The sequence below is a fragment of the Vibrio sp. V12_P9A6T4 genome, from assembly GCF_963874835.1.
GTDB lineage: Bacteria > Pseudomonadota > Gammaproteobacteria > Enterobacterales > Vibrionaceae > Vibrio > Vibrio anguillarum.
Genome location: NZ_CAWNJO010000071.1, coordinates 57,182 through 143,690, shown reverse-complemented (window position 1 = coordinate 143,690; position 86,509 = coordinate 57,182). Strand labels below are relative to the sequence as shown.

Here is an 86,509-nt window from a genome sequence, read left to right as displayed (position 1 = left end):
CGACCAACAAAGCGCCGTACACACTACCGGATAACAAAACCAAAACCGTGCTGCGCAGTGAAACGCACCAAGGAGAAGGGTTTAACGAGCTGAGTTTTGAAGACCAAGCAGCGCAAGAGAAAATCTACCTGCACGCGCAAAAAGACTTAGACGCTTTGGTGCTCAATGACGCCACGGCGCACATCAAGCACGACCAGCACCTCACGGTGGATAACGACCAGTTTACGCACGTTAAACATAACCACCACCTCACGGTAGAGGGCGAAAGCCGCGATAACATAACCAAAGATAGCAGTGTAGAGATTAGCGGGTCATTGCAGCATAAAGTGGCTAAACTGACCGCGATACAAACAGGGCGCGAAATCAGCCTTAAAGCGGGAGCTAAAATCGTTGTAGAAGCTGGGGCTGAAGTGACCTTAAAAGCGGGTGGTAGCTTTGTCAAAGTGGATGCCGGTGGCGTGCACATCGTTGGTCCTGCAATTAACCTTAATGCTGGCGGAAGTGCCGGCAGCGGTAGTGCTTATGGTGGGCAATCCGCCATGTTGGCAACCCCACTACTTGATATGAAAGCTCCGGTCGAATTACAAGCGAGTGCTATTAGTGCGACCATGCAAAGCGGCCAAGCGAATGTGATCACTCATTTTGAGGCTGCCGCAGTACAATCCGCTGCGCAGAAATCATCTGCATCATCAGAAAAGCAGTCAGAATCTAAGGCGGCAGAAAAGAGCGCTCAGGAAGAGAGCCCAAAAGAGGATGCACAAAACGAAGATAAAGCATCACTGCTACAATCGGATGTGTTGAAACCTTCAGAAGATCTGGAGAAGTTAGCGAAGAAACAAGCCAGCGCTTTCAGAAAAGGCAACAATGGCGAAGAAGTGAGCTTGATTCAGCAAGCGTTAATCAAAATGAAATTTGATTTGCAAGTCGATGGTGATTTCGGTAATAAAACCAAAACGGCCATTGAGCAGTTCCAAAAAAGTTATCAACCCAGTCATCAAACGCATCCGTCATACAGCATTGGCCCCGTTGATGGTATTGTTGGCCAAGGCACATTACTTGCACTGGATGAGGCTTTGATGGATGGTTGGGAGTCAAAATCGCAGTGTAAATTGATGATCAATTTTGACTTCATTAAAGAACTTGAAGGAGTAAAAAAGAAAGGATATGTTCCTGATGTCGAAAATAGTAATAGTGGTGTCACTATTGCTTCAGGATTTGATTTGGGAGCACGCTCAAAATCAGATTTAATTGCTTTAGGTCTCCCTGCTTCTTTGGTAGATAAGCTTACACCTTATCTTGGTTATAAAAAGAGTGAAGCTGAAGCTATTTTGATTAAGAATCCTCTTATGGTTAACGATTTTGAATTAGAAATTCTAGTATCAAAAGTAAAAAAATCAGAGACAAAACGTATTGTTGATTTATACAATCGAATATCCAAGACGACAAAGTTTGAATGTTTACCGTGGCAGGCTCAAACTGTCATTGCTTCATTGTCATACCAATATGGTTATTTACCATCAGAGACAGAAAATTTCTGGAAGCAAGCCATCGAACAAAATTGGGTAGAAATGTATGATAACTTAATGAAATTTGGTGATAAATATCCCACGCGCAGAAAAAAAGAAGCAAAATTAATAGGAGAAATAAAATGAAAAAATCACTGGTGTTTCTTTTTTGTATAATAACATCCTATGCTCATGCATTTTCAAGCAATGAAATATATAAATCCTTAGATATAACATCGTTTAATAGCTCGCTTATGCAGAAAATATCTGAGAATCAGCGCTATTTTCCACAGTTGGATTTACCTAAACCGAAGATATCAAATGAATCAATTCTGATTGAAAGTGATTATTGGAAGTATGAGATTAAGTTTCTTAAAGAAACCAGTAGTGGAATACATATTTGTTTTATAGATAAAGCAAAGTGGGGCAGTTATGATACTCAAACTCCGATGATTATACGTAAGTATGCTAATGAATACGTAGCAATAAAAATGGTTAGTGATGTATGTGAAGATTTCGCGAAATAGATTTTTGTAGAACATCATGTTTTTATTTGCAATCTCCCAGAGCCAACCTAGCTCTGGGAACTCCCTTCTTACAGCACACAATATTTAGCGTAAGAACCAGCCTCATTCGCTGTCCAATCACCTTTTGGCTTGTCTTTCATATCTTCACACCACGCGTCGCTGCCAATTTGTGATTGGAAGACACAGTGCTTTGCATAATCCACTGCCTGCCCGGCGTTCCATTCGCCTTTTGGTTTCTCTTTCATATCTTGACACCATGCTTCGCTGCCCACTTCTGAGCAGGCGGCGAGTGAGAATGCAGTAAACAATACCAAGGCTATTTTTTTCATGTTTGAGTTCCAAATGGATGCGATTTTTGTTCGGAGTGACTATACCTAAAATCACGGTCTCAGTGTTAATCCTATGCTAAAAATGGGCATCTAATGACAAATCACTCAGTGATGGTCCTCACTCTTTTTTACTCCTCAGTTCACTAATCAACGATCAAAATCACATTACCTATTTTCGCATCGTGCAAATTATTTTTGCTACGCTAGGATTCATCGAAACGTTTCGATGAGATTTTCTTGAACGATTCAAGAGTGATAGAAAGGTGTCAAAAAGCGAAACATAAAGCCTAACGTGAAGGTATAACAATGAAAAAAAGTACCCTATTAAACTCAGAACTCTCTTACTTGGTGGCTACTTTAGGGCATACCGACGAAATCACAATTTGTGATGCAGGTTTGCCCATTCCTGATGAAGTGCAGCGTATTGATTTAGCATTAACTCACGGTATTCCCGGTTTTATTGACACGGTCCGCGTGATTCTTTCTGAATCTCAAATTGAAGGTGTGATCATTGCTGAAGAGTTTGCACAAGTAAGCCCTGAGCATCACAAAGCACTGCTTGCTGAGCTGAAAGCGGAAGAGGAGTTATGCGAGAAAGCGATTGCTGTCACTTACCTCTCTCATCAAGATTTTAAAGAGCGCACTATGCGCAGCCGCGCCGTGGTAAGAACAGGCGAATGTACGCCGTATGCGAATGTTATTTTTCAAGCAGGCGTCGTGTTTTAAGCCGCGATTGAGGATCCACTATGACTCAAGCAATTTTAGCGCTCAGTGAGATTGAAAAAGCGTTCCCCGGCGTGAAAGCGCTCGATAAAGCTAGCCTCAATGTTTACCCCGGCCGCGTGATGGCGTTGATGGGCGAAAACGGCGCGGGTAAATCAACCTTAATGAAAGTGTTGACGGGTATCTATTCATTGGATGCGGGTTCTATCACTTACCAAGGAAAACCAGCCGCCTTTAAAGGCCCACGAGATTCACAACAAGCAGGCATCAGCATTATTCACCAAGAGTTGAATTTGATTCCGGAATTAACTATTGCTGAAAACATTTTTCTAGGCAGAGAGATAACCGGTGCGATGGGGCGAATTTTATGGAATGAAATGTACCAAGCAGCCGACAAACTACTGGCTCGCTTAAATGTTAAACACAGCTCCAAGACCTTGTTGGGTGACTTAAGCCTTGGTGAGCAACAGATGGTTGAGATTGCAAAAGCGCTCTCATTTGAGTCGAAAGTGATCATCATGGATGAACCGACGGATGCGCTGACGGATACCGAAACTGAATCGTTATTTAATGTGATTAACGAGCTGCGTGAACAAGGTTGCGGCATTGTTTATATCTCACATCGGTTGAAAGAAATTTTTGAAATTTGTGACGATATTACCGTGTTACGTGATGGCAAATTCATTGGCCAGTGCAAAGTGTCTGACACCAATGAAGATGGCCTGATTGAGATGATGGTCGGCCGGAAATTAGAAGAACAGTATCCGCGTATTGAGGTAAAGCACGGCGACACTTGTCTTGAAGTGATAGGCCTTACGGGCTCAGGTGTGCATGACATTAATTTTACGCTCAAACGAGGTGAAATCCTCGGTGTCTCGGGTTTGATGGGCGCAGGGCGCACTGAATTAATGAAAGTGATTTACGGCGCGCTGCCCAGTGAGCGAGGCGTGATTAACCTTGAGAACAAAACCATCAACCCAGTCAGCCCACAAGATGGCCTTGCAAACGGTATCGCGTATATTTCAGAAGATCGCAAAGGGGACGGTTTGGTTCTTGGCCTGTCGGTGAAAGAGAACATGTCACTGTGTGCGTTGAATAAATTTAGCAAAGGTGTACAGATTCAACACAGTGATGAAGTCATCGCAGTGGAAGATTTTATTCGCCTATTCAACATCAAAACGCCATCTCGTGATCAAATCATTGGTAATTTGTCCGGTGGCAATCAGCAAAAAGTAGCGATTGCGAAAGGGTTGATGACACGTCCCAAAGTTTTGATTTTGGATGAACCCACACGCGGGGTTGACGTGGGAGCCAAAAAAGAGATTTACCAATTGATTAACCAATTTAAAGCCGAAGGGATGAGTATTATTTTGGTTTCGTCAGAGATGCCAGAAGTGCTAGGGATGAGTGACCGAATTTTGGTGATGCATGAAGGTCGAATCAGCGGCGAATTCAGTGCCAAACAAGCCAACCAAGAGATTCTACTCGCCTGTGCGGTAGGCAAAAAGATCAATGAGGAAGCAGCATGAGCAGTAACAGCATGAGTAATTCAACCCAAACTAACCGCAGAAAATGGATCAGTAAAGAGTGGCTCATTGAGCAAAAATCACTGATTGCTTTGCTTTTTTTAGTGGTCGTTGTCTCTTTTTTAAACCCCAATTTCTTCACGGTTGACAACATACTGAACATTTTGCGCCAAACCTCAGTCAACGCCATTATCGCTGTGGGGATGACCTTGGTTATTCTAACGGCAGGTATCGATTTGAGTGTTGGCTCGGTACTGGCGTTGTGCGGCGCTTTTGCTGCAACCATGATTGGTCTTGAGATTCCTGTCATTATCGCAGTCCCTACAGCGTTACTTGCTGGCGCGGCACTGGGTGCGATTAGCGGCATCATTATCGCCAAAGGTAAAGTGCAGGCGTTTATTGCCACCTTAGTCACCATGACCTTATTGCGTGGTGTGACCATGGTTTATACCGATGGGCGTCCAATTTCGACAGGTTTTACCGATACTGCAGATGCTTTTGCTTGGTTTGGTACAGGTTACGCGTTGGGTATTCCCGTTCCGGTGTGGATGATGGTGGTAGTCTTTGCTGCGGTTTGGTACTTACTCAACCATACACGTTTTGGCCGCTATGTTTACGCGCTAGGTGGCAATGAGTCTGCGACTCGATTGTCAGGTATTAATGTGGATCGCGTGAAAATTGGTGTGTACGCCATCTGCGGTCTATTGGCTGCGCTGGCTGGCATCATCGTCACGTCTCGCCTCTCTTCTGCGCAACCGACTGCTGGTATGGGTTATGAACTGGATGCCATCGCTGCCGTCGTACTTGGTGGTACCAGCTTGATGGGTGGTAAAGGACGCATTATGGGCACGTTAATTGGGGCGCTGATCATCGGCTTTCTTAATAACGCGCTGAACCTGCTTGATGTCTCTTCTTACTACCAAATGATTGCGAAAGCCGTGGTTATTTTGCTCGCGGTACTCGTGGATAACAAAAATAAGTAACACGATAGAAAACCTCCGTTTTAAAGCGAGCCATATTAGCTTTAAAACGGCCCCTACAAAAAGGACTATAAAGATGAAAAAACTTGCAACTTTAATCTCTGCTGCTCTACTTTCCACCACTGTCTCTGTGGCTGCGCATGCGCAAGACACCATGGCGATTGTACTATCCACTCTGAACAACCCATTTTTTGTCACCATGAAAGATGGCGCAGAAGCGAAAGCGAAAGAGCTAGGCTACAACCTGATCGTCTTGGATTCACAAAATGATCCAAGCAAAGAGCTATCAAACGTAGAAGACTTAACCGTTCGTGGCGTTAAAGCGATTTTGATCAACCCAACCGATTCTGATGCCGTCTCTAACGCCATTCGTATGGCCAACCGCGCTAAAGTGCCAGTGTTGACACTGGATCGCGGTGCAAGCCGTGGTGATGTTGTGAGCCACATCGCTTCTGATAACGTAGTCGGTGGTGAAATGGCCGGTCACTTTATCGTCGAAAAAATCGGTGCAAAAGCCAAAGTCATTCAACTGGAAGGGATTGCCGGCACATCGGCCGCTCGTGAGCGTGGAGAAGGTTTCATGAACGCGGTGAAAGGCAGTGAAATGGAACTGCTTGCTAGCCAGCCTGCTGATTTTGACCGCACTAAAGGTTTGAATGTAATGGAAAACCTGCTAGCGGCAAACCCAGATGTTCAAGCCGTATTTGCCCAAAATGATGAAATGGCATTGGGTGCACTTCGCGCCGTTCAAGCATCAGGCAAAGAGGTGATGATCATCGGTTTTGATGGTACCGACGATGGTATCGCGGCGGTAGAACGCGGGCAACTTGCTGCGACTGTTGCTCAACAACCAGACATGATCGGTGCACTTGGCATTGAAACGGCCGATAAAATGCTAAAAGGCGAACAAGTGGATGAGTACATTCCGGTTCCTCTAAAAATCATCAGCAAATAATCTTTGCTGTAGGTAGCTCTTTACTGGCTCGTAGAGAGCTACCTCTTCTATAACCCCTCAGTCATCAATAACCAGTAATCAGGCTCGATAGGTTTGTTTTTTCAGGTGAAGCCACAAAAGCCAAACCTCTCCAGCTCTATTTCAAACATGTTCACTCATGAACAAAGGACAAATTATGAATCAGTTAGTGGTATTAGGTAGTGTTAACGCTGACCATGTTTTGCAAGTGCCTTCATTTCCTCGCCCGGGCGAGACGCTGCATGGTCGTCATTATCAAGTTATTCCCGGTGGTAAAGGGGCCAACCAAGCTGTAGCGGCCGCGCGATTAAAAGCGGACATCGGTTTTATTGCCTGCGTGGGTGACGATGCATTCGGTATCAATATTCGTGAGAATTTTAAGCTCGATGGTATCAACATTGCGGGAGTTAAAATGCAGCCCAATTGTCCGACGGGCATTGCGATGATCCAAGTCTCGGACAGCGGAGAAAACAGCATCTGTATTTCGGCAGAGGCGAATGACAAGCTGACGGCTGATGCCATTGAAGCGGATTTAGCCGCCATTGGTGCGGCCAAATATTTATTGATGCAACTGGAAACGCCAATCGATGGCATTATTAAAGCTGCGCAAATCGCCAAACAAAATCGTACCAATGTGATTTTAAACCCAGCGCCTGCCCGAGATCTGCCTGATACTCTGCTAGAATGTGTCGATGTGATCACACCAAACGAAACGGAAGCGCAGCGCTTAACGGGGATTACGGTTGATGATGATCACACGGCGCAATTAGCGGCCAATGAACTGCATAAAAAAGGGATTGAAATCGTCTTGATCACCTTAGGTGCAAAAGGCGTTTGGCTAAGCCAAAATGGGCGTGGTCAACTGATTGCTGGTTTTAAAGTCGATGTGACAGACACCACCGCGGCAGGTGATACGTTTAACGGTGCTTTGGTCACGGGTTTGTTGGAAGATATGCCTTTAGAATCAGCCATTAAATTTGCACATGCTGCGGCAGCCATTTCTGTTACCCGTTTTGGCGCGCAAACCTCAATACCCACCCGAGTAGAAGTGGACGCGTTTCTCGCTCAGCATCAATAGAATAGGAAAAACAGACATGGCGACAATGAAAGATATTGCAAGATTAGCCGGTGTATCCACGTCTACCGTCAGCCATGTCATTAATAAATCTCGCTATGTGAGCGATGAAATTGCTGAGCGTGTCAATAAAGCCGCGCAAGATCTGAACTATGCCCCGTCAGCATTGGCTCGCAGTCTCAAAATGAACCGAACGCGCACCATTGGTATGTTAGTGACCACTTCGACGAACCCCTTTTTTGGCGAAGTGGTCAAAGGGGTAGAACGCAGTTGCTACCACAAAGGTTATAACCTTATTTTGTGTAATACCGAAGGGGATAGCCAGCGAATGCAAGCCTCTATCAACACGCTACTGCAAAAGCGCGTTGATGGCTTACTTTTGATGTGCTCCACCTTAGAAGGTGAGCGGATTGACGTTTTTGAACGCTACCCAGATATCCCTGTCGTGGTGATGGATTGGGGCCCAATGCTCTTTCCTAGCGATAAAATACAAGATAACTCTTTACGTGGTGGTTATATTGCGGCGAACTATTTGATTGAGTGCGGTCATAAAGAAATCGGTTGCATTACCGGGCCATTGATTCGACATCAAGCTCAAATGCGTTATGAAGGCTATAAGCGCGCTGTCTTGGAAGCAGGTTTGGACATTTATCCCAATTGGATTGTGGAATCCGATTTTGAATGTGAAGGTGGCTACGAAGCGTTCAATAAAATGTTAGCCAAAGGACCATTACCGAGTGCGATTTTTGTCTCTAATGACATGATGGCAATGGGTGTGATTAATGCAGCTAATGAAAAAGGGATCCGCATTCCTGAAGATCTTTCGCTGATGGGGTATGACGATATTCACATCGCCCGTTTCATGTCGCCAGCTCTAACCACTATTCATCAACCCAAATATCGTTTAGGTAAAGCGGCAGTTGACACCTTACTTGCCCGTTTAGAAAACGAAGCGCTCGAACCGCAAATTGTCCAATTAGAGCCGACTTTAGTGGTGCGTAAAAGCATCAAAATGATGAACAAGTAGATGGAAAAATCCCTCTCTTTAGTCAAGAGAGGGATGAGGCACTAATTACTGAGTCATATTTTTCCAGAAATCAGCCCATTGTTGTGGTCGATTATAGAAATGGCTAACAGATACGGTTCGCCATTGCCCCTCTGCTTCATACACAATCGAGGGAAAACCAGAAAGCTGATATTGCGCCATTAAGCTTTGCGTCTGCTCTAACTGCTCTGGTAACTGAGCTTTGGCTTGCTCCATCGCTTGTTCCCATTGATTTGGCTCTAGGTCAAGCGATTGGGCTAACAGTGCCAATGTGTCAGTATCGGCCACAGGCAAACCTTGCTGGTAATGCGCTTGTTGAATGCTTTTGAGCATAACACTTGGCGATACACCGAGTAATTGTGCTGCAATAATGGCTTGAGCAGTAACGTATGAGTCCAATATCACGGTTTCGCCACTTTTGATTTTGGCGATGTAACCTTCCCCAAATACGGCTCCTGTTTGCTGAGCAATGCGCTGATCAGCTTGCAGTACATGTTGGCGAAAACCATCTGAAAGAGGCGATCGCTCGATCATTCCACCCGGATGAAGGTGCAGTTTGACTCCGCTCATTTCATTCAACTGCTGAATCAGAGAGGTTGCTCCGTAACACCAGCCACACATTGGGTCGAAAATATAGTGGACGTTTACCATTTCATCTCACCCATATGAACTTTGGCACCAATTTCTAAAGCCATTGGTAGGCCAGCATTAGGGTAAAGGTTTTGCATGGTTTGAATTAACTGAGCGCTGTCTTTGCTGTTTGCTTTGGCTTTAGCAAAATCCATAAGATATTGTTGTGCAAATTCAATTGAAGAAGCATCAAGCGCTGTTCCAGAAGTCATATGCCCCGGGATCACTACGTTTGGTTTGAGTGCTTTCATTTGATCAAGTTGTTGCGCCCAAGCTTGGCGGCTCGCATCACTTTGTGCATCAGCCATCCATAAATGAACATTTCCGTATACCGCGACGTTACCTAAAATCGCTTTATTGGCTGGTATCCATAAATAAGGACGATGCGCTAATGCTCCATCCGCATCGCGAATTTCAATAGTTTGCCCATCAATGGTTAAGGTTTTGCCATTATAAGCCGTTGGTAGTATCGGTTTTACAGGGGCATTTGCCCCCATTTTTGGAGCCCAAAATGCCAGTTTACCTTCGAGTTTTTCTGCAATCGTTGCACGTACGCCAGGCGTCGTCAGCACTTTCGCTTGTGGAAACATGTCATGCAGTACTTCAGCGCCAAAGTAGTAATCAGGGTCAGCTTGGCTAATAAAAATCGTGGTTAAGTTTTTGCCAGAGTCGAGTACTTTTGCTGCAATACGGAGTGCGTCGGCTTTAGTAAAGCCAGTGTCAACCACCATCGCTTCTGTTTCGCCATAAACCAAAGTGGAGTTGACATGGAAGCTATTGCCATCTGCATTGTAGACGTCAAGTGTCAAAGGTTGTTGTGCTGCAAACGCGGTGCTGCTGATGAGTGTGGTTGCTGTAAGTAGAGTCAGTGTTTTCATGATTATTTATCCAAAGAGTATGTTATCGGTTCGGGAGCTATCATACGAATTAGACTTGTTCGGATATATAGCTAATAATTGACATCATTGTTTCTTAATTAGAACTAATCATGGACAAACTCACAGCAGCTCAGGTCTTTTTAGATATAGCGATTACCCAAAGTTTTACGGCGACAGCGGAACGGCTGGATATTTCTCGTCCTATGGTGACTCGGCATGTTGAAACCATGGAAACTTGGTTACAAGCTCGGTTATTGAACCGAACCACACGAAAAGTATCGCTCACATCAGCAGGAGTTCAATGCCTAGACGCGATAAAATTATGGGTCGAGCAAGCGCAGCAATTAGAACATCAGTTGATGGATCAACAGTCGTTATCTGGAAAAATCCGGATTGCGACCAGCATGTCGTTTGGCTTTTCTCAACTGATCCCGGCCGTTAAACCTTTTTTGAATACGCATCCAAATATCGAAATTGATATTGATGTACAGGATAAAACCGCAGATTTGATTGCAGAGCGAATTGATTTAGCGATCCGTATTGCAGCCGATCCCGATCCTTCTTTAATCGGGCGCCCTATCGCCCAATGTGATTCTGTATTGGTTGCCTCTCCTGAGTATCTAATGCGCTGTGAGCCAATACTCACACCAAGCGATCTCTCACAGCATCGTTGTCTTGGATACAAAAACTTTGAGCGACATATTTGGCATTTAAAACAAGATGATAAGCATCAATCGGTGGAGGTGCCATGCCAGCTAACTGCGAATGAAGCCACCACTTTGTTACATGCGGCTATCCACGGGATGGGCGTTGCTTTACAGCCGACTTATCTAGCCAAGGGTGCGTTAGAAAGGGGGGACTTACAGCAGGTGTTAGCGCATTGGCAACCGAAGAAAATGGACATTTACGCTTTATATCCTTCTCGGCGTCATTTATCACCCGCTGTCAGAGCTTTGATTGATCACTTAAAGGAGTATTTCGTGAATCATGATTGGCAAACGATATGCCTATAGGTGAGGTAGAGAGGAGTGATAAGCAGAGCGTGTTGCCACACTCTGCTTATGGATTATGCTACTGCGCCTTGTTTCTGCGCTTGTTGCACTAATGCCTGACGTTGAGCTTCCATAGCAGATTGAACTTCATTTTCCCTATGAGTGTCTTCTTCCACAGCCTGTGGGACAAGTACATAGAACTTATTGATGGTCATCTTTGGATCTCATGTAGTTTTGGAAACAAAAAAATAGAGGATGTTAACCTAGTTAACATCCTCCATGACGGTCAAATTATAGGCGTAGATGAAGGGGCTTAGCTAGTCCTTTTTTCATCGTAAGCCGAATTTTTTATACGTCGTAAGTGGTAGACGCCGTATTTCCGCCTGTACCAGTCCAGTTTGTGTGGAAGAATTCACCACGTGGACGGTCAGTACGCTCATAAGTGTGAGCACCAAAGTAATCACGTTGGGCTTGCAGTAAATTAGCCGGTAAGCGAGCGGTGGTGTAGCCATCTAAGAAAGTGAGCGCGGAGGTCATACATGGCATTGGAATGCCGACTTCCATTGATTTGGCCGCTACTTTACGCCAAGCCGCTAGGCAGTTATCCAAAATGCCCTTGAAGTAGGCATCTGAACCTAAGAAGGCGATTTCTGGGTTAGCTTCGAACGCATCACGAATGTTGCTCAGGAATGCGGAGCGGATGATACAACCACCACGCCACATCAATGCCACGTTACCGTAGTTAAGATTCCAACCATTCTCGTTAGACGCTTGGCGCATTAGCATAAAGCCTTGTGCGTAAGAGATGATCTTAGACGCAAGTAGCGCTTGACGAAGTGCATCAACCCACTCTTGTTTATCACCTTCGATCTGCATATTGCTCTTACCAAACAGCGCTTCGGCAGCAACGCGCTGATCTTTCAATGCTGAAAGGCAACGAGAGAAAACTGACTCAGTGATCAGCGTCAGCGGAATACCCATATCGAGTGCGTTAATGCCCGTCCATTTACCTGTGCCTTTTTGGCCAGCAGTATCGAGGATTTTCTCAACCAGAGCTTCACCATCTTCGTCTTTGTAGCCTAAGATATCAGCGGTGATTTCCACTAGGTAGCTATCGAGCTCGGTCTTATTCCAATCAGCAAACACTTTTTGCATTTCATCATGGTTTAAACCCAAGCCGTCTTTCATAAACTGATAAGCTTCGGTAATTAGCTGCATGTCGCCATATTCGATACCGTTGTGTACCATTTTAACGAAGTGGCCCGCGCCGTCGTTACCCACCCAATCACAGCAAGGTTCACCAGCTTCGGTTTTTGCTGAGATACCTTGGAAAATTGGCTTCACGGCTTCCCAAGCTTCAGGTGCGCCACCTGGCATGATAGATGGGCCAAAACGTGCCCCTTCTTCGCCGCCAGAAACGCCTGTACCGATAAAGTGAATACCTTTTTCACGCAGTGCTGCAACACGGCGGTTGGTGTCTGGGAAGTTCGTGTTACCACCGTCGATAATGATGTCACCTTTATCGAGTAGCGGAACCAGTTGGTCGATGAAATCATCCACGACTTGGCCCGCACGCACCATCAGCATCACTTTGCGAGGTGTCGCCAGTTTGTCGACTAACTCTTGCAGTGAATAAGCACCAACAATATTGGTGTCTTTCGCTGGACCTGCTAGGAACTCATCGACTTTTGCCGCGGTACGGTTGTGAGCTACCACTTTAAAACCGTGGTCGTTCATATTTAGGATAAGGTTTTGGCCCATCACTGCTAGGCCGATTACACCGATATCACCTTTCATTTATTTCTCTCCTTCACGCAATCTTTGTTGCGGCATCTGAATCTAAAAACCACTCTGTTTCGCCAGTTGTTGATTTAACTTTGGCAGCCGGATAAGGAAGATCCTCGGCTTTCGTGGTGTGAATTTCGTGTACGATCTCGGCTTTACCTGCGCCAAGAACGAGGTAACTAATGCGTTTTGCAGCTTCCAACACTTTCGCTGTTTTAGAGACACGAAGTTGGCCTGATTCCGGATGCGTTGCCACTAAAGATAAATTCTCATCCTCGTAGTCGGTCACATTAGGGAACAGGGATGCCGTATGGCCATCTGCGCCAACACCGAGCAAAATCCAATCAAAAACAGGAGTACCGTTGACGGATGGAATGACTTTTGCCATTTCATCGGCAAAGCGCTTAGCTTCGGTTTGTGGATCATCTTCGCCGCGAATACGGTGAATATTTTGAGGTGGAATGTTCACTTGGCTAAACAGCAGTGTATTGGCTTCACCAAAGTTGCTTTCGGCATCGTCAGGAGCAACACAGCGTTCATCACCCCACCAGAAATGCAGGTTTTGCCATGTAATCGCCTGTGCATAAGGTTCACTGGCCAATAATTTGAACAGCATTTTGGGTGTGCTGCCACCGGAAAGGGAGATATGAACCGGCTGACCTTGCTCGCTATAGCGTTGCATTTCATTGGCGAGCGTTTCAACCACCTGTTCTGGGGTTTGAAAAATTTTATGATTGATCATAATTCGCAGTAATCCGTATCGGTCAAGTTTTTACACGGGAAGCGCCACGCGCGGCCATCATTGTGTAGCAGCAAATCGGACTCTTTTGGTCCCCACGTGCCACAGGCATAGCCAAACAGCGATTGAGGGTCTTGTTTAAAATCCAAAATAGGTTGCACGAACTTCCAACACGCTTCTACGGCATCGGTACGCGCAAATAAAGTTGCATCACCGTTGAGCGCATCCAAAAGAAGTCGTTCATAAGCGGTCAACATCTTGGTTTCTTCCAGTGATGTGTAATGGAAGTTCATAGAGACTTCTTTGGCTTTAAAGCCCGCACCCGGCTCCTTCAAACCAAAGCTCATTTGAATGCCTTCATCGGGCTGAATGCGGATGATGAGCTTGTTTTCAGGGGCATTTTGTCCAAAAACAGGGTGTGGCGTACGCTTAAAGTGAATGACCACTTCGGTGACGCGCGTTGGTAAACGTTTACCTGAACGCACATAAAATGGCACACCATTCCAGCGCCAGTTATTGATAAACATTTTCAAACCGACATAGGTTTCAGTGCGCGAATCTGCTGCCACACCATGTTCATCACGGTAACTGGGTAAAAACTGGCCACGAACTTCCGATTCCGTATATTGCCCCAGTACGAGGTTGTGGCGTAGGTCATCATCAGAAAGCGGTTGCAGGCTTTGCAGCACTTTATTGACTTCGTTACGAATTGAATCGGCATTAATGGCGGCTGGTGGTTCCATGCTAACCATAGCTAACACTTGCAGTAAATGGTTTTGGAACATATCACGCACCGCACCAGAACCGTCGTAATAGCCACCGCGTTCTTCGACGCCCAAAAATTCTGCGCCTGTAATTTCGACATAGTCAATGAAATTGCGGTTCCACAAAGGTTCGAACATCCCGTTAGCAAAACGGAAAACCAACAGGTTTTGTACCGTCTCTTTGCCTAAATAATGGTCGATACGGTAGATCTGGTGTTCTTGGAAATGGCGATGAATTTCGATATCAAGGCTTTGAGCCGATGCGAGGTCATAACCAAACGGTTTTTCGATGATCAAACGCTTCCAACCTTGCGCTTCGCTATTTAATCCATGCGCTGCGAGATTGGCCGGGATGACGCCATAAAGGCTCGGCGGCGTCGCGAGATAGAACAGAGTGTTGCGTTGCGTGAATTGGTATTGATCAGCCAAAGAGTCAAGGCGCGTGGCGAGCTGCGCGTATTCTGCAACATCTGAAGTATTGATCGCTTGATAATGTAAGTGCTCGCAAAAGGCGTCGAGAATATCTGGGACGGTCTTTTCCATTTCCTGAAGAGAGCGCTTTAATTTTTCACGGTATGACTCATCGCTGTATTGGGTTCGGCTGACACCCAGAATAGCAAAGGATTTCGGCAGTTGATCACTGGCGAACAAGTGATACAGAGCAGGTATAAGCTTGCGATAGGTTAAGTCGCCTGAAGCACCAAAAATCACAATACTGCTGTTTTCAGGTATTACCATCATCTTTCCCTTAAAAACGAGGTATTTAGCATGCGCCAACGGTAGCAGCGTCATGCAAAAATAGAAAATAGGCTCTAACTATAATGTCGATAGTTAAAACCAATGCGCTCCTCCAAAAGTGCAGAACGCAGCCTAGGGATCGCCCCTAGACTCGGGTGCGTATTGTCTACGACAATTTGACATACATCAACTATTGATAACGCAATCGATTAAATTCTCATGCCATCTCGACACATTTTCAGGGTGAGAGGTTACGTTCTGCCTAAGTCTCATCCCCTGACCACAGCACGTTACTTATAGCGGCTGTGAATGATGCTAGGTGGTCAGTCTTATCCGGAATGGTAACTCTATGGTGATTATTCAGTTGAACAATGACAGTTTGACGACGGAACTTGAGCCTGTACTTGGTTATAACGTTTGAGTTGGTTGAAATAGTGGTGCGCTTTTTGTACGTGTTCGAACTCCAACATCCAAGTCGCACTGCGCTGCGCTGAACAAAAAGCACCCATATGTTTGAGCAAGTCATCGCTTTGTTTGGTGAGTACGTTGGCAAGGCGGTTAACCAAGGCATTGGGCTCAATCGCAGTAAACTGCAGCAGAGCATAAGATTGATTTAAGACATCAAAGGCTTGTTTATGCTGGCCCAAGTGGTTGAAAATTTCAGATTGAGAAACAGCAGCATCACATAGCCCAGAGATCAAGCACACCAACTGGCAAGGTTTTGTATGTTCGCAGTTTAGCGCTGATTGAATATGGCTTGGCATATGATGCAGTACATCTTCAAACAAACAGTGTGCTTGTGGCCAATGCCCCTGCGCTAATAGTTGTTCAGCCTTGAGATAGCTTGTCCAGCACTGTTGTAAGTCCATACTCAATTCTCCAGAATGACGGCGTCCACTTATTTAAATGCAATTTATTATCAAATGCAAATAATTGTTATTTGCGATTTTAAGTGTGGTGATTGTTTATTATTTGTTCGGTTAAACGCGAATAAGGTGTAACTCGCTAAAATATAAATGAATTGCTTCTACACTTAGGTCAAACTACAACAAGAATCCAAAAGCTAAGGAGCGGAGTGATGGCGATTCAACGATTGAATGCAGAGCAGCTCTACCACGTTGCACAGTTAGAAAAACTCCCTTGTAAATCAACTAAGGAGTTAGACCCAGTTGATGAGATTGTGGGGCAAGAACGGGCGCAAAAAGCGGTCGAATTTGCAATGTCGATCAAAGAGAAGGGTTACAACATCTACGCTATTGGCCGTAATGGGTTGGGCAAACGTACGATGATTTTGCGCTATTTAAACCGCCATCAGCATGATGTCGATGCGTTGTTTGATTGGTGTTATGTGGCCAATTTCAGCGATATTCGAACCCCAAAAGTGCTGAAGTTACCTTCGGGTATTGGGGTTAAACTAAAGCAAGACATTGAAAAGTTAATGAATAAGTTGGTCAATGCGATCCCGTTAGCTTTTGATAACGAGATTTACTTTGCTCGTGCCGATAAACTGAAAAATCAGATGGCACAAAAACAGCAAAGTGAATTGGATAGCATCAGTAAAGAAGCCAAAGATAAAGGCATTAGCTTAACCATCACCACTCAAGGCGACTATCAATTTGTTGCGATGAACGGTGAAGAGATGCACACCGAAGAGTCCTTTGACGCCTTGTCTAAAAAAGAGCAAGAGCACTTTAGTCATACCATTGATGAGCTAGAAATCAGCCTACGCAATATGGTACGTCAACTGACAGAATGGGAAGACTCCTACAGTGAGAAGATCAAAAAGCTCAATGATGAAGTAACGCTTGGTGTCATTACCCACTTTATTAAGCAGCTTAAGCAAGATTATTCTGGCTACCCAGACATCAAAACGTATCTCACGGAGTTACAAAAAGACATCGTCGATAATGCGGACATTTTCTTAGATGAAGACAGTGAGCAAGGCGAAGTCGCGACAGCTTCTTTAGATAAGCGTCTGCCGCGTCGCTACAAAGTCAATGTACTGGTCAGCCAGCCTTCTGACAAGCTACCGATCGTGGTAGAAGAGAACCCGAACTACCACTCTCTATTTGGTTATATCGAAACGGCGACTTTTAAAGGCACAGTATTTACCGATTTTTCGTTGATTCGAGCGGGTAGTTTACATAAAGCCAATGGTGGTGTGCTGTTGATGGATGCGGTGAAAGTGCTTGAGCAGCCCTATGTTTGGGACGGTTTAAAGCGCGCGCTGCGTTCACGCCAAATGAGTTTTACCTCTTTGGAAAAAGAGGTCACGCTAACAGGGACGGTTTCACTTGATCCAGAGCCTATCCCGCTAAATGTGAAAATCATCCTATTTGGTGATTACCACACCTATCAGCTGCTGACTCATTACGATCCTGAATTTAGCGAATTGTTCCGAGTAACGGCCGATTTTGAAGATGAGATGAAACGTACGCCCGATACCGAGCTACATTACGCGCGTTTTATTTCGAGCATAGTGCACGACAACAATATGCTGCATTGCGACCGTAAAGCGATTGCACGCATCATTGAACACAGTTCACGTACAACGGGCGATCAAGGCAAACTGTCACTTCATTCGGCGCATATTGCCAATTTGTTACGCGAATCTAACTATGTGGCGAAGCAGGCGAATTCAAACATGATCCGCCAGAACCATGTCGAAGAGGCGCTCAGCAACCAAGAGATGCGAGTGAGCCGCCTGCAAGACAGTGTGATGGAGTCGTATGTTAACGGTACAACGCTAATCCAAACGCAAGGCATGGCGGTCGGGCAGGTGAATGCGCTGTCGGTATTGAGCACCAGCGATCATATGTTTGGTGCGCCAAACCGTATTACCGCCACCACTTCCTATGGCGATGGTGACATTATCGATATCGAGCGCAGTGTCGATCTGGGTGGCAGCATCCACTCTAAAGGTGTGATGATTTTATCCGCGTATCTCTCTTCGGTATTTGGCCGTACGGCGCGCGTACCACTTACCACAACCATCACATTTGAGCAATCATACGGTGGTGTGGATGGTGATAGTGCCAGCATGGCCGAATTCTGTGCGATTGTGTCTGCGTTTTCTAAACGGCCTAATCGCCAAGATATTGCGATCACAGGTTCGATGAACCAATTTGGTGAGTCGCAGCCGATTGGCGGTGTGAATGAGAAAATTGAAGGTTTCTTTGATGTGTGTGCAATCAAAGGGCGCACCAGCCAGCAAGGTGTCATCATTCCTCGTTCAAACATGCACAATCTGATGTTACGCGCTGACGTTGTTAAAGCGGTCGAGAAAGGGGAGTTCAATATCTGGGCTATTGAACATGTCACTGAAGCGGTTGAGCTCTTTACTGGCAAACCCGCAGGCGAAGCAACAGAAGATGGCAGCTACCCGGTTGATACCATCTTCGGTTTAGCACAAGCCAAACTGAATGCGCTTAGAAAATAACCTTATTGGGTGATTTTTGAAATATTGTTAATGGTTTAATGGCCACTCATCGAGTGGTCATTTTTATATCAATTTGTAAAAAAAGATGAAAAGAATTACTTTGCCAACTCTAGTTGTTTGTTTTTATTGAGTTTGTTCTTTATTTATAATTTTATAAATATTCATTAGTCGCTTTCATCTAGCATAAATTACAGTGCATTACCTTTTGGTTTTATGGCCACCGCTACATTTTAGAGAGATTTATGCACTTTTCACTGAAAGATTTGCCTATCCGAGTTCAGGTACTGCTTCCTGTTTTAATTACCACATTTGCCTTAGTAGTCGCTCTGTGGATTACAAAAAATAATTTAGAGCATGATCAGTTTGAGGCTACGGCTGTAAGAAGTACCGTTCAAGAAAATGAGGAGACATTGTCCGTATTTGTAGTCGATGATATTAACTTGATGCGCATTAATGCACTGTATTCGATTATTGACCCACGCTATCGTAAGGAGCTTCCACTCGAGTTAAAACAAACGAAAAATGACATTGCCACACAACTGAAAAATTTGCAAAAAGAGTCAATATATCAAGGTGATGTTTCTCATATTCTTAGCCGTGTGGATGAATACGTAACTCTTTCAAACCAAATGTTGGCATTATTGGAACGGTATGATCAAGGCGCTGTATCTGAAACTGAATACATGTCATACATTTCCGAATTTAGAGAAACAGGCCATGATATGCTCAGTGCTGTTTCTGACCTGAGTAAAAAAGTTAAGCAGCAAGCAGATCAAGCATTGGATAAAATTGCAGCACATGAACAGAGCGCAATGAACACTGCGATGTTTACTGTACTGTCTGTGCTTGCGTTATCTCTTGTGGTGGCTTGGATCCTTTCGAATATGATTGTGGCTCCGATTCAGAAGCTGCAAGCTGTGATGCGTGAATTAGCGCAGGGGAACTTAACCATTCGCGCTGATGCGGATGGCGAGAATGAAATCTCAAAGCTTGGTAAAGATGTCAATACGACTACCTCTCAGTTACATGCTACGGTAGATCATTTAAACCGTATTAGTGAAGAAGTGGCGTCAGCTTCAACCGAGCTGGCTGCGGTGATGACGCAAGCAGAGTCAAATGCACAACAAGAGTTGAGTGAAATTGAACAAGTTGCTTCGGCGGTGAATGAACTTGCGAGTACAGCAAACAACGTGAGTGATAACGCAACGGTCGCTGATTCAACTGCTCGCGAAGCGGATGAACTTGCTAAATCAGGCTTAGCTATTTTTAAAGAGAGCGCCCAAGCGAGCTTACAAATGTCAGAAGCGCTGAATCATGCTGCGAGCGTAGTTTTACGTTTAAAAGAGCAATCAGAGCAGATCAACGATGTCGTTGAAGTGATCCGAGGTGTCTCTGAACAAACCAACTTATTGGCACTGAATGCGGCTATTGAAGCGGCACGTGCAGGTGAGACTGGTCGTGGTTTTGCGGTCGTGGCTGATGAAGTTCGCATGCTTGCTGCACGTACTGAGAGTTCAACTAAAGAGATTCGAGTTATCATTGAAGAGCTGCAAAGCCAATCGATTCTTGCAAACGATAGTATGCAAACCAGCATTGAGATGCTTGCGCGTAACGGTGAGTTAACGCAACGAGCAAATGATGCACTTGTTGGGATCACGGAATCGGTTTCAGACATCAATGATTCAAATACCCAAGTGGCGACTGCGGCAGAAGAGCAGTCGCAAGTCACGCAAGATATTAACCGTAACGTGGTTAATATGTCTGAGCTTGTAAATCAAAACGTAACGGGTATCAGCCAGAGCGCCAGTGCCAGTGCCGAACTGTCACAATTGGCCGAGAAGCAAAAAGCGCAGCTCGCCTTCTTCAAACTATAAATCGACTACTATTTCCTAGTCTCAACCGCATAACTCGAAAGGTTATGCGGTTTTTTTATGAATCAAAGAATATCTAACCATCCGAAATAACTAGGTTTTTTTGGGTTAGCTGCTTGTTTTTATGATTCGATCTCCCTCGTATAAAAAACACTATCTTTATTAACATTATCTTCATATATTGACGCAATAAGAACTAAAAATGTGATGTTCATCGTGTGAACGCATGGTCAAGTGGCTGAAAGTAAGGAGTGTTTTTATGGCGAAAGAGGAAAGCTTATTTCGTTTAGAAAGGGTAAAAAGGTTTAATTTTTCAGTGTGGACGGTATTAACCGGAACATTGATTGCTCGTACCAGTTTTTTCATGGCATGGCCATTTTTGATCGTGTTTCTTTACCAAGATTATGGTGCATCGCCGATTGAAGTGGGTGGAATGCTGGCGACCTCTGCTGTTGTAGGAGCAATTACTGGGCTGTATTCAGGGTATCTTTCCGACAAATTTGGTCGCAAGTGGGTGATGGTTCTTGGCAGTGTGATGGCTGCATTTGCCTACAGTGGCATTGGTGTGGCTGATCAAATCTGGCAGTTTTACGTGCTTATCGTCCTTACTGGTTTAATGCGACCAATGATTGAAGCGCCGAGCAAAGCAGTGATTGGTGATAACTTGCCGAATTTGAAAGATCGCGAGCTGGCGCTTAACATCCGCTATTTCCTACTCAATCTAGGTGGTGCCATTGGGCCACTGCTTGGGATTACGTTTGGGCTTTCTCACCCACAAACTCTCTTTTTCTTTACCGGCGGCACGTATTTATTGTTTGGCTTTTGGCTGCTGCTCGGTATTGAACGTAAAGGGCGCTACACCAAACCCGATCGCTCTGGTTTGCCTAATTTTTCTTCGACGCTAAGAGTGATCAGTAAAGATAATATTTTTGTGAAGTTGATGGTGGCGAACTTCATCATGATGTTCATCTATGGGCAGGTAGAATCGTCTATTCCACAAGTGATTGTACGCACCAGTGCCGCCGATGCAGCGCAAATTGTCGCAGGGTTAGTGCTGGTAAATACCATGACCATTATCATCTTCCAGTTCCCAATGTTGAAATGGTTGGAAAACGTCCCGCTGTTTGTACGAACTCGGATCGGCATGTTATTGATGGGGCTTGCGCAACTCGGCTTTCTGTTTACCCCTGCAGATTTACCAATTGGTTGGGCGCTCGCTTGCTTTGTTTTGAGTATGGGCGAAGTCATTGCTTTTCCAACCTTAAACGTACAAATAGACCGCATGGCTCCCGCCCATTTGCGTGGTTCTTACTTTGGTGCCGCCGCGCTTTATTCGTTAGGTTTTGCGATTGCGCCACTGGTTGGGGGGGCGGTGATTGGATACCTCAATTCAAATTGGCTGTTTGGTCTTTGCTTTGTGCTGTGCCTAGTGATGATTTGGCTTTACTGGGTCGCAGAGCATCAGCCCGATACGGTCGAGCGTGAACCCATTACGCAAGCTTAATTTGCTCTTTTTGTAAGGCTCTCATCGAGAGCCTTAACAGTGCTATTTTTTTATCGCTACGCCAACTTCCAGCTTATCTAGCCATTCCAAAAATCGTTGAACATCATTGCCCCGAAAAATAGCGCCATGTTGCGGACACATCATCTCAATATCTAGCTGACTGACTCGCTCAATCCAATCACTTTTGGCGCGGTTAGAGGGCATCCAACGTTGATGAAAATAAGTCATTTTTGGAATATGGCTTTGAAAATCTTCTACAAAAAAAGAGGCGTTAGGGCTGTCGAGCGCGGCACCAATATCGCCAGACATCAATATTTTTGCATCAGGGTCGTAAACCGAAAAGTTACCAGAAGAGTGCATGTAATGTGCTGGGATAAAGTGCAGGTCGTGACCTGATAAGGACACTTTTCCACCTTCATCTTTGATGGGGGAGAATTGAATTGACTCCATACCAAAATGGCGGATAAACCCTTCCCACAACCAAGGTGAATGTAATGTTGCACTGGGCAGCGCTTTATCCCATAAACCGAGGGAAGAGATGATGTCTGGATCTTGGTGAGAGGCAAAAAGATGCTTGATATGTTCAATCGGCACTTCTTTCACGACGCAACCGAGCATCGCCGAAAACAGTTCAATGCCACCGGGATCTAGCAATATCGCTTGATCACGATTGACTATCATATATTGGTTGGTATCAATGATTTTTTCTGGTTTGTTTGGATCGCGAGCAAACATCACCCAGCGATGATGGCCGCGTTCAAATAGTATTTTTGATTGCATAGTTCACCTGAGAAAAGAGAGAGAATGTTTTGAGCGATAGCATGACGTGAGCTTGAATTTCTTTTGCCAGCTCAGCGACGTTATTCGCAATGCTTTGCAGTTGGGCTTGATATCGCTCATCTGCTTGAGAGGCTTCCACGCTCAGCATGATCGAGATGATTTGTGCAATGCGCAGGTTGTCGTACAAGGTTTGCAATAACTCGTGCAGGTTTTGAGCTTCAGAGTAGAAACTGTGACTGAGTTTGCTATATTCCTCTTGGTTTTGATGATGTACGACATCCAAACTGTGTAAATGCCGAGCGTTATGCGCTTGTATATACACATTTTCAAAACGTTCAAGCGCAGCGCGTGCACGAGTCCTTGCGGTTGCGAGTTGGCTGATACGCTGCGCCTTCAAGTTGATGGTGTGCGACGCCTCTAGCGTGACGCGGACTAAATCGTCAATCGAATCAGTAATTGGCCGAAAACCTGCGGCACTTTCGCCCGCACGCAGAGCCAGAGCTCTGGCATTGCTGGCGACAAGCAGTAATTTTTTTGCAATGAGTACGCTTTGGTTTAGCTCTGCTGCCACTTCCGCCGCAATCACGAAAACCGGTTTGTTGTCCATAGTTATCGAAAATATTCATCAACTTAACGTGTGTTAACTATAGACCAGATTCATATTTTTGAGACTAGATTGCTCGTTTTGGCTCTGTGTTACCTAAACTCAATGGTTTTTCTGCTGCTCAACTTGCCGAAGTGCACGTTGGTACATCGCCCACGCGGCAAGGCCTGCGAGGATGTTACCGACCAACGCCCCGATAAACAGGCCATGCAGTGCCGCTATTTGAGCGCCAACCCATAAACAGGGCAAGAAGAACACAAACAGGCGCAGCGCGGAAATGGTTAAGGCTGTGTATGATTTTGCCAACGCATTAGAAACCGAGACCATTAACATGCAGATACCAAGCGGCCCTAAACTGATTGGCACGATCATTAAGTGCCAGTGCAAAATGGATTCGACACTTTGTTCGCTGGTCATCAGCGCTGCAAGGTGGCCGGATAATAGATAGGTCACTACGGCGATGATGAGCTGAAACCCAAGAATAAATTGGCACGCAATACGAACCAATTTTCGAATGTCTTGCAATTGGCCTGCGCCAAGCAAACGGCCCACCATCGGTGGCATCGACATAGTTAATGCCAATATTGCGACCATCGCAAAAAACTCAAAACGAGATCCTAACGCCCATGCCGCGACAGCTGCGGTGCCGAAACTGGCCAATAGCTTGGTTGCCAGCATCGAAGAAAGCGGTGGAAGAAGCTGGCTTATCATGGCCGGCCCCATGATATGGCTGATAGAGCGAATACTTTTCCCTACATCCAAATCTGACCAATCAAACAGCATCCAGTGTCTTTTCGACACCTTGGGCGCAACCACGAATACACCAATCCCAAAGGCTAGAATGGTCGCCAGCGCTGCGCCTTCAATACCCAAATCAAAAGTGAAGATAAAAATAGGGTCTAAAATCAGGTTTAAAATGCTGGTGACCATCATCATAGTCCCCGGCAACATAGTATTACCATTGGCTCGACACAGGCTGTATAAAAAGTACAGCACCGCGCCCACCCAAGCACTGATTAACCAATAAATCCAGTAGCTGTCGACGATCTGATGCACCGATTCAGGAGCGCTGAGTAGCGCTAAGATGGGATGACGCAGTAAATAGATAATCACTGAAAACAGAGCAACCCCAATGCTGCCAATAGCGACGACTAACCCTCCAAGCTGCTTCGCGTAGCGAATTTGGTTCGCACCCAATGCGCGAGCAATCACCGCTGTGGTCGCAATGCCAAGCCCAACCTGAAGGCCAATAATGATCATCTGAATGGGTAATGTAAACCCTTGCGCGGCAAGGGGTAACACGCCAAGTTGACCGATAAACGCACTATCGACCAGTTGGAAGCTCATGAGGGACAGCACACCAAACATCATCGGCCAAGTCATTTGCAAGAGTTGGCGCGTGAGTGAAGGTGGAGATAACGGGGTGGTGTTTGACATTGCTCGGCTCAACTATATGGGTAGAGGTTTTAATATGTGGCCTGTGCGGTGAAAAACAAGCTCAGAATGGTTTGTACGTTATGTGCGTTGAGTATGTTAACAGCTATACATGAAGAGAGCGACGCCCATCCCCATCGAGTTGTTCCGTGCAATGACATGAAAATCATCATATTGATGAAATATTTCATAAAAACCTAGCCATTTGGTGAATTCTTGAGCGTTAATCTCGTGATGAACTCGTCCTATTTCTATGAAATGAAACCGATTTCATTTCTGTTTTGTGAATCAATTTTCGTTTAATGTATTGATGGTGTTAATAAAAAATAACAATAACGGTCTTCCTCAGTTTCATCGCCAAAAGCAGTCGAGCGCGCTGTGAAGCGACACCTAATTTTCACTTGTTTCATTTTTTAAACTGACCACAGAACAAAAACAAACCAAGTGATTAATAGGACTTAACATGAAAAATTATAAGCTTCTACCTCTATCCCTAGCTGTGGCTGCCGTACTCTCTTCTGCTCCTTCTTTTGCCAACGATCCAATGCCAAATCCTGAGGTGTTGGATCAAGATCAACAACCACTGGTGCTGACACCAGATATAAACGTTCCCGCGGGTATCGTATTTTCTGGTTATGCTCGTTATGGCGCAGCCTACCAAAATGGCGATGTCAAACTGGTTGAAACCAATGGCCGTTTAAACGGTAACTCAACAGGCCGTTTAGGAAACGAAGGTAACGGTGGTGAGTTCCAATTTGGTAAAGGATTCGTCAGTGACAGCGGTGCTATTTGGGATGTGGTGGTGATGTTCAACCATTGGGGTGATGAGGTGGGTGTGCCTAAAGCTTACGCTGGCGGAACCAACATTTTTGAAAGCCAACCTGAACTTTATGTATGGGCTGGTCGAGACTTTCACCAACGTATTTCAACGAATTTGAACGATTATTTTTGGATGACGCATGATGGGCAAGGTGGTGGTTTCTACAACCTTAATCTAGGAGGCATTAAATTCGACGCCAGTGTCGTCAGTGCAACGGGGGCTTCTCCTAGCGATCATCCAGATGGTAATTACGCATTGACCACCAAAATCCACGGCATTCAATTTTCTGATACAACCAATCTCAGCATTTATGCTAACTACGGCTTTGATGACAATTCGGATCCAACGGCCAAAAAACTCAACGCGTATCAAGTGGCGGGTGAATTGAAGTTTGGGGATGACCGTTTGGTGGTGCGTTATGCTGATAACGCCAAAGACAGTGTTTTTTGGAAAACGGAGAATCAATCAGCGTTGTTGGTGAGCTTTGATGGGAGTAAGGCGCTGGGAGACAATGCGGCGATTGAATACCTAGCGGCTTATCAAGCCTACGAAGATGGCGCATACAAACAGTATGACCGTACTAACTACAACGTGTTGGTTCGCCCGATGTATTTTTGGGATGAGACCAACTCAACGTGGTTAGAAGCTGGCTATGATGTTGTAGATTTTGACAACATCGACGCCACCAACTCTTCTTGGAAAGTGACACTATCGCAGAACATTTCGTTTGGTAAAGGTGCAGGAGCTCGACCAATGCTCCGTTTCTATGCCACTTTGGGTGATGCCGATAACGAAACTGTGATCGACAAAGACGGCCTATTTAAAGCCGCAAGTAACCCAGATACGGTAACGATTGGCGCGATGTGGGAAGCGTGGTGGTAACCCCATATTTGATCATTAACTGTCCATTCTTTTTTCACGGCTCGCTCGATGCCTGCCGTGGTTTTTAACCTCCAGCGATACACTTACGCTTTCGGGCCACATTAGTGGCCCTTTTTTATTTACGGTAATCGGCCATCATCTTTTTCTCTCTTCCGATTGCCATGAAACAGTTTCATGGCTGCTTGGGAAACTGCTGCGGCTTTCAATGTTTAGATAATTGTCATTTGTGTGCCTAGTTCGATGTGATTTCTCTCACGCTAAAGCGAGGGGATATCTTGAATACTAGCTCATGAAAGCGGTTTCTTGTTGGTTTTGTCAGTAATGTTGTGAGGCGAGAGTGGCGACAATTAAAGATGTATCTGATCATGCAGGTGTATCGCAAGCGACGGTGTCGCGGGTGATTAATGGAACTAGCCGTGTTAGCCACGATAAAAAACTCAGAGTCGAAAAGGCGATTAAAGATCTTGGTTACCGCCCCAATTCTATTGCTCAAGCACTGGCCTCAAGCCGTACGGGGAGCATCGGCATCATAGTACCGGAATTAGGGGGCCCTTTTTATTCAAGCATTTTGCATAACATTGAAGAGCAACTGCGTAAGTTTGGCTACCACGTCGTCGTGACGGCAGGCTCGAACACAGAGCAAGGACAAAAAGAGTCGGTGCAATTTCTGCTAGGTCGCCGAGTCGATGCATTAATTCTTCATACCCAACATCTAACCGATGACTACTTGATTGAATTGGATCAACAAGGGGTTCATTTGGTGCTAGTGAACCGTTTTATTCCTGAAATGGCCAGCAGCTGTATTGACATTGATAACGAGATAGGTGGCTTTTTGGCGACACAGTATTTACTCAGTCAGGGTCATCAACGTATTGCCTGCATTACTGGGCCATTGGATAAATCTGATGCGCGAGGTCGTCTGCAAGGCTACCGAAAAGCGTTGGAAGAGGCTGGGCTTGACTATGAAGAAGCACTCGTGTCTGAAGCTGGTTTTACCGAAGAATCCGGCGTCAAAGCGATGCGCAAATTACTGATGCGTCACTGTGAATTTAGCGCCGTATTTGCTTCAAACGATCATATGGCATTTGGTGCATTTGAAGAGTTGCGCCGTGTCGGGTTGCAAATACCACAACACATATCCTTGGTTGGATTTGACGATATTTTATTCGCGCGTTACCTCACCCCAGCGTTAACGACCGTGAATTTCCCTCTTGAACAGATGAGCTTAGAAGCGGTTCAGCTCGTTATTCAAAAGCTGCACAAAAACAAACGCGACGTGAACTTCAAATTATCCCCTTCGTTGGTGATACGAGACTCCGTCAAAAATTTACTCAACACCCTATAAACCTAACAATAAAGATATTAAGGATGAATCATGAAATTTAAGACCTTAGTGCTATCAAGCGCCGTGGCTTTAGGATTTTCTTCGCTTACATATGCTGCCGACCACACCATCCGTTTAGACGGTTTCCCCGACTTTGATAGCAGTTTGAAAGTCTTATTGCCGGACTTTGAACAAAAGAGTGGTATCAAGGTTGACTATTTAATGAATAACCACGGCGACCACCACACCAAGCTGACGACGAACCTCGCCACAGGATCCGGAGCGGGGGATGTGATTGTGGTTGATGTAGAGAAAATTGGTCCCTTTGTTGCCTCCGGTGGCTTAGTCAATTTGTCGGAAAAATATGGCGCGGACAAATTCCAAGACCGTTTCGCACCTTATGCTTGGGCACAAGGTAAGGGTGGTGATGGCCATATGTACGGCATTCCTGTCGACCTTGGCCCAGGCGTGATGTACTACCGAACCGATGTGTTTGAAAAGGCGGGGATTGACATCAATCAAGCGATAAAAGATTGGGACTCCTACATCAAAGCCGGTGAAATATTGAAGAAACAAAACGTACAGCTGATTGCATCCGCCGCTGATGTAGCACAAGCGATCATTTTTACCACGGTTCCTGACGGCGAAGGATTGTATTTTGATAGTAAGGGAAATTCAGTCGTCACTTCCGAACGTTTTGTACATGCATTTGAAGTGGCAAAAACGATTCGTGAAAAAGGGATAGATGGCCGAATTTTGGCATGGTCTAACGAATGGTATGAAGGTTTCCGTAACGGTACTTTTGCCACTCAGCTTTCTGGTGCGTGGTTACTCGGACATCTGAAAAACTGGATTGCGCCAGATACAGCAGGCAAATGGGCCGTATCAAACCTTCCTGATGGTATTTACGGCAGTTGGGGCGGTTCATTTCTCTCAATCCCTACTCAATCAAAACATCAAGATGACGCGTGGAAGCTGATTGAGTACATGACAACCAACCGTGATGTGCAGCTTAAAGCATTCGAAACGATTGCCGCGTTCCCCTCTAATGTCACGACTTACGATGACCCAATGTTCAATGAAGAAATTGAATTTCTAGGTGGCCAAAAAGCGCGGTTGTTGTTTGCGAATGTGGCAAAAAACATCAAACCAGTCGCGCCTGCGAAAGGTGACCATGTGGCTCGTTCTATCATCTTAGAAAATGCACTGATGGAAGTGTTGGATGAAGGCAAAGACATCAAAGCCGCACTGAAAGATGCAGAACGTTTGATTCAGCGTCGTACCCGTAATATGCAATAGCACGGTCATCATTAAAAAGAACCGCCAGCGGTGCTGGTGGTTCACTAAGCGTAAGTTATAGAAGGCATGATGTTATGCCTAAGAGGTCGTTATTATGAATCACGTTACGAGCAACGCTGTGCAAGCGCCATCGGGTCGACGTTTTTTTTCTCACCTGAGTTTGAAAGCGCTTACACCGTACGGGTTTCTATTGCCGTTTTTGATTATTTTTTCTGTTTTTGGAGTTTTTCCTCTCCTGTTTTCTGTCTATCTCTCTTTTCATGCGTGGAACCCCGTCGAAGGGGTTGCCGCCATGAATTATGTGGGATTTGATAACTACCAAGTTGCACTGACCGACCCTTGGTTGTGGCGTTCATTAAGCAATACATTGTGGTTGGCGATAACCTCGGGCGTCGCTCAACATTTAGTCGCTATTCCAGTGGCCTATATTTTGGTTTCATTGGGCGATCGGCTGCGTCATTGGCTGACATCCGCTTATTTTTTGCCATTCATTACCTCAACGGTGGCGGCGTCGCTCATCTTCTTCAATATGTATTCACCCAATTCGGGCATCATCAACCAAAGCTTAATGGCTTTAGCTGATAGCAGTGTCTTTGGCTGGGCATTTTCTTGGCTTAATGAGTATCAACCTATCCGTTGGTTAGATGATGCCAACATGATCAAACCCTCGATTGCCATCATGGTTTTTTGGAAATACACCGGTTTTAACATCGTGTTGTACACCACAGGTTTAATGACCATTCCCAAAGAAATTTTAGAAGCCGCGCGGATGGATGGCGCTAACGCTTTTCGCCGTTTTTGGAATATCTCACTGCCGATGATTCGCCCTTTCGTTTTCTTTGCCGTCACCATGACCATCATTGGCAACTTACAACTGTTTGAAGAACCGTTTGTATTAACGCGCGGCACCGGAGGCGTAGGCCAAGCAGGCTTAACCATCTCAATGTATCTCTACAAAGTGGGTTGGGAGTGGCTAGAGATGGGCACGGCATCCGCTATTTCTTGGCTGCTGTTTGCGCTGATTGCAACTTGTACTGCGATTCAGTTTTTCTTCTTTGGTAAAAAAGGGTTGGGGGAGTAATAACATGTCAATCCACGCTTTAAAACTCAGTGATCGCAGCATTGAACTCATCACTAAAGTAATGATGGCGCTACTGGCGGTTGTATTGATTGTCTCGGCGTTGATCACTGTTTTCCCATTTTTGTGGTCGGCGCTGCTATCAACGCGCGATCGTACGGAAATCTTCGGTTCAGGCATCAGCTTTGCCATTGGGGATAGCTTAGCCATTAACTATGCAAAGCTGTTGCAGATTATGCCGTTTTGGCAGGCGATGTTTAACTCTATCTACATTGCCTTTTTAGGCACCACTATCTCACTGTTGTTTTGCAGTATGGGCGGTTACGCGTTTGCTGTGTTTCAGTTCAAAGGTAAGAACGCGCTATTTGGCATGTTGGTGGCTTCCATGATGATCCCACCCGTCTTGAGCTTGATCCCCTATTTTATGATCGTGAAATTTCTGGGTTTGATGGATAACCACATGGCAGTTTGGCTGCCGTTTACCACTACTCCGTTCGGGATTTTTCTAATGCGCCAACACGTGATGGCCTCTATTCCTAAAGAGTTATTAGAAGCGGCCAAACTCGATGGCGCGGGAGAGTTTCGTACTTACTGGAGCGTTGTTTTGCCGTTGATGAAACCTGCATTGGCAACACTGGCGATTGTACAGTTTGTCTTTTTCTGGAACAGCTTTATGAACCCGTTAGTGGTGCTCACATCGCCAGAAAACTACGTCATTACTCAGGCGTTACGTAGCGTGCAAGGCATTCCAAATACGCCTTGGGGTGCGGTGATGCTTGGCACCACCATTTCTATATTGCCGTTGGTGACTATCTATCTCTTTGCGTCCAAACAGATGATAAGCGGCTTAACATCCGGTGCAGTAAAAGGCTAATTGGCCTTTAATCCCTCATTTTAGTTACTCATGCTGGCGTGGTTTTGTTGAAAGAAGGCGCAGTGTGAAGGAGAAAAATTATGGCAAAAGTTGAATTTAAGAACATTAAGAAGTCGTTTGGTCATGTGGATGTTGTTAGGCATTTTGATTTCACGGTGAATGATGGTGAGTTTGTGGTATTTCTTGGCCCATCGGGTTGCGGAAAATCAACCACATTACGCATGTTGGCGGGGCTGGAGTCGATTACGGCCGGTGATATTTACGTTGGTGACAAGTGGATGAATAACGTAGATGCCAAAGATAGAGACTTAGCGATGGTGTTCCAAAGTTATGCGCTTTACCCACATATGAGCGTGTATGAAAACATCGCGTTTGCATTGAAGTTAAAAGGCATGCCAAAAACTGAAATCGATAAGGAAGTGCGTAAAGCGGCAAAAATGTTAGAGCTTGACCCGCTCCTTGATCGTAAGCCTAAAGAGTTATCCGGCGGTCAACGCCAACGCGTGGCGATGGGGCGTGCCATGGTGCGTACGCCAAAAGTGTTCTTGTTTGATGAGCCACTGTCTAACTTAGATGCCAAACTTCGTGGTGTGATGCGCGAAGAGATCAAGCAGTTACATCGTCAGCTTAAAACCACCACTATTTATGTTACGCATGATCAAATTGAGGCCATGACGCTCGCTGATCGCATTGTGATCCTCAAAGATGGCTATGTTGCGCAAGTCGGTACGCCAACAGAGGTGTTTCAACGCCCGGCGAACAAATTTGTGGCGCAGTTTATTGGTAACCCTTCGATGAACATGCTTGATGCACAACTTATCCAGCAAGATGGCGAATGGCTTATCCAACTGGGTGACATCTTTATCCCGCTTCCCGAGCGATTTAAAGCGCATGCGTCTAAAAACCTCGCACTGCATGTCGGTATTCGTCCCACCGATATTCACTTACGCGCAGAACAAGTTAACCATGAACGCGTGTTGCCAATTGCCGTCACGCTCAAAGATAAAGAGTTGCTCGGTGCGAGTATTTTGTTGAAAACCCATGTTGCAGGCCAGCCTTTGATGGTGGAAACCCAAGCGGCAGAGGTAGAGGTGACGAAGGTTACACTCTATCTTGACCTAGATGCGATTCATATTTTTGATGCGCTGAGTGAAAACTCATTGGCCAGTTTTTAATGGTGAACAAGACGATGACAATAATAAAGCAAGCCCCTTATTTCGACGTTTGGCCCAAAATAGAATCAGCAATCAAAGCTGACCCTGAAATTGAACAGCAAGTAGCAAGAATCATAGGATTGATGACCTTAGAAGAAAAAATTGGCCAGATTATCCAACCAGAGATCCGCGATATTACGCCGCAAGAAATCATCGATTATAAGATTGGTACGGTACTCAATGGTGGTGGCTCTTGGCCAAACAGCAATAAACATGCACCAGCCAGTGAATGGGTAGCGAAAGCAGATGAATACTGGTTTGCCGCAGAAAAAGCTTATCAAGGTCGCCCATTTCATATTCCGTTTATGTGGGGGACTGACGCAGTACACGGCCACAATAACGTCTTTGGTGCAACCGTATTTCCGCACAACATTGGGTTGGGGTGCGCGCGCAATCCTGCCTTAATTCGCAAAATTGGCCGTATTACCGCGCTGGAAATCGCCGCGACGGGTATTGATTGGACCTTTGCACCAACCGTGGCTACCCCTCGTGATTTGCGTTGGGGGCGCTGCTATGAAGGTTACGCTGAAGACCCTGAAGTGACTTATGTTTATGCCAGCGAAATGGTCGCAGGTTTGCAAGGTGACGCCATTGACTTACAAGGTGAGCATCATGTGATCTCAAACGTCAAACATTGGGTGGGCGATGGCGGCACAGTGAATGGTGTTGATCGCGGCAGCAATACTTACAGTGAAGATCTGCTGCGTAACGTGCATGCCATGGGCTATTTCAGTGGCCTTAATGCCGGTGCGCAAGTGGTGATGTCTTCATTTAACTCGTGGGATAACCAAGCGAACTACGATCACGCGCCGCACATTTCAGGTGATTACAACCTCAAAATTCATGGCAGTAAGTACCTACTCACTGATGTTTTGAAAGATCAAATGGGCTTTGATGGATTAGTTGTAACCGATTGGCATGGCCATTCTGAAGTCAGTAAATGTACCGATGGTAATGCGACTTACGCTATCAATGCGGGTAACGATATTTTAATGATCCCTATCCGTGAGCATTGGCAATCAGCCTATCGTCAGGCGGTGAGCGATGCCAAAAGTGGAGTACTGAGCCAGAGCCGAATTGATGATGCTGTGACGCGTATTTTACGGGTGAAAATGCGCGCGGGTTTATGGAAAAAACCGCATCCTTCAGCGCGAGCTTTGGCTGGTCAGCAATCTCTGATTGGTTGCTCTGAACATCGTGCTATCGCTCGCCAAGCCGTGCAGCAATCGATGGTACTGTTGAAAAATAACAAGGGTATTTTACCACTCAAACGTGAGTGCAAGGTTGTGTTAACGGGCAGCGGCGCCAATGATTTGCAAAAGCAAGCGGGCGGGTGGAACCTCACTTGGCAAGGGGATGAAAATAACTTAGCCGATTTCCCCGGAGCCACCACAGTGAAAATGGCGTTAGAAGCAGAATTGGGCATAGATAATGTTTGCTACGATCCAGAATTAACAGGTGATTGGCAAGCGGGTGATATTGCGGTTGTGGTGTTTGGTGAAGATCCTTATTCTGAAATGATGGGTGACATTAAAGCGTGGCAATCTTTGGAGTTTTCAACCTTGAAACGTCGCTACCGATCAGATAGCGAAAAAATCAAAGCATTTCATAAGCGCGGCGTAAAAGTGGTATCGATTTTCTTTAGCGGTCGTCCACTGTTTGTCAATGAAGAAATATCCTTGTCTGATGCTTTTGTTGCGGCATTTTTACCCGGCAGCGAAGGACGTGGCATTACTGATGTTTTAGTGGCTAAAGAGAATGGTGAAGTTAATATCGACTTCTCTGGTACCTTGTCATTCAGTTGGCCCAATAAAAAGCGCAGCACCTGTGTGAACCGTATTCCTCCTCATATTCCCAATTATGTCGTGCCTGAATGTGAGCAGTCTCCTGTTGGGGAACATGCACCTTTATTTGAATACGGTTATGGGCTTAATTACGCTGAAAAAAAACAAACTCGAGATTTGGATAACCTTGATCTAGATATCGACTCAGAAGAAGCAAAATGGCAAGCAACACGTGCAGAGCATCTGTATGGAATTATGGCGACGATAGGCGATTATCAACTTAAAGTGTCGGATGCTGAACATTGGATGGGCGTGGATGTCTCACGCAACAACGTGATGAAACTCGGTGCTGTCCGAACTAAGCCGTATAACTACCAGCAGCAGCAAGACGCCGTTGAGGTAGAAATTCTGGGGGGGGGAGCAATGGTTTATGCGCAAACGGGGCTAGGGCAAGCGGAAGATTTCAGCCATTACGATAATGCGCATGGTGTGGTCAGTTTTGAGATTAAAGTGCTCAGAGCGGCAACAGAACCTGTTTATTTGGCACTGCAACGCGCTGTTGTTCCTGGATGTTTGGGGGATATTGATAACGTGGTTAAAGTGGACGTCAGCCACTACTTTTCAACCATCAATGATAGCTTTACGCGCGTGAACATTGCTTGTTCACATTTCTCAGAGCAGGGATTAAGTTTTACTCATCTCGACACGCCCTTCTCATTATTTACTAATGGTGAGTGTCAATTTGTGATCGCCAATATATGTTGGGATACACAGTAAAAAGAAACGATAGACTCCTTCTCTGTGTGGAGAAGGAGTGCTTCTAAAGGGCCAAACATCGCCATGAGAAAATCAAAGAAAGCACCCACTGTTTATGATGTCGCTAAGCTTGCCGAGGTTTCGGCAAGCACTGTCTCTCGTTTTTTGAATCGCACAACTTACGTATCGGATGAAAAAAGCCAAAATATTGAACGTGCAATTAAAACCCTTGCCTACAAACCTAGTTACCCAACCAGTCATCTAGGCAATAAGCGTTCGATGACTATTGGTGTATTAGTGCAGCACGCAGAGAGCCCTCACACCAGTCGAATTCTGAATGACATGGAGAAGGTATTAATGACCCAAGGGTATTCACTGGTGATTGCCACAGGTCAGTGGCAGAAAAACTTGGAAGCACATGCACTGGAGTATCTTGCCAGAAGCAATGTCGATGGAATGATCATAGTGACAGGCAGTTTAAAAAGCGATCAAATCCTCAAATATGCTCAATCGATTCCCATCATTGCTGTCGGCCACCAAATTGTTAGTAATAATGTACGTTGCATTAATGTGGACAATGTACTCGGCGGTTATATTGCCACCTTGCACCTATTGCAATTAGGGCACGTGAACATTGCTCATATAAAAGGGCTCGCTAATCAGCCTGATTCAACCGCCCGTTTCACTGGCTACCAAAAAGCGCTTCGTGAAGCGGGAATTAAGCCTATGCCTAAACTCATTAAACAAGGTGACTTTAGCTCTGAATGTGGGTATGAAAAGACGGTTGAACTGTTGCAGTCGAAAGTCCATTTCTCGGCTATTTTTGCTGCTAATGATCAAACGGCTTATGGTGCCATTAAGGCGTTAACTGACCACGGAGTGCGAGTGCCAGATGATGTTTCAGTGATTGGTTTTGATGACTTACCTGTCTCTCAGTATTTCACTCCGGCCCTAACGACATTGCGCCAACCAATTGAAGAGATCGGTGCGGTGTGTGCGCATTCCATTCTCAACTTGCTCAGTGGTGAGAGGCACGATGCTAGGTTACCCCCTATCGATTTAATTGTGCGAGAGTCCACAAAGTCTATCTACCGTTAATAAAAAGCCCTCGTGAGAGGGCTAGTCAGACATGAAATTATAACCGTCGGAATTGGCGAACTAATGTGCCTTGAGAGCTAAGGTTTACCACTAAATCCTCACATTCATCTCGTGTATCACTGGCCAAAATATTGGTCGCAACACAGACATCACTGATCGATTGAACGCTTGAATTCATATCTTCAGTCACGCGTGCCATCTCTTCTATGGCGGTGGCAATTTGTTCATTTCTATCCGTAATATCAATCACTTGTGTAAGTAGCATATTGAGTTTATCGCCAGAGACATTAGCACTATTAACACATAATTTAGATAATTGTGCGCCTTCATGCATCGCATCGACAGCTTGGTGGGTGCTGGTTTGAATCAGTGCAATGACATTTTGGATCTCTTTAGTGGACTCATGGCTGCGTTGTGCCAAGGTGCGAACTTCGTCGGCGACGACCGCAAATCCACGGCCTTGCTCGCCAGCCCGAGCAGCTTCAATAGCGGCGTTAAGTGCCAGCAGGTTGGTTTGCTCAGCGACAGATTGGATCACAATTAACACTTGGCCAATGGTTTTTCCGTGGTCTGCCAACTGTGTGACAACCGATGAGGCGCTGTCTAGTTGGGTTGCGAGCTGTTGCATTGCATTCAATGTATCTTTTACCGAATCCATACCTTCTTCGGCGGCCAATTTTGCTTTCTCTGTTGCGTCTGATGCACTTTGCGCATTTTGTGCAATTTCATTCGCGGTAGAGTGCATTTCATTGATCGCGGCGGCAACTTGTTCTGTTTCTCGTGTTTGACCTTCTAAATTGGTCGCAGTTGTTTTGCAGTTTTTTGAAGATGAATTAGCAGCTTCACCAATTTGTTGGTTTGAATCTTGAATGCGTCCCACCACAGCATTGAGTTCGGATTGGCGCATTTTTAACGCAAGTTTGATTTCAGAAATGTCATCAATATGGCCGTTATACACCAATTCCATTAGTGGGTTATCAAATATCTTGCGTGCTTCGGCACTGAGCGATTCTAAACGGCGAGTTAAATAATAACCTGCAACCATGGACAGTAATAACATCAATACTAAGCCTATTCCCGGAAGAAGAGTGTCAGCCACAAAACTGATGCCTGCAATCGGGACTAAGGCGATGGCCAAACGTTGCCACAGGCGAGTCCGAGGCAGCTTTAACTGCCTGGGTATTTTGCCTGCTTTAAGCTGCGCGTAGATTTTTTCTGCGCTGGTGATGTGTTCTCGACTTGGACACAAACGTACCGACTGAAACTCAACCGTTTTGCCATTTTCGACTATCGGAGAAGCAAACGCATCAACCCAATAATGATCGCCATTTTTACATCTATTTTTGACGATACCCATCCAAGATTGGCCGCGTTTTAAATGCTCCCACATATCTTTAAACGCTTCTGCTGGCATGTCTGGGTGACGAACTAGGTTGTGAGGCTGGTTGATAAGCTCTTCTAATGAGTAGCCCGCCACTTCACAAAACTCTTTACTGGCATAAGTGATATGGCTGCTTGGTTTAGTGAGCGATAATAAGTTATAGCTAGGTGGAAACTTGACTTCTTTTTGTGTGACAGGTTGGTTGGTACGCATGATTACCTCGAATTAAATAAGTTAAAAACAAATTAAGCCAAGTTTCTCTAGCGTTAAATGAGGGTGTTATTTATTATTTTTGTTTCCACTGTTATAGATTCGAATCGCTAAGAACGCAATAGAATTAACCAATATAGAATACCTAATTGGTATCATTACTTTTGATATGGATATATGGCAGATTTATAACGTAAATATAACTTACGGCTTGACCTTACGAGTAAGCTTGCCACAATGTGCGCATGCAATAACTGTAGGGAAAACAGTATGATATTTTATTCTTTTGGGCGGCTAAAACCCATCGCGTTACTCTTAACTTCTTTACTTTCATCAACTTCTTTCGCTGCTATCAGTGATGCGCCTGTGGTTGGCGGGCTGTTCAATTCGGCGCAAATATTAAAAAATCAAATGGCATCGTCTTTAAGCTATTCAACGCGCTTTGCCCGTGATTCGACCTTATTTACCATCGCCGGGGTAACACTCGATAGCTATATCCTTATGTTGCCTTTAGATGCAAAAACAAAAGCTCGCGTTATTGCACAAATTTCTAACCCAACTTACGCCATCCCGCTGGGCTATTTTTTATATCAATATTATGATCGTTATACGGGGTTAGAAAATGATGATGTATTTAAACAGTATTTAAGTACTGTTTATGACGCAAAGGTTTTAAAGGGATTCGAGCATAGCCTCTACCATTATGGGGAAGAGGTGGTGAGTGAACAAAAAGAAAATATTAAAGATCAAGGGCATCATGAAGGGATTAAAGTGGATGCCCAATTTATTGCGGCCATGGTGACTGTGTATGATGCCTTGGTTGAAATTGGTGAGTGGCAACAGCTTGAGAGATTGCCGGATCACTATCAATATCTGACGTCAAGTGAACCCGATCGATTACTGATTAATAAAATCCAACCGATAGTGATCCAAATTATTAGTCAGGCTGCTAATGGGATGGATGAAGGAGAGATGAAGCAAGCCCTTTTTGGGGTATTAGAAGATGCAAAGCCAGAAAATACAGCACGTGTGAACAACAAAGCAGAGGCAATCACGGTTACTTTGATTGATTTTGTGCGTATGAACGTATTAAAAGGCTACCGCCAATTTGTCTATCAGCAAGAGCGTGAACAAGCACTAAATTCCTGGTTACAAAAAGCATTTGATGATGATCCTCAAGCATTGATTGCGTTTCTCCGCTCTCAGCAACAACGTCGTATGGCAGTGCAGATCACCGTGGATGGTTTGCAACAAGGGCTGATCGAAGGTTTGGTTGATCCAAGTAAGCCATTTATCCGCAAAGCTCACCAAGATCACAACAATCGATTGAGCACTAAGCCTTCTTCAATGGAGGTGGTTCAACCCGAACATCAGCAGCAAGTACGTTTCATGCAAATATTGGCTGAGCAGCCTTACCACGATCCACATTACTTGCCGTTTTTTAAACGCTTGTATCGTGATCATCGCGCTTCTATTACTCAAGTGGGTATTTCATCAACACCAACGATCAGTGTGCGTAATTTACCGATCATAAAAACAGGAGCGAAGGTGTCCGGCCAAGGCGGTACAGGCATACCCAATTTCCACTTTGTTGATCGCCCAACCGACCGAGCTTATTACTTTTTTGGTAATGATGCACTGCAGCTTGATCGCTTACTGGTTAAAAACCAAGTACAAACGATGTTTGATCGCCTCGCTTACCTCAACACCCTCAACTGCAATGCGCAATATGATTGGAATGCTCACACCACTTATGATGGTTTAGTGAATTTGGGGGCGGGTGAGGCACTACGTGATTTTGGTGAAAAGCGGTGTGTGCGTGAGCTGAAAGAGCGCGCGATTGTCGAACGTGAACTTCAACAGTTGCGAGCGACATTAGTTGAAGAGGTCTCGCGCTATCAGCAGATAAGCAAGTGGGATTTTTATACTCGCTGGACTCGCCATCAAGTGCTTGCTCACCAGTTGAAACAACTTGCACAAAAAGAACTGAAAGGAATGCCCGACTATACGCTGATTTATAATCCATGGCCGGATCATTTTGCTCATTTTAGCGGCCCATTCAGCGATGAAGTCATCATGCCAACTGGGGAGCTAAACCGCCTCGATTACTGGCTAGCGCAAATAGAAGCAACCTATCAAGACGCGGGAGTATATAACCGCACGTTATGGGGCATGGCTGGCGATCATGGTTTAGCTCCTGTTTATTTCTCCCTCAACCCAGAAAAACAGATCTTTGAGCCGCTAGCGTCACAACTGGGAATAAAACTCAACGTGAAAAAAATCTCATCGGATGAGGGAGAAGGGCCAAAAATGACGAATGCGATTAACGCGCCGTCAAACAAAGGGATTGATGTGGTCGTCGCTTCCACTGCGGGTGGAAATTTTATGATGGATTTCTTTAATGCAGAAGCTGGATGGGAAGTTCAACCGGTTTATCAAGAGCTGATCCGTTGGCAACCGATCCATTCTAAGCCAGGGCAGCAGGTTGATGTGATCGATGAAACCGTAGCGCGACTTGCTGAAAGCCTAGATTATTTAGTTGTGAGAGAAAAACCATGTGATTTAACGGACTGTTCTGTACGGTTGGTTGGCGAGCGGCAAGGTAAACGAGTGGATGAATGGATTGAAAAAAAGGGTGATAAACTGCGCTATTTTGCTAAATCGGAACAGCCATTACTGCTTGGCGTTCAGCAGCTAAATGCTTATTTGTCGCCTCCTTCATCTGACGAGCTAGAACATTATGCAAAACTCGTCGAACGTTGCGTTTATCACGCTAAAGCGAATCAACCTGAGACGTGGTGCTCAAGTGCGCAGTGGCGAGAGTTAACACGTTTTACGCCCCGTCCAGATTCGGTTAATCAGCTCGCTGCTATTTATGAAGACGACCGTGCGGGCACCATTAACCTATTTCCTAAAGAGGGCGTTGGCTTTAATACTAAAGTTCCGGGACGTCATGCGGGTGAAAGCTATCTAGAAAAAGATGCTTTTATCGGTTTTTGGGGGAGCCCGATTGGCAATCAAGCCACGCCGCTCGGTTCAGTCGAAAATGGCTCACTTGCGCCCACTCTTTATCACTATTTAACGGGAGACGAAGTTAAAGTTGGTGAAGATGGTTGGGGTTACCCATCGGTTCTTAAACAGCTGGATATTCGCTAGCGAGACTTAACCGTTATGACTGCCAATGAAATAAGTGAGCGTTATGCTCTATTGAGTGAAGAACGTTCGCTTGTTTCATTGGCTTCGATTGCAGCCTTAAGTGGCAGGTTGATCAGCACGTTTAAACTTCAAACGATTTTTCACATCTCGGCTGCTCAGAATACGTTGGCTGTGATCAATATCGAGCTTGGATTTTGCTAAGCGATCATACAGCAGCACATTGACGCTCGCGGCCAAATTCATGCAACCAATTGTTGGGATGTATACAACCTCACTGGCTTGGTTAACTATCTCTTGTGGAATAGAACCATCTTCAGGGCCAAACACATACAGCGCTTTTTCCGGGTGAATAAACTCGGGCAGTGGTGTCGCCCCTTCTGCCAGTTCAACACAGACGATTTTCATCTCACTTGGCAAGTCCTGCGTGATCTCTACCATCGCGGTGAGCGGGATTTTACTTTGAATGTTTTTTGTGTCGGTTTGAAATTTCACTGCGCGATCATAACGCTCACCACTGTAGCGAACCGCGCATGCTTGGTAGCAACCTGCCGCGCGCATCACACCACCTACGTTGGTTGGGCTTTTAGGGTTACACAAACCAATGATCACTGACATTTCACGTTCCACAAAAAATCCTCTCACAATTTGGGGCGGGCAGTATAACGCTAAAATTTGCCTTGAAAGAAAAAATATCGATAAATCGTTCAATAGTTTTTATATTTTTCGTGACCTTTCTTGGAGTACTCAAACTGTCGTATTTCTTACATCAATATTTCATATGGGGATGGCTTAATTTATTTTTTCACAGTTAAAGGATGAAAACGTGAAGATTATTAATAAAGTCATGCTATTTGGGTTGTCTCTTGCTGCTCATGTGGTATTGGCGGACACCGATATTTATTTAACCAATAACTCTGCGCTGCCAATGTCTATTGCCGTGAAACAGACCGGATCTGATCAGTTGCAACAAGGCAGTGAATGGCAGCAACACAGTGAAACGCTAGGCCCGTGGGAAACTAAAATGGTGCTCAGCTTTAACCGCTGGCAAGGGGTGAAATCTGGCAAAACGTACCAATTTGAAACCATGGTGACTTTGCTGCAAGGGCAGGTTTTCTCTTTACAGCAGAAGATGGAAGGCCATTGGTATAACTCAAGCATTGAGCATGGGGTACAAGCACGAGATGTTCCTCTTCAGTGGCAAAATGATCGTGCGGTTCATCGTTATTACTCAACGCAGTTGATTGAACGTCCAACCGAGCTTGCGTTTAAATCCGTCAGCACCACTCGTTACGACGATATTTATTACACCATTACGCCAACGAATACAGAAGAAACACCCGACGCTGAGACCTTAAAAGTGATGACCTATAACGTTTGGGCGTTACCTGTGATTGCTTCAAATATTGCCGAGCGTTTTGCTATCATCCCTCAACACATCAAAGGATATGATGCCGTAATGCTGCAAGAAGTGTTTGCTGCGGGGCGTGATGCCTTTCTTCGAGAGCTGGCAAAAGAGTATCCGTACCAAACGAAGATGCTCGATAAGTCTGGGGTGAATATCCATGACGGTGGAGTGATCATCGTCAGCCGCTACCCAATTGTTAACCAAGGACAATATGTCTTCCCTGATTGCTCGGGAACTGACTGTTTTGCTGATAAAGGGGTGAATTATGCTGAAATCATCAAAAATGGTCAGGCTTATCATCTGTTTGCAACGCATACTGCCTCGTTTGATACCGATACCGCTCGCGATTATCGTCAACGTCAGTTCAGACAGATGCGCAGTTTTGCACAATCGTTCTCTATTCCCAGCACAGAAACGGTGATTTATGGCGGTGATTTTAACGTGAATAAACGTAAATTTGCCGATGACTATCAAAACATGCTCGCGAATCTTGCGTCAACCGAACCTAGCTACGCAGGCTATACCGAATCAACGTTTGATCCGCGTATCAATGATTTTGCAGGAGAACCCTTATCCGGTGGTGAAAACGTGGAGTACCTCGATTATGTGGTGGTAAGCCAAGAGTTTGCACAACCAAGCGAACAACAAAACCGCAATACTGTGCTGGTGCCAAGAACCACGGACGAGCGTTTATGGCAGCATTACAATTTATCGGATCACTTTCCGGTTAAAGCTGAGATCCGCTAGATGCGTTGGGTTAGGTTATTGATCTGCGTTGCCTTAGTCGGCAGCGCAAGTTATTGGTGGGTGAAGAGGGATGAGTTTCCCACTATCCAAACACCACCCAATAGAATTGAGGTTGCATTGCCGGGCACGGTGCGTTTGCCAGAGCAAAGTGGCGTTGCTTTGGTGGCTAATCGCGATCATCAACCCCATGAAGAGTGGACACTCGTTGGTGAAACGCTGCAAACAGAAATAGGCAAAGCGCTGAGAGAGAGAATAGAGCAGTTTTGGCAGCAGTGTCGTCAGCAAAATGTGTGCGCTGCGCGGCTACAACAACTACAAGCGCAGTTGCCCCATGAACGCTATGAGCTAGTTGCTCTCTATTGGCAAAAACAGGCGCAACGTGACGCGTTGCTTGGAATGGAACTCATCAGTCAGGATACGGAATTAGGTGACAAAATGGCTTATGTAAAATCGATTGATCAACAAGTATGGGGGCGACAAGCGGATATCTTGTTTGCTGATCAGTACGCTTATGATGATTTTGTACAGCAACCCAATGACTACGAAGGTATTGCTTCGGTAGAAGATGCGTTGCAGAGCATTGAACAGCGGCTTACACAGCATCAATATCAATGGGATACATTCTCATTGAACACAGGTAATGCACGCTATGAACAAGCGATTCGGTTGATCCCCCAACATTTATCGTTAGAACAGCGCTTAGAAGTACAGCAAGGTTTGGCCGAACTTTACTTAAATGAACATGAGCGCAGTGAGGTGACCCATCGCCAAATCGAGCAACAAGCGCAGGCTGCTCAAGTCATTGACTACCAGCAAGCATTAGCGCAGTTAGAAAAGACGCTCTCAAACCAGAGAAAGACAGCCTATGCCACCCTTTCGACAGAAGAGTGGGTGCGTTACGCGGCAAAGCAGCGTTATGAGTTTAGAAAAGCATTTTTTGCTCGTTAGGATGAATAAGATAACCACAGCGCTCTTTATTCACTCGCCATGAACCGTTAAACTTACCAGCAAATAACTGACTTGGATTGATCATGGCAACCTTATCTCTACAAGAGCAAATGCTAAAAGCGGGTTTAGTTAACGCCAAAAAACTCAGCAAAGCGAAAAAGAGCTCTAAAAAATCGCGCGTGCAAGCACGTGAAGTGAAAGCGGCAGTAGAAGCGAATAAAGTCGAGCAGCAAGAGCGCGACAAGGCACTGAATAAACAGCAAAAAGAGCAGTTGTTGAGCAAAGAAATTCGCGCTCAGGTAAAACAACTGATTGAGATGAATAAGCTGGATCTAAAACACGGTGAAATCAAATACAACTTTGTTGATGGTAAGTTGGTGAAGTCACTTTATGTCGATTCACTGGTTCGTGATCAACTGAGTAAAGGAATTCTGGCTATCGCGCGTTATGAAGAGGGCTATGCTGTCATCCCGGGTGTGGTAGCGGATAAAATCTTCATGCGTGATGAAGAGAGCATTATCGAAAATAAAACCGCTGATGAATCTCTACCTGCTGAAGATGATCCGTACGCGGATTTCGTAGTCCCTGATGATTTGATGTGGTAATTCCTTCCGGCTCTCCTTCTCAACGGAGGAGGGCTCTCGTTCTCCCTTCCTACCTCTACTTTCCACTCTACAATAACGTTATCCGCGATAGTGGGTAGTGGTTCTTTTTCCGTTGAAGCTGTGGCTTGAGTCGAACTCAATACAATTGCCGCTATTAAGCCAAGTAGACGTATTAATAATAGAAGAGTGGCTGCAACACAAAGTATCATTGGCTGATTCTTAAAGAAGATAAATGATACTTTTTGTCGGATGTTGCATGGGTGATGCTGCTAGACTTGTTCATGAACTTATTCATAGGAGAAAACAATGAACTCGACGATTTTTAGCTCGGCCATCGTCACCACGACGTTAACCACCAGCTTATTATTTACAGGGATGGCAAACGCTCTGCAACTCAGTAGCCGTGATATCCAAGAAGGCCACCCGATGGCAAAAACCTTTGAATTTTCAGGCTGGGGTTGTGCTGGGGAGAATCTTTCGCCGCACTTAATTTGGACCGAAGCACCACAAGGAACCAAAAGTTTTGCTATTACGGTTTTTGATCCAGATGCTCCGACAGGAAGTGGCTTTTGGCATTGGATTGCGCTGGATATTCCAGCGACAGTGAGTGAGCTAGCACGTGGGGTTGAAGTCAAAAAGCTCGGTGCAATAGAAACACGTATCGATTATGGCAGCGTTGGTTTTGGTGGTGCTTGTCCGCCAGAAGGGCACGGAATGCACCGTTACCAGTTTACGGTATGGGCTCTCCCGACGGAAAAACTCAATTTGGCGGCCGATGTATCACCTGCGGTGGTTGGTTTTACCCTCAATAGTTTGGCGTTAGAAAAAGCGACGCTGACCGCAACCTATACACGCTAATTCATGGGGGAGTGATGAATCACCAATACCAAGTCACCACCTTTCGAGCCGCTCAGCAACAAAGGCTGAGAAATGTGAGGATTCACTCTCCAAGCTTGATTCAGATCCAATCTGGCAGTAAAAAACTGTTTCATAAGGAAGAGGCCATTAATCTATCGAGCACTTCGTTATTGTTGTGTGAGGCCTCAGCTTCGCTCAGTTTCGAAAATTTACCAGAACACGGTTACTTCTCTTCAAGGCTGTTCAGTTTCACCTACCGCCCTACCGAGGCGATGCTTGCGTTAAGCGCAAGTCATGATCGCCCAGTTATGTGGCCTGTGATTTCAACCAGCCCCTCACTGAAAAGTTCGCTCAATGCGCTCGCCTCGTTCGATCTTTCGTTAATCAGCCAAGAAACCCAAGCCTACCTACTGATGGTGTTATACCAACAATTGGCTGAGCAAGGTGCGCTGCATTGGCTCTTTGAGAGTAATTCTCTACCCTTTGAGCAGAAGCTGAGAAACTACCTCGCCCAGGCACCAGAAGAAGAACATCCACTTGAGCGGGTAGCAACGCACTTTGCCATGAGCCGCGCGACCTTAATTCGACGCTTAAAGCAACATGGCACCCGTTACCGTGAGGTTTTGGCTGAAGTGCGTGTGAATCACGCGCTGAACTTAATGCAAAGTGGCCAACGAAATATAGCGATATTGGCGCAGTGTTGCGGCTACCAATCGGAACAGCGATTTAATCAACGTTTTCGCAGTCAGTTTGGTTTAAGCCCCAAAGCGTATTTACAAACTCTTGGTATACGAGGTAAAGGTACGCCAGATAAAGAGACAAAAAAACAGCCCATTTTATCCAATGAGCTATTTTAAGATTGAGGGTAGATCAAAGCGGTTTAGACACTTCATCAACCAAATACAAAATGGATTGATATGGAATACCGCTGTGGTGTGATAGGCCAATTTCACAGGTACGGCTATTACTGAATCCGCGTTCGCAGTGAGCAGGGACTTGCTCTTTGAGCGGATGAACGGCCGCAGCATTCAGTTCTGGCGTGGTAAAGCCTTTATCGCCCGCCCAGCCGCAGCATTGAATATGCTCTGGCACAATCACTGTGCTGACGCAGGTTTGGGTCAATTTGAGCATGTCGGCTTCCAACCCCATTTTGCGCGCACTACAGGTGATATGCAGCATCACAGTTTCTTCTTTGGCTTTGATCGCTAAAGAATCCAGCAGATACTTATTGACAAAACCGACGGGTTCTAAGATCTCCAGTGGTTTAGTAAATTGTTCAATACTGCGTTTTGCACACGGGCTAGTGTCCATCAATACCGGATATCGCCCTTGTTGGCTAGCTTGCCATAACGCGGCTTCTAACTGCTGCGCTTTTGACTGTGCAAGCTCATTCATTCCCTTGCTGTCATAGGGCATACCACAACATTGGCTGTTGAGCTCGTTAGGTAGGATCACCTCATATCCTGCTTTGTTAAGCAGCGATAAGGTCACTTCGGTTAATGGCCGCTGATCGCCCGCGCTGTTTTGTTGGCCCATATTTCGGCTTGCACAAGAGGGTAGATAGACCACTTTTTTCTCACTGCGCGGCAGGTTTTCTACTGCAATGGCTAAGTTCTGATGATTGGCTTGTGGCAGTTGTGGATACCAAATAGGCGTTTTGCCTTTGCTGAGTTTACGCAAGCCGTTGGTTGCGCCGCCGACTAACTTCTCGCCCAGCCATTTGCTAGCCAATTGGTTGGCACTGAGGCCGATTTTAGCCACGGCTGTGGTGGCGGCAAAGTGATCCGCCGTCCATGTAGCAATGGGGATGAATTTTTGGTATTTCGCGGTGCGCAGCTTTTTCACTAAATCGCCAGTGTTGATGCCAACAGGGCAGCGCTCAGCGCATAAGCCAGTTGCGGCGCAGGTGTCTAATCCTTGGTATTCAAAGACTTTTTCAAGCTTAGAAGCTTCTACCGTTTCACCTTGCGCGCGTCGACGTTGTAGCTCGCGGTACAAGACGATTCGTTGACGGGGCGAGAGCGATAGTGTGCGAGATGGACAAACAGGTTCGCAAAACCCGCATTCGATGCAGCGATCGACCAAGGCATCAGCTGCTGGCATTGGCTTTAGGTTAGCTAAGTGGGAACGCGGATCATCGTTGATTATAACGCCGGGGTTGAGCAAGCCTTGTGGGTCAAACAGGGTTTTGATTTGTTGCATTAAGGCGTAACCGTCTTTGCCCCATTCCAATTCCACATACGGTGCCATGTTACGGCCCGTGCCGTGCTCGGCTTTGAGTGAACCCTGATATTTCACGGCCACCAGCTCGGCCACGTCATCCATAAATGCGCCGTAGCGGTCGATCTCGCTTTGGCTATCAAAGCCTTGTGTAAAGACAAAATGCAAGTTGCCTTCCAGAGCGTGGCCGAAGATGATGGCTTCGTGATAATGGTAGTGATCAAACAGAGCCTGCAAGTCGCGCACACCATTGGCAAGGCTTTCTACCGGAAACGCCACATCTTCAATGATGACGGTTGTCCCCACTTCGCGCACCGCGCCGACGGCAGGGAACATCCCTTTGCGAATGCCCCATAAGGTTGCCACCGTCTTGGCATCGGAGGTGAATGGTACGGATTCGATGATCTGGTAATCGCTTAGTGCTGCCATCACGGCGCTGCATTGCGAATGAAGGGCCGCGTGATCGCTGGCGTGAGACTCAATTAGCAGCGCAGCGGCTTCTAGATCCAATTGCGCAATAAATGCGGGCATGCCGGCTTTGTCAGCGACAGAGCGCATCGCGCGTCCATCCATCATTTCGACTGCCGCAACTGGGGTTTTGGACAGGGTCGTAACCGCTTGGCTAGCCTGCTCAATATCAGCAAAGACAAGCAGCGCCGAGGCTTTGTGCGCGTGCTCAATGACGGTGTTGTAGGTGATGTCGGCAATAAAACCGAGTGTGCCTTCCGACCCAATCATCAAATGTTCAATAATTTCAATCGGATCAGAGTAATCAACGAGAGCATTTAGGGCGTAGCCAGTGGTGTTTTTTAGGCGATATTTGTGGTGAATAAGCTTTGATAGTGTGTGATTTTGCGCCGTTTGTGCATGAAGTTGAGCAATACCTTCAATCAATTCGGGTTTAGCGATTTTGAATGCAGCGATGCTTTCTGGGTTTGCGGTGTCGAGCACGGAACCGTCTGCGAAGACGATCTTCATACTATCGACAGTGCGGTAAGAATTTTGCGCGGTGCCGCAGCACATACCACTGGCGTTATTGGCGGCGATTCCACCAATTTTGCAGGTGTTAATTGAGGCTGGATCTGGGCCGATTTTGCGTTGAAAAGGGGCAAGGTATTTGTTGGCATCGGCTCCGATGACCCCCGGTTGTAGGGTGATTTTTTTGCCCTCATCGTGAATGCGATGGCCTCGCCAGTCATCGGTTAAGGCGATCAAAACCGAATCAGAAACTGCCTGACCAGATAAACTGGTGCCAGCGGCGCGAAACGTGCAATGAACGCCAAGCTCGCGGCAGCTTTTAATGGCAAAAATGACCTCATCAAGGCTTTGTAAGCGCAGCACAATTTTCGGCACCAAGCGATAGAAACTGGCATCAGTGCCATAAGCAAGGCGTTTTGCCTGCTGCGTGATGATGCGCTCAGGGTCGATGCGTGTAGCGAGTTGCGTTTCCAGTTGACGATAGGTGGCGTCTGAAAGAGTGCTGGCCATCATTGTTTCCCATTTTAAATTGAGGTTGTGGATAGGTTAACGTGCGGCTACCGTTGGTTTGTCATCATGAGATTAAAGTTTGACTAACGAGTCTCGTGACAAATCGGCAATGGTTTTCGCTCCGGTTAAGGTCATGGCAACGCGCATCTCTTTTTCATACAAGTCGAGCAAGTTCTCAACGCCGCTTTGACCTTGCGCCGCCAATGCATAAACAAACGAGCGACCCAGCAGCGTACAGTCCGCGCCCAGTGCCAGCATGCGTACCACATCAAGCCCAGTGCGAATCCCCGAATCGACCAGAATTTTCAGGTCGCCCTTCACCGCATCAGCAATCGCAGGTAAGGCTTTGGCGGTTGACAATACCCCATCAAGCTGGCGACCACCGTGGTTGGATACGATAATGCCATCAGCGCCAAATCGCACCGCATCTTTGGCATCTTCTGTATCTAGAATACCTTTAATGATCATCGGGCCGTCCCAAAAGTCGCGGATCCACTCTAAATCTTTCCATGAAATGGAAGGATCAAAATTCTCACCAAGCCAACCAATGTAGTCTTCCAATTTAGTCGGCGTGCCACGGTAGGCAGAAATATTGCCTAAATCGTGTGGCTTGCCGAGCAAGCCAACATCCCACGCCCAGCTTGGGTGTTTCATCGCTTGAAACACTCGGCGCATCGCCGCATTAGGGCCGCTCATGCCAGAATGCATATCGCGGTAACGCGCGCCGGGAACGGGCATATCCACGGTAAACACGAGGTTTTTTACCCCCGCGGCTTTGGCGCGCTCCAACACGTTTTTCATAAAACCGCGATCTTTAAGCACGTAGAGTTGAAACCAAATCGGCCGAGCCAGCGCCGCTGATACTTCTTCGATCGGGCAAACCGATACGGTGGACAGTGTAAAAGGAATGCCTTTATTTTCAGCCGCGCGCGCCGCTTGCACTTCGCCGCGCCGTGCGTACATACCAGTTAAACCAACAGGGGCAAGGGCAATCGGCATTGCAAGCTGTTCGCCAAACAGTTGTGTTTCTAAACTGAGCTCTGACATGTCATTAAGCACGCGTTGGCGCAGTGCGATGTCAGCTAAATCCGCGGTATTGCGTGTGAGCGTGTGCTCACCGTATGAGCCACCATCAATATAATGAAACAGAAAAGGAGGCAATTTCGCTTTCGCGGCAGCGCGATAGTCGGTGGAGGCTGAAATAATCATAGATTGAATCCTAATTTGTACAGAGCCGCCGCCTAGCGAGCTCTGCATTTATTACACAAGATTAATGGTTATAAAAACCAAGTTGATACCAAATCACATCACCAAACTTAGGGTTGCTGGGTCATTAGTACGTCGGTCATATTAAAGCCGTAAATCACCACTAAACCGATAAGGCCAGTCATCACAAGGTAGTAGAAAGTCGGAATAATGGTTTTGCGCAGCGTGGCTCCTTCACGGCCCAATAAACCGACCGTTGCTGATGCCGCGACGACGTTGTGAATCGCAATCATATTGCCCGCCGCTGCGCCAACAGCTTGTAGCGCAATGATCATCACACTGGAAATAGAAAGTGTTTGCGCCACTTCAAACTGGAATTGACTGAACATCATGTTCGACACCGTATTTGAGCCTGCGATGAACGCCCCAAGTGCGCCAACGGTGGCACTTAATGCAGGGAAGGCATCACCGACTAAACCCGCCGCAAAATTGGCGGTAGTGACAGGCATGCTCGCAAGCTCTGCGCCATTGACGCCAGAGTTAATAAAAATACGCACCATAGGGATAGTGAATACCAACACAAAGCCCGCGCCGATCAGCGTTTTGCTTGATTCACCGAATGCTTTGATGAGCGGTGTCGCACTGCGTGACTGCAATATTACTGCCAGTAACGCGACAAAAACCAAGATGCCACCGGGAAGATAAAGCGGTTGAATGGCCGTGCTGATGCCTGTTTCAGCCAGAATGTTGTTAAAGGATAGGCTCACTCCAGCCAGCAGTGACTTAAATTCGCTGCTCACACGGCTTGCCACAAGGATAACCGCGAGCAGAACATAGGGAGTCCAAGCCAATGCAAGGCCCATCGGTTTAGCCTTGATCTCTTCAATATCAATTTTTAATGAGCCTAACCACTCTGCGGGCCACGATTTCTCTTTTGGAAAATCCCATTGTGATTTGGGTACTAAAAAGCCTTTTTTCGCGGCCGTGACAACCAGTGCCAAGCTGATCAAGCCACCGATTAATGAGGGAAATTCTGGGCCAAGAAAGACGCCCGTTAGCGCGTAAGGCACAGTAAAAGCCAAGCCAGAGAAAATCGCAAAAGGCAAAATATCTAACCCTTCGGTCCAGCTTTTGTTTTTACCGAAAAAGCGCGTCAACATCATCGCCATTAATACTGGCATCAATGTACCGACTATCGCATGGGTGATGGCGACACTGGCGGTGATTTGCTGTAAATACACATCCCAACTTGAACCGTTGCTGATCAGCGTTTCGGTGATGTTGTGCGTATCTAACCCCTTGTTCACCCCAACAATAATGGGCGTACCCACTGCGCCGAAAGAGACAGGAGTGGATTGGATCATCATCCCCATCAATACGGCAGCCAAAGCGGGAAAGCCAATCGCAACCAGCAACGGAGCCGCGATAGCCGCCGGTGTACCAAAACCAGAAGCGCCTTCAATAAAAGAGCCAAAACACCACGCAATGATAATGGCTTGCACACGGCGATCAGCCGAAACATCCGTAAAACCGTTACGAATGGTGGTGATAGCACCAGTGTGTTTTAAGGTGTTGAGTAGGAAGATTGCGCCAAACACAATCCAGAGCACGGAAATCGTGATACCGAACCCTTGCAAAACAGAAGCGAGCACGCGGTTTGCCGATATATCCCAAAAGGTGAGGGCGATGGCCACAGTTAATGCAAAGGCCACGGGCATCGCCTTTTTCGCAGGCCAGTTGAGCCCGACTAAAAGAATCGCTGCCACCACAATGGGGGAGAAGGCCACTAGTGCCAGTAAGGTTTCGTTCATTGGATACTTCCTCGTAAAGTGTGCTCTTCGTACTAGCTCTAAATAGTAGGATAGTTGAGGAGCAGACATCCTGTAGGGGCTACAGACCTTTCGGCCACGTCGGGTAGCTAAATTATTATATTTGTGATGTTTTTGTTAATTCGGGGTGAATTTACTCCTTTATTTTTTATGGATATAGGGAAATAATGAAAATAATTAATTCCAAAATTGACATAATAAGATGCGAGCAGACGACCTAATATTGTTTTCACAAGTGATGGAACTGGGAAGTTTTAGTAAAGTAGCAGAACAGAATAGCCTTACAAATTCAGTAGTTAGTAAAAGAATGGCGCGTTTAGAAGAAGAGTTAGGCGTGCAGCTATTATATCGAACTACGCGTAAATTAACCCTGACTGAAGCGGGCAAGGCACTGTTACAGGGTGCGAAAAATGTGAAGCTTGCCACTCAAGAAGCCGTCGATGCGGTGGCTGGGTTTGGTGAAAATGTCAGCGGCCACATCAAAATGTCGGTACCCACTATATCAGGCGATCTAATATTGGCCGACGCGGTTGCGGAATTTTGCAATTTACACCCCGGCTTAACGGTGGACATGTCGCTTGATAACCGTTTTGTTGATTTAGTAGAAGGAGGTTTTGACCTAGTGATCCGCACTGGTTACTTGGAAGATTCAAGCCTAATTGCGCGGCATATTTTAGACTCACAGTGGGTTGTGTGCGCTTCTCCCTCTTATATTGCGAAAAATGGAAAACCGTTAAAACCGGAAGATTTAGTCAACCACAACTGCTTTCAATATGCCTACCAAACCACAGGCGCGAGCGAGTGGGAATTTAAAGGTCGCAAAGGAAACTACATTGTCACAGTCTCGGGCTGCTTTTCTACGGATAATGCCACGGCACTGAGAAAAGCAGCTTTAGGCGGCCACGGCATTGCTTATGTACCGCGCTGTTTGGTTTATCATGATTTTCGTAACGGCCAGCTAGTGGATATTTTCCCGGAACAAGTGGGCAAAAAATTGGGTATATATGCCGTGTATCCCTTTACTCGCCAACCCCCGAATAAAGTCCGCTTGCTGATAGAGCACATCCGCGCCCGCTATTTGACTATTTCACACTATTTTTGAGTGTGACTTATGTAAAGCATGCCTTCGGTCTGTATACCGTTCTGTTCCTCCCTTTTTAGGGGGAGGTTCACCCCGCCCTAACCCTCCACTTGAAGGGGAGGGAATTAGTTTCGTGATCGTTGGGAGTGTGCCATTTATTATGATTGGTATGGTTTACTGAAACACTTTTGTCCCTTTATCAGCCAGAGTAAATACTCATTCACAACTTGTTAATAAGCTTTTTCCTACATATAAAACTCGCTGTAGTGCAATCATTGAATTATCATCTAACACAGTTATATCACTATTTTTTATAAGGTTAGATAAATGGCTAGTTTAGACGTGGCAAAGCGCATCGCCCATCATGGAGGTATCAATACTGAGGTACGACATAGAGCGAAAAAGCGTAACATGTCTTTAGAGAACAGTATTACCAATTACGATTTACTTCAGTTAAGTCCGTTGTTTAAAGAGGAGATTGGATATTCAAAAGGTTATGAGGGTGGGAAACTAATTGTGTCACTGGCCGATTTTGACTTTACTGACACACATGCACATTTCCTTATAAATGTAGTACATAAAAACAACGCGACGACTGTAATTAGAGACACTAGTGATAGAAGTCGTAACGAAGTTAAGCCAAAAAACAAAAATCAAGGTTACGAAACTTCATGTCATTTAGTAATTGATTTCAATCGTACACGAGCAGGATATTTACCATTTTACTACGATGTTGTTCCAAAGCTGACTATCGGTAAAATTGAGTCGTTCTTCAATGCTCTACTACTTCAAGTCTCGAACAGTAACCTTGATATGTATACTGTCGATAAGAATGGGCGTGTTGCCACAGATTCAACAACAGGTGCTGACAAGAATAAGTTTAAAACTCGTTTTAATATGACATTAACCAGTGACGAAGAGCTGTTGAACAAAGTAAAAGACAGTACACTTTCTAAGATTCACCTTATTAGCTATCAAACTCAATTGTTTAATAATGTAGATAGAGGAGAGGTCATTATCCCTAAAAAGTACATTATGGAAATTGAGTCTTCCCCTGCGTCTTCAGACAATTTGGCTTGGATTAGGAAAATTGCCAAGACTGATTTGGGGCGAAATTTCGATCAAATCAAATTTAATTACCCTACAGAAACGGGTCCACGCACAGCAGTTATGGACCTTAATGACGTAGCTATCAGTGGGTTTGAAAGCGCGCTCACTAAAAAATCACTTTTGGAAGGCTTCCGCTCTAGTCTAAAAGACTCTTATGATGACTTACAAAGTGATATTATTGATAAGTTGGTATCACTAGGAGGTTAAAATAATGTTCTTAGAACAACTGACTAGACCTTTTGTTTACCTAAGAATTAAAGGTATGGAAGGGAAAAATCGATATGATTGGCACATACCAATCGTGTTTACGTTATTGACTTTGGCTTTAGCATATTTATCGAGTACTGAACTAAAGATAGTTAATACAGTCTTACTCGACCCAATTACATCTTTTACCGCAAACCTGCCCGGCTTTTATATTGCAGCGTTGGCAGCAATTGCAGCATTTCAAAACCCGATGCTGTCTTCGGATATGGTAAGTGCAGGCCCTAAGACTCCTTATATACTCACACCTTACCTTGATGAAAATTATCAGAAAAAAGTTAAGGAACAGTCATTAAAACGTAGAACATACCTTACACATATGTTTGCATTTTTAACCGCAGAGAGTTTTGTTTTAGTTATTTTGAACAAACTTTCCGTGTTTTTTGAATCGAATCTTTCCTTGGCCATTTATGCGACGATTTTTCTAGTCATATTCTGGCAACTGGTCGTAACCACTTTCTGTGGACTTTATTACTTAGGTGAGAGACTTCACGATTAGCTTGGATGAAACTAAGCATGGCTCCTCATGGAGCCCTTGATCTGTACCATCAATACTGGACATCAAGTTAAGTGACTTTCCATACTTTAGTTGTTTGTTAATTGCTAATTTAGGGATCGCGCTGGCTTCTTTTGTCCAATTATATGCCTTAGAGTGGAAGCTGATACCGTTCTGTTCCTCCCCCTTTAAGGGGGAGGTTAGGAGGGGGTGCTGCCAGCAACCAAGAAACACTCCACCCTAACCCTCCCCAATTAGTTTCGTGTTTGTAGGAGTTGTACTAATTGTGGAAAAGGAGGCATTTTAGGGCTGAAAGGTTTATGGGGCTTGTTTTGAATTATGCGGTTTTAAAATGTCAGCCAGCACGGAAAATAGTTTGGGTACTGGCTGAGTTTTCGTGGTTAAACGATTTTAGGTTGGCCGTCGGAAGCGGTAGCGCCACCATCGACGGGTAAATTGACACCATTAATAAACGATGCATCGTCGCTGGCTAAAAAGGCCACTGCGGCGGCAATTTCGCTCGGTTCTGCGGCGCGTCCTAGTGCTATGCGCTCGTTAAATTTATCTCTAATCTCTTGCGACCAACCATTGGTCATATTGGTTTTAACTAAGCTTGGGCACACGGCGTTAATTCGCACGCCAGCGGCACCGTGGTCTAACGCCATGGCGCGAGTGAGGTTGACTACCGCGCCTTTGCTGGCGCAGTAAAATGCGGCACCCCAGTCACCACCTAAGCCAGAGACTGAAGCGGTGTTGACTATGGTCCCCTGCGTTTTTAGCAGTTCAGGTAAGGCAAATTTAGAGCAATACACGACGCCATCAATATTCACCGCTGATATTTTCTTCCAATCTTCAACGCTGCTTTCTAAGACGGAGCCGGGGATGTGGATGCCCGCATTGTTGACTAAAATGTCGAGCTTACCGAAGCGTGATACGGCGTTATCGATCATAGCTTTTACTTTTTTAGGATCGGAGACGTCAATCACTTGCGCCGCGACGCGTGTTGAGTCAAAAGCTTCGATGGCGGTGGCGAGCTGCTCTTCATTCCAGTCGGCCAGTACTACATTGGCCCCTTCATCATATAAACGCTGTGCTATCGCAAAGCCGATGCCGTTGGCGGCACCCGTGACTAAAGCGACTTTATGGGTTAAACCATTCATATTGTTTCTCCTTCTACATGCTCAAAAATAGGGTCTCGATTGTCTTGTGTTCTGGGTAGCATCAACTTGTAGTTGTCACTGTAATCAACGGGGATCGCAATGACAGCAGGTCCTTGAGTTTCCATGGCTTGATGCAGCATAGGCATCAGCTGATGACGTTCGGTCACGGCAAAGCCTTGCGCGCCAAATGATTCGGCATAAGCTTTAAAGTCTATCGGGCCAAATCTGACACCAGAAGGGCGTTGATATTTTGTCATCTCTTGTATCTCGACCATGTTGTAGGCGTTATCGACCCAGATGATATGTACAATGTTGCATTTTAGGCGGACGGCCGTTTCTAATTCCATGCTTGATTGCATGAAGCCGCCATCACCAGAAACAGAGACCACTTTGGTACTGGGTTTGAGCAGATTAGCGCCAATAGCCCAAGGTAGGGCAACGCCCATGGTTTGCTGACCATTTGAGATCAGCATTTGACGGGCGCGAAAACAGCTTAAATAGCGCGCAATCCAGATATGGAAGCTGCCCATATCCAGACACAAGGTGGTGTCTGGGGTAATAATGGATTGCATCGCTTTGATTAAGGTTAATGGATGAAACCCATGCTGAGATTGACGAGTAGGGTAGGATTTTATTATCTGCCGCTGTTGTGCCACTTCCTCTAAAATCGATAAGGCTTTGGGAGAGAGGCGTGCGAAATTGGTGACACAATCGATCATATCATCCAGTGATTGAACGATATTGCCGACAATTTCCACACAAGGTTGGTAGTTGAGCTGATACTCTGCTGGTTCAATGTCTAAGTGGATGATTGGGGACTGTTTTGCGTTCCAAAGCTCTGGGTCGTACTCGATGGGGTTAAAACCAATAGTGATAATCAGGTCAGCATCTTGCAGCAATACATCTCCGGGCTGATTGTTAAATAAACCTACGCGGCCAGCGAAATGGTGATAATAGTTAATATCAACTGCCCCAGCGGCTTGATATGTTCCGACTACAGGCAGTTGAGTGGTGCGCAAAAAACGGCTGATGGCTTGAGCATTTTCAGCGCGACTGGCGTGTAAGCCGAGTAAAACGACGCAGCGCTGTGACCGCTCGATTCGGGTAATGGCTTCTTCGATCGCTTCTGGGCTGGCTTGGCTTGAATGAACATTACGTGATGGAACAATAATATCGGTGAGAGTGTGGTCGGATAACACATCTTGGGGAATGCTAACGAAACACGCCCCCGGCCGGCCTGATTCTGCTGTGCGAAAGGCATTGGCCATCACTTCGCTGGCGGCATCAACATGTTGAATTTCTGCACTGGATTTTGTGATAGAGCGGAAAATACTGACGGTATCCATACTCTGGTGCGTTTGCTTTTGTTGATCTGCTCGTTTGACCGCGCCGCCGATAGCGACCAGTGGGTCACCTTCTGAATTGGCTGTGGCAACCCCTGAAACCAAGTTGCCACAGCCCGGGCCTGAGGTCACCATGGTGACTCCGGCTTTGCCGGTTAAACGGCCGATGACACCGGCCATAAAGGCCGCATTGGCTTCGTGACGCACTGGGATCATTTGAATATTGGTGTCTTCAATGGCGTCAAATAACCGATCAATTTTGGCCCCCGGAATGCCAAAAATATAGCGGACACCCAAAGATTCCAGCTGTTGAGCGATTAATTGAGCGCCATTTCTAGTGGTAGGTTTTGTATTCATTTTTATACCCTTATTGTTGACTGACGTTGACACTTCTTGGCGAAGTGGTGGTGCTATCTGGCGGCTTTTTTCAATTCAATTCTTTTTCTCCTGTTCAGCGCTATTTTTCCGCTTTTTCAATCGCGGTTCGGATGTCATTGGGTGCTAGGTTGGCTTTAAGGAAATCTAGCGAAGTCGGGGTATCAATCACCAAGCGCGATACTTTGCCAATTTGCAAAAAGCCTGACGAAATAGAGTAGTCCTGTATGTGGCCGCCGCCTTTTCTATCTTCGGTAATGAAATGTTCGTGATACCCCGGAACGTTAATACCTGTGGTGTACTGCGGGCTTCTAAAACCGGCGATAACGCCTTGTTTGAAGGTGAAATTAAATGTGGGCTGCTCTTTTACAACATCCAACATTGGGCGAAATGGGCGAGTTTGACGCGGCACGGTACGCGTTCTGACAAACTGATATAAACCGTCAATGCGTACTGCGCAGAAAATATTGTCACTGGGTACTAGCTCATCAATCAGATGATGAACGTCAGCACGAGACATTTTAGAGGTGATAGGAACTTCGACATCAGGAGTGAAAAAAGTCATGACGGCGAAGGGGGTTTGCTGCGCTAAGTGTGCGGGGTTAGCCGAACCATCGGCTTTTAATTGGAAAACCTCTTTATCAAACGCGATCAGTTCACCGTCTAATTGATTGAATGTGCCCAAGCCAAAATCGCCATGTTGCAGCAGTTGTTCAACCGTTGTTGCGCCTTCATAAACGCCGGCAATCAACGCACTCATCAACGAAGTTTGGTAAATCTCTCCATCCCCCGTTACATGATGATATTCAGCAAACTCTTTTGCTACATCGAGAGAACAAGCACAAAGCGGAGTGTAGAATCCACGCATGAGAATAACCATTTATGCAATAAAGTGTATATTTAGATTGACTTCTCCACGTGGCTAAATCCAATATAAATAAGATTTATTTCTATATGGAAAAGATATGGAGTTTCGCTATCTCAAGTATTTTGTGGCGGTGGCACAAACTCGCCATTTTACACGAGCGGCTGAAGTGTTAGGTATTGCTCAACCACCGTTGAGCCAGCAGATAAAGAAATTGGAGCATGAGCTCGATACGCTGTTATTCAAGCGTTTACCACGTGGGGTAGAGCTGACCGAGGCTGGGCAAATGTTTTATGTTGATGCGGTCACCATCTTAAATGATGTGGATCGAGCGAAGGCGAAAGTAAAACAGCTGGCGCGTGGAGAAAAAAATGAAGTGCGGATGGGCTTTGCGACTTCGGTTGCGATGAATACCCAAATATTATCCCGAGTGCGGGAGATAAGGGACAGTTTTTCAAACGTGAATCTCACCGCGGTTGAGCAAGCGATGCCAGAGTTGGTTGAGCAGTTGAAAGCTAAGCAGTTGGATATAGCATTGGTGCGTTTACCTTGTTATGCCAGTGAGTCTTTAAAGCGGGTGGTTTTATTTGAAGAGCCTTTTGTCGCGGTGATCCCTTTAGGGCATCCCTTGGCTGAAAAAGATCGCCTTACTTTAGCTCAGTTAAAAAATGAGCACGTTTTGTTGTTTCCTCGTGAAACGGGGCCAGCATTGCATGATGGTATGAAAGCGCTGTTTGACGATGTGGGCATCCGTGTCGATCAACGTTTTTCGGCTCCACAGTTGAGGTCTATGGTTGCAATGGCTCAAGCGGGATTTGGCGTAGCTGTTGTACCCCAATCACTGGCTGAACATATCGATGATTCTGCCGTGATCACTCCCATCGAGGAGATGCCTTTTAACAGCCAAATTGCGGTGCTTTGGGAAGCCAGTAACTTAAATAAGCATGTGCTTAAGGTGGTGAAGGCATTAAGTCACCAAAAATAACATCCCCAGCATGATGATACTGGGGATGAAGCGTGCCAAAGTGGTAAGGTTAATCACGCTTACTTAGCGAGTTGAATGCAAAAACTCCACTGCTTTATCGGGATAGTCCGTAAATAAACCATCCACTTTTACAGTGTTGTAGAACACATCGAGCATCCCATCAAAGCTGTCGGCATAAGGTGCAATGCGATCGGGTTCTGCTCGGAAGGTATAAGGATGAACGACTAATCCGGCGGTTTTAGCGGCTTTCATCAATGGCTTGATGATGATGTTTTCTTTGGTTGAAGCATCGTCAACCAACATAGGTTTCCACGGGCCAATTCCATCGGCGTAGGTGGCGACTTGCTTCATGCCGTTTGCTTCGAACATCCAATCATAGCTGTATGGCTGTGCTTGGTCGCCATCATAGATCATGGTCTCATTCCAATCGGTGTAGGCCATCAATTGAACCAGTTTGAGGTCCATGTTCATTGCTGGAAGCAGTTCATCATTAATGCGTTTTAGCTCGATAGGATCAAAACATTGCAAGTAAACGTTTGACTCTTGACTGTCGTAACCATATTCCTTCAGCATTTTCAGTACCGCTTTACTGATGTCTTTACCTTCATGGCGGTGGAACCAAGGCGCTTTGATTTCTGGATAAATACCAATATCGTAACCGAGCGTTTTGTTCAGCCCTTGGATCAGCTCGATCTCTTCCGCTAAGGTTGGGACGGTGAAGTCTGATTTCCAAAGAGGGAAACGGTTGGGGAAACCAGCGGTTTTATTGCCTTTGTCATCGATATTAAAACCTTCAGTTACGCGAAGGCTTTTGATCTCTGCCAGCGTAAAATCGATGGCGTAATAGCGGCCATCACCACGTGCACGGTCAGGGAAACGCTCGGCAACATCAGTGACGCGGTCAAGGTAGTGATCGTGCAGAACCACCAATTGGTCATCCTTGGTCATCACGACATCTTGTTCAATAAAATCAGGCTTCATGCCGTAAGCAAGCGCTTTGGCTTCAAGGGTATGTTCAGGCAGATAACCGGAAGCGCCGCGATGCGCTATCACCAATGGTTCTGCTTGAACCCACGCCGAGCTGGCTAAAGTAGCCATGGAAAGTGCGAGTAGTGTCAGTTTCATATTGTTATCCTTAAAAATTCCCCCTGACGTTGCAGGGGGAGAGTTTTGATTCAAAGTGAACAGTGCGTAACGCAAATTCAACACATTTAGGTGTCAGATTTATGATGGCGTTGACGCTTTTTCTTCCGCAAGTCTGTCTTTTTCTTTATGGTGAGCACGCTCGCCAATGTAGGCATACAGCAGACAAAGGATAGAAATACCGCACGAAGCGACTAGGATCATAAAGCCGCCATCCCAACCAAAGTGGTCAACGGTGTAACCCAATACCGCATTTGCCGCTACTGCGCCGCCGAGATAACCAAACAAACCTGTTAAACCGGCTGCGGTACCTGCTGCTTTTTTCGGAGCCAGTTCCAGTGCGTATAAACCAATCAACATTACTGGGCCATAAATTAAGAAACCAATCGCAACAAGAGCCGCCATGTCGATACCTGGGTTACCAGCAGGGTTAAACCAGTAAATGAGTACCGCAAAAGTAACGAGAACCATGAATAAGATGCCCGCAGGTGCACGACGGCCTTTGAATACTTTGTCGGATATCCAACCACACAATAGCGTTCCCGGAATACCTGCCCACTCATACAAGAAGTACGCCCAAGAAGATTTATCAACGGTGAACTCTTTGGCTTCTTTCAAATAAACAGGAGCCCAGTCCAATACGCCATAACGAATGAGATACACAAAAGCGTTGGCAATAGCGATAGACCACAACAATTTGTTAGAGAAAACGTACTTAAAGAAGATTTCCTTCGCGGTCATCTCATTCTCATGAGATTTATCGTAGTCGTCTGGGTAGTCATCTTTATACTCTTCAATCGGTGGTAAACCACAAGATTGCGGCGTATCGCGCAGTGTCATCCAAATGAAAATGGCAACTAAGGTCGCAAAAAAGGCAGGAACGTAAAATGCGGCGCGCCAATCATCGTTAAATGCCCAAAGACCAAACAAGAAAAGGGGACCAATTAAGCCACCGCCGACGTTGTGGGCTACGTTCCATACAGAAACAATTTCCCCACGTTCTTTACGTGACCACCAGTGAACCATGGTACGGCCACACGCAGGCCAGCCCATACCTTGGAACCAACCGTTTAAGAACAGCAAAATAAACATCGCAGTAATGCTGCCTGTTGCCCACGGCATAAAACCGAAACAGAACATCACTAACGCAGACATTAAAAGGCCTGCACTTAAGAAGTAGCGTGGGTTAGAGCGGTCAGAAACACTCCCCATTAAGAATTTAGATAAGCCATAAGCAATCGATACGGCGGCAAGAGCTACCCCGAGATCACCGCGGCTAAAACCTTGGTCAATCAAATAAGGCATCGCCAAACTAAAGTTCTTACGAACAAGGTAGTAGCCTGCGTAGCCGAAGAAAATACTGATGAATAACTGCCAGCGCAAGCGGCTATAAGTGCTATCGAGCCGCTCAGTTGCGAGCCTCTCGATATGCGCTTGGGGTTTAAAGATACCAAACATAGTTGACCTCATTAATGTAGTGCGATGGTTCTAAAGCTCGAACGATAAAAAATGTTTCATTCGAAAGAGAACGGCATTGTCGTGTGCAACTGAATGTATTTCTGTGACAAATGTTACAAGGGAATTAATTTGTGCATAAAAACAAATGATTAGTTTTCATTTTTTCATGGTTAGTGCCATTAAATTGAGATGTAATCGTTTTCACTTTTGTTCGCAAGATGGTTGTTTTTGGTTGTTTTGTCGTCAATTAAATCGCAGATAAGGAAAGTTGGCAAAAATTGTTAAACCATGAAGTCACTCGAAACTCACTGTGAGTTCAATGATTCATATCCTTTTTGATTGGAAAGAGAGTGGCAAAATAAGCAAATAGTCCAGTATTCCTACCCAGATTTGACACTGTCTATTGATAATTCTTGCTAGCTTTGATTGGCAATTCATGTGTTACAGAGTGTCGTTCTGTGGCATTGATGCTAATAATACAAAAAGGAAGAATGATGAATAATTTTAATAAAGTCAGTGTGTTGGGTTTGCTTTCATTGAGCGGATTGCTTTCTGCTCATGTACAAGCTCATGGTTGGGTTGAATTTCCGAGCGCGCGGCAAAATACCTGTTACCTAGATGGTGGTTTCTGGAGTAATACGATCCCTAATGCAGCATGCCAAGCGGCTTTTGATCAGTCTGGAGCTTATCCTTTTGTACAACGCAATGAAGTGGCGGCCAATGTGGCAAATTATCGTGACATGGCTCATGTTCAAGCTGTTGTTCGCGACGGCTTGTTGTGCTCCGCAGGTAGCAACGCGAAAGCAGGGTTAGATGTTGCTTCACCTCATTGGCAAAAAACGGCCGTGAATTTAGACGCTAATCAACAAATCGAATTAGTCTTTAATGCTACCGCGCCACATAACCCCTCTTATTGGGAGTTTTATCTCTCTAAACCGACTTATACCGGTGAGGCCCCATTAACTTGGGATGATCTGGATCTTATTGATACCAAAGGTAATATCACCGTGGGGACGGATAAAAAATATCGCATAAAGATTACCCTGCCTGCCGATAGAAGTGGTGATGCAGTGCTTTATACCCGCTGGCAACGTATTGATGCCGCGGGCGAAGGTTTTTATAACTGCAGTGATATTAGTTTTAGCGGTGGTGGATCGAATCCAACGGATCCGACAGACCCATCAGAACCTGCGCAGAATCTCAGCGATCTTGGTGGTTATCTTTCACAAGGTTTTGGTCCTGTTGAATCTGGCGATACGGTTCGTTTGCGTACCTTCGATGCCAATGGCAATGAAACGACCGATATCAGCTTAGCGATTTCAGCCAATAATACAGCAACGTGGCCAGCGGAAATGGCAGGTCAGTTTAACCAAGTGAAAAAAGGGGAGTGGTTTATTGGTATTTGGCACCAAGAAATGAATCACTATATGTACGATAGCCAGAATGTGTATGCTAACCGTGTGTTTGCTCCAAACGCGACTTACAGTTATCAGCTTTCTTTGCTAAAAGAGGAAACGCCACAGCCACCTGTTCCCGATAACGCTTGGAATGCGACTAAAATTTATACGTCCGGTGATGTCGTTATGCACAAGCAGCAAACTTGGACCGCACAGTGGTGGACAAAAAATGAAGAGCCCGGAACTACGGGTGAATGGGGTGTATGGCGATAGTATTAAATAGCTATAGTATCGAGTAGTAAAAAGAGGCCATGGCCTCTTTTTACTCTCTAACTCTGGTTTAATCATGGCTTATGAGATGAGGTTATTCACACAATTTGCCTTGTTTTGCTGGTTGGGTTAACGAGTAATCACCTTCTAAACTGCGATAGATTATCGCATTCCAAATGCTGCCATCATCCATTTCAAACTCAATGGCATAATTCACCCCGTTAACCACTTGTGAACGGACATCGATAATGTCTTTTAATTGTGCATTGCTCTCCATTTGTGCTAAAGCGCTCTTCAACGCTTCTTTAGCTTCGTCGGTAATTTCTGTCGCTTGCCAACCTCCCGGCATCAACTCGCTTGCACAGATGGGTGACGGTACGGCATCTGTTTCCGTCACCATGGCGGTGGGCTCTAGAGCCTTAGTACTTTCTGTTTGCGTTTGTTGATCACACCCCGCTAACGCGAGTAAACCAAATAGAGGTAAAAGAAATCGTTTCATTGAGTTGTCCTTTGTTTTTAGAAAAGCAGAAAGGGTTAATCTGAGGAGTTCATATTAACAATTGTGGTGTGAGGAGTCCGTCAAGCTCTGTTAGGTGCGTGATAAATTATGATGATATTTTCTGACAATAAAACGCTATTACTATTTCTTACCAATATTGTCAGTTTTTAACCATAAATAACAAAGCCATTTCAACGTTAGGCTAGGTGTGATGCACATAAAAAACGCATTACATGACTGTGTGTTTTTATGCCTAGAAAAGTGATCAAGGTTGCAGAGTTGTAAGCTGATCGGCGATAAATTTTACAAATTGATTTCCATCAAAAAAGTGTGGTTTTTATGTGCTACTGTGCGCGCAAATAAAAACTATTACCCCGCCCTACAAAAAGGAAATCACAATGAAAAAAACACTTTGCGGCCTTGCCGTGCTTTCTGCTCTTGTTTCTACGAATGTTTTTGCCCACAAAGAAGGTGACTTTATTGTGCGTGCCGGTCTTGCCGCTGTGGTGCCCAATGATAGCAGCGATGGTATTTTAGGCTCAAATGAAGAGCTTGCTGTGGACTCAAACGTTCAGCTTGGCTTAACAATAGGCTATATGATCACCAACAATATTAGCTTTGAAGTGTTAGCGGCTACACCTTTTAGCCATACTATTTCAACCAATCTTTTGAACTTAGGTGACATTGCTGAAACAAAACATCTACCGCCGACTTTTATGTTGCAATACTACTTTGGTGAAGCGTCATCGAAATTCCGTCCTTATGTTGGAGCGGGCATTAACTACACCATGTTCTTCGATGAAGGTTTTAATGGAAAAAATACCGATTTAACGGATCTCAAACTCAAAGATTCTTGGGGTTTAGCGGCCAATGCTGGTTTTGATTATATGCTCAACGAACAGTGGTTTTTGAATGCGTCAGTTTGGTATGCCGATATTGAAACTGAAGCGACTTATAAGTTTGGCGGCATTGAGCAAAAAACCGATGTGACCATTGATCCTTGGGTATTTATGATAGGCGCTGGTTATAAGTTTTAGTGGTAGCAAGGTGATTAATAGAAGGCAGCGAGCGCTGCCTTTTTCAATTTCAAGCAAAAATTATATTGATAGTTATGTGCACTATTAAATGTACACATAATTATCATTTATGTTTATCTCGTTAATATATAAGTTAATTATTGTAATAAATCTTCGAGTTATTTTGGCTATTGTCTTTTTTGTGACCATTTTATTTGACGCTCGTTTTGCACTATTTTTCCGTGCTACTGGCGAAGTTGGTTTTCTTGATCCATTTTCAATGAGCGAATCATTCGCAGTCACGTCGCTGGTGGTTGATTGGATGTAAGTCGTCAGCGGATGCTAATAATAACTCTCTAGGATTGAGAAATGAAAAAAGTACAACGTCAAATGAAGTGGCTATTCCTCGCAGCCTCTATCAGCGCAGCACTACCAGTATCAGCCGCGAAAATGGTGCAGGTTGATGATCCAAGTCTACTAGAACAAACTTTATCCATGCAGGCTCGCAGTATTGTGCCAACACAAAATGGCTTTCAGGTGGTAAAAAGCGTCACTCTACCTAATGGTAAAGTCAAAGTTCGTTACCAGCAGATGTATCATGGTTTACCGGTCTTTAATACGTCAGTCGTAGCAACGCAAACTGAGAAAGGTATCGGCCAAGTTTACGGCATGATGGCGCAGCAAATTGATTCTGATGTGGTAAGCACTTCACCACAAGTTGAACAAAAGCAGGCGGTTAGTATTGCACTTACGCATTACCAACAACAAAACCCATCACTAACGAGTGCGGATCTTGTTACAGAAAACGAGCGTGCTCAATTGATGGTGCGTTTGGACGAAAACCAAATAGCTCAAATGGTTTATTTAGTCGACTTCTTTGTTGCAACCAATGAGCCTGCACGGCCATTTTTCTTTATTGATGCGAACTCTGGTGACGTATTACAAACTTGGGAAGGGTTAAACCATGCAGAGGCGACGGGTACTGGACCTGGTGGAAATCAGAAGACAGGTTTTTATCAGTACGGAACAGATTTCCCAGGGTTAGTGATAAATAAAGTAGGCAACACCTGTAGCATGGTGAATAGCGCTGTAAAAACCGTGGATATGAAGCATGCGACATCGGGTGGTTCAACGTTCAGCTATTCATGTACCGACGCGAGTAATTACAACGATTACAAAGCGATTAATGGCGCTTATTCACCGCTTAATGATGCACACTACTTTGGTAAAGTGGTGTTCGATATGTACAAAGACTGGATGAACACCACTCCATTAACCTTCCAGCTAACTATGCGTGTGCATTATGATAGCAACTATGAAAACGCCTTCTGGAACGGATCGTCCATGACCTTTGGTGATGGCCAAAATACATTTTATCCATTAGTGGATATCAACGTCAGCGCGCATGAAGTGAGCCACGGCTTTACCGAGCAGAACTCAGGGCTTGTTTACCAAAATATGTCTGGTGGTATCAATGAAGCGTTCTCTGATATTGCTGGGGAAGCAGCTGAATTTTATATGAAAGGCAGCGTTGACTGGGTGGTCGGGAGCGACATTTTCAAATCTTCCGGTGGCTTACGTTATTTTGATCAACCGTCAAAAGATGGCCGTTCTATCGATCACGCTTCTCAATACTACAATGGATTAAATGTTCACTATTCAAGTGGTGTGTTTAATCGCGCGTATTATTTGCTAGCCAACAAAGCCAATTGGTCGGTTCGTAAAGGTTTTGAAGTGTTCACCGTCGCTAACCAGTTATATTGGACAGCAAACAGTACCTTTGACCAAGGTGGATGTGGCGTCGCAAAAGCGGCACAAGACTTAGGTTATAACAAAGCGGATGTGGTTGATGCCTTTAACCAAGTGGGCGTAAATGCTAGCTGTGGCGTAGTGCCTCCAACGGGGAATGTGCTAGAAAAAGGCAAACCAGTAATAGGGTTACAAGGTACGCGAAGCTCCGAAGCCTTCTATACCTTTACGGTCGCAAGCTCAACCAGCGCTAAAGTTTCGATCAGTTTGGGCTCAGGTGATGCTGATTTGTATGTCAAAGCCGGCAGCAAACCAACCACGTCTTCGTGGGATTGTCGCCCTTACAAATCGGGTAACAATGAACAGTGCACAATTTCTGCAACACCAGGAACCACCTACCATGTGATGCTCAAAGGCTATAGTAACTACAGTGGTGTAACGTTAAGACTGGATTAATTATCTTTATTGATTAAATTTAAAGGGGCACGAGTCAGTGCCCCTTTGTTATGTAGGAGTGTATTCAACGATAGGTTGTTCAACAACCACGGTGTTTGTTTCTAGTCTTTTCTTGCCAGCTTCTCCACCTCCACAAATTCGCCTTGTCTTAAGCATCGAAACACCGATTTGTTGTTATGGCTTGCTATCGATATAACCACAGCACTTTTGTTATATGTAGTGTGAAAATGTCGTTAGATAAATTGATGGACGCAATTGCCGATCAAGGTTGGTACATATGGGATGACTTTTTAACACCAGAGCAAACCAAAAACCTACGAGCGTGTACGCCACCGCAGTTACAAGTGGCGCGAATTGGCAGGCACGATGCCTTGCAATTAGAGGTTGAAATACGCAACGATAAAATCCAGTGGATTGAAAACAGCATGGGCCTGCCTGTGCAAGACTATTTGCAACGTATGGAGCAAATTCGCGAAGAGGTTAACCGCCACTTTTTTCTTGGGCTATTTGAATATGAAGCTCATTTTGCCAAATATGAAATAGGAGCATTCTACCAAAAACACCTCGACGCCTTTACAGGCAACGCCAGCCGAAAACTGACGACGGTATTTTATATGAATGATCGGTGGTGTGGTGCTGATGCAGGTGAGTTGGTTATTTACGATGTTGAAGATCAGTATCTCGCGACGGTTGCGCCGATAGCGGGGCGTTTACTGGTCTTTTTATCCGAACGTTTTCCGCATGAAGTACAACCTACCAATGCTGAGCGTTTCAGCATCGCTGGGTGGTTTCGCATTAATGGCGTGACGGGCAACAAGCTCGATATTGCCAGTTAACGCAAAGCTAATAAGTAAGCGTGGCTTTTGTGCTGCCACGCTCTTTTATCAGTCAAATTTGATCAGGGTAAAATGAGGATGTGAGCTTAATGCCTCCATCATCAATAAGGCATTGGTTTCAATTAAGTGTTCACTTTGTTCATTTTTCAACACAATGCACTCTTGTTGGTGTTCATTGCGCAGAGTGTCCATCGCGGTGCCTGAATAGGTAATACCATTTTTTAAAGTGAGCTTGACGGGCAAATGAAACAAACACGCGAGCTCAATGTAATCATATTGACTGCAAGTGACCATTATTCACTCCTATGACGTTACGCGGGCTTATTAAGATACGCGTTTTGCAAAATGTACATGCGCTTTACATCACGATATTGGCCATTAATAAAGAATTCTTCAACTAAGTGCCCTTCCTCAACAAAGCCGGCTTTTTGGTATAAATGGATGGCTTTTTCGTTTTCCGTCGACACATGCAGGTAGATTTTGTGTAGGTTCAAAATGGTGAAAGAGTAGTCTAAGGCTTTGTTGATCAAGGTTTGTGCAAACCCTTTTCCTTGGTGCTCTGGCGTGATGATGATCTGAAACTCGCCACTGCGGTGAATGTAATCAATTTCAATTAATTCAACGAGACCGATCAGTTCCTTATCTCGGTTCTCAACCACAAACCGACGCTCGGCGTTATCGTGAATGTGCTTGTTGTACAGCTCTTCCAGTTCATCAAAAGATTCATAAGGCTCTTCAAACCAGTAAGACATAATGTTGCGGTTGTTATTGAGATCATGGATAAAGCGTAAGTCACCGCGCTCTAACGCTCTTAATGATAATTGATTATTCATAGCAAACCTTCATTGAACTAAGGCATTCATCTTATGCCGACTTTGTTGCAATACAAGTGGTTAGTCAGCAATTTTTTAAAATGCGTATGCTTACGTCTTGTGATCTGATGCCACGAGATGAATCAGTTCGGTCAGTTTGTTGATGCTTTCCTGCCATGCCATGTTGTCTTCAAAGTTCGCTACACTGAAACGAATACAGTGTTGGAATTGCCCCTGTGTTGCAAAAAGATGCCCCGGCAGGAGGCTGATTTTGTTTTGCAGGCCACGTTGATAAAGCTCAAAACTATCGATGAATGGCGGAAGTGTCAGCCAGCATAAAAATGAACCTTCAGGCCGGCTTAATTGAAACTGCCCTTGCAGCGACGGGTAGTGATTGAGCGAGGTGGTGAGCAATTTGGCAAAGCGCTGCTGGTTCAGTTGGTAAGTGCGGCGCATTTTGGCTAGATGTTGACGGTACTTACCACTTTCGAGAAATTCCGCTACGGCTGATTGGATTAAATTCAAGCTGCCCATATTCTCGCTGAGCAATATCTTTTCTATTTGTGCTTGATACTTTCCCGCGATGATCCAACCGATCCTCAGCCGTGAATCCAAGGTTTTGGAGAGCGAATTGATGTAAATAACGCGGCCTTTGCCATCCAACATCTTCAAACAAGGTATCGGCTTTTGAAAATACAGGCCACCAAACACATCATCTTCAATAATTGGTGTATCACCACTGACAGCCAAAAGCTGTTTACGTTTTTCCAGAGGCATTTGTGAACCGGTTGGGTTGTTAAAATTAGGCGTGACGAGAATCGCCTTAATCGGCCATTGAGATAGCGCTTGTTCGAGGGCGCTGATGTCGATGCCATCGACACTATGGCTGGGGATCTCCATCACTTTTAAGCCTAATGATTCAAGCAACAGCAGCGTGCCAAAATAACAAGGTGACTCAACGGCCACAATGTCTTCGCGCTTGGTTAATGCACGAAATGCGAGGCTAATGGCCTGCTGACCGCCATGCGTAATGGCGATTTCTTGTGCTTTGATTTGTAGGCCCAAATCTTGCGATATTTTTAGCAGTTGTTTGACTAAATGGCTATTACCTGGCGGTAGCTGATAGTGGCTAGGAATGTGCGTTTGCTGGCGGCTGTGGCGGCCAATTTCTGCATACAAACTACGAATCGCGGCGCTTTGCGTATTAGGATGCGCTGAACCTGCGGGCATGTGATGTTTCACTGTGGGTTGAACCAAAATTGATTTAGATAAAGAGAGCAGGTCAATGCTATTGGGTTGTGGCAGCGAAATCTCCAAAGGGGTTACAGCACCTTGGACTCGATAGCCTGAACGAGGCTGAGAGTAGATGACATTCATCGCTTCTAACTCTTGATAAGCACGAATAACGGTATTTTTGCTGACAGACAGTTGTTCGCATAGCTGGCGAATAGAAGGCATTTTATCGTGTGCGTGGAATAAACCATCGTCGATGGTCTGCTTAAGATGACGTTTTACCTCAGTATATTTAGGTTCAGTATATTTAGGATCCGTGTTTTTAAGCTTACTTTTCATTCTGTACCCACTAAATTATTCAAATCTGTGCCTTTTACGCATAACTGTACCCAAATAAAGTAGCAGCATAGAATCGATTGTGGCTAGGAATTTTGTGATGTTTGTAAGAATGATCCCGTTCTTGTTTGTCGTGCTATGGGCATCTGGTTTCGTTGGCGCAAGGTTTGGCTTAATGTATGCGGAACCTGCCACGCTGCTCACGCTGCGCATGGTGGCGAACGTGGTGCTTTTTATTGGTTTGCTGTTATTGCTCAAAAGGCGCATTCCGCGTGGTCGCCATTTGTGGCATTCCTGTATAGCGGGCGTGTTGATTCATGGTTGCTATTTGGGCGGAACCTACCAAGCGATTTCTTGGGGAATGCCAGCAGGTTTAAGTGCTCTGCTGGTGGGGACGCAACCCATTTTAACTGCGCTGCTGCTGGTTTTTATGAGTACAGAGCGCTTTAATCTGGCGCAGTGGTTAGGGTTAGCTCTTGGGTTTTCTGGGATAAGTCTCGTCTTGATGGGTAACATTGAGTGGCAATCGGAAGTACACAAATGGCCAGCCATTAGTTTGTGTTTGTTATCTCTGCTCGGCATCACGCTCGGCACCTTATATCAGAAAAAATTTTGCCAAGGTGTGGATATGATTGGCAGCGCTACCGTGCAATATGTGGCTGCGTTATGCCTATTTTTACCTTGGGCTTGGAGCTTTGAAACCATGCAAGTGCAATGGACACCGACCTTTATCATGACACTGGTATGGCTGGTTGTGGTGCTGTCATGTGTCTCTATTTTATTGCTGTTGTATATGGTTGAACACGGTGCGGCCTCAAGTGTGGCTTCAGTGTTTTATCTTGTACCGCCAACCACCGCCATTCAAGCATGGCTTGCTTTTGATGAATCATTGGATGGGTTTGGTGTCGCGGGCTTCTGCCTTGCTGTTACGGCTGTTTATCTGGTGGTGAAAAAGCCGAATCTGCTGAGAAAATTGGCGAAACCGGTATTTGAGCGTTCATAAAATTCCCCCCTATAAACCGAACTTAGAATGGGGTGCTCTGCTGGTGGTTGGGTAATAAATGGATAATTTCCGACTCCCGGTGGCACCTAATGACGTTGCTAATTTTTTCAGATTGATCTTAAAGCGATGCACTCAAAAATGCGCTGCCCTTCCTCTGTTTTCCTAAAAAATTTCACAGTGTCATCTAGTTTTAAACTAAGTGAAACACAACTGTCATATTTGCGTCCTAAAGTGAGTTTCGTTCAATACACAACGGCAATAAAGCCTCTTAAGGATATTTGTGATGAAAAAGACAGTAATCGGTGCAATCGCTCTTTTAGGTGCATTGGCAGTTAACCCAGTTTTTGCAAAAGAAACCATTTCTGCTGTTGGCTCTAGCAGCGTAACGCCATTGATGGAAGTTTTCTCTGAAACATATATGAAGAAAAACGCGGACGTGTTTATTGAGGTTCAAGGCCCAGGTTCTTCTGCCGGTATTAAAGCCGCTAAGAACGGCAGTGCGGATATTGGTATGTCTTCACGTGGCCTAAAAAGCTCAGAAAAAGAAGCATCATTAGTTGAAGAAAAGATTGCGCTTGATGGTATAGCGGTGGTTGTGCATCCAAGCAATAAAGTAAAAGGGTTGAGTGCTGAACAAGTCTCTGCCGTTTACCGAGGCGAGATCACGAATTGGAAAGATGTCGGTGGTGAAGACAAACCTATCGTTGCAATTACTCGCGATACCGCATCAGGTACTCGTGGTGCATTCGAAGAGATTATGAAACTGACAAAAAAAATCTCAGACAAGACGGTATCTGCTATCTCTCAACGAGCTCAAGTAGCTAACGGTAACGGTAGTTTGAAAACTATGGTTGCGTCTAACCCTTATTCCATCGGTTACATCTCTCTTGGCACCGTTGATAACACGGTTCATGCCTTAGCGGTAGACGGTACTGATGCATCGGTAGATAACGTGAAAAATGGTTCATATAAAGTGGCTCGTCCTTTCCTTGTACTGTACAAAAAAGGCCAACCATCCGCTCAAACGCAACAGTTCCTTGATTGGATGCTAACGCCTGAAGCTCAAAAACTCGTTGCAGAACATCACTATATCGCAGTGAACTAATTGACTCTCCCATTCGACTTGAAGTTGCAGCGACGTTGTTTCGTTCAGCCCAATCACATGCTTTATCCATGTGGATGGGAATTCACTGACTTGCTGTTTAGCCGCCACTTCAAGTTGTTTGGGGAAATAACTTTAAAAGTTTGCTTAGCCCATCGTTGGGGCTGAGCCTTTTCTATCCACGTCGATTCCATCGAATAGTGAGATTGATACTATGACCATCGCAACAAATAGTGAAAAGCTTATGAACAACGTTTCTACGCAAGCTTCCAAACGTGCACTTCGTGCTAAAAAGCGTGTGGACTGGAAAGAGCGCATTTTCCACGGGTTGTTTCTTACCAGTGCCATTATTGGCATTGTGTCTCTTGCCATCATTGCCTACTTCATTTTCCGCGAAAGTATTCCCGCATTTCAAGAAGTGGGTATCTCGGGTATCGTCCTTGGACAAGATTGGTTGCCGCCAGCTCTGTATGGTGTGGCAACTATGATTGTCGCTTCTGTGGTTTCAACGTTTGGTGCGGTTATCGTTGGTGTGCCTGTGGGCGTACTCACCGCTATCTTTATTGCCGAAGTCGCACCAAAACGTGTCGCGAATATCATTCGCCCAGCCGTTGAATTGCTCGCTGGTATTCCTTCCGTGGTCTATGGTTTCTTTGGTCTTGTGATTATTGTTCCTTTGATTCAGGACATTTTCCAAGTTCCTGCGGGCAATACCATTCTCGCGGGCATTATTGTGCTTGGTGTCATGATCTTACCGACGGTGATTACCGTGTCCGAGACTTCTATTCGCGCAGTCCCTCATGCGTACAAAGAAGGTTCTTTGGCATTAGGTGCATCCAGTATTTTTACCATCTTCAAATTGCTGGTACCGGCAGCTCGCTCCGGAATTATGACCGGCGTCATCTTAGGAATTGGGCGTGCGCTCGGTGAAACCATGGCCATTATTATGGTGATGGGCAACGCGCCAGCGATGCCTGAAGGTATTTTAGACTCAGCACGCACGCTGACAGCCAATATTGCGATTGAAATGTCTTACGCAAGTGGTGTTCATGCCAGTGCGCTTTATGCAACAGGCGTTGTGCTATTGGCATTCATCATGATCTTGAATGCCACATTGCTCTATTTAAACCGTGAGAGAGCGAGATAATAGTGATGGATACAGTAAAACTAAAACGTGCCCGCCAGCTAAAAGATAACGTATTGAAAATATCTATTTGGATTGCGGCCGCTGTAACAGTCGGCTTCCTATTTTGGATTATCTGGTACATCCTTTCTAACGGGCTACAACACGTAGATTGGAATTTCGTTACTGACGATTACACCCGTACTGGCAATGAACACGGGATCTTCCCGATGATCATATCGACGATTTATATGGTGATCGCTTCTATTTCGGTGGCCGCCCCGTTGGGTATTATGACGGCGATTTATCTTACCGAATACGCCAAAATCGGTAGCCGCTTGGTGAAAGTGATCCGCTTTTGTACCGAATCTTTGGCGGGGATCCCCTCCATTATCTTTGGTCTATTTGGCATGACCTTCTTTGTGGTGATTCTAGGCTTAGGCTTCTCTATTTTGTCGGGTGCGCTAACGCTCAGCATTTTGATTTTGCCTGTGATCATTCGGACCACAGAAGAAGCGTTGATGGCCGTTCCTCAAACTTATCGCGAAGGTTCTTATGGTCTTGGAGCCTCAAAAATATACACCATTTGGCGTCTGATTTTGCCAAGTGCAATGCCCGGCATCCTCACGTCAATTATTTTGAGTATTGGTCGTGTTATTGGCGAGTCGGCCCCTGTGTTTTTAACCGCAGGAATGGTGGCACGTATTCCTGATTCATTGCTCGATTCAGGCCGCACCCTAACCGTTCACCTTTACAAGCTCACAACAGAGCTGTTCACGGTTGAAGAGTGGAATCAAGCCTACGGCACAGCAACCGTGCTGATTGTGGTTGTGCTACTGATCAACATGGTGACGAAGCTAATCGCAAGACGATTTAATACCGCTTCTTATTAAGCAGAGCGTTGGGCGCGATTTACAGAATTTTGAGAGATAACAAGAATGAACAAATTTAATATTGAAAACCTAGACCTTTTTTACGGCGATAACCAAGCGCTAAAATCAATCAACCTGCCTATTCCAACTCGTCAAGTGACAGCGCTGATTGGCCCTTCTGGCTGCGGAAAATCGACTTTATTACGCTGTTTGAACCGAATGAATGACCTCATTGAAGGCGTGACTATCACCGGTAAATTGGCGATGGATGGGCAAGATATTTACGGCAATATTGATGTTGCAGATCTGCGTATCAAAGTGGGAATGGTGTTCCAAAAGCCAAATCCGTTCCCAATGAGTATTTATGAAAACGTGGCGTATGGGTTACGCGCACAAGGGATTAAAGATAAAAAGCACATCGATGAAGTGGTTGAGCGCTCATTGCGCGGCGCGGCGTTGTGGAATGAAGTAAAAGATCGTTTGAAGTCACATGCGTTTGGCCTCTCTGGTGGTCAACAACAGCGTTTGTGCATCGCACGCACGATAGCGATGGAGCCGGATGTGATTTTGATGGATGAACCAACGTCCGCCCTTGACCCGATTGCAACACACAAAATTGAAGAATTGATGGAAGAGCTGAAAAAGAATTACACCATCGTTATTGTCACGCACTCAATGCAGCAAGCGCGTCGTATTTCTGATCGCACAGCGTTTTTCTTAATGGGGGAATTGGTTGAACACAATGATACACAAGTGATTTTCAACAATCCTAAAGATGATAGAACCATGGGATATGTCAATGGCGATTTCGGCTAGTCACTTATTGCAGCGGCTAACCTGGAATAATAGCGGACTCATTATAACTATAAAGCGATGGTAACTTTGCCCCTCATACAGAGGGGCTTTTTTGTAGAAACTTCATGGCATACATATTCTTATCCGCAATATGTATTAATTGATTAATATTGGCTGAATCTTTAGGAAAAGAGGCAATACCGATACTGGTTGAAAGCTTTGCTCCCACTCCATTATCCACGAAAAAATTCTCTTTAAAACACGCTTTAATGTGGCGTTGCATAATGCTCAGTTCCATCGCATCTACGCTATGGATGATCAGGGCAAACTCATCACCCCCCATACGAAATACCGAATAATCAAAGGTTGGAATCGAATGTGTTAAGCGAAACGCTACTTGTTGCAACACACTGTCCCCTGCTTTATGACCATTTTGGTCGTTAATGGGCTTAAAGCCATTTAAGTCGAGAAGAAAGAGAGAGAAGGGGTTGTTGGTAGAAATTTGATTCAGCTCTTCAAACATAGCAAGGCGGTTTGCAAGTCCAGTTAGAGGGTCAGTTAACGCTAAGGTACGCTGAGCAACCGCTTCTTTATGAAAAATATAGCTAACTAAGCCAATGCAACCCAGCATCAAGAACATCAGCAGAAATTGTACCTGTGTTAGCCTATTTGCTTTTTCTTTTTGCTCGAGATAGATAGGGCTTTGCAGTTGAAAGTTTTGGTTTACATAGCCGATAATCTGGTCGTAAATCAAGCGAGCATGTTTTTCAAATACAGCCAATGACTTTTGATCTTTAACGGCCAGCAATAAGCTTTCTAATATTTTGAAATCATCAAAGTTGTTCTTAAAGAAATGCTGGGAATCCGTTCTACCCATAAAATTATCCGATTCCTTACTCGTTAGAATCAAGTCAAAACGGCTCCAAATCAGCTCATACTGCAGCCAAGTGTGCGCTCTCTTCTCCTTTGACTCTAGGTAATAAGGAATCGAAGCAACCAGCTCAGAATACTCCTTGGTGAGCTGGAATAAATACCAAGTTGCATAGTTACGTTGGTCGGTATAGGAGTTGGCTAAAGAGCGTGTGGTCGAAAGTATATACAAATTAGCGACGATCAAGGCGACTGACAGGACAATCAACAGTGTTTTTGCTCGGTATAGCAAGGGGTGTAAAGTGCTGTATTTTGTAAAATTCATTATTTACCGTGAATCAATAGTTTTTCTAACTGCCACACCATCTGGGTGTAATAAATGTCATTGTCTATTTGTGGATATTTATCTAGATTGTAGATCAGCCAAAATGGCCCCTTGTTTCTTATTTTCATTTCATCGCCATTCATGTGATAAGCAATAATGGGTTCATAGCGAGTTAAGTTTTCAATTGCAATATTAGCGGCGTAATCATTAATGGCCAAAAATGATACAGAAGAAACCTGTCCAACTTGCAAATGATTAATTAAATCAATAACTTTAAAACCAGTGAAAGTATTTTCTTTTGGTAACCAAGGAAGCTGAGTCGTGAAGGTTTCACGAGGCAGTATCTCTGCCAATTGTGCAAGAGAATAAGTAACCCGATCTTGGTTTGGGAGGGTAATAGTTAAGCTTGCAGCATGAACAAATAAGCTGAAAAAAATAAGTGGTAAAGCGGTTATCCATCTCATCATAAACTACCTTATTTACTTCTGCTTTTTTCTTAGAGCATAGGCTAAAAGTATAAGGTGATAATTTAATCAATGAAATTATTTTCTATTTATATTTCTGTTAATTTGGTCGAATCAATCTTTAGTTTAGAACAAAAAAATCCCCACATAAGTGGGGACTTGCATATTGAAATGTTATTAGTGCCGTTACTGCCGCATTGTTTACTAAAAAATGAGATGTGCTACACCAGCTATCACTGGCAGTGTAATGAGCGTACGCAGAATAAATATGACAAACAGCTCAAGGATGTTGACAGGAATTTTGCTGCCTAACATTAATGCACCCACTTCAGACATATAGATCAACTGAGTCACTGACATGGCCGCAATCACGAAACGTGTCATTTCATTATCAATGGAAGCTGCAAGAATCGCGGGAATAAACATATCCGCAAAGCCGACCACAATGGTTTGAGATGCTTGAACAGCCTCAGGTACACCAAGTAATTCTAGAAAAGGAATAAACGGTTGGCCCAATACAGAAAATACAGAGGTGTATTCTGCAACAATCAGAGCCAGAGTACCCAAGCCCATCACGACAGGTAGCACACCAAACACCATATCAACAGCGTTACGCATGCCTTCAGCGAAGATCGATTTTGCAGATTTAACTTGGCTTGCTTTCGCCAGTGCTAATTCCATCCCCCATGAGAACGAGGTATGGCCGCTTGGAACTGCATCGGCATCTTTAGCTGGAGAGGTACCATCAATATAAGTGTTCTTTTTGAAACTTAATGGTGGCAGGCGAGGAATGATGATCGCTGCAACAAAGCCTGCAAGGCAAATGGTGCCATAAAAAGGTAGGAACAGATGCTCTAGCTTAACTTGCGCAATAACGACTAAGCTGAAGGTAATTGAAACGGCAGAAAACGTTGTACCAACAATAGCGGCTTCACGCTGTGTGTATAATTTGCTTTCGTACTGTTTGCTGGTCAGCAAAATACCGACACTACCGTCGCCCAACCAAGAAGCCATGCAGTCGATTGCGCTACGGCCTGGAAGGTTGAAAACTGGACGCATGATTCTGCTTAATAAACTACCAAATAGCTCCAGTAGCCCGAAGTTAAGCAGTAAAGGCAGCAAAAGCCCTGCAAAAATAAATACAGAAAATAAAGTGGGTAATAAACCCTCAAGAACCATACCGCCAGTGTTTTCTTCCCAGATAGCCTTAGGGCCGATTTGGAAAAACGTCATGATGACGGCGATACCACCAAATACACGGACGGCTAACCAAAGAGCCGATGGATTAAAAAGCCCATTTAAGAAAGGACTCTTTGTAATGAATGCAGGTTGAAAAATTTTACATAAAATGGAAGCTGCAGACATAAAGGCGATGATCACTGTCACTATTGCAACAAGGTAATCGCCCAAAATAGCTTGGATAGATTTAGCAAGGACGGCAACTGGAATGGTTAAGTCACCTTGGTAGCTAATTGGTGCCATAAACAAAAATAGACCAATTAACGAAGGAATGAAAAACATCCAAAAGCTACTTTGTGTTGGTGCTACAGGAGCTTCAATAGTTTGAGCGTTATCTTGCATGTCGTGTCTCGTATTACTGCGGGTCAATAGTCACCAACTGGTGGCATAAAAATGCACTAAATAGCTCTATTTAGTCATTGCAGGCAAGAATATCTATTTTTAAGATGGCTTGCAATACTATTCATTAATCAAGGTTAAGTATTCAAACAAAAGAGCTGTTATTCTCAGATAACATGGTCATTTGTTTTGTTATTGTTGCATTGGTTAATAATCTGTTGGTGATTGAGGCGTGCGTTTTAAAAAGAGTTAAGGAGGGCTGCGGAAAATTGGGTGGTTAAGGTAAGAGGGACGGGTCAGTCAAAGGCCTTTAACCGAAGGCTAAAGGCCAAAAATGTATAGGTCCAATGAGCTTTATTGAGCTGTACTGATATTCAAACGTTGTAGGCTAACGCTAAGCGCATCATCGAATTGACTAAAGAAATTATCTTCACCGACCAAATCAACAATCCCCGCTTTTTTCAGTTTCATTGCAACACGAGTATTTGCACCAGAGATCAACACTTGCACATTCTTTTTATGGAAGTTTTCGATCATTTCCTCAATGGATTGCAGGCCAGTAATGTCCATAAATGGAACCCATTTAAGGCGAATAATTAAAATTTCTGGCTGCTCTTGAATGCTGCTCATCACACGCTCAAAGGTTTCAGCCGCAGCAAAGAAAAATGGGCCTTCTAAGGCATAAACGGCGAGCTCTCTTGGTAACTGAGTTTGCCCGTGACGAAGCAGCTCAGCACTGAGCTCATGGTGTGTACTGGCTTTTACCTCAACACTAGATGCCATACGTTTTACAAAGTGAAGGGTAGCGATGATCACCCCGATATTGACGGCGACAACTAAGTCAGCAAACACGGTTAATCCAAAGGTTAGCAACAAAATAACCACATCGGCTTTGGGTGCACGTTTAACCAATTTAATAAAGTGGGGAACTTCACTCATGTTCCATGCTACGACGAACAAAATCGCACTGAGTACTGCCAGTGGAATATTGACGGCTAATGGTGCAAGTGCAATAAGGATAATGACCAGAGTGAGCGAGTGCACCACGCCCGAAAGTGGGCTTGTCCCCCCGTTGCGTATATTGGTTGCAGTACGTGCAATGGCGCCTGTTGCTGCAATACCACCGAAGAGCGGAGCCACGATATTAGCGATACCTTGGCCGACTAATTCTTGGTTTGAGTTGTGTTTGGTGCCCGCCATACCATCGGCGACCACCGCAGAAAGCAATGATTCAATCGCACCTAGCATGGCAATCGCAAAAGCAGGGCCAATCAATAGAATAATTTGAGAGAAGCTAACTTCTGGAAGCGAAAACTCTGGCAGTCCTTGAGGTATGCCTCCAAAAGCCGATCCAATCGTGCGGATCCCTTCAAAGCCAACAAAATATTGCAACACGGTAACGGTGACGAGAGCAAGCAGCGGCCCTGGTACTTTCGAGAGCTTCGGGATCTTAGGGCCGAAGATAACCAGCGCGAGTGAAAATAACGCAAGGCCTGTTGTGGCCCAATCCATCTGCGGAAAGGCATGGAAAATAGACACTAATTTTTGATGAAAATGCTCACCTTCGATCTTGGGGAGGCCGAAGAACTCTTGCCATTGCCCAACCCAGATGATGACACCGATACCGCTGGTGAAGCCGACGATTACGGGGTCAGGAATATAGCGGATGATGCTACCGAGTTTTGCGACCCCCAGAACTAATAGAATCACACCGGCCATCATAGTGGCTATCTGCAACCCACTGACCCCATACTGGCTAACAATTCCAGCGAGTATCACGATGAAAGCGCCCGTTGGGCCGGCTATCTGCACTCGCGAACCGCCAAACAGTGAAACGATAATGCCTGCAATAATGGCGGTGTATATCCCTTGCTCCGGTTTCACGCCAGAAGCAATAGCGAATGCCATCGCCAGTGGCAGAGCGACAACCCCTACAATCAAACCTGCACTAATATTATTTAGCCACTGTTTTGGTCGCAGTAGACCGGCTTTATAGGATTCATATACGGCAAACATAATTGATAACCTTATTGAAAATAGGGGAAAATAGAAAGCGCGGTGGATTCTACGCTCATTTAAAATGCTGTAAAGAGGGGTGAATATTCAACGGAGGTTATAAATATAGTGGTTCGGCGGCGGAATTTTTACTATTTAGAGTTGTGGATGTGAGTCTATTTTCTTATGATTCACTAGGTAGGATGTTTTTTATACAGAGATGGAGTTTGTGATGATTAATAAACGTTTTTTTAAAACAAAAGAAGAAGTCGAAGTGACCTTTGAAGTGGACGTCCCAGATACGGCTGGCAATGTTGCGATAGTAGCGGACTTTCTTGACTGGCAACCAGAACCAATGAAAAAGGTGGCGAAAAGTAATAGTTTTAAATTTAAAACCCGTTTACCTAAAGATGCTGAATTTCAATTTCGTTACTTGTTGGATGACCAACAATGGGTTAACGATCCTAGCGCTGACCAGTACATTGCCAATGGTTTTGGCGAGGAAAATAGCCTAGTAACGACTTATCAATAGGTTGTTGATAAATCTTGTGAAAGCGTGAAACATGATTAGGACAGTACTCATTTTTACGTGTAATTGTTGATTTGTTATAAGGCACTCCGGTGCCTTTTTTGACCATAGAATCACACGATATAGGTGACTTTTGAAACAGAAAGTCTTAATCTTGAGGCTCTTTTGACTTAATCCACAGGATAGATAGTGCTTCCTCGTTCTCTCATTCTGCGCTTTTCTGAGCTTTCACTTCCAAAAAAAGCGTCGATTATTGGCCTACCGATTGTCGCGGCCATCGCATTTTCCTCGTCTATTCAGGATAGCTCCTTACAGCGCCAAATTGAGCTCTCTATTACCGAAACTCAAATTGTTCAGTCGATTTTATCTGATGCTATTGAGGTAAAAAATCTTCCGGATTTTGAATATGAGATTAAATCTGGTGACAATTTAAGTACTATCTTTAATCAACTTGGCTTTGGTTACCAAGACTTGATGAAGATTATGGAAACCGATTTAAACTACCTCGCATTGGATACGTTAAAACCTGGCAACATCCTCAGGTTTTGGAAAGCGCAAAATGGAAATGCGCTTTCCAAAATGGAGCTAGAATTTAGCCTAGTCGAGCGCGCGGTATATTCACGTTTAGATGATGGTACCTATGAGTTTCAAGATGTTAAAATACCGGGTGTATGGAAAGAGTTCGCCATGGTTGGCGAGATCCAAGGCAGCTTTTCTCAGTCGGTCAATTCGATAGGGTTAGGCAGCGCTGAGATAGAACAGATCGTCTCTTTACTTAAAGATAAACTCAATTTCTCTCGTGATCTTAGGGTTGGCGATCGATTTGAAGTGGTTCAATCTCGTCAATTTGTCGGTGAGAAATTGACGGGCAATCGTGAAATCCAAGCGATTAAAATCTACAGTCGAGGCAAAGACGTTTCTGCTTATTTACACCGTGATGGGCAGTACTATGACAAAAATGGCGATAGTTTACAGCGCGCATTTCAACGCTATCCGACGACAAATAAACGCATTACCTCTAACTTTGATGCGCATCGCCTGCACCCAGTCACAAAAAGAGTGGCTCCGCACAATGGTACTGATTTTGGTGTACCAGTCGGTACTCCGGTATTCTCGACTGGCGATGGTACGGTGATCATGACGCGTAAGCACCCTTATGCGGGTAATTACGTGGTGATACAACATGGCAGTACTTACAAAACACGCTATTTGCATTTGAGTAAAATTTTAGTGCGTAAAGGTCAGAAAGTATCGCGAGGTGAGCGGATCGGTTTATCTGGGCAATCGGGCCGAGTCACTGGGCCTCATCTGCATTATGAGCTGATGGTTCGAGATCGCGCAGTGAATGCCATGACCGCCAACATACCAATGGCAAACTCAGTGCCTAAAAAAGAGATGGCGGGGTTTGTTGCAAGGCGTAATGAACTCGATTCTATGCTTCAGCAGCAAGAACTGCGGTATGCCACCAGTGAGTCTTCGGCTGACCAAGAGTCTTAATTTGATAGCATAATGGATATTAGTAATCCCTCACTTTCAGAGTGAGGGTTTTTTATGCGCGCCGTACATGGCTCATGTTGTTCCAGTGAGTCACGATAGAGTGCGGTGTTTCTGGCTTTGAAAAATAGTAACCTTGGATCTGTTCACAGCCCATAGCATAGAGTTTCTCCAGAGCTTCTTGGTTCTCCACCCCTTCTGCGACGAGATCAACTCGAAGTTGATTTGCCAATTGAATAATCAACCAAACTACGCGCTCCGCTGTTTCGTTACACACCATGTTTTTGATAAAAGTGGCATCAATTTTAATGCAATCGATGGGGTAGCTATGGATGTAATTCAAGCTCGAATAGCCAGTGCCAAAGTCATCAAGCGCGATGGTAAAACCAAGTAGTCTGAGCTTATCTAAGATGTATCTAACTTCACTGGTTTGTGAAAGTAGTACTGTTTCGGTGAGCTCAATTGTGAATTCATTAGGCTCAAAGCCGTATTGAGTAATGGTTTGCATTAAGTGTTCGAGATAGCGCTTGGAGTTGATCAGTTCATGTGCCGAACAGTTAAGTCCTAATTTTACCTTGTAGCCTAAGCCCTCCTCTAGCTCAACTTTTGCTAGGCATGCCAGCTCAACAATGCGTTCTCCTAATTCCACAATTAAACCTGACTGCTCAGCAGTATCGATAAACTCAATCGGTGAAATCGCACCCAGAGTTTCGCTATTCCAGCGAGTGAGAATCTCAAAATAGTTCCACTGTTCTTGGTGACGACTGACGATCGGTTGCGCCACCACAAATAGTTCACTATTTTTACTGGTTAACTTATTGAGTTCACGGCGTAGAGCTTCTGTGATTTGGGTTTGACGATGGTATTGGTCACTCAGATGGGTATCATAGCAACGGATATTACTACCGCGAGTTTGCTTACACTCTTTGAGTGCTAAACAGGCATTGAGAATCAGTTGATCGGCCGTGATTGTCTCTTGAGTTTTCCTTGAAATGCCAATGCTTAAGCTAATTTTAATGCGATGTGATGCATCGACATAACCTATATTTAGCTTATCCAATATACAGCGGCAGATTTGCAACGGATCATTAGAGAAGGTGATAAACGCATATTCATCCCCTGCGATTCGAAATGCCAAATTCTCTTCCGGAACGCTTTTAATGATGGCATTAGCCACAAACTTAATGATTTGGTCGCCAATATAGTGCCCATATAAGTCATTGATCGATTTAAAATTATCGATGTCTAAATAAGCAAGAGTAAACGGTTCATTGGTTGTTTCAACTAAGCGTTCTAATTTGTCAGCTAGATAACTGCGGTTCATTAAATCAGTCAGGTTGTCGTGAGAAACTTCATAGCTAAGTTGATTAACCAAGCTGTCAGAGCGTTCGCTCAACCACTTATTGCGCAGGCTGTGAACGACTATGTTCGCAATGATTCGGTGGTAGCCAATCACGAATTCCTCATCTTCGATGGGAGAATAGAAGGTAGACACGAGCATTCCGAGTATTTCGCCATTCTTGGCACGTAGTGGAATACCGATATAGGCATCAATCTTATTTTCAATTAGAAACTTGTCATCAGGAAAAATTTTGGTCACTTGTGATGGAAACAGACAGTATTCCTGTTTTGATTTCCACACTTGCTCACACGGTGTTCCCCTGAGCGGATAACCCGTGTCGTTGTTGTCTGGCGCCTCACCAGCATGAGATAAGGTGTGAGCTCTGTAATGCCATTTGTCTAACTCGACGATGCATGTACAGCAGGTTTGAAAATGTGTATGCAGCACCAATGTGGCTCGATCATGTAACTCAGAGCCATCGAGCAGCATGAGCTCGTTAATGGTGTTTAGACTAACTGCATCCCTAGCCAATGATGTTTTAGTCATATGTCGTACTCTGTTTTTTTAGAATATGCACTTAGTGACTATGGTCGACATTGCGCAGTTTTGCCACTCGCAATGATGGGTACTTGAGACGCAAAAAAATAAAATATTGGTTATTCAGCGGCTTAGTTTCAGAGTTTTATGAGTACTTTTTTGTCTAGGGATAAATTTGCTCTGGTGGACAATTGTGTGATGGAAATAGACGTAACCCCAATTTAGTTATCTAGCTTCATGCGTTAATTTTTCTTTTAAGTAGTTGAGAAATAAATGAGTTCGAGTGTGTTGATAATCAAGTTTAGGGTAATAAGCGTAAACCGTTGCTTGATCCACGGTGATATCGGGTAGCAAACGTACCAGATTGCCCAAACGTAGCTCTTCTTTGACCATCACGTCGTTGGTGACAATCACTCCCATGCCATTTTTGCCTGCATAGAAAAGTGCTTCTGGATTGGTTGTCGCGAAATTACCCGATAACGATAGGCGTTTGCCCGTTGAGGTTTTTAATTCGCGCGTTGTGTGTTCTCCCCAAATCAAGACATTGTGCTGCTGAAGCTGTTCGGCAGATTTGGGCATACCATATTTTTCAATATAGTTAGGAGAAGCATAAAAGCCGGCCCTATGTTCAAATAGGGGTGAGGCTTTAAAACTGAGGGAGTTGAGTTGGTCAATTTCTCGGCTGATGAATAAATCAAGGTGAAGTTCGGGCAATTGCCCCGGAGTTGTTGTGGTCAGTTGGATTCGAATGTCAGGGTAGCGCTGTAGAAATTCATCTAAATACTGCACCAAAAATTTTGAGCCCACAGAGAGTGTCGCCCCAATTTTTAGCAGGCCAGCGGGAGTTTGGCTGACAGATCGTGTTTCATCAACCACCGATTGCCAACTTTCAAGTTGTGCTTTTGCTCGCTCATAAAAGAGAGCACCCGCTTCGGTTTGTGTCACCGTTCGTGTGGTGCGCTTAAGTAACTGCACGCCAATTTTCTCTTCCAGCCAATGTACTCGTTTACTGATGGCTGAGCTGGTGGTATTGAGCTTACGTGCCGCGCCGTTAAAGCTGCCTTCTTCAACCACTCGCATGTATGTTTTAACATTTTGTATCCAATCCATCGTTACCCTACTCATTCCTCATTGGAACTAATTCATTTCCTGAGTGCTTTATTATCAAATCTGAGTTGCCAATATATACTGAAAACGTATTTTGACACCACATCTACCGACGATAAGAGCTCACTTAGCAACCCATGAAAACTCTCGCTAGCACACCATTTAAAAAGACGCCGATGTTATTGGCGATGATGATCATTGCCACGGGCCAAGTTGGGGTGAGCATCTATTTACCTGCACTGCCGTTGATCAGCCGAGACTTAATGGTTGACCAAGCCAGTATTCAATGGCTCGTCACGCTCTTTTTAGTGGCGTTTGGGATGTCACAGCTTTTTTACGGGCCATTGTCTGATGCGGTTGGTAGACGCCCGACATTTTTACTCGGGCAGGGGATCTATTTGGCCGGTACAGTATTGTGTGTCTGTTTTTCGGATAATTTTCATGCGTTGGCTGCTGGTCGCCTACT

At 45.1% G+C, this 86,509-nt stretch carries 74 protein-coding genes (1 of these 74 only partly in view); 43 read left to right on the top strand and 31 right to left on the bottom strand.

Features of this window, described 5'->3' with window-relative positions; all coding sequences use genetic code 11:
• Together AACQ42_RS12235 and AACQ42_RS12230 are read left to right on the top strand one after the other, a co-directional pair.
• Nucleotides 1–1,652 (top strand): pesticin C-terminus-like muramidase (locus AACQ42_RS12235; RefSeq protein ID WP_176429649.1); only part of this gene is annotated, 1,652 nt, incomplete at its 5' end.
• Nucleotides 1,649–2,032, top strand: coding sequence for a hypothetical protein (locus tag AACQ42_RS12230; protein WP_019281225.1), 384 nt, complete (start codon nucleotides 1,649–1,651; stop codon nucleotides 2,030–2,032). The genes AACQ42_RS12235 and AACQ42_RS12230, both read left to right, overlap by 4 nt.
• 68 nt (nucleotides 2,033–2,100) lie before the next feature.
• Here the strand turns inward: AACQ42_RS12230 and AACQ42_RS12225 are convergent, their stop codons facing one another.
• A complete protein-coding gene (locus AACQ42_RS12225) occupies nucleotides 2,101–2,361 on the bottom strand; it encodes a DUF3012 domain-containing protein (protein WP_013868177.1) in 261 nt (86 codons plus the stop codon).
• Nucleotides 2,362–2,667: 306 nt separating this feature from the next.
• Here AACQ42_RS12225 and rbsD point away from each other — a divergent pair, with 306 nt between their 5' ends.
• From rbsD to AACQ42_RS12195, 6 genes are all read left to right on the top strand, one after another.
• Nucleotides 2,668–3,087 carry a D-ribose pyranase gene (rbsD, locus tag AACQ42_RS12220; protein WP_013868176.1) on the top strand — a complete coding sequence of 140 codons (420 nt, stop codon included), beginning with the start codon at nucleotides 2,668–2,670 and terminating at the stop codon, nucleotides 3,085–3,087.
• A 20-nt stretch (nucleotides 3,088–3,107) separates the two neighbouring features.
• The gene (gene rbsA / locus AACQ42_RS12215; RefSeq protein WP_013868175.1) at nucleotides 3,108–4,613 is read left to right on the top strand and encodes a ribose ABC transporter ATP-binding protein RbsA; all 1,506 of its coding nucleotides are present in this window, start codon (nucleotides 3,108–3,110) and stop codon (nucleotides 4,611–4,613) included.
• A gap of 11 nt (nucleotides 4,614–4,624) precedes the next feature.
• On the top strand, nucleotides 4,625–5,593 hold the full coding sequence (gene rbsC / locus AACQ42_RS12210; protein ID WP_010320544.1) for a ribose ABC transporter permease: 969 nt from the start codon (nucleotides 4,625–4,627) through the stop codon (nucleotides 5,591–5,593).
• A gap of 73 nt (nucleotides 5,594–5,666) precedes the next feature.
• The gene (gene rbsB / locus AACQ42_RS12205; RefSeq protein WP_010320543.1) at nucleotides 5,667–6,545 is read left to right on the top strand and encodes a ribose ABC transporter substrate-binding protein RbsB; all 879 of its coding nucleotides are present in this window, start codon (nucleotides 5,667–5,669) and stop codon (nucleotides 6,543–6,545) included.
• Between the two features lie 175 nt (nucleotides 6,546–6,720).
• A complete protein-coding gene (rbsK, locus tag AACQ42_RS12200; protein ID WP_026027599.1) occupies nucleotides 6,721–7,641 on the top strand; it encodes a ribokinase in 921 nt (306 codons plus the stop codon).
• A gap of 16 nt (nucleotides 7,642–7,657) precedes the next feature.
• Nucleotides 7,658–8,665 (top strand): substrate-binding domain-containing protein, encoded by a 1,008-nt coding sequence (locus tag AACQ42_RS12195; protein ID WP_013868172.1) that lies wholly within the window; start codon nucleotides 7,658–7,660, stop codon nucleotides 8,663–8,665.
• A gap of 45 nt (nucleotides 8,666–8,710) precedes the next feature.
• On the opposite strand, the gene AACQ42_RS12190 is transcribed toward AACQ42_RS12195, so the two are convergent.
• Nucleotides 8,711–9,334 carry a DsbA family protein gene (locus AACQ42_RS12190; RefSeq protein WP_017043848.1) on the bottom strand — a complete coding sequence of 208 codons (624 nt, stop codon included), beginning with the start codon at nucleotides 9,332–9,334 and terminating at the stop codon, nucleotides 8,711–8,713.
• The gene (locus AACQ42_RS12185) at nucleotides 9,328–10,191 is read right to left on the bottom strand and encodes an MBL fold metallo-hydrolase (RefSeq protein ID WP_013868170.1); all 864 of its coding nucleotides are present in this window, start codon (nucleotides 10,189–10,191) and stop codon (nucleotides 9,328–9,330) included. Before AACQ42_RS12185 ends, AACQ42_RS12190 begins: the two co-directional genes overlap by 7 nt.
• Nucleotides 10,192–10,301: 110 nt before the next feature.
• Here AACQ42_RS12185 and AACQ42_RS12180 point away from each other — a divergent pair, with 110 nt between their 5' ends.
• On the top strand, nucleotides 10,302–11,204 hold the full coding sequence (locus AACQ42_RS12180; RefSeq protein WP_017050238.1) for a LysR family transcriptional regulator: 903 nt from the start codon (nucleotides 10,302–10,304) through the stop codon (nucleotides 11,202–11,204).
• Nucleotides 11,205–11,257: 53 nt separating this feature from the next.
• On the opposite strand, the gene AACQ42_RS12175 is transcribed toward AACQ42_RS12180, so the two are convergent.
• The 5 genes from AACQ42_RS12175 to AACQ42_RS12155 all read right to left on the bottom strand — a co-directional run bounded on the left by AACQ42_RS12175 (nucleotide 11,258) and on the right by AACQ42_RS12155 (nucleotide 16,078).
• On the bottom strand, nucleotides 11,258–11,398 hold the full coding sequence (locus AACQ42_RS12175) for a hypothetical protein (RefSeq protein WP_017050239.1): 141 nt from the start codon (nucleotides 11,396–11,398) through the stop codon (nucleotides 11,258–11,260).
• Nucleotides 11,399–11,531: 133 nt separating this feature from the next.
• Nucleotides 11,532–12,980, bottom strand: coding sequence for a decarboxylating NADP(+)-dependent phosphogluconate dehydrogenase (gene gnd / locus AACQ42_RS12170; RefSeq protein WP_017044907.1), 1,449 nt, complete (start codon nucleotides 12,978–12,980; stop codon nucleotides 11,532–11,534).
• A 13-nt stretch (nucleotides 12,981–12,993) separates the two neighbouring features.
• The gene (pgl, locus tag AACQ42_RS12165) at nucleotides 12,994–13,710 is read right to left on the bottom strand and encodes a 6-phosphogluconolactonase (protein WP_017044906.1); all 717 of its coding nucleotides are present in this window, start codon (nucleotides 13,708–13,710) and stop codon (nucleotides 12,994–12,996) included.
• A complete protein-coding gene (gene zwf / locus AACQ42_RS12160; protein ID WP_026027598.1) occupies nucleotides 13,707–15,209 on the bottom strand; it encodes a glucose-6-phosphate dehydrogenase in 1,503 nt (500 codons plus the stop codon). The genes pgl and zwf overlap by 4 nt, the downstream gene beginning before the upstream one ends.
• Nucleotides 15,210–15,565: 356 nt before the next feature.
• On the bottom strand, nucleotides 15,566–16,078 hold the full coding sequence (locus AACQ42_RS12155) for a hypothetical protein (protein WP_026027597.1): 513 nt from the start codon (nucleotides 16,076–16,078) through the stop codon (nucleotides 15,566–15,568).
• Nucleotides 16,079–16,287: 209 nt separating this feature from the next.
• On the opposite strand from AACQ42_RS12155, the gene AACQ42_RS12150 reads away from it, so the two are divergent.
• The 3 genes from AACQ42_RS12150 (at nucleotide 16,288) to AACQ42_RS12140 (ending at nucleotide 22,023) form a co-directional block, all read left to right on the top strand.
• On the top strand, nucleotides 16,288–18,648 hold the full coding sequence (locus AACQ42_RS12150; RefSeq protein WP_026027772.1) for a Lon protease family protein: 2,361 nt from the start codon (nucleotides 16,288–16,290) through the stop codon (nucleotides 18,646–18,648).
• A 242-nt stretch (nucleotides 18,649–18,890) separates the two neighbouring features.
• Nucleotides 18,891–20,522, top strand: a complete 1,632-nt coding sequence (locus AACQ42_RS12145; RefSeq protein WP_094165351.1) for a methyl-accepting chemotaxis protein — start codon at nucleotides 18,891–18,893, stop codon at nucleotides 20,520–20,522.
• Between the two features lie 256 nt (nucleotides 20,523–20,778).
• Nucleotides 20,779–22,023 carry an MDR family MFS transporter gene (locus tag AACQ42_RS12140; RefSeq protein ID WP_176429648.1) on the top strand — a complete coding sequence of 415 codons (1,245 nt, stop codon included), beginning with the start codon at nucleotides 20,779–20,781 and terminating at the stop codon, nucleotides 22,021–22,023.
• Between the two features lie 42 nt (nucleotides 22,024–22,065).
• Here the strand turns inward: AACQ42_RS12140 and AACQ42_RS12135 are convergent, their stop codons facing one another.
• The 3 genes from AACQ42_RS12135 to AACQ42_RS12125 all read right to left on the bottom strand — a co-directional run bounded on the left by AACQ42_RS12135 (nucleotide 22,066) and on the right by AACQ42_RS12125 (nucleotide 24,844).
• Nucleotides 22,066–22,803: an MBL fold metallo-hydrolase gene (locus AACQ42_RS12135; protein ID WP_094165347.1), complete on the bottom strand. Its 738-nt coding sequence runs from the start codon at nucleotides 22,801–22,803 to the stop codon at nucleotides 22,066–22,068.
• The gene (locus AACQ42_RS12130) at nucleotides 22,781–23,410 is read right to left on the bottom strand and encodes a hypothetical protein (RefSeq protein ID WP_017043842.1); all 630 of its coding nucleotides are present in this window, start codon (nucleotides 23,408–23,410) and stop codon (nucleotides 22,781–22,783) included. The genes AACQ42_RS12135 and AACQ42_RS12130 overlap by 23 nt, the downstream gene beginning before the upstream one ends.
• A 99-nt stretch (nucleotides 23,411–23,509) precedes the next feature.
• Complete coding sequence (locus tag AACQ42_RS12125) at nucleotides 23,510–24,844, bottom strand: MATE family efflux transporter (RefSeq protein ID WP_176429647.1); 1,335 nt, start codon at nucleotides 24,842–24,844, stop codon at nucleotides 23,510–23,512.
• A 460-nt stretch (nucleotides 24,845–25,304) separates the two neighbouring features.
• On the opposite strand from AACQ42_RS12125, the gene AACQ42_RS12120 reads away from it, so the two are divergent.
• The 8 genes from AACQ42_RS12120 to AACQ42_RS12085 all read left to right on the top strand — a co-directional run bounded on the left by AACQ42_RS12120 (nucleotide 25,305) and on the right by AACQ42_RS12085 (nucleotide 35,970).
• On the top strand, nucleotides 25,305–26,543 hold the full coding sequence (locus AACQ42_RS12120; protein ID WP_094151481.1) for a carbohydrate porin: 1,239 nt from the start codon (nucleotides 25,305–25,307) through the stop codon (nucleotides 26,541–26,543).
• A gap of 337 nt (nucleotides 26,544–26,880) precedes the next feature.
• The gene (locus tag AACQ42_RS12115) at nucleotides 26,881–27,888 is read left to right on the top strand and encodes a LacI family DNA-binding transcriptional regulator (RefSeq protein WP_017050242.1); all 1,008 of its coding nucleotides are present in this window, start codon (nucleotides 26,881–26,883) and stop codon (nucleotides 27,886–27,888) included.
• 30 nt (nucleotides 27,889–27,918) lie between these two features.
• Entirely contained in the window at nucleotides 27,919–29,166 is a 1,248-nt protein-coding gene (locus AACQ42_RS12110; protein WP_094165343.1) for an extracellular solute-binding protein, read from the top strand.
• Nucleotides 29,167–29,260: 94 nt separating this feature from the next.
• The gene (locus AACQ42_RS12105; protein ID WP_013868154.1) at nucleotides 29,261–30,247 is read left to right on the top strand and encodes a carbohydrate ABC transporter permease; all 987 of its coding nucleotides are present in this window, start codon (nucleotides 29,261–29,263) and stop codon (nucleotides 30,245–30,247) included.
• A 4-nt stretch (nucleotides 30,248–30,251) separates the two neighbouring features.
• On the top strand, nucleotides 30,252–31,118 hold the full coding sequence (locus AACQ42_RS12100; RefSeq protein WP_017044900.1) for a carbohydrate ABC transporter permease: 867 nt from the start codon (nucleotides 30,252–30,254) through the stop codon (nucleotides 31,116–31,118).
• Between the two features lie 80 nt (nucleotides 31,119–31,198).
• Entirely contained in the window at nucleotides 31,199–32,293 is a 1,095-nt protein-coding gene (locus tag AACQ42_RS12095) for an ABC transporter ATP-binding protein (RefSeq protein ID WP_013868152.1), read from the top strand.
• The gene (locus AACQ42_RS12090) at nucleotides 32,293–34,893 is read left to right on the top strand and encodes a glycoside hydrolase family 3 protein (RefSeq protein WP_094165341.1); all 2,601 of its coding nucleotides are present in this window, start codon (nucleotides 32,293–32,295) and stop codon (nucleotides 34,891–34,893) included. Before AACQ42_RS12095 ends, AACQ42_RS12090 begins: the two co-directional genes overlap by 1 nt.
• 63 nt (nucleotides 34,894–34,956) lie before the next feature.
• Entirely contained in the window at nucleotides 34,957–35,970 is a 1,014-nt protein-coding gene (locus AACQ42_RS12085; RefSeq protein ID WP_094165339.1) for a LacI family DNA-binding transcriptional regulator, read from the top strand.
• A 37-nt stretch (nucleotides 35,971–36,007) separates the two neighbouring features.
• On the opposite strand, the gene AACQ42_RS12080 is transcribed toward AACQ42_RS12085, so the two are convergent.
• Nucleotides 36,008–37,564 carry a methyl-accepting chemotaxis protein gene (locus AACQ42_RS12080; RefSeq protein ID WP_094165337.1) on the bottom strand — a complete coding sequence of 519 codons (1,557 nt, stop codon included), beginning with the start codon at nucleotides 37,562–37,564 and terminating at the stop codon, nucleotides 36,008–36,010.
• A 234-nt stretch (nucleotides 37,565–37,798) separates the two neighbouring features.
• Here AACQ42_RS12080 and AACQ42_RS12075 point away from each other — a divergent pair, with 234 nt between their 5' ends.
• Nucleotides 37,799–40,717, top strand: a complete 2,919-nt coding sequence (locus tag AACQ42_RS12075) for an alkaline phosphatase family protein (RefSeq protein WP_094165335.1) — start codon at nucleotides 37,799–37,801, stop codon at nucleotides 40,715–40,717.
• Between the two features lie 96 nt (nucleotides 40,718–40,813).
• Here the strand turns inward: AACQ42_RS12075 and AACQ42_RS12070 are convergent, their stop codons facing one another.
• Nucleotides 40,814–41,344, bottom strand: a complete 531-nt coding sequence (locus AACQ42_RS12070) for an RNA methyltransferase (RefSeq protein WP_370685849.1) — start codon at nucleotides 41,342–41,344, stop codon at nucleotides 40,814–40,816.
• A 217-nt stretch (nucleotides 41,345–41,561) separates the two neighbouring features.
• On the opposite strand from AACQ42_RS12070, the gene AACQ42_RS12065 reads away from it, so the two are divergent.
• The 5 genes from AACQ42_RS12065 to AACQ42_RS12045 all read left to right on the top strand — a co-directional run bounded on the left by AACQ42_RS12065 (nucleotide 41,562) and on the right by AACQ42_RS12045 (nucleotide 46,137).
• Complete coding sequence (locus AACQ42_RS12065) at nucleotides 41,562–42,869, top strand: sphingomyelin phosphodiesterase (protein WP_231494667.1); 1,308 nt, start codon at nucleotides 41,562–41,564, stop codon at nucleotides 42,867–42,869.
• Nucleotides 42,870–43,817, top strand: a complete 948-nt coding sequence (locus AACQ42_RS12060; RefSeq protein WP_254918562.1) for a hypothetical protein — start codon at nucleotides 42,870–42,872, stop codon at nucleotides 43,815–43,817.
• Between the two features lie 83 nt (nucleotides 43,818–43,900).
• Nucleotides 43,901–44,422 (top strand): DUF2058 domain-containing protein, encoded by a 522-nt coding sequence (locus AACQ42_RS12055; protein ID WP_010320225.1) that lies wholly within the window; start codon nucleotides 43,901–43,903, stop codon nucleotides 44,420–44,422.
• 306 nt (nucleotides 44,423–44,728) lie between these two features.
• The gene (locus AACQ42_RS12050; RefSeq protein WP_094165333.1) at nucleotides 44,729–45,280 is read left to right on the top strand and encodes a YbhB/YbcL family Raf kinase inhibitor-like protein; all 552 of its coding nucleotides are present in this window, start codon (nucleotides 44,729–44,731) and stop codon (nucleotides 45,278–45,280) included.
• Between the two features lie 14 nt (nucleotides 45,281–45,294).
• Nucleotides 45,295–46,137: a helix-turn-helix transcriptional regulator gene (locus tag AACQ42_RS12045; RefSeq protein WP_232473135.1), complete on the top strand. Its 843-nt coding sequence runs from the start codon at nucleotides 45,295–45,297 to the stop codon at nucleotides 46,135–46,137.
• Between the two features lie 13 nt (nucleotides 46,138–46,150).
• Here the strand turns inward: AACQ42_RS12045 and AACQ42_RS12040 are convergent, their stop codons facing one another.
• The 3 genes from AACQ42_RS12040 to AACQ42_RS12030 form a co-directional block, all read right to left on the bottom strand.
• Nucleotides 46,151–48,991 (bottom strand): FAD-binding and (Fe-S)-binding domain-containing protein, encoded by a 2,841-nt coding sequence (locus AACQ42_RS12040; protein WP_441351191.1) that lies wholly within the window; start codon nucleotides 48,989–48,991, stop codon nucleotides 46,151–46,153.
• 69 nt (nucleotides 48,992–49,060) lie between these two features.
• On the bottom strand, nucleotides 49,061–50,197 hold the full coding sequence (gene lldD, locus AACQ42_RS12035; RefSeq protein ID WP_026027779.1) for an FMN-dependent L-lactate dehydrogenase LldD: 1,137 nt from the start codon (nucleotides 50,195–50,197) through the stop codon (nucleotides 49,061–49,063).
• A 107-nt stretch (nucleotides 50,198–50,304) separates the two neighbouring features.
• Complete coding sequence (locus AACQ42_RS12030; protein ID WP_176429646.1) at nucleotides 50,305–52,005, bottom strand: L-lactate permease; 1,701 nt, start codon at nucleotides 52,003–52,005, stop codon at nucleotides 50,305–50,307.
• A gap of 220 nt (nucleotides 52,006–52,225) precedes the next feature.
• On the opposite strand from AACQ42_RS12030, the gene AACQ42_RS12025 reads away from it, so the two are divergent.
• The 3 genes from AACQ42_RS12025 to AACQ42_RS12015 all read left to right on the top strand — a co-directional run bounded on the left by AACQ42_RS12025 (nucleotide 52,226) and on the right by AACQ42_RS12015 (nucleotide 54,977).
• The gene (locus AACQ42_RS12025) at nucleotides 52,226–53,125 is read left to right on the top strand and encodes a LysR family transcriptional regulator (protein ID WP_013868134.1); all 900 of its coding nucleotides are present in this window, start codon (nucleotides 52,226–52,228) and stop codon (nucleotides 53,123–53,125) included.
• Nucleotides 53,126–53,431: 306 nt separating this feature from the next.
• Nucleotides 53,432–54,421, top strand: coding sequence for a hypothetical protein (locus AACQ42_RS12020; RefSeq protein WP_094165327.1), 990 nt, complete (start codon nucleotides 53,432–53,434; stop codon nucleotides 54,419–54,421).
• A 4-nt stretch (nucleotides 54,422–54,425) separates the two neighbouring features.
• A complete protein-coding gene (locus AACQ42_RS12015) occupies nucleotides 54,426–54,977 on the top strand; it encodes a hypothetical protein (RefSeq protein WP_094165325.1) in 552 nt (183 codons plus the stop codon).
• Nucleotides 54,978–55,375: 398 nt separating this feature from the next.
• On the opposite strand, the gene AACQ42_RS12010 is transcribed toward AACQ42_RS12015, so the two are convergent.
• The 3 genes from AACQ42_RS12010 to budA form a co-directional block, all read right to left on the bottom strand.
• Entirely contained in the window at nucleotides 55,376–56,134 is a 759-nt protein-coding gene (locus AACQ42_RS12010; RefSeq protein WP_013868131.1) for an SDR family NAD(P)-dependent oxidoreductase, read from the bottom strand.
• Nucleotides 56,131–57,834, bottom strand: coding sequence for an acetolactate synthase AlsS (gene alsS, locus AACQ42_RS12005; protein WP_094165323.1), 1,704 nt, complete (start codon nucleotides 57,832–57,834; stop codon nucleotides 56,131–56,133). The genes AACQ42_RS12010 and alsS overlap by 4 nt, the downstream gene beginning before the upstream one ends.
• Nucleotides 57,835–57,934: 100 nt before the next feature.
• Nucleotides 57,935–58,732, bottom strand: coding sequence for an acetolactate decarboxylase (budA, locus tag AACQ42_RS12000; protein ID WP_069212237.1), 798 nt, complete (start codon nucleotides 58,730–58,732; stop codon nucleotides 57,935–57,937).
• Between the two features lie 85 nt (nucleotides 58,733–58,817).
• Here budA and AACQ42_RS11995 point away from each other — a divergent pair, with 85 nt between their 5' ends.
• On the top strand, nucleotides 58,818–59,702 hold the full coding sequence (locus AACQ42_RS11995; RefSeq protein WP_094165321.1) for a LysR family transcriptional regulator: 885 nt from the start codon (nucleotides 58,818–58,820) through the stop codon (nucleotides 59,700–59,702).
• 63 nt (nucleotides 59,703–59,765) lie between these two features.
• Here AACQ42_RS11995 and glpQ read toward each other — a convergent pair whose 3' ends face one another.
• Both glpQ and glpT read right to left on the bottom strand, forming a co-directional pair.
• Nucleotides 59,766–60,827 carry a glycerophosphodiester phosphodiesterase gene (gene glpQ / locus AACQ42_RS11990; RefSeq protein ID WP_026028651.1) on the bottom strand — a complete coding sequence of 354 codons (1,062 nt, stop codon included), beginning with the start codon at nucleotides 60,825–60,827 and terminating at the stop codon, nucleotides 59,766–59,768.
• 99 nt (nucleotides 60,828–60,926) lie between these two features.
• Nucleotides 60,927–62,303 (bottom strand): glycerol-3-phosphate transporter, encoded by a 1,377-nt coding sequence (gene glpT / locus AACQ42_RS11985; RefSeq protein WP_026029046.1) that lies wholly within the window; start codon nucleotides 62,301–62,303, stop codon nucleotides 60,927–60,929.
• Between the two features lie 494 nt (nucleotides 62,304–62,797).
• On the opposite strand from glpT, the gene AACQ42_RS11980 reads away from it, so the two are divergent.
• The gene (locus tag AACQ42_RS11980) at nucleotides 62,798–63,973 is read left to right on the top strand and encodes a lytic polysaccharide monooxygenase (protein ID WP_254918563.1); all 1,176 of its coding nucleotides are present in this window, start codon (nucleotides 62,798–62,800) and stop codon (nucleotides 63,971–63,973) included.
• Nucleotides 63,974–64,064: 91 nt separating this feature from the next.
• Here the strand turns inward: AACQ42_RS11980 and AACQ42_RS11975 are convergent, their stop codons facing one another.
• On the bottom strand, nucleotides 64,065–64,469 hold the full coding sequence (locus tag AACQ42_RS11975) for a cystatin domain-containing protein (RefSeq protein ID WP_094165317.1): 405 nt from the start codon (nucleotides 64,467–64,469) through the stop codon (nucleotides 64,065–64,067).
• A 398-nt stretch (nucleotides 64,470–64,867) separates the two neighbouring features.
• On the opposite strand from AACQ42_RS11975, the gene ompW reads away from it, so the two are divergent.
• The 4 genes from ompW to AACQ42_RS11955 all read left to right on the top strand — a co-directional run bounded on the left by ompW (nucleotide 64,868) and on the right by AACQ42_RS11955 (nucleotide 68,526).
• The gene (ompW, locus tag AACQ42_RS11970) at nucleotides 64,868–65,506 is read left to right on the top strand and encodes an outer membrane protein OmpW (protein WP_094165315.1); all 639 of its coding nucleotides are present in this window, start codon (nucleotides 64,868–64,870) and stop codon (nucleotides 65,504–65,506) included.
• A gap of 163 nt (nucleotides 65,507–65,669) precedes the next feature.
• Nucleotides 65,670–65,813 (top strand): hypothetical protein, encoded by a 144-nt coding sequence (locus AACQ42_RS11965; RefSeq protein WP_019281242.1) that lies wholly within the window; start codon nucleotides 65,670–65,672, stop codon nucleotides 65,811–65,813.
• Nucleotides 65,814–65,854: 41 nt separating this feature from the next.
• Complete coding sequence (gene empA / locus AACQ42_RS11960; protein WP_094165313.1) at nucleotides 65,855–67,690, top strand: zinc metalloprotease EmpA; 1,836 nt, start codon at nucleotides 65,855–65,857, stop codon at nucleotides 67,688–67,690.
• Between the two features lie 227 nt (nucleotides 67,691–67,917).
• Nucleotides 67,918–68,526 carry a 2OG-Fe(II) oxygenase gene (locus tag AACQ42_RS11955; RefSeq protein ID WP_174223888.1) on the top strand — a complete coding sequence of 203 codons (609 nt, stop codon included), beginning with the start codon at nucleotides 67,918–67,920 and terminating at the stop codon, nucleotides 68,524–68,526.
• 48 nt (nucleotides 68,527–68,574) lie between these two features.
• Here the strand turns inward: AACQ42_RS11955 and AACQ42_RS11950 are convergent, their stop codons facing one another.
• The 3 genes from AACQ42_RS11950 to AACQ42_RS11940 all read right to left on the bottom strand — a co-directional run bounded on the left by AACQ42_RS11950 (nucleotide 68,575) and on the right by AACQ42_RS11940 (nucleotide 70,910).
• Nucleotides 68,575–68,820, bottom strand: coding sequence for a Rho-binding antiterminator (locus AACQ42_RS11950; RefSeq protein ID WP_013868119.1), 246 nt, complete (start codon nucleotides 68,818–68,820; stop codon nucleotides 68,575–68,577).
• Between the two features lie 17 nt (nucleotides 68,821–68,837).
• The gene (speG, locus tag AACQ42_RS11945; RefSeq protein WP_013868118.1) at nucleotides 68,838–69,359 is read right to left on the bottom strand and encodes a spermidine N1-acetyltransferase; all 522 of its coding nucleotides are present in this window, start codon (nucleotides 69,357–69,359) and stop codon (nucleotides 68,838–68,840) included.
• Nucleotides 69,360–69,449: 90 nt separating this feature from the next.
• Nucleotides 69,450–70,910, bottom strand: coding sequence for an aminotransferase-like domain-containing protein (locus tag AACQ42_RS11940; RefSeq protein ID WP_094165309.1), 1,461 nt, complete (start codon nucleotides 70,908–70,910; stop codon nucleotides 69,450–69,452).
• Between the two features lie 97 nt (nucleotides 70,911–71,007).
• Between AACQ42_RS11940 and AACQ42_RS11935 the strand changes: the two genes are divergently transcribed.
• From AACQ42_RS11935 to pstB, 5 genes are all read left to right on the top strand, one after another.
• Nucleotides 71,008–71,910, top strand: a complete 903-nt coding sequence (locus tag AACQ42_RS11935) for a DMT family transporter (protein ID WP_176429644.1) — start codon at nucleotides 71,008–71,010, stop codon at nucleotides 71,908–71,910.
• Between the two features lie 283 nt (nucleotides 71,911–72,193).
• Entirely contained in the window at nucleotides 72,194–73,015 is an 822-nt protein-coding gene (locus tag AACQ42_RS11930) for a phosphate ABC transporter substrate-binding protein (RefSeq protein WP_026027935.1), read from the top strand.
• Nucleotides 73,016–73,226: 211 nt separating this feature from the next.
• Nucleotides 73,227–74,159 carry a phosphate ABC transporter permease subunit PstC gene (pstC, locus tag AACQ42_RS11925; RefSeq protein ID WP_017045968.1) on the top strand — a complete coding sequence of 311 codons (933 nt, stop codon included), beginning with the start codon at nucleotides 73,227–73,229 and terminating at the stop codon, nucleotides 74,157–74,159.
• Nucleotides 74,160–74,164: 5 nt separating this feature from the next.
• Complete coding sequence (gene pstA, locus AACQ42_RS11920; RefSeq protein WP_026027681.1) at nucleotides 74,165–75,028, top strand: phosphate ABC transporter permease PstA; 864 nt, start codon at nucleotides 74,165–74,167, stop codon at nucleotides 75,026–75,028.
• 45 nt (nucleotides 75,029–75,073) lie between these two features.
• Nucleotides 75,074–75,823 (top strand): phosphate ABC transporter ATP-binding protein PstB, encoded by a 750-nt coding sequence (gene pstB, locus AACQ42_RS11915; RefSeq protein WP_013868112.1) that lies wholly within the window; start codon nucleotides 75,074–75,076, stop codon nucleotides 75,821–75,823.
• A 73-nt stretch (nucleotides 75,824–75,896) separates the two neighbouring features.
• Here the strand turns inward: pstB and AACQ42_RS11910 are convergent, their stop codons facing one another.
• The 4 genes from AACQ42_RS11910 to AACQ42_RS11895 all read right to left on the bottom strand — a co-directional run bounded on the left by AACQ42_RS11910 (nucleotide 75,897) and on the right by AACQ42_RS11895 (nucleotide 81,055).
• Nucleotides 75,897–76,997 carry a GGDEF domain-containing protein gene (locus AACQ42_RS11910; RefSeq protein WP_088733527.1) on the bottom strand — a complete coding sequence of 367 codons (1,101 nt, stop codon included), beginning with the start codon at nucleotides 76,995–76,997 and terminating at the stop codon, nucleotides 75,897–75,899.
• A complete protein-coding gene (locus tag AACQ42_RS11905; protein WP_064626470.1) occupies nucleotides 76,997–77,464 on the bottom strand; it encodes a molybdopterin-dependent oxidoreductase in 468 nt (155 codons plus the stop codon). The genes AACQ42_RS11910 and AACQ42_RS11905 overlap by 1 nt, the downstream gene beginning before the upstream one ends.
• A gap of 201 nt (nucleotides 77,465–77,665) precedes the next feature.
• Nucleotides 77,666–79,042, bottom strand: a complete 1,377-nt coding sequence (locus AACQ42_RS11900; protein ID WP_094165305.1) for a YjiH family protein — start codon at nucleotides 79,040–79,042, stop codon at nucleotides 77,666–77,668.
• Between the two features lie 351 nt (nucleotides 79,043–79,393).
• On the bottom strand, nucleotides 79,394–81,055 hold the full coding sequence (locus AACQ42_RS11895) for a SulP family inorganic anion transporter (protein ID WP_017047410.1): 1,662 nt from the start codon (nucleotides 81,053–81,055) through the stop codon (nucleotides 79,394–79,396).
• A 211-nt stretch (nucleotides 81,056–81,266) separates the two neighbouring features.
• Between AACQ42_RS11895 and AACQ42_RS11890 the strand changes: the two genes are divergently transcribed.
• Entirely contained in the window at nucleotides 81,267–81,566 is a 300-nt protein-coding gene (locus AACQ42_RS11890) for an isoamylase early set domain-containing protein (RefSeq protein WP_026028657.1), read from the top strand.
• 186 nt (nucleotides 81,567–81,752) lie between these two features.
• Entirely contained in the window at nucleotides 81,753–83,060 is a 1,308-nt protein-coding gene (locus AACQ42_RS11885) for a peptidoglycan DD-metalloendopeptidase family protein (protein WP_017050287.1), read from the top strand.
• Between the two features lie 52 nt (nucleotides 83,061–83,112).
• Here AACQ42_RS11885 and AACQ42_RS11880 read toward each other — a convergent pair whose 3' ends face one another.
• Both AACQ42_RS11880 and AACQ42_RS11875 read right to left on the bottom strand, forming a co-directional pair.
• Nucleotides 83,113–84,945: a putative bifunctional diguanylate cyclase/phosphodiesterase gene (locus AACQ42_RS11880; RefSeq protein ID WP_094165303.1), complete on the bottom strand. Its 1,833-nt coding sequence runs from the start codon at nucleotides 84,943–84,945 to the stop codon at nucleotides 83,113–83,115.
• A 216-nt stretch (nucleotides 84,946–85,161) separates the two neighbouring features.
• A complete protein-coding gene (locus AACQ42_RS11875; protein WP_026029054.1) occupies nucleotides 85,162–86,046 on the bottom strand; it encodes a LysR family transcriptional regulator in 885 nt (294 codons plus the stop codon).
• A 134-nt stretch (nucleotides 86,047–86,180) separates the two neighbouring features.
• Between AACQ42_RS11875 and AACQ42_RS11870 the strand changes: the two genes are divergently transcribed.
• Nucleotides 86,181–86,509 carry the 5' end (the start) of a multidrug effflux MFS transporter gene (locus AACQ42_RS11870; RefSeq protein ID WP_094163317.1) on the top strand. Its footprint extends 868 nt past the window's final position, so only the first 329 of its 1,197 coding nucleotides appear in the window; its start codon is at nucleotides 86,181–86,183; the stop codon falls past the right edge of the window.

Excerpts from the sequence above, each read along its gene's own strand:
- AACQ42_RS12230 (WP_019281225.1), top strand. The coding sequence starts at position 1,649 with ATGAAAAAATCACTGGTGTTTCTTTTTTGTATAATAACATCCTATGCT.
- AACQ42_RS12225 (WP_013868177.1), bottom strand. The coding sequence starts at position 2,361 with ATGAAAAAAATAGCCTTGGTATTGTTTACTGCATTCTCACTCGCCGCC.
- rbsD (WP_013868176.1), top strand. The coding sequence starts at position 2,668 with ATGAAAAAAAGTACCCTATTAAACTCAGAACTCTCTTACTTGGTGGCT.
- rbsA (WP_013868175.1), top strand. The coding sequence starts at position 3,108 with ATGACTCAAGCAATTTTAGCGCTCAGTGAGATTGAAAAAGCGTTCCCC.
- rbsC (WP_010320544.1), top strand. The coding sequence starts at position 4,625 with ATGAGTAATTCAACCCAAACTAACCGCAGAAAATGGATCAGTAAAGAG.
- rbsB (WP_010320543.1), top strand. The coding sequence starts at position 5,667 with ATGAAAAAACTTGCAACTTTAATCTCTGCTGCTCTACTTTCCACCACT.
- rbsK (WP_026027599.1), top strand. The coding sequence starts at position 6,721 with ATGAATCAGTTAGTGGTATTAGGTAGTGTTAACGCTGACCATGTTTTG.
- AACQ42_RS12195 (WP_013868172.1), top strand. The coding sequence starts at position 7,658 with ATGGCGACAATGAAAGATATTGCAAGATTAGCCGGTGTATCCACGTCT.
- AACQ42_RS12190 (WP_017043848.1), bottom strand. The coding sequence starts at position 9,334 with ATGGTAAACGTCCACTATATTTTCGACCCAATGTGTGGCTGGTGTTAC.
- AACQ42_RS12185 (WP_013868170.1), bottom strand. The coding sequence starts at position 10,191 with ATGAAAACACTGACTCTACTTACAGCAACCACACTCATCAGCAGCACC.
- AACQ42_RS12180 (WP_017050238.1), top strand. The coding sequence starts at position 10,302 with ATGGACAAACTCACAGCAGCTCAGGTCTTTTTAGATATAGCGATTACC.
- AACQ42_RS12175 (WP_017050239.1), bottom strand. The coding sequence starts at position 11,398 with ATGACCATCAATAAGTTCTATGTACTTGTCCCACAGGCTGTGGAAGAA.
- gnd (WP_017044907.1), bottom strand. The coding sequence starts at position 12,980 with ATGAAAGGTGATATCGGTGTAATCGGCCTAGCAGTGATGGGCCAAAAC.
- pgl (WP_017044906.1), bottom strand. The coding sequence starts at position 13,710 with ATGATCAATCATAAAATTTTTCAAACCCCAGAACAGGTGGTTGAAACG.
- zwf (WP_026027598.1), bottom strand. The coding sequence starts at position 15,209 with ATGGTAATACCTGAAAACAGCAGTATTGTGATTTTTGGTGCTTCAGGC.
- AACQ42_RS12155 (WP_026027597.1), bottom strand. The coding sequence starts at position 16,078 with ATGGACTTACAACAGTGCTGGACAAGCTATCTCAAGGCTGAACAACTA.
- AACQ42_RS12150 (WP_026027772.1), top strand. The coding sequence starts at position 16,288 with ATGGCGATTCAACGATTGAATGCAGAGCAGCTCTACCACGTTGCACAG.
- AACQ42_RS12145 (WP_094165351.1), top strand. The coding sequence starts at position 18,891 with ATGCACTTTTCACTGAAAGATTTGCCTATCCGAGTTCAGGTACTGCTT.
- AACQ42_RS12140 (WP_176429648.1), top strand. The coding sequence starts at position 20,779 with ATGGCGAAAGAGGAAAGCTTATTTCGTTTAGAAAGGGTAAAAAGGTTT.
- AACQ42_RS12135 (WP_094165347.1), bottom strand. The coding sequence starts at position 22,803 with ATGCAATCAAAAATACTATTTGAACGCGGCCATCATCGCTGGGTGATG.
- AACQ42_RS12130 (WP_017043842.1), bottom strand. The coding sequence starts at position 23,410 with ATGGACAACAAACCGGTTTTCGTGATTGCGGCGGAAGTGGCAGCAGAG.
- AACQ42_RS12125 (WP_176429647.1), bottom strand. The coding sequence starts at position 24,844 with ATGTCAAACACCACCCCGTTATCTCCACCTTCACTCACGCGCCAACTC.
- AACQ42_RS12120 (WP_094151481.1), top strand. The coding sequence starts at position 25,305 with ATGAAAAATTATAAGCTTCTACCTCTATCCCTAGCTGTGGCTGCCGTA.
- AACQ42_RS12110 (WP_094165343.1), top strand. The coding sequence starts at position 27,919 with ATGAAATTTAAGACCTTAGTGCTATCAAGCGCCGTGGCTTTAGGATTT.
- AACQ42_RS12105 (WP_013868154.1), top strand. The coding sequence starts at position 29,261 with ATGAATCACGTTACGAGCAACGCTGTGCAAGCGCCATCGGGTCGACGT.
- AACQ42_RS12100 (WP_017044900.1), top strand. The coding sequence starts at position 30,252 with ATGTCAATCCACGCTTTAAAACTCAGTGATCGCAGCATTGAACTCATC.
- AACQ42_RS12095 (WP_013868152.1), top strand. The coding sequence starts at position 31,199 with ATGGCAAAAGTTGAATTTAAGAACATTAAGAAGTCGTTTGGTCATGTG.
- AACQ42_RS12090 (WP_094165341.1), top strand. The coding sequence starts at position 32,293 with ATGGTGAACAAGACGATGACAATAATAAAGCAAGCCCCTTATTTCGAC.
- AACQ42_RS12085 (WP_094165339.1), top strand. The coding sequence starts at position 34,957 with ATGAGAAAATCAAAGAAAGCACCCACTGTTTATGATGTCGCTAAGCTT.
- AACQ42_RS12080 (WP_094165337.1), bottom strand. The coding sequence starts at position 37,564 with ATGCGTACCAACCAACCTGTCACACAAAAAGAAGTCAAGTTTCCACCT.
- AACQ42_RS12075 (WP_094165335.1), top strand. The coding sequence starts at position 37,799 with ATGTGCGCATGCAATAACTGTAGGGAAAACAGTATGATATTTTATTCT.
- AACQ42_RS12065 (WP_231494667.1), top strand. The coding sequence starts at position 41,562 with ATGCTATTTGGGTTGTCTCTTGCTGCTCATGTGGTATTGGCGGACACC.
- AACQ42_RS12060 (WP_254918562.1), top strand. The coding sequence starts at position 42,870 with ATGCGTTGGGTTAGGTTATTGATCTGCGTTGCCTTAGTCGGCAGCGCA.
- AACQ42_RS12055 (WP_010320225.1), top strand. The coding sequence starts at position 43,901 with ATGGCAACCTTATCTCTACAAGAGCAAATGCTAAAAGCGGGTTTAGTT.
- AACQ42_RS12050 (WP_094165333.1), top strand. The coding sequence starts at position 44,729 with ATGAACTCGACGATTTTTAGCTCGGCCATCGTCACCACGACGTTAACC.
- AACQ42_RS12045 (WP_232473135.1), top strand. The coding sequence starts at position 45,295 with ATGAATCACCAATACCAAGTCACCACCTTTCGAGCCGCTCAGCAACAA.
- AACQ42_RS12040 (WP_441351191.1), bottom strand. The coding sequence starts at position 48,991 with ATGATGGCCAGCACTCTTTCAGACGCCACCTATCGTCAACTGGAAACG.
- lldD (WP_026027779.1), bottom strand. The coding sequence starts at position 50,197 with ATGATTATTTCAGCCTCCACCGACTATCGCGCTGCCGCGAAAGCGAAA.
- AACQ42_RS12030 (WP_176429646.1), bottom strand. The coding sequence starts at position 52,005 with ATGAACGAAACCTTACTGGCACTAGTGGCCTTCTCCCCCATTGTGGTG.
- AACQ42_RS12025 (WP_013868134.1), top strand. The coding sequence starts at position 52,226 with ATGCGAGCAGACGACCTAATATTGTTTTCACAAGTGATGGAACTGGGA.
- AACQ42_RS12020 (WP_094165327.1), top strand. The coding sequence starts at position 53,432 with ATGGCTAGTTTAGACGTGGCAAAGCGCATCGCCCATCATGGAGGTATC.
- AACQ42_RS12015 (WP_094165325.1), top strand. The coding sequence starts at position 54,426 with ATGTTCTTAGAACAACTGACTAGACCTTTTGTTTACCTAAGAATTAAA.
- AACQ42_RS12010 (WP_013868131.1), bottom strand. The coding sequence starts at position 56,134 with ATGAATGGTTTAACCCATAAAGTCGCTTTAGTCACGGGTGCCGCCAAC.
- alsS (WP_094165323.1), bottom strand. The coding sequence starts at position 57,834 with ATGAATACAAAACCTACCACTAGAAATGGCGCTCAATTAATCGCTCAA.
- budA (WP_069212237.1), bottom strand. The coding sequence starts at position 58,732 with ATGGTTATTCTCATGCGTGGATTCTACACTCCGCTTTGTGCTTGTTCT.
- AACQ42_RS11995 (WP_094165321.1), top strand. The coding sequence starts at position 58,818 with ATGGAGTTTCGCTATCTCAAGTATTTTGTGGCGGTGGCACAAACTCGC.
- glpQ (WP_026028651.1), bottom strand. The coding sequence starts at position 60,827 with ATGAAACTGACACTACTCGCACTTTCCATGGCTACTTTAGCCAGCTCG.
- glpT (WP_026029046.1), bottom strand. The coding sequence starts at position 62,303 with ATGTTTGGTATCTTTAAACCCCAAGCGCATATCGAGAGGCTCGCAACT.
- AACQ42_RS11980 (WP_254918563.1), top strand. The coding sequence starts at position 62,798 with ATGAATAATTTTAATAAAGTCAGTGTGTTGGGTTTGCTTTCATTGAGC.
- AACQ42_RS11975 (WP_094165317.1), bottom strand. The coding sequence starts at position 64,469 with ATGAAACGATTTCTTTTACCTCTATTTGGTTTACTCGCGTTAGCGGGG.
- ompW (WP_094165315.1), top strand. The coding sequence starts at position 64,868 with ATGAAAAAAACACTTTGCGGCCTTGCCGTGCTTTCTGCTCTTGTTTCT.
- empA (WP_094165313.1), top strand. The coding sequence starts at position 65,855 with ATGAAAAAAGTACAACGTCAAATGAAGTGGCTATTCCTCGCAGCCTCT.
- AACQ42_RS11955 (WP_174223888.1), top strand. The coding sequence starts at position 67,918 with ATGTCGTTAGATAAATTGATGGACGCAATTGCCGATCAAGGTTGGTAC.
- AACQ42_RS11950 (WP_013868119.1), bottom strand. The coding sequence starts at position 68,820 with ATGGTCACTTGCAGTCAATATGATTACATTGAGCTCGCGTGTTTGTTT.
- speG (WP_013868118.1), bottom strand. The coding sequence starts at position 69,359 with ATGAATAATCAATTATCATTAAGAGCGTTAGAGCGCGGTGACTTACGC.
- AACQ42_RS11940 (WP_094165309.1), bottom strand. The coding sequence starts at position 70,910 with ATGAAAAGTAAGCTTAAAAACACGGATCCTAAATATACTGAACCTAAA.
- AACQ42_RS11935 (WP_176429644.1), top strand. The coding sequence starts at position 71,008 with ATGTTTGTAAGAATGATCCCGTTCTTGTTTGTCGTGCTATGGGCATCT.
- AACQ42_RS11930 (WP_026027935.1), top strand. The coding sequence starts at position 72,194 with ATGAAAAAGACAGTAATCGGTGCAATCGCTCTTTTAGGTGCATTGGCA.
- pstC (WP_017045968.1), top strand. The coding sequence starts at position 73,227 with ATGACCATCGCAACAAATAGTGAAAAGCTTATGAACAACGTTTCTACG.
- pstA (WP_026027681.1), top strand. The coding sequence starts at position 74,165 with ATGGATACAGTAAAACTAAAACGTGCCCGCCAGCTAAAAGATAACGTA.
- pstB (WP_013868112.1), top strand. The coding sequence starts at position 75,074 with ATGAACAAATTTAATATTGAAAACCTAGACCTTTTTTACGGCGATAAC.
- AACQ42_RS11910 (WP_088733527.1), bottom strand. The coding sequence starts at position 76,997 with ATGAATTTTACAAAATACAGCACTTTACACCCCTTGCTATACCGAGCA.
- AACQ42_RS11905 (WP_064626470.1), bottom strand. The coding sequence starts at position 77,464 with ATGATGAGATGGATAACCGCTTTACCACTTATTTTTTTCAGCTTATTT.
- AACQ42_RS11900 (WP_094165305.1), bottom strand. The coding sequence starts at position 79,042 with ATGCAAGATAACGCTCAAACTATTGAAGCTCCTGTAGCACCAACACAA.
- AACQ42_RS11895 (WP_017047410.1), bottom strand. The coding sequence starts at position 81,055 with ATGTTTGCCGTATATGAATCCTATAAAGCCGGTCTACTGCGACCAAAA.
- AACQ42_RS11890 (WP_026028657.1), top strand. The coding sequence starts at position 81,267 with ATGATTAATAAACGTTTTTTTAAAACAAAAGAAGAAGTCGAAGTGACC.
- AACQ42_RS11880 (WP_094165303.1), bottom strand. The coding sequence starts at position 84,945 with ATGACTAAAACATCATTGGCTAGGGATGCAGTTAGTCTAAACACCATT.
- AACQ42_RS11875 (WP_026029054.1), bottom strand. The coding sequence starts at position 86,046 with ATGGATTGGATACAAAATGTTAAAACATACATGCGAGTGGTTGAAGAA.